General features: G+C 71.8%; 84 protein-coding genes and 1 pseudogene. 45 read left to right on the top strand and 40 right to left on the bottom strand.

Annotated elements, in window-relative coordinates; genetic code table 11:
* Nucleotides 1-327 precede the first annotated feature (327 nt).
* On the top strand, nucleotides 328-768 hold the full coding sequence (locus tag ACGFH9_RS25055) for a VOC family protein (protein WP_393223581.1): 441 nt from the start codon (nucleotides 328-330) through the stop codon (nucleotides 766-768).
* Nucleotides 769-907: 139 nt separating this feature from the next.
* Here ACGFH9_RS25055 and ACGFH9_RS25050 read toward each other — a convergent pair whose 3' ends face one another.
* Nucleotides 908-4,234 carry a GH92 family glycosyl hydrolase gene (locus ACGFH9_RS25050; RefSeq protein ID WP_393223578.1) on the bottom strand — a complete coding sequence of 1,109 codons (3,327 nt, stop codon included), beginning with the start codon at nucleotides 4,232-4,234 and terminating at the stop codon, nucleotides 908-910.
* 245 nt (nucleotides 4,235-4,479) lie between these two features.
* On the opposite strand from ACGFH9_RS25050, the gene ACGFH9_RS25045 reads away from it, so the two are divergent.
* Nucleotides 4,480-4,920 carry a GNAT family N-acetyltransferase gene (locus ACGFH9_RS25045; RefSeq protein WP_393223575.1) on the top strand — a complete coding sequence of 147 codons (441 nt, stop codon included), beginning with the start codon at nucleotides 4,480-4,482 and terminating at the stop codon, nucleotides 4,918-4,920.
* On the opposite strand, the gene ACGFH9_RS25040 is transcribed toward ACGFH9_RS25045, so the two are convergent.
* Nucleotides 4,886-5,821, bottom strand: a complete 936-nt coding sequence (locus tag ACGFH9_RS25040) for an NAD(P)H-binding protein (protein ID WP_393223572.1) — start codon at nucleotides 5,819-5,821, stop codon at nucleotides 4,886-4,888. The two genes, ACGFH9_RS25045 and ACGFH9_RS25040, sit on opposite strands and share 35 nt — an antisense overlap.
* A gap of 92 nt (nucleotides 5,822-5,913) precedes the next feature.
* On the opposite strand from ACGFH9_RS25040, the gene ACGFH9_RS25035 reads away from it, so the two are divergent.
* The 3 genes from ACGFH9_RS25035 to ACGFH9_RS25025 all read left to right on the top strand — a co-directional run bounded on the left by ACGFH9_RS25035 (nucleotide 5,914) and on the right by ACGFH9_RS25025 (nucleotide 7,006).
* Nucleotides 5,914-6,342, top strand: a complete 429-nt coding sequence (locus ACGFH9_RS25035) for a VOC family protein (RefSeq protein ID WP_393223569.1) — start codon at nucleotides 5,914-5,916, stop codon at nucleotides 6,340-6,342.
* Between the two features lie 103 nt (nucleotides 6,343-6,445).
* Nucleotides 6,446-6,721: a hypothetical protein gene (locus tag ACGFH9_RS25030; protein WP_393223566.1), complete on the top strand. Its 276-nt coding sequence runs from the start codon at nucleotides 6,446-6,448 to the stop codon at nucleotides 6,719-6,721.
* 117 nt (nucleotides 6,722-6,838) lie between these two features.
* Nucleotides 6,839-7,006: a hypothetical protein gene (locus ACGFH9_RS25025; protein ID WP_393223563.1), complete on the top strand. Its 168-nt coding sequence runs from the start codon at nucleotides 6,839-6,841 to the stop codon at nucleotides 7,004-7,006.
* Between the two features lie 89 nt (nucleotides 7,007-7,095).
* Here ACGFH9_RS25025 and ACGFH9_RS25020 read toward each other — a convergent pair whose 3' ends face one another.
* From ACGFH9_RS25020 to ACGFH9_RS25010, 3 genes are all read right to left on the bottom strand, one after another.
* On the bottom strand, nucleotides 7,096-9,927 hold the full coding sequence (locus ACGFH9_RS25020) for a PQQ-dependent sugar dehydrogenase (RefSeq protein ID WP_393223560.1): 2,832 nt from the start codon (nucleotides 9,925-9,927) through the stop codon (nucleotides 7,096-7,098).
* An 88-nt stretch (nucleotides 9,928-10,015) separates the two neighbouring features.
* Entirely contained in the window at nucleotides 10,016-11,281 is a 1,266-nt protein-coding gene (locus tag ACGFH9_RS25015) for a ThuA domain-containing protein (protein WP_393223557.1), read from the bottom strand.
* 330 nt (nucleotides 11,282-11,611) lie between these two features.
* Nucleotides 11,612-12,355 (bottom strand): SAM-dependent methyltransferase, encoded by a 744-nt coding sequence (locus tag ACGFH9_RS25010; RefSeq protein ID WP_393223554.1) that lies wholly within the window; start codon nucleotides 12,353-12,355, stop codon nucleotides 11,612-11,614.
* A gap of 105 nt (nucleotides 12,356-12,460) precedes the next feature.
* Here ACGFH9_RS25010 and ACGFH9_RS25005 point away from each other — a divergent pair, with 105 nt between their 5' ends.
* Entirely contained in the window at nucleotides 12,461-12,661 is a 201-nt protein-coding gene (locus ACGFH9_RS25005; protein WP_393223552.1) for a hypothetical protein, read from the top strand.
* Here the strand turns inward: ACGFH9_RS25005 and ACGFH9_RS25000 are convergent.
* Both ACGFH9_RS25000 and ACGFH9_RS24995 read right to left on the bottom strand, forming a co-directional pair.
* Nucleotides 12,658-13,158 (bottom strand): SRPBCC family protein, encoded by a 501-nt coding sequence (locus tag ACGFH9_RS25000; RefSeq protein WP_393223549.1) that lies wholly within the window; start codon nucleotides 13,156-13,158, stop codon nucleotides 12,658-12,660. The two genes, ACGFH9_RS25005 and ACGFH9_RS25000, sit on opposite strands and share 4 nt — an antisense overlap.
* Nucleotides 13,155-13,517, bottom strand: a complete 363-nt coding sequence (locus ACGFH9_RS24995; protein ID WP_393223546.1) for an ArsR/SmtB family transcription factor — start codon at nucleotides 13,515-13,517, stop codon at nucleotides 13,155-13,157. Before ACGFH9_RS24995 ends, ACGFH9_RS25000 begins: the two co-directional genes overlap by 4 nt.
* A gap of 90 nt (nucleotides 13,518-13,607) precedes the next feature.
* Between ACGFH9_RS24995 and ACGFH9_RS24990 the strand changes: the two genes are divergently transcribed.
* A complete protein-coding gene (locus ACGFH9_RS24990) occupies nucleotides 13,608-14,708 on the top strand; it encodes an ionic transporter y4hA (protein WP_355233476.1) in 1,101 nt (366 codons plus the stop codon).
* Nucleotides 14,709-14,742: 34 nt separating this feature from the next.
* Here the strand turns inward: ACGFH9_RS24990 and ACGFH9_RS24985 are convergent.
* The 3 genes and pseudogenes from ACGFH9_RS24985 to ACGFH9_RS24975 form a co-directional block, all read right to left on the bottom strand.
* Nucleotides 14,743-15,902: pseudogene (locus tag ACGFH9_RS24985) on the bottom strand (RNA polymerase sigma factor).
* A 3-nt stretch (nucleotides 15,903-15,905) separates the two neighbouring features.
* A complete protein-coding gene (locus ACGFH9_RS24980) occupies nucleotides 15,906-16,298 on the bottom strand; it encodes a YciI family protein (protein WP_393223542.1) in 393 nt (130 codons plus the stop codon).
* 222 nt (nucleotides 16,299-16,520) lie between these two features.
* Nucleotides 16,521-16,886: a hypothetical protein gene (locus ACGFH9_RS24975; protein WP_355621479.1), complete on the bottom strand. Its 366-nt coding sequence runs from the start codon at nucleotides 16,884-16,886 to the stop codon at nucleotides 16,521-16,523.
* A 345-nt stretch (nucleotides 16,887-17,231) separates the two neighbouring features.
* On the opposite strand from ACGFH9_RS24975, the gene ACGFH9_RS24970 reads away from it, so the two are divergent.
* Together ACGFH9_RS24970 and ACGFH9_RS24965 are read left to right on the top strand one after the other, a co-directional pair.
* Nucleotides 17,232-17,444 (top strand): hypothetical protein, encoded by a 213-nt coding sequence (locus ACGFH9_RS24970; RefSeq protein WP_393223539.1) that lies wholly within the window; start codon nucleotides 17,232-17,234, stop codon nucleotides 17,442-17,444.
* Between the two features lie 95 nt (nucleotides 17,445-17,539).
* A complete protein-coding gene (locus ACGFH9_RS24965; protein WP_393223537.1) occupies nucleotides 17,540-18,280 on the top strand; it encodes a neutral zinc metallopeptidase in 741 nt (246 codons plus the stop codon).
* 68 nt (nucleotides 18,281-18,348) lie between these two features.
* On the opposite strand, the gene ACGFH9_RS24960 is transcribed toward ACGFH9_RS24965, so the two are convergent.
* Entirely contained in the window at nucleotides 18,349-18,735 is a 387-nt protein-coding gene (locus ACGFH9_RS24960; RefSeq protein ID WP_393223534.1) for a hypothetical protein, read from the bottom strand.
* 4 nt (nucleotides 18,736-18,739) lie between these two features.
* Between ACGFH9_RS24960 and ACGFH9_RS24955 the strand changes: the two genes are divergently transcribed.
* A complete protein-coding gene (locus tag ACGFH9_RS24955) occupies nucleotides 18,740-18,898 on the top strand; it encodes a hypothetical protein (RefSeq protein WP_393223531.1) in 159 nt (52 codons plus the stop codon).
* A gap of 141 nt (nucleotides 18,899-19,039) precedes the next feature.
* Nucleotides 19,040-19,696 carry an HAD family hydrolase gene (locus tag ACGFH9_RS24950; protein WP_393223586.1) on the top strand — a complete coding sequence of 219 codons (657 nt, stop codon included), beginning with the start codon at nucleotides 19,040-19,042 and terminating at the stop codon, nucleotides 19,694-19,696.
* Between the two features lie 79 nt (nucleotides 19,697-19,775).
* On the opposite strand, the gene ACGFH9_RS24945 is transcribed toward ACGFH9_RS24950, so the two are convergent.
* The 4 genes from ACGFH9_RS24945 to ACGFH9_RS24930 all read right to left on the bottom strand — a co-directional run bounded on the left by ACGFH9_RS24945 (nucleotide 19,776) and on the right by ACGFH9_RS24930 (nucleotide 25,250).
* On the bottom strand, nucleotides 19,776-22,331 hold the full coding sequence (locus ACGFH9_RS24945; RefSeq protein ID WP_393223528.1) for an ABC transporter permease: 2,556 nt from the start codon (nucleotides 22,329-22,331) through the stop codon (nucleotides 19,776-19,778).
* A complete protein-coding gene (locus ACGFH9_RS24940) occupies nucleotides 22,331-23,098 on the bottom strand; it encodes an ABC transporter ATP-binding protein (RefSeq protein WP_393223526.1) in 768 nt (255 codons plus the stop codon). Before ACGFH9_RS24940 ends, ACGFH9_RS24945 begins: the two co-directional genes overlap by 1 nt.
* A gap of 329 nt (nucleotides 23,099-23,427) precedes the next feature.
* Nucleotides 23,428-24,114, bottom strand: coding sequence for a response regulator (locus ACGFH9_RS24935; protein ID WP_393223523.1), 687 nt, complete (start codon nucleotides 24,112-24,114; stop codon nucleotides 23,428-23,430).
* A gap of 221 nt (nucleotides 24,115-24,335) precedes the next feature.
* Nucleotides 24,336-25,250 carry a RecB family exonuclease gene (locus ACGFH9_RS24930; RefSeq protein ID WP_393223521.1) on the bottom strand — a complete coding sequence of 305 codons (915 nt, stop codon included), beginning with the start codon at nucleotides 25,248-25,250 and terminating at the stop codon, nucleotides 24,336-24,338.
* Between the two features lie 77 nt (nucleotides 25,251-25,327).
* Here ACGFH9_RS24930 and ACGFH9_RS24925 point away from each other — a divergent pair, with 77 nt between their 5' ends.
* Genes ACGFH9_RS24925 through ACGFH9_RS24915 form a run of 3 tightly spaced genes read left to right on the top strand, consistent with a single transcriptional unit; the run spans nucleotide 25,328 to nucleotide 28,066 of the window.
* Nucleotides 25,328-26,482, top strand: a complete 1,155-nt coding sequence (locus ACGFH9_RS24925; protein WP_393223518.1) for a site-2 protease family protein — start codon at nucleotides 25,328-25,330, stop codon at nucleotides 26,480-26,482.
* The gene (locus ACGFH9_RS24920; protein WP_393223515.1) at nucleotides 26,479-27,465 is read left to right on the top strand and encodes a tRNA (adenine-N1)-methyltransferase; all 987 of its coding nucleotides are present in this window, start codon (nucleotides 26,479-26,481) and stop codon (nucleotides 27,463-27,465) included. Before ACGFH9_RS24925 ends, ACGFH9_RS24920 begins: the two co-directional genes overlap by 4 nt.
* A gap of 28 nt (nucleotides 27,466-27,493) precedes the next feature.
* On the top strand, nucleotides 27,494-28,066 hold the full coding sequence (locus ACGFH9_RS24915) for a hypothetical protein (RefSeq protein WP_355053016.1): 573 nt from the start codon (nucleotides 27,494-27,496) through the stop codon (nucleotides 28,064-28,066).
* A 47-nt stretch (nucleotides 28,067-28,113) separates the two neighbouring features.
* Here the strand turns inward: ACGFH9_RS24915 and ACGFH9_RS24910 are convergent, their stop codons facing one another.
* Nucleotides 28,114-28,407 carry a ferredoxin gene (locus ACGFH9_RS24910; protein ID WP_393223512.1) on the bottom strand — a complete coding sequence of 98 codons (294 nt, stop codon included), beginning with the start codon at nucleotides 28,405-28,407 and terminating at the stop codon, nucleotides 28,114-28,116.
* A 178-nt stretch (nucleotides 28,408-28,585) separates the two neighbouring features.
* Between ACGFH9_RS24910 and arc the strand changes: the two genes are divergently transcribed.
* From arc to prcA, 7 genes are all read left to right on the top strand, one after another.
* Entirely contained in the window at nucleotides 28,586-30,370 is a 1,785-nt protein-coding gene (arc, locus tag ACGFH9_RS24905) for a proteasome ATPase (protein ID WP_393223509.1), read from the top strand.
* Between the two features lie 130 nt (nucleotides 30,371-30,500).
* Entirely contained in the window at nucleotides 30,501-32,465 is a 1,965-nt protein-coding gene (locus ACGFH9_RS24900) for a hypothetical protein (RefSeq protein ID WP_393223507.1), read from the top strand.
* A 125-nt stretch (nucleotides 32,466-32,590) separates the two neighbouring features.
* Complete coding sequence (gene dop / locus ACGFH9_RS24895; protein ID WP_393223504.1) at nucleotides 32,591-34,108, top strand: depupylase/deamidase Dop; 1,518 nt, start codon at nucleotides 32,591-32,593, stop codon at nucleotides 34,106-34,108.
* A gap of 104 nt (nucleotides 34,109-34,212) precedes the next feature.
* On the top strand, nucleotides 34,213-34,428 hold the full coding sequence (locus tag ACGFH9_RS24890; RefSeq protein WP_030332902.1) for a ubiquitin-like protein Pup: 216 nt from the start codon (nucleotides 34,213-34,215) through the stop codon (nucleotides 34,426-34,428).
* Between the two features lie 186 nt (nucleotides 34,429-34,614).
* Nucleotides 34,615-35,136, top strand: coding sequence for an endonuclease VII domain-containing protein (locus tag ACGFH9_RS24885; RefSeq protein ID WP_393223502.1), 522 nt, complete (start codon nucleotides 34,615-34,617; stop codon nucleotides 35,134-35,136).
* The gene (prcB, locus tag ACGFH9_RS24880; RefSeq protein ID WP_355233513.1) at nucleotides 35,055-35,894 is read left to right on the top strand and encodes a proteasome subunit beta; all 840 of its coding nucleotides are present in this window, start codon (nucleotides 35,055-35,057) and stop codon (nucleotides 35,892-35,894) included. Before ACGFH9_RS24885 ends, prcB begins: the two co-directional genes overlap by 82 nt.
* Nucleotides 35,895-35,955: 61 nt before the next feature.
* A complete protein-coding gene (prcA, locus tag ACGFH9_RS24875; protein ID WP_355053023.1) occupies nucleotides 35,956-36,786 on the top strand; it encodes a proteasome subunit alpha in 831 nt (276 codons plus the stop codon).
* Between the two features lie 197 nt (nucleotides 36,787-36,983).
* On the opposite strand, the gene ACGFH9_RS24870 is transcribed toward prcA, so the two are convergent.
* The 5 genes from ACGFH9_RS24870 to rfbB are packed head-to-tail and all read right to left on the bottom strand — an operon-like array spanning nucleotide 36,984 to nucleotide 41,238.
* A complete protein-coding gene (locus ACGFH9_RS24870; protein WP_393223498.1) occupies nucleotides 36,984-38,294 on the bottom strand; it encodes a polysaccharide biosynthesis protein in 1,311 nt (436 codons plus the stop codon).
* Entirely contained in the window at nucleotides 38,291-38,992 is a 702-nt protein-coding gene (locus ACGFH9_RS24865; RefSeq protein ID WP_393223495.1) for a glycosyltransferase family 2 protein, read from the bottom strand. The genes ACGFH9_RS24870 and ACGFH9_RS24865 overlap by 4 nt, the downstream gene beginning before the upstream one ends.
* Nucleotides 38,985-39,356: a DUF2304 domain-containing protein gene (locus ACGFH9_RS24860; protein WP_007459918.1), complete on the bottom strand. Its 372-nt coding sequence runs from the start codon at nucleotides 39,354-39,356 to the stop codon at nucleotides 38,985-38,987. The genes ACGFH9_RS24865 and ACGFH9_RS24860 overlap by 8 nt, the downstream gene beginning before the upstream one ends.
* Nucleotides 39,353-40,240: a dTDP-4-dehydrorhamnose reductase gene (rfbD, locus tag ACGFH9_RS24855; RefSeq protein WP_393223492.1), complete on the bottom strand. Its 888-nt coding sequence runs from the start codon at nucleotides 40,238-40,240 to the stop codon at nucleotides 39,353-39,355. Before rfbD ends, ACGFH9_RS24860 begins: the two co-directional genes overlap by 4 nt.
* The gene (rfbB, locus tag ACGFH9_RS24850) at nucleotides 40,237-41,238 is read right to left on the bottom strand and encodes a dTDP-glucose 4,6-dehydratase (RefSeq protein WP_393223490.1); all 1,002 of its coding nucleotides are present in this window, start codon (nucleotides 41,236-41,238) and stop codon (nucleotides 40,237-40,239) included. The genes rfbD and rfbB overlap by 4 nt, the downstream gene beginning before the upstream one ends.
* Before the next feature lie 87 nt (nucleotides 41,239-41,325).
* On the opposite strand from rfbB, the gene rfbA reads away from it, so the two are divergent.
* The 4 genes from rfbA to ACGFH9_RS24830 all read left to right on the top strand — a co-directional run bounded on the left by rfbA (nucleotide 41,326) and on the right by ACGFH9_RS24830 (nucleotide 44,513).
* Nucleotides 41,326-42,204, top strand: a complete 879-nt coding sequence (rfbA, locus tag ACGFH9_RS24845) for a glucose-1-phosphate thymidylyltransferase RfbA (protein WP_393223487.1) — start codon at nucleotides 41,326-41,328, stop codon at nucleotides 42,202-42,204.
* On the top strand, nucleotides 42,201-42,824 hold the full coding sequence (gene rfbC, locus ACGFH9_RS24840; RefSeq protein ID WP_393223484.1) for a dTDP-4-dehydrorhamnose 3,5-epimerase: 624 nt from the start codon (nucleotides 42,201-42,203) through the stop codon (nucleotides 42,822-42,824). The genes rfbA and rfbC overlap by 4 nt, the downstream gene beginning before the upstream one ends.
* Before the next feature lie 68 nt (nucleotides 42,825-42,892).
* On the top strand, nucleotides 42,893-44,251 hold the full coding sequence (gene pafA / locus ACGFH9_RS24835) for a Pup--protein ligase (RefSeq protein WP_234581936.1): 1,359 nt from the start codon (nucleotides 42,893-42,895) through the stop codon (nucleotides 44,249-44,251).
* 67 nt (nucleotides 44,252-44,318) lie between these two features.
* The gene (locus tag ACGFH9_RS24830) at nucleotides 44,319-44,513 is read left to right on the top strand and encodes a hypothetical protein (protein WP_393223481.1); all 195 of its coding nucleotides are present in this window, start codon (nucleotides 44,319-44,321) and stop codon (nucleotides 44,511-44,513) included.
* 234 nt (nucleotides 44,514-44,747) lie between these two features.
* Here the strand turns inward: ACGFH9_RS24830 and ACGFH9_RS24825 are convergent, their stop codons facing one another.
* On the bottom strand, nucleotides 44,748-46,553 hold the full coding sequence (locus ACGFH9_RS24825; RefSeq protein WP_393223478.1) for a protein-arginine deiminase family protein: 1,806 nt from the start codon (nucleotides 46,551-46,553) through the stop codon (nucleotides 44,748-44,750).
* Between the two features lie 234 nt (nucleotides 46,554-46,787).
* On the opposite strand from ACGFH9_RS24825, the gene ACGFH9_RS24820 reads away from it, so the two are divergent.
* Nucleotides 46,788-47,240: a cupin domain-containing protein gene (locus ACGFH9_RS24820; protein WP_393223476.1), complete on the top strand. Its 453-nt coding sequence runs from the start codon at nucleotides 46,788-46,790 to the stop codon at nucleotides 47,238-47,240.
* Nucleotides 47,241-47,319: 79 nt separating this feature from the next.
* Here the strand turns inward: ACGFH9_RS24820 and ACGFH9_RS24815 are convergent, their stop codons facing one another.
* Together ACGFH9_RS24815 and ACGFH9_RS24810 are read right to left on the bottom strand one after the other, a co-directional pair.
* A complete protein-coding gene (locus ACGFH9_RS24815) occupies nucleotides 47,320-48,405 on the bottom strand; it encodes a DUF3866 family protein (RefSeq protein ID WP_393223473.1) in 1,086 nt (361 codons plus the stop codon).
* Between the two features lie 59 nt (nucleotides 48,406-48,464).
* A complete protein-coding gene (locus ACGFH9_RS24810) occupies nucleotides 48,465-49,457 on the bottom strand; it encodes a cation diffusion facilitator family transporter (RefSeq protein WP_393223471.1) in 993 nt (330 codons plus the stop codon).
* 119 nt (nucleotides 49,458-49,576) lie between these two features.
* On the opposite strand from ACGFH9_RS24810, the gene ACGFH9_RS24805 reads away from it, so the two are divergent.
* The 6 genes from ACGFH9_RS24805 (at nucleotide 49,577) to ACGFH9_RS24780 (ending at nucleotide 54,419) form a co-directional block, all read left to right on the top strand.
* Nucleotides 49,577-50,575: a helix-turn-helix transcriptional regulator gene (locus ACGFH9_RS24805; RefSeq protein ID WP_393223468.1), complete on the top strand. Its 999-nt coding sequence runs from the start codon at nucleotides 49,577-49,579 to the stop codon at nucleotides 50,573-50,575.
* A complete protein-coding gene (locus ACGFH9_RS24800) occupies nucleotides 50,572-51,636 on the top strand; it encodes a helix-turn-helix transcriptional regulator (protein ID WP_393223465.1) in 1,065 nt (354 codons plus the stop codon). Before ACGFH9_RS24805 ends, ACGFH9_RS24800 begins: the two co-directional genes overlap by 4 nt.
* A gap of 10 nt (nucleotides 51,637-51,646) precedes the next feature.
* Nucleotides 51,647-51,892 carry a hypothetical protein gene (locus tag ACGFH9_RS24795; RefSeq protein ID WP_393223463.1) on the top strand — a complete coding sequence of 82 codons (246 nt, stop codon included), beginning with the start codon at nucleotides 51,647-51,649 and terminating at the stop codon, nucleotides 51,890-51,892.
* A gap of 158 nt (nucleotides 51,893-52,050) precedes the next feature.
* A complete protein-coding gene (gene tatA, locus ACGFH9_RS24790) occupies nucleotides 52,051-52,365 on the top strand; it encodes a Sec-independent protein translocase subunit TatA (RefSeq protein WP_355233542.1) in 315 nt (104 codons plus the stop codon).
* Between the two features lie 18 nt (nucleotides 52,366-52,383).
* On the top strand, nucleotides 52,384-53,337 hold the full coding sequence (gene tatC / locus ACGFH9_RS24785; RefSeq protein ID WP_393223460.1) for a twin-arginine translocase subunit TatC: 954 nt from the start codon (nucleotides 52,384-52,386) through the stop codon (nucleotides 53,335-53,337).
* A 128-nt stretch (nucleotides 53,338-53,465) separates the two neighbouring features.
* Nucleotides 53,466-54,419, top strand: a complete 954-nt coding sequence (locus ACGFH9_RS24780) for a diacylglycerol kinase (RefSeq protein WP_393223584.1) — start codon at nucleotides 53,466-53,468, stop codon at nucleotides 54,417-54,419.
* Here ACGFH9_RS24780 and ACGFH9_RS24775 read toward each other — a convergent pair.
* Nucleotides 54,382-55,293 (bottom strand): DMT family transporter, encoded by a 912-nt coding sequence (locus ACGFH9_RS24775; protein WP_393223457.1) that lies wholly within the window; start codon nucleotides 55,291-55,293, stop codon nucleotides 54,382-54,384. The genes ACGFH9_RS24780 and ACGFH9_RS24775 overlap by 38 nt on opposite strands.
* Before the next feature lie 144 nt (nucleotides 55,294-55,437).
* Between ACGFH9_RS24775 and ACGFH9_RS24770 the strand changes: the two genes are divergently transcribed.
* Both ACGFH9_RS24770 and ACGFH9_RS24765 read left to right on the top strand, forming a co-directional pair.
* Nucleotides 55,438-55,734 (top strand): hypothetical protein, encoded by a 297-nt coding sequence (locus tag ACGFH9_RS24770; RefSeq protein ID WP_393223455.1) that lies wholly within the window; start codon nucleotides 55,438-55,440, stop codon nucleotides 55,732-55,734.
* Nucleotides 55,731-56,129, top strand: a complete 399-nt coding sequence (locus tag ACGFH9_RS24765; protein ID WP_393223452.1) for a hypothetical protein — start codon at nucleotides 55,731-55,733, stop codon at nucleotides 56,127-56,129. Before ACGFH9_RS24770 ends, ACGFH9_RS24765 begins: the two co-directional genes overlap by 4 nt.
* 1 nt (nucleotide 56,130) lies before the next feature.
* Here ACGFH9_RS24765 and ACGFH9_RS24760 read toward each other — a convergent pair whose 3' ends face one another.
* The gene (locus ACGFH9_RS24760; protein WP_393223450.1) at nucleotides 56,131-56,901 is read right to left on the bottom strand and encodes an HAD family hydrolase; all 771 of its coding nucleotides are present in this window, start codon (nucleotides 56,899-56,901) and stop codon (nucleotides 56,131-56,133) included.
* 86 nt (nucleotides 56,902-56,987) lie between these two features.
* Here ACGFH9_RS24760 and ACGFH9_RS24755 point away from each other — a divergent pair, with 86 nt between their 5' ends.
* From ACGFH9_RS24755 to ACGFH9_RS24725, 7 genes are all read left to right on the top strand, one after another.
* Nucleotides 56,988-59,789: a DEAD/DEAH box helicase gene (locus tag ACGFH9_RS24755; RefSeq protein WP_393223447.1), complete on the top strand. Its 2,802-nt coding sequence runs from the start codon at nucleotides 56,988-56,990 to the stop codon at nucleotides 59,787-59,789.
* A gap of 165 nt (nucleotides 59,790-59,954) precedes the next feature.
* On the top strand, nucleotides 59,955-60,839 hold the full coding sequence (locus ACGFH9_RS24750; RefSeq protein WP_393223446.1) for an MHYT domain-containing protein: 885 nt from the start codon (nucleotides 59,955-59,957) through the stop codon (nucleotides 60,837-60,839).
* Nucleotides 60,840-61,023: 184 nt separating this feature from the next.
* Entirely contained in the window at nucleotides 61,024-61,875 is an 852-nt protein-coding gene (locus ACGFH9_RS24745; protein WP_393223443.1) for a fumarylacetoacetate hydrolase family protein, read from the top strand.
* On the top strand, nucleotides 61,872-62,621 hold the full coding sequence (locus ACGFH9_RS24740; RefSeq protein WP_393223440.1) for an SDR family NAD(P)-dependent oxidoreductase: 750 nt from the start codon (nucleotides 61,872-61,874) through the stop codon (nucleotides 62,619-62,621). Before ACGFH9_RS24745 ends, ACGFH9_RS24740 begins: the two co-directional genes overlap by 4 nt.
* A 19-nt stretch (nucleotides 62,622-62,640) precedes the next feature.
* Entirely contained in the window at nucleotides 62,641-63,396 is a 756-nt protein-coding gene (locus ACGFH9_RS24735; RefSeq protein ID WP_355233572.1) for a (Fe-S)-binding protein, read from the top strand.
* A 20-nt stretch (nucleotides 63,397-63,416) separates the two neighbouring features.
* Nucleotides 63,417-64,838, top strand: a complete 1,422-nt coding sequence (locus tag ACGFH9_RS24730; RefSeq protein WP_393223436.1) for a LutB/LldF family L-lactate oxidation iron-sulfur protein — start codon at nucleotides 63,417-63,419, stop codon at nucleotides 64,836-64,838.
* Nucleotides 64,820-65,434, top strand: a complete 615-nt coding sequence (locus ACGFH9_RS24725; RefSeq protein WP_393223433.1) for a lactate utilization protein C — start codon at nucleotides 64,820-64,822, stop codon at nucleotides 65,432-65,434. The genes ACGFH9_RS24730 and ACGFH9_RS24725 overlap by 19 nt, the downstream gene beginning before the upstream one ends.
* A gap of 2 nt (nucleotides 65,435-65,436) precedes the next feature.
* Here ACGFH9_RS24725 and ACGFH9_RS24720 read toward each other — a convergent pair whose 3' ends face one another.
* The gene (locus ACGFH9_RS24720) at nucleotides 65,437-65,535 is read right to left on the bottom strand and encodes a hypothetical protein (RefSeq protein ID WP_393223430.1); all 99 of its coding nucleotides are present in this window, start codon (nucleotides 65,533-65,535) and stop codon (nucleotides 65,437-65,439) included.
* A gap of 76 nt (nucleotides 65,536-65,611) precedes the next feature.
* Nucleotides 65,612-67,792: a DUF4132 domain-containing protein gene (locus ACGFH9_RS24715; RefSeq protein ID WP_393223427.1), complete on the bottom strand. Its 2,181-nt coding sequence runs from the start codon at nucleotides 67,790-67,792 to the stop codon at nucleotides 65,612-65,614.
* A gap of 15 nt (nucleotides 67,793-67,807) precedes the next feature.
* Here ACGFH9_RS24715 and ACGFH9_RS24710 point away from each other — a divergent pair, with 15 nt between their 5' ends.
* Entirely contained in the window at nucleotides 67,808-67,981 is a 174-nt protein-coding gene (locus ACGFH9_RS24710; RefSeq protein ID WP_393223424.1) for a hypothetical protein, read from the top strand.
* Between the two features lie 120 nt (nucleotides 67,982-68,101).
* Here ACGFH9_RS24710 and ACGFH9_RS24705 read toward each other — a convergent pair whose 3' ends face one another.
* Nucleotides 68,102-68,494, bottom strand: coding sequence for a hypothetical protein (locus ACGFH9_RS24705; RefSeq protein ID WP_393223421.1), 393 nt, complete (start codon nucleotides 68,492-68,494; stop codon nucleotides 68,102-68,104).
* A gap of 131 nt (nucleotides 68,495-68,625) precedes the next feature.
* On the opposite strand from ACGFH9_RS24705, the gene ACGFH9_RS24700 reads away from it, so the two are divergent.
* The gene (locus ACGFH9_RS24700; protein ID WP_393223418.1) at nucleotides 68,626-69,027 is read left to right on the top strand and encodes an ATP-binding protein; all 402 of its coding nucleotides are present in this window, start codon (nucleotides 68,626-68,628) and stop codon (nucleotides 69,025-69,027) included.
* A gap of 113 nt (nucleotides 69,028-69,140) precedes the next feature.
* Here ACGFH9_RS24700 and ACGFH9_RS24695 read toward each other — a convergent pair whose 3' ends face one another.
* The gene (locus ACGFH9_RS24695) at nucleotides 69,141-74,603 is read right to left on the bottom strand and encodes a carboxyl transferase domain-containing protein (RefSeq protein WP_393223415.1); all 5,463 of its coding nucleotides are present in this window, start codon (nucleotides 74,601-74,603) and stop codon (nucleotides 69,141-69,143) included.
* Between the two features lie 399 nt (nucleotides 74,604-75,002).
* Between ACGFH9_RS24695 and ACGFH9_RS24690 the strand changes: the two genes are divergently transcribed.
* Complete coding sequence (locus ACGFH9_RS24690; RefSeq protein ID WP_393223412.1) at nucleotides 75,003-75,983, top strand: hypothetical protein; 981 nt, start codon at nucleotides 75,003-75,005, stop codon at nucleotides 75,981-75,983.
* Nucleotides 75,973-76,578: a hypothetical protein gene (locus tag ACGFH9_RS24685; protein WP_393223410.1), complete on the top strand. Its 606-nt coding sequence runs from the start codon at nucleotides 75,973-75,975 to the stop codon at nucleotides 76,576-76,578. The genes ACGFH9_RS24690 and ACGFH9_RS24685 overlap by 11 nt, the downstream gene beginning before the upstream one ends.
* A gap of 136 nt (nucleotides 76,579-76,714) precedes the next feature.
* Here the strand turns inward: ACGFH9_RS24685 and ACGFH9_RS24680 are convergent, their stop codons facing one another.
* The 10 genes from ACGFH9_RS24680 to ACGFH9_RS24635 all read right to left on the bottom strand — a co-directional run bounded on the left by ACGFH9_RS24680 (nucleotide 76,715) and on the right by ACGFH9_RS24635 (nucleotide 87,334).
* Nucleotides 76,715-77,533: a class I SAM-dependent methyltransferase gene (locus ACGFH9_RS24680; RefSeq protein ID WP_393223407.1), complete on the bottom strand. Its 819-nt coding sequence runs from the start codon at nucleotides 77,531-77,533 to the stop codon at nucleotides 76,715-76,717.
* A gap of 69 nt (nucleotides 77,534-77,602) precedes the next feature.
* Nucleotides 77,603-78,373 carry an ABC transporter ATP-binding protein gene (locus ACGFH9_RS24675; protein ID WP_393223404.1) on the bottom strand — a complete coding sequence of 257 codons (771 nt, stop codon included), beginning with the start codon at nucleotides 78,371-78,373 and terminating at the stop codon, nucleotides 77,603-77,605.
* Complete coding sequence (locus ACGFH9_RS24670) at nucleotides 78,373-79,116, bottom strand: ABC transporter ATP-binding protein (RefSeq protein WP_355233600.1); 744 nt, start codon at nucleotides 79,114-79,116, stop codon at nucleotides 78,373-78,375. The genes ACGFH9_RS24675 and ACGFH9_RS24670 overlap by 1 nt, the downstream gene beginning before the upstream one ends.
* Complete coding sequence (locus ACGFH9_RS24665; protein ID WP_393223400.1) at nucleotides 79,113-80,129, bottom strand: branched-chain amino acid ABC transporter permease; 1,017 nt, start codon at nucleotides 80,127-80,129, stop codon at nucleotides 79,113-79,115. The genes ACGFH9_RS24670 and ACGFH9_RS24665 overlap by 4 nt, the downstream gene beginning before the upstream one ends.
* Entirely contained in the window at nucleotides 80,126-81,022 is an 897-nt protein-coding gene (locus tag ACGFH9_RS24660) for a branched-chain amino acid ABC transporter permease (protein ID WP_393223397.1), read from the bottom strand. Before ACGFH9_RS24660 ends, ACGFH9_RS24665 begins: the two co-directional genes overlap by 4 nt.
* Nucleotides 81,019-82,212, bottom strand: coding sequence for an ABC transporter substrate-binding protein (locus ACGFH9_RS24655; protein ID WP_355233606.1), 1,194 nt, complete (start codon nucleotides 82,210-82,212; stop codon nucleotides 81,019-81,021). The genes ACGFH9_RS24660 and ACGFH9_RS24655 overlap by 4 nt, the downstream gene beginning before the upstream one ends.
* A 38-nt stretch (nucleotides 82,213-82,250) precedes the next feature.
* Nucleotides 82,251-82,655 (bottom strand): roadblock/LC7 domain-containing protein, encoded by a 405-nt coding sequence (locus ACGFH9_RS24650; RefSeq protein ID WP_007460021.1) that lies wholly within the window; start codon nucleotides 82,653-82,655, stop codon nucleotides 82,251-82,253.
* A gap of 16 nt (nucleotides 82,656-82,671) precedes the next feature.
* The gene (locus ACGFH9_RS24645) at nucleotides 82,672-85,128 is read right to left on the bottom strand and encodes a nitrate- and nitrite sensing domain-containing protein (protein WP_393223393.1); all 2,457 of its coding nucleotides are present in this window, start codon (nucleotides 85,126-85,128) and stop codon (nucleotides 82,672-82,674) included.
* A 179-nt stretch (nucleotides 85,129-85,307) separates the two neighbouring features.
* A complete protein-coding gene (locus ACGFH9_RS24640) occupies nucleotides 85,308-85,799 on the bottom strand; it encodes a helix-turn-helix transcriptional regulator (RefSeq protein WP_393223391.1) in 492 nt (163 codons plus the stop codon).
* A 242-nt stretch (nucleotides 85,800-86,041) separates the two neighbouring features.
* Nucleotides 86,042-87,334 (bottom strand): cytochrome P450, encoded by a 1,293-nt coding sequence (locus ACGFH9_RS24635; protein WP_393223389.1) that lies wholly within the window; start codon nucleotides 87,332-87,334, stop codon nucleotides 86,042-86,044.
* Nucleotides 87,335-87,871: the final 537 nt, after the last annotated feature.

The raw sequence follows: 87,871 nt of genomic DNA, 5'->3' as shown, positions 1-87,871 counted from the left end.
TCAGGGCAAACAAGTCACCCAGCCCGTCTTCCCACGACTCAACCAACCCAACGCTAACCACAATGAACCAACGAGCCGCATCCACCCGAAGTTGCGAACCACCGTTGCAGTACTAGGGCCTTCGCAGCGGGCAACCGCCCAGGCAGCTGACCGATCGACCTGACCACTTCTCCGATCACTTCGGCGGTGACGACGTTCAGCATCCGTAGCCGGGCAGTGCCGGATCGGGCCCGTCCAGCTGAGGCCGCGCCCCGCGAGGAGGCGCGTGAACTTGGGTGCCACCATGACGCGGTCACTGCGACCGCGCCCAGAGCAGGGGGAACCAACATGGCGATCCGGCGGATGGACAACGTCCTCATCGTTGTCGAGGACCTTGACGCGGTCATCGCGTTCTTCGTCGAGCTCGGCATGGAGTTGGAGGGCAGAGGACCGGTCGAGGGCCGGTGGGTTGAGCGTGTCATCGGCGTCGAGGACGTGCGGCAGGAGGTCGCCATGCTGCGGACCCCGGACGGCCAGGGCAAGGTCGAGCTGGCGATGTTCCATGCGCCCAAGGCCGTTCGCCACGAGCCGGAGGACGCCCCGGCGAACACCCTCGGCATTCGTCGGGTCATGTTCGCCGTCGACGACGTCGAGGACACGATCGCCCGGCTGCGCCGCCACGGGGCGGAGCTGGTCGGCGAGGTGCAGCGGTTCGAGGACATCTTCCTGCTCTGCTACGTCCGCGGCCCCGAGGGCATCATCGTCGGGCTCGCCGAGGAGTTGCGCTGAGTGCTGACGTGCGGCCGCCGCTGTCGGTCGGGAGCCGGCAGCGCCCGAAGCCGGCTGCGCCCGAAGCCGGCGCAATGTCGGTGAGGGCCTGCTCCGCCTCGCGGCAGAGCAGGCCCTCATGTCGTCCGTCCGGCCAGGGTCAGGCCGTCGCCACCCCGAAGAGGTGGATGACGCCGCCCTCGGCGGTGGTGGGCAGCGTCAGGCTCGCGAGCTGCTTGCCCGGCTGCAGGTCGATCGGGGTCGTGGCGAAGACGTACGTCGCCACCGGGTCGACCCCCGTGCCCAACACGTCGCGGTACGTGGTGTGCACTGCCGTCACGTTGCCGAACGACGGCTGATCGGACCCGCCGCCCAGCGTCCAGTCGCTGAAGCCGATCGTCGCCTGCTGCGTGGTGCCGTCGGTGTACGTCAGCGTCACCGTGCCGGTCGTGGGACCGAACGCGGCGCTGCCCAGCAGGCTCAGCGTGGTGTCACCCTCGGCCGCCTGGACGCTGAGCACCTGACCGCCGCCGCCGACCAGGATGTTGTCCGGGTCGCCGGGGGCCACGTTCGGCCAGGTGAAGTCGAACCCGTTGGCCGACACGGTGGACCCCGGCTTCACCCCGGCAGCTTCGAGCGCCTTGGCGGAGTAGCTCCAGCCTCCGGTGTCGAAGTTGGCCTGCGGATTGGTGTCGTCGGCCGAGATGCCGTTGTTGTTGAGGTTCCACAGCACGCTGTCCCGGACGGCCACCGTCACGGGGATCGTCACGGTGGGCAGGGGCGTACCGGAGGTGGTGGCGGCGGTCACCGTCACGGCGTAGGCGCCGGGCTTGAGGTCGGCCTGCGCGGAGACGGTCAGCTCCTCGCTGCCCAACCCGTCGCCGGTCAGCGTGAACTTACCCTGTGCGGGCGTGACGGTCAGTCCGGCGGGTGCGCTGACCTTCCAGCGCGCGGGGGCGGGCGTGTCGGTCAGCGCCTGGATCTTGTAGGTCGCCGCCGAGGTGCTGCCCGGCTCCACCTTCAGGGTCTGCGGGCTCGCGCCGGTCAGGTACGGCCGGCGACCGTCGCCGTAGGAGGGCGGGGCGTCGGCGGGTGAGCTGCCCCACGACGTGTTCGGCTTGCCGCCCAGTACGAAGCTGACGGTGCCGCCCTTGTTGACGAGGGTGTCGGGGACCCAGCTCCGGTTCGACTTCTTGCCGTTGACCTTGACCGACTGGATGTACCTGTTCTGGGCCGAGGCGTCCGGAGCGTCGATCGTGATCTTTCGGCCGTGGCCGGACTCGATCACCGCGCGCCGGAAGAGCGGCGCGGTGAGCACCAGGTCGGCCCGGCTCGGGTTCTGCGGGTACATGCCCAGTGCGGAGAAGACGTACCACGACGACATGGTGCCGGCGTCGTCGTTGCCTGGGATGCCGCCGGGGGTGTTGCCCCAGAGCTGGTCCATCACCGCGCGGACCGTCTCCTGGGTCTTGTAGGGCGCGCCGAAGTAGTTGTAGAGGTACGGGGCGTTCATGTCCGGTTCGTTGGTGGGGTCGTACCGGGTGAGGTCGCGGGCGGAGAAGTCGTAGGTGCCGGCCGGGGTGCGGAAGAAGGCGTCGAGGCGCTGCTCGGCCGCCTTGTTACCGCCCATGGCGCGGGCCAGGCCGGCGACGTCGGAATAGACCATCCAGGTGTAGCGGGCACTGCTGCCCTCGACGAACCCGTTCTCGGTCGCCGGGTGGAAGGTGCGCTCCGCCCAGGTGCCGTCCGCCTTGCGGGAGCGCGGGTAGCCGCCCTGCGCGGTGGCGGTCAGGTCGAAGACGTTGCTCCAGGTGCCGGACCGCTTGCGGAAGGCACGCTGGTTCGCCTGGTCGCCGACCTGTCCGGCGAGTTCGGCGAGCGCGGAGTCGGCGACGGCGTCCTCCATCGTCTCGGCCGCGCCGCCCCAGCAGGAGCAGCCATCGGCCGGGACGTAACCCAGCTCCAGGTACTTGTCGAGGGCGGGACGCTGACCGACGCAGGCCACGTTGCAACCGGCGCTGTCGGAGTCGTTGGCGTTCGGCACCGTCGCTGCGGTGATCAGCGAACGAAGAGCACCCTTGACGTCGAAGCTCCGCCCGCCGAAGGCGTAGATGCCGGCGACCGCCGGGGCGGACGGGTCGCCGGACATGACGCTCGTCTTGCCGTGCTGGAGCAGCCAGCGGTCCCACTCCCCGCCACGCTGGGTGGCGTAGTTGAACAACGACTGCGCATAGTCGCTGCCTGCCTTCGGGTTGACCAGCGTCATCAGCTGCACCTGGGCGCGGTACTGGTCCCAGCCGGAGAAGGTGCCGTACTGCGCGTCCTGGCCCTTGGCCAGCCGGTGCGGCTTGTCGTCGGCGCCGAGGTAACGGCCGTCCACATCGCTCGTGAGGGTGGGTTCGAGCATGGAGTGGTACAGCGCCGTGTAGAAGGTGCTGAGCTGGTCGTCGGTGCCTCCACCGACCTTGATCGTGCTTAGCTCACGCCGCCAGGCCGCCGTGGCCTCGGACCGAACGGCGTCGAAGCTCTTCTTCGGCGGGTTCTCCGCCCGCAGGTTGGCTTCGGCGTTCTCCAGGCTGAGGTAGGAGATGGCGACCTTCACGCCGACGGTCGTGGTGCCCTTGGCGAAGGTGACGTAGGCGCCCGATCCCTTGCCGGGCGCGGGGCTGCCCCCGCCGAGGCCGGTGCCTCCGGAGGCCGTCGTGGCGTCCGGCGTGAGGGTGCCGTCCTGCCACGTGCCGACCCGGGCGATCGGCTGGTCGAAGTGGGCGGTGAAGTGCAGCGTGTACAGCGCCTTGCGGTTGTTGTCGCTCTGCGGGCCGCAGAAGTTGCCGGCGGTGACCGAACCGGTGACGGTCCGGGCCGAGGAGTCCACCCGTACGGTGGCGTCGGCGCTGCCGGTCTCCGAGTTGGAGGTGCGGAACAGCATGCTGGCGGGCTGGTTGTCCGGGAAGCCGAAGCGGCCCGAGCCGGTGCGGGGGGTGGTGGTCAACTCGGCCGACGCGCCACTGTCGAGGCCCACCCGGTAGTACCCGGCCCGCGCGGTCTCGTTCGTGTGGGAGAAGCGGCTCGCGTACGTCGCGTCGGAGGTGTCGACCGATGGCGAGGAGTCGACGTCCCCCACGTACGGCATGATCGGGATGTCGCCGGCGCCTCCGTTGCAGCCGACCCCGTTGAGGTGGGTCAGGCTGAAGCCGCGGATGCGGTTCGCGCCGTACTCGTAGCCACCGGGCGCGGGGGTGGAGACCTGCTTACCGGTGCTGGTCTGTGGGCTCCAGGCCAGCATGCCGAACGGGCGGACCGCTCCGGGGTAGGTGTTGCCGAGGTTCGTGGACCCGATCAGCGGGTTGACGTACGCGGCGGGGTCGGTGACCAGGTGCGGAGCGGGTGCGGCCGAGGCGGGGGTGCCCGCGGAGACCGCCGTCAGCGCCGCCACGGCCACGGCGGTGGCGGCGGCGAGGGTTCGGCGTCTGGCGGTGTACGCCATGCGCGCCGTCGTGTCTGACACAGTGTTGGCCCTTCGGTTGGCATCGTGTGCGTAAAGCTCGATGGGGCGACCCGTCACGCTTCCTCTCTCCATACCGGAGCCGCACACGGTTGTGACAACGTTGTCTAATTCGCGCTGATGCTTCTCTTCCCGCACAGGGCTGTCAAGATCCTGATCACGATCGGTCGTGGAGGGGACGTGACGCGCGGACAGCGACCGTCCATCGTCGCGGTTACGCTCGCGGCATGTTCCGTGCGGCCCGGCCCGACGACTTCGCGCAGATCATCCACCTCTACCGACAGTTGAACCCGGACGATCCGGTGCTGGACGACGGCACCGACCGGGCGGCCTTCACGCAGATCCTCGGCACACCCGGGCTACGGCTGTTCGTCCTCGACCTGGACGGGGTCGTCGTCGCCACCACGTACCTCAACGTGATCCCCAACCTCAGCCGGTCGGCCTCGCCGTACGCCGTCATCGAGAACGTCGTCGTCGAGCAGTCGCGGCGCGGTACCGGTCTGGGTCGGCAGATCATGGCTGCCACGCTCCAGGCCGCCTGGGACGCGGGCTGCTACAAGGCGATGCTGATGACGGGCTCGCGGAACCCGGCGACACACGCGTTCTACCGTGCCTGCGGGTTCTCCACCGACGTCAAGACGGCGTACCTGGCGCGTCCACCCCGCTAGGGAAGGTCTCGCGCAGCGCGGCGTCCAGCGCGCGGCCGGTCGTCGGCTCGATGAACAACTCGGCGAGCAGGAGATCGGCGAGGTAGGTGGGGTTGATGCCAGACTCCTTGCGACCCAGCGCCTGGGACGCACCGCCGAGTCGCAGGGCCGTCCGCGCCGCGCCGGACGGCAGCCGGCCGACCCGGCGGCGGCGGCCGACCGCCTCGGCGATGCGCGCGAGCATGTCGTGCCAGGTGAGGTTCTCGTCGGCGACCGGGATGTCCGCGCCGCTGGCCTGCTCCAGGGCGTCGGCCGCGACCTCGGCCACGCTGCGCGCCGAGGCTACGGCGCTTCCGCCGGTCGGCGCCACCAAAGGGGTACGCGAGCGCGCCCACCGGTCCAGCGGACCGGCCCAGTTCGGCAGCCGGTCGCCCACCCGACCGAAGACGAAAGGCAGTTCGAGTACGGCAACCGGCAGACCGGGACCGGCGGCGGCACGCCCCTCGCTGGCCTGCTCCAGGCGGCAGCGGATGTACGTGTGCCGCTCACCGAGCCGCCACTGCGGATGCAGCCGGTCGAAGTACGTGTAGTACGAACCCATGATCACCCCGCGGGTGAGGCCCTCCGCGCGGGCGGCGGTGAACAGGCGCACCACCGGATCGACGTTCTCGTGGCGGAACTGCGGGTAGATCGGCTTGGGCAGCGGCCGCTGCTCGTCGGTACGGGTGGCGTACACGACGCCGTCGTGACCGGCGAGCAACGACCGTAGGTCGTCGGTCGAGGCGGACCCGACGTCGAGCAGGGAGTCGACCCCCTGCTGGGCGGTACGCGCCACCGAGGTCGTGGCGTGCCCGCGCTCCCGCAGCACCTCCACGACGTGCGCGCCGATCAACCCACTGCCACCCACCACGAGAATCCGCACGCTGAATCGTCCACTGCGAAGCGGGGTGCGTGTCAAGTGTGGATGCGACGGCGCCGGGGCGCGACCAGAATGGCGTCCGGAGGTGATCGAGGATGATCGACAAGGAGAGCGTTCCCCGGCTGACGTCGGTGGTGCTCGACGGCACCGACGCGCGAGAGTTGGCGGAATTCTACCGGCAGCTCATGGGCTTCGTCTACCGGCCCGGAGACGAGCCGCCCGCGGACGGCCGACCCGACGAGCGCGGTCGTGACTGGCTGGTGCTCAGGTCCCCGGACGGTGGCCCGCAGATCGCGTTCCAGCAGGTCGACGACCTGCCCGAGGCGACGTGGCCGAAGAACGACGTGCCCCAACAGCTGCACCTGGACCTGACCGTCGGATCCGTCGACGAGCTGCTGGTGCAGCACGAGCGCGTGCTACGCCTCGGCGGCCAGCTGCGCTTCGACCGCATCGAGGACCCCGAGGAGCCGCTGCGCGTGTACGCCGACCCGGCGGGCCATCCGTTCTGCATCATGGTGGGATAGCGGCAACGACGCCGTCCGTACCCGTACCCGGCACGCGTGCGACAGTGGCGCGGACCACCGTCGAGAACGAGGACGAGGATGCCGGGAACCGCGCGCCTTCTGGTTGGACGAGCAGCTCGACCGCGAGCACGGCACCGACGGGCACGGCCGCTACGAGGCCGAGGTGCTCCGCCGGATCGACGAGTTCGCCGAGACCTGGGGTGACGTCGCGCCGGTCGCGTTCGCCGCGACGGCCTGGCGGGTCGCCAGCGAGCTGTCGCCGGGCTTCTTCCGGTGGCACCGGCGCATCCTCTCGGCGACCTGCGAACGCAGTCCGTGGGACGGTGGCATGGCCTGTGCGGTCACCGTGGCCTCCCGCTGGCCTGCGGAGCTGACCTGAAGCAAGCAGTGGCAGCGGGACCGCGGACGGCAGGACCGGCCGCGGCTGTTCGGCCAGTTCACCACACCCACCGAGCAGGACCGGACGCGCCGTCCGCATCTTCGCGCGCTGCTCCAGGTGGAGGCGCCGCTGCCGCTCGACGGCCTGCCGCCGACACCCGACGGTCCCGACGACCACGTCGCCGCCGCGGCACGTCGGGCGGTCGTGGTGCTGGCCCGGGAACTCGACGACCTGCTGGCGCCGGTGATCGGGCAACTCGACAGCGGAGTCCCCGCCGACTCCTGACGGCGGGGACTCCGCTCGACGCGACGCGTCGGCAGTCGATGGTGCGGTGGGCCCGGCCCGGTCACCGATCGGGCCGGGCCCACCACGTGTCAGCCGGTGGTCAGGTAGAACTTCTCCCAGGCCCCGGCGGACGTGCGGTTGGCGATCAGAGACCCGGCCCCGGAGTTCTCCGCGCACACGAACTGGTTGTTGATCGTGGCACGCAGACTGACCGTCCCGTCCGAGTTGTTGACGATCTGGAAGGTCTGCGCCGCCCCGATCGACGTGCCGCTGGCGACCAACGGTGCGGTAGTGCTCGTGGCCGAGACATAGAGCCCGTTGGAGCGCGACTTCAGGGCGATGTTGCCGTTGCCGGCGTCCACCCGGTCGAACTGCTCGGTGCTGCCGACGCTGGCCTTGTTGGCGATCAACGCGGTGCTGCCGACCGCCGACACGTACTGGTTGTTCACCTGCGCCCGCAGGGTGGTCACCGGCGTGCTGCCACCGGTGCCGGTGGCGAAGGTGAACGCGTCGACGTCGAACAGGTAGCCGGACCCGCCCTTGAAGACCAGGTACAGCGTGGTCGACGCGCTGGGCGGGTTGCTGATCGTGCCGGACACCTCGGTGAAGGTCTCCCAGTTGCCGGTCACCGGCACCGTGACGGTGCCCAGCAGGGTGCCAGTTGCCGAACCGGCCCGCACCTCGATCGTGCCGCCGGCCCCGGCCGACGACGCCCGCACGGTGATGCGGTTGGCGTTCGACAGGTTGTACGGCTGGTACGAGATCCAGTCGTTGTTCTCGATGAACCCGGCGGTGCGGCCGCCTTCGGCGCTGGTGTGGTCGGTGGCCTGGACACCCGACTGGCCGCCGAAGTGCTCACCCTGGCGGTGCTTCGGTTGCAGGGTCCTGATGCTGTGCGTGGTCAGCCCGCCGTTGTCGGTGTAGGCAGCGTCGAAGACCCCGTAGATGTTGGCCGCGGAGTCGTGCTCACCGTCGGTCGGGACGGTGATCGACCCGCTGCACCCGTTCTTCGAGGTGATCTGGTGGGCGTGACTGTCGTGGCCCAGTGCGTACGTCAGGCTCACCTTGGAACAGTCGATGGTGCCGTCCTGCGGGTCGCTCACGCTGATCTGGTACGAGACGGTGTCACCGAAGTTGAACAGTTGCCCGTCGGCGGGCGAGGTCAGTGTCACCGTCGGTGCCGTGTTGCCCACGGTGATGACCAGGCTCGCCGTGCCGGACAGGCCGGTCGGGTCGGTGACCTTCAACGTGGGGGAGTACGTGCCGTTCGTGGTGTACGTCTTGGTGGGGTTCGCCGCCGTCGACGTGGTGCCGTCCCCGAACGTCCACAGGTAGCTCAGCGCCCCACCCTCGGGGTCGGAGCTGCCGGCCGACGAGAAGTTCACCGTCAACGGGTTGGCACCCGACGTCGGGTTCGCCGAGGCGACCGCGATCGGGTTGCGGTTGCCGCCGCCGATGTACTCGATGCGGAACAGCGCCTGGTTGTTCGAGCCGGTTCCGTAGTCCAGCACGTACAGCGCGCCGTCCGGGCCGAAGGCCATGTCCATGACCTGCGTGCCGCTCCACGGGAAGCTGGAGATCTCCCCGCGGGAGCCGTCGGAGTTGATGGCGATGGGCTTGATCCAGCGGCGGCCGTACTCACCGGCGAAGAACTGGCCGTTCAGCGACTGCGGGAACTTGACGCTGGAGTTGAGCGAGGCGTCGTACCGGTACACCGGCCCGGCCATGGGCGACTCGGAGCCGCTGCCGAACTCCGACGGTGAGCCGGAGTCGCCGGCGTACTTGATCCAGGCCGGCTTCGCCGCGGGCAGCGTGCCCAACCCGGTGTTGCGGAACGAGTTGTTGGTCGGCCCGCCCGTGCAGTTGTACTTCGACTGCGACGGCCCGGAGGGGAAGGTGTATTCATTGTATGTTTCGGTGCTCGTGTTGCTGCCGGTGCAGTACGGCCAGCCGAAGTTGCCCGGCGCGGTGATCCGGTTGAACTCCACCTGACCCGACGGACCCCGGCTCGAGTTGGTGCTTCCCGCGTCCGGCCCGTAGTCGCCGACGTAGACGACGCCGGTCGCCTTGTCGACGCTCATCCGGAACGGGTTGCGCATACCCATCGCGTAGATCTCGGGACGGGTGTTGGCCGTGCCGGGCGCGAACAGGTTGCCCGACGGGATGGTGTACGTCCCGTCCGACTGCGGCTTGATCCGCAGCACCTTGCCCCGCAGGTCGTTCGTGTTGCCGGCCGAGCGCTGGGCGTCGAACTGCGGGTTGCGGTCGGTCCGCTCGTCCAGCGGCGCATAGCCGGACGACTCGAACGGGTTCGTGTCGTCGCCGGTGGTCAGGTACAGGTTGCCGGCGGCGTCGAAGTCCAGGTCACCGCCGACGTGACAGCACTGCCCGCGGTCGTTGGCGACCTGGAGCACGATCTTCTCGCTGCTCAGGTTGACCGTGTCGTCGCTGTTCAGGGTGAACCGGGACAGCCGCAGGTGCCCCTTCCACCGGTCCCAGTCGGACTGCGAGCCGGTGGTGGGGGCGTCCCCGGACGGGGTGCTCAACGTGGGCGAGTAGTACAGGTAGATCCACCGGTTGGAGGCGAAGTTGGGGTCGACGGCGACGCCCTGCAACCCCTCCTCGTCGTGCGTGTAGACGGACAGGGTGCCGGAGACCTTCGTGTTGCCGGCCACGTCGGTGACCCGCAGGACACCGTTGCGGGCGGTGTGCAGCACCGAACGGTTGGGCAGAACGGCCAGGGACATGGCCTCGCCCAGCTCGGAGGAGCCGGTGGCGAGTTTGACCTGCTGGTAGTCACTGGCGGGGATCACCACCGCCTGCGCGGCGGTGGAGGGTGCGGCCACGGCCAGGGTCACACTCGCGACGGTGGTGACCGCCGCGATGAGTGCCCGTGACCAGCGCCGGGGGTTCGAGAGCATTGATCGTCCTTCCTCGACGACCAGGGCCGGGGCGTGCTGGGGCGCACCACGGCCAGGTGAGGGTGGTGGGGAGCGAGCCGCGGCGCGGTCAGTTGGTGACGAGGGTGAACTTCTCCCACTGACCGATGGAGGTCCGGTTGGCGATCAGCGGGGAGGAACCCCCGTTGTCAGCGGCCACGTACCGGCTGTTCACGGTGGCCCGCAGGCTGACCGTGCCGTCGGAGTTGCGGATCAGCTGGAACGTCTCCCATGCCCCGGCGCTGGCCCGGTTGGCGATCAGCGCGGCAGCCCCGGCGTTCTCCGCCGCGACGAACTGCCCGTTGCTCTTGGCGCGCAGCGCGACGTTGCCGTTGGCGAGGTTGACCAGTTCGAACCGCTCGCTGGTCCCGGCAGTGCTCTTGTTGGCGATCAGCGGGGTGGAGGCGTTGGCGGCGCTGACGTACTGGTTGTTGGCGAGGGCACGCAGGGTGGAACCGGTGGCGGCGGGCGGCGGGGTCGTCGGCGGGGCGGTGGTCGGCGGCGGGGTCGTCGGCGGGGCCGTCGTCGGCGGGGCGGTGGTCGGCGGCGGGGTGGTCGGCGTGGTCCCCGGCGAGCAGTTCGCGCTCACCGAACCCGCGGCGACCTGCAGGCCACCGAGCAGCATCCGGGTGAAGTTCGGGTCGGTGTACGACGCCTCGGTGTGCCCGAGACCCGTGTACCAGGCACGCCCGGCGCCGACCGTCTTGCACCAGGTGATCGGGTGGTCGCCGTTCATGTTGCCGCCGCTGTAGGACGACTCGTCGAGGCTGGCGAGGACATGTGCGCTGGAGCGGGGGTTGGTGCGGTAGTTGTACCACTCGTCGGAGCGGACCCAGGTGGCGCCGAGGTGCGCGGTCGACGGGTTGCTGCGGTCCTCGATCTTCACGGTCGCGGTCTGGATCGCCGGGTGCGAGTCGAACCACGCGCCGACCAGTTGCCCGTACCACGGCCAGCTGTACTCGGTGTCGGCCGCGGCGTGCACGCCGACGTAGCCGCCGCCGGCGGTGATGTACGACTCGAACGCGGTCTGCTGGCTGGAGTTGAGGACGTCGCCGGTCGTCGACATGAAGACCACCGCCTGGTACTGGGCCAGGTTCGAGGTGGTGAACTGGGCGGCGTCCTCGGTCGCGGTCACGCTGAAGCCGTTAGCAGCGCCGAGCTGCTGGATGGCGGCGATGCCGTTGGGGATGGCCGAGTGGCGGAAGCCGGCGGTCTTGCTGAACACCAGGACCTTGGTCAGCGGTGCCGCCGAGGCGGTGGTCGGCAGTGCGACCAGACCGGCCATCATCACGGCCAGGCCGGTGACGAGGGCCAGTAAACGGGGACGGGAACGCATGGTGATGCTCCTTAGCTGAGCGTCGACCCCGCGCGGCGCGCGTGGGCGCGCCCGAGGCCATGGTGGCGGTGATGCGGAAGCCGGGCCGCCGATGCTCGGCTGAGGTGATGTGGAGCGGTGGTGATGGCGCGGTGCGCCAGTCGACACTCCCCGTTCGACCAGTGTGGACGGACGGACGGCATCGACCGACGTCGCTGACGCAGTAAACCTCTGATGTCTACGCGCCGTCAAGCCCGCCCGCTGTGGCCTGGCACGGCGTCACGGCCGGCGGCGGCGGGCGGGACCCGAGGTCGACGGTGTGTCCGTCGTCCGGCGTCCGGCGCGCGGGCGTCAGCGACCGAGGACCAGGTACGCGAGGCCGAGGACGCCACGGTAGCCGCCCACGTACTCGCGCAGCCGATCGTCGAGCTCGGCGCGGACCTTGGCCGCGCGAGGATCCTCGGGGTACGTCAGCAGCCACTCCTGCCGGCCCGCGAGCCAGGTGGACTCGAAGTCGTCCCACTCCCGTTGGTCGGCGGTGCTCAGGTGCAGCAGCCGCCAGCCCCGCTCACGGGCGGCCTCGACGAGGCTCGCGAGGTCGGTCACGTCCGCACCGAAGATCTCCGCGACCTCCGCGGTTGGGTCGCGCTGCCAGTAACCCTCGCCGAGCAGCAACCGCCCACCGGGACGGACCACGGTGGCGAGGGCGTCGAGGGCCGCTCCGGTGCCCCCGAAGGCGTGCGCCGAGCCGATGCACAGAACCCGGTCGGCGGGCTCCTGCCAGGCGGCGGCCTCGCCCATCACGAAGGCGACGTGCCGGTTCAGCGACTTCTCGGCGGCGAGCCTGCGCCCCCGGGCGAGGACCGCCTCGTCGGTGTCGACGCCCACGCCCCTCGTCGCGACCGGGCCGGCGACGCCACCGGCGGCGACAGCGCGCAGCAGCAGCTCACCCCACCCGCAGCCCAGGTCGAGCACGCGCGCGCCGGGCCGTACGTCGAGTCGCCGCAGCAGCAGGGCCGCGTGCTCCTCCGACAGGGGCGTGTTCCAGCGCATCCGCGCGTAACGGCTGGCGGCGAGGTGGTCGGTGGATTGCATCGGTCCAGGGTGTCAAGTCGTGATCATCGGCGCACACCGGGTCCGGTGCGTCGGCGTCGTCGGCAAGCGGGGACGGGCGTCGGCGCGTACGGCAGGATCGGTGCAATGGACGCGGAGGTGTCACCGCCCTGGCGGCCGCCGACCCGGCAGGAGGTCGCGGCGGCGGCCGGGCTGGGACCGCAGCCGCAGCGGCTGGGACCCGCCCGGGTCTGGGTACTGCCCAACCCGAGCGGCCTGAACGCGCACTTCCCGCTGCCGGCGTTGACGGCCGAGTTCGCCCGACTACGCCGCGAGGTCGGACCCTAGGCCTGTTCGGCCAGAGCCTCGTAGTAGGACCGCATCGCGGGGTGGTACTCGTCGAACTCCGGCCGGGTCGTGCCGTCCCGGGAGGCGACGAGCATGTCCAGGTAGTACTCCCAGCCGGCGCCCACCTCGGCGACGCCGTCGAGGCTGCCCAGGTGCTGGGTGAACCGCAGTTCGGTGACGCCGGCGCTCTCGGTCAGCGCGAACTCCAGCAGCCAGGTGCCCGAGCCGTCGACCATCGACACGCTCAGGCGTCGCTGTGGCTCGCACTCCTCGACGCGGACGTCGCACCAGGGCTGCTGCTCCTCGTACGCCATCTGGACCCGGATGGTCCGGCCGGGCCCGGCGTCGCCCTCCCACGGGCCGAACCAGCGGGCCGTGCGCTCCGACTCGGTCAGGCTCGCCCACACGTCGGCGGCCGAGGCGCGGAACGTGCGGGTGAGGACGAGGTCGTGGCCGGTGGCGGTGGGGAACAGGCGGCCAACGGGGGTACGGGTCATGCGGTGTGCTCCGTTCGGTGCGCGGCCGGGCCGCGGTTGCGGCGTTCCCGGCGGGTTCGATGGACCTCGGTCTCCAACGCGTCGAGGCGCTGCTCCCACCGGTCGGGTGCGACGAGCTCGCCGAGCCAGTCGACAAGCGGGGCGAGCGGGCCCGGATCGAGCCGGTAGATCCTCGTGCGGCCGACCAGCTCGTCGCGGACCAGGCCGCTCTCGCGCAGCACCCGCAGGTGTCGGCTGATCGCCGGGCGGCTGATGGCGAACCGTCCGGCGATTTCGCCCGCGGCCAGCGGCGCGTCGCGCAGCATGCTCAGGATGCGCCGCCGGACCGGGTCCGCGAGCGCAGCGGCCACCTCGTCCACCCCGAAAGCGTAACCCATGAGTTACGGGTTTCCCGGTAGGGGTGCGTCGATGGTGGGCACATGATCACGTGACCTGGCACTCTTGACGGCATGCCAGCCCAGCTTCGATCCCGCCTGCTCGACTGGACCGTCTCCGTACCCGTGCTCGCGGTGCTGGTGTTGCTCGTGACATGGGGGCGAGAACTTCCCGGCCCCGTCGTCGTGGTGGTCGCCGCGCTGCTGGGCGGCGCGGTGCTCGCGGCCGTGCACCACGCCGAGGTGGTCGCCCACCGGGTCGGGGAGCCGTACGGCTCGCTGGTGCTCGCCGTCGCGGTCACCGTCATCGAGGTGGCCCTCATCGTCACGCTGATGATCAGCGGCCCGGAGAAGACACAGTCGCTGGCCCGCGACACCGTCTTCGCCGCCGTCATGATCACCTGTAACGGCATCCTCGGACTGTCCCTGCTGCTCGGGGCGCTACGCCGACGTGTGGCCGTGTTCAACCCCGAGGGCACCGGCGGGGCCCTGGCGACCGTGATCACCCTGGCCACGCTGAGCCTCGTCATCCCGACCTTCACCACGGCCCGCCCCGGCCCGGAGTTCAGCCCGGCCCAGCTCACCTTCGCCGCCGTCGCCTCGCTGGCGCTGTACGGGCTGTTCGTGCTGGTGCAGACCGGCCGGCACCGCGACTACTTCCTGCCGGTCGACAGCCGGGGTCGGGTGATCGACGCGGAGGAGCACGCCAAGCCGCCCACCACCCGCGCGGCGCTGGTCAGCCTGGGACTGCTGCTGGTGGCGCTGGTCGCGGTGGTCGGCGACGCCAAGACCGTCTCACCGACGATCGAGGCCGGCGTGGCGGCCGCGAACCTGCCGCACGCGTTCGTCGGCGTGATCATCGCGCTGCTGGTGCTGCTGCCGGAGACCCTCGCCGCCGCCCGCGCCGCCCGCCGCGACCGCGTGCAGATCAGCCTCAACCTCGCCCTCGGCTCGGCGATGGCCAGCATCGGTCTGACCATCCCGGCCATCGCCATCGCCTCGATCTGGCTGGACGGCCCGCTGCTGCTCGGCCTCGGCGGCACCCAGCTCGCGCTGCTGGCCCTCACCGCCGTGACGGCGGTGCTGACCGTCGTGCCGGGCCGGGCCAACGTGCTCCAGGGCGGCGTGCACCTGGTGCTGCTGGCCGCGTTCGTCTTCCTGGCCGCCAGCCCCTGACGCACCGCCGCAGCCTGGTCGGTGCCCGCGTCGCTCAGCCGGCGGTCGGGTCGTCCGCCAGGGCGTCCGCGCGGGCGTTGAGGTAGCCCTGCTGTGCCAGGTTCGGTGAGCGTGCCGCCGCCATCCGGTACGCCTCGCGCGCCGCGACACGCTCGCCGGTCAGCTCCCACAGGTGGGCGCGGGCGGCCGGCAGTCGCGGATCGTCGGCCAACCGGGCGTCCTCGTCCAGGTCGGCGAGCAGCGCCAGGCCGGCCGGCGCGCCCCGGCTCATCGCCACCGCCACGGCGTGGTTGAGCGCCACGACCGGATTGTCGGACAGCCCCAGCAGCACCTCGTACAGGGCGGTGATCTGCGCCCAGTCGGTGGCCGCCGCGCTCGGCGCCTCGTCGTGCACGGCCGCGATGGCCGCCTGGAGCGGGTACGGCCCGACCGCCCCCCGTGGTAGCGCCTCGCTGACCAGCTCCACGCCCTCGGCGATCTGGTCGGCCCGCCACCGGCTGCGGTCCTGCTCGGCCATCGGCACCAACTCGCCGTGCGGACCGATCCGCGCCGGCGCGCGGGCATCGGTGAGCAGCATCAACGCGAGCAGCCCCGCGACCTCGGGGTCGTCGGGCAGCAGCCGGCGTACCACGCGCGTCAGCCGGATCGCCTCGGCGGCCAGGTCGGCGCGCAACAACCCCGGTCCGGCGGTACGCGCGTACCCCTCGGTGAAGACCAGGTAGAGCACGTGCAGCACGGCGGCGACCCGATCGGCGCGTTCCGCCCCGGTGGGCGGCGCGAACCGGAGGCCGCTGTCCCGAATCCGCTGCTCGCCCCGGCTGATTCGCCGCGTCATGGTCGCCTCCGGCACCAGGAACGCGCGGGCCACCTCGGCGGTGGTCAACCCGCCCACCGCGCGCAGCGTCAACGCGATCTGCGACGCGGGGGTGAGCGCCGGATGGCAGCGCAGGAACAGCGGGATGAGCGTGTCGTCGGCGTCCGCCGGCGGTCGGTCGGCGGGCGGGACGCGACGGTGATCAGCCAAGCCCGAGGATTGTCCGGTACGCCGTCACGCGGCCACCCGTCCGCCGCCGCGACCAGCGCCTCCTGCACCGCGTCCTCGGCCGTGTCGAAGTGCCCGAAGCGGCGTACCAGCGCGCCGAGGACCTGCGGCGCCAACTCGCGCAGCAGGCCCTCGGCGGGTGTCTCCGGCACGCCTCAGCCGTCCAGGTCCTCGACGCCGTTCAGCACCGGCCGCACGTCCACGTACGCGCCCGGGGTGTGCGGGTCGACCAGGCCGGCGGCGATCTCGGTGGACCGGTCGAAGCTGGCGCACTCCACGATCGTGTAGCCCGCCAGCACCTCCTGCGTCTCCGCGTACGGGCCGTCGGTCACCACGGGCGCCCCGCCCCGCACCTGCACGCGCCGGGCGTGCACGGGCTCGCTCAGGCCCCGCGCGTCGACGAGTTCCCCGGACTCGGCGAGCGCCTGGTGGAACGTCTCCATGTGCTGGTGCATGGCCGCGACCTGTTCGGCCGACATGGCCGGCCGGTCGGAGGGCCGCCCCGACAAGGCGTCATAGTCCTGCTGCGACCCGTAAAGCATGATCATGTATCTCATGGTGGCCTTCCTGTTCCCGGTGCCGCCCCGGCACCGCTCACCAGAAACGTCGAACCCCACCCGTCCCCACCCCCACCCCGCCCCGTCCCCACCCCGTTGATCATGAAGTTATCGCCATCGATGTCGGCGTGTCGGCGTGTCGGCGTGTCGGCGCAACAACTTCATGATCAACGGAAGCGGGTGGGGTGGGGGTGGGGTGGGGTGGGGTGGGGGTTATTGGCCGTAGGAGAGGCGGAGGCGGTTGTTGATCAGGTAGTTGAGGCGGTGGCGGAGGTAGCCGAGGGTGCTCTCGCTGGGCGGGTCCGCGTCGGGGGTGGTCAGAGTCCAACGCACCGCACAGTCACCGCCGGGCAGCCCGGGCGAGATGTCGAAACGGATCTCGTCCAGTGGCCGGTGCGGCCACAGCGACGACCACACCAGCAGCACCGGCGCGTAACCCGTCACCACCCGTGGCGGTACCTCGTCGTCGCGCAACTCCAGCCAGGGGCGACTTCCGGCCTCGTACGGGTCACGGAGCGACCGCCACACGACCTGCGCCGGGGCAGGCTGGCTCCGTTGACGGCTGCCCAGCACGTGCACGTCGCCCCTCCTGACCGGGCGGTCGCGTCCGCCCCCGGGCCATTGTGGCGGCCCCGCACCACGGCGCGCGCGAACCGCCCGGCCCGCGCCACGCGCCGCGCCAACAACCCCGGCCGGCACCACGCCACGAGAACCTGTGCGTGACCCGTCCGGGCCGGTCAGGCGTGAATCCTGCTGCGAGCCGTAGAGCAGAATCAGGTACTTCGCGGATCTCTTCTCCTGCCTCCGGCGCCGGCCCGGCACCGCTCACCAGAGACGTCGACGCCGGCCAGCCGTTCCGGCCACCCGTGGTGGCGACATCAGGGTCCGCCGACCGGGTGGTGCGCCGAGGCTACCGTCGGACGCATGACGACAGTGTGGGTAGTGGTGGGTGCCTTCGCCCTGCTTCTGGTCGGATCGTTCGGCTACGTCGCCCGGCGGGACCGGCGCCGGCTCGGCTCCGGCGACGACGGCGCCGCCGTACGCGACGCTCGCTCCGCCCAGGAGCGGTACGCCGCCGAGCGGCACGCCGCGCAGGGCGACACCTGGCTGCGTGGCCGCGACGGCGCCGCCGGCTGAACCGTCCCGACGCTGCGGCCGTGTGGACTGTGGGGGATGGTGACCCGTTCCTCGGGGTACTGCAACACGATCGGGCACCTGGGGAGGGTGATGTGATGGCACGCTCGGGTCGCCCGCGCGGGCCACTGGCCGCCGCGCTGGTGGCGTTGGTGGTGGCCGTCGGCTGCGCTGTCGGCGGGGTCCCGGACAGTGGGCCACGGGAACCCGCGCCGGAGACGTCCCGCTCGGTCAGGACCGGAGCGCCGACCGCTCGCGCCGACCGCACGACGAACGCCGACAGCTTCCAGGACGACATCAGCGTCGCCGTCGAGAAGGCCGACCTCTACTGGCGTTCCCAGTTCGACGCGTCCGGGCGGTCGTTCCGGCCGATCAGCCGGATCGTGCCGTACCGCCGCGACGGGGAGGTGGCCTGCGGCGGCCAGGGACTGCCGCGCAACAACGCCGTCTACTGCTCCCAGGGAGACTTCATCGCCTACGACCTGACCTGGTCGGTGGGCGCCTACCAGCAGGTCGGCGACGCGTTCGTCTACTACCTGCTCGGCCACGAGTACGCCCACGGCATCCAGGTCAGGCTGGGCATCCGCTACAACTTCACCATCCAGCAGGAGTTGCAGGCCGACTGCATGGCCGGCGCGTACCTGGGTGACTCGATCCGCAGCCAGCAGCTGCGGCTCGAGCAGGGTGACCTCGACGAGTTCCGGGAGGGCCTGCTCGCGGTCGGTGACGACCCGAGCCAGCCCTGGTTCGCCGAGGGCGCGCACGGCACCGCCGAGCAGCGGACCGACTCGTTCTTCCGCGGCTACGAGAAGTCGCTGTCGGCCTGCGGCCTGGACTGAACCGGGGGAAGACGGGCCGACCTGCGCCGCGTCTTCCCCCGGATCTGCTGCCCCGAGGGGCGGGCCCGCTACGGGTAGGTGTTGCGCCAGGTGCCGCAGCTGTCGTCGCCGAGGTCGTCCTCGCACACCCGGATGCTGTCGGCGTACCCGTTCAGGACGCCCTTGCCGCAACCCTCGGCGGAGCCGTTGCCGTCGCCGACCTTGCCGTACGTGCCACCACCGGACCACTTGACCTGTACGTAGACGCCGTTGCCGTCCTGCTCCTTGTCACAGGCGTAGACCGTGACCTGGCCGCCGTTGGGATTGTTCTTGAACAGGGTGCCGTAGTCGTCGCCCTGGTAGGCGATCATGTTGGCTGCCTGCACGGCCATGGCCGCCGTCGGGCTGCCGATCGTGACCGCGACGCCGAGCGCCAGAGCGCCAAGGCCGGCACCGATTCTTCGTGCCACCGTCATGGTGTTGGATTCCTTCCCCCGTCGAAAGTGGAGCGTCGATCTTATCGACGATGCGCCGGCCGACATCGACGAGGGTGAGCCGGGGACCGGTTCCGACCTGTGCCGCGCGGCGCTGCCACGGCCCCTTGCGGTGACGTCGTCGCAACTGACCGTTATCGATTAGGTGGCGGCGGTCCGGTGCCGGCTGGCGGGACGCTCCGGCACCGTGGCGTACCCGACGACCACCAGGGCCGCCCCCGGCTGGCAGGATCAGGGCAGTCGCCGCACCCTGGAGGATCCGCTGAGTAGCCATTACCCCGCCGCCGTGCTCTTCGACATGGACGGCACGCTCGTCGACAGCGAGAAGCTGTGGGACGTCGCGTTGCAGGAGCTGGCCCGCGAGTACGGCGGGGAACTGTCCGCCGACGCACGCCGGGCGATCATCGGTACCGCCATGGCCGAGTCGATGCGCATCCTGCACGACGACCTGGGGCAGCCCGAACGCGATCCGGACAGCAGTGCGGCGTGGATCAACGCACGGATCCTGGAGCTGTTCCGCACCGGTCTGCCCTGGCAACCGGGAGCGTTCGAGCTGGTGCACGCGGTCCGCGCGGCGGGAATCCCCACCGCGCTGGTCACCTCCAGCCCTCGGGCGCTGGTCGAGATCGCCCTGGACACCCTCGGTCGGGACAACTTCGACGTGGTCGTCGCCGGCGACGAGGTGGTCGCTGCCAAGCCGCACCCGGAGCCGTACCTGACCGCCGCACGGCACCTCGGTGCCCCGATCGAGCGGTGTGTGGCGATCGAGGACTCACCGACCGGGGTGGCCAGCGCGCTCGCCTCCGGCGCGGCCGTGCTGGCCGTACCCGCCGAGGTGCCGCTGCCCCCCATCGCCGGCGTACACCAGGTGCCGAGCCTGACCGGCGTGGACCCGGAGGCGCTCGCGGCGCTGCTGACCGACCGGGCCGCGGCGACCGGCTGACGCGGTCGACGCCACCGGCCGAGGAAGCGCGCGACCCCCGACGCCGCGAGTGGCGTCGGGGGTCGCGAGGTGGAACCGGTCAGTCGTGGGCGATCGCGCCCAGGACGTTGATCCGGGCCGCCCGCACGGCGGGGACCACCGCGGCCACCACCCCGACGATCGCGGCGAGACCGAGGAAGACGCCCATCTGTCCCCAGGGCAGGATCAGGTCGGTGATGCCCTCGTCCTTGAGCGCCTCGACCACGGCGGCGCCCAGGCCGGTGCCGACCGCGACGCCCAGCAGCGCGCCGAAGACGGAGATCACCACCGCCTCGACCGTGATCATCCCCATGGTCTGGCCACGCCGCAGCCCGATCGCGCGGAGCAGGCCCAACTCCCGCGTGCGCTCCAACACCGACAGCGCGAGCGTGTTGACGATGCCCAGGACGGCGATCACGATGGCCAGCGCCAGCAGGATCTGGATCATCGTGAGCAGCCCGTCGAGCGAACTCGTCTGCTGCTTGATGAACGCGTCCCGGTCGGCCACCGACACCTCGGGGCTGTCCGCGAGCAGCGTCTCCACCTGCGGTTGCACGTCGGCCACCCGGGCGCCCGGTGCGAGCTGGATGAAGCCCTGGATGGGCTGCGGGATCGCGAAGTCCTTCGCCGCGGCCGGCGGCAACGTCACCGGGTTGGTCAATTGCGACGACTCGTAGATGCCACTGATCGTGTACGTGCGGGCCTCACCCCGGGTGAGCTGCACGGTCACCGTCGACCCGACCGACCAGCCCCGGGACGTGGCGGTGTCGGAGCTGGCGAGCATCTGCGTCGGTGACAGCCGGTCGATGTCACCAGCCGTCGCCTTGGCACCGAAGATCTGCCGCAGCGACGCGACCTCGCTGCTCGCCGCCACCCACGTGCTCTGACCGTCCACGCGTGCCATGTCGCCGTACTCGCCGTCGACCAGTCGCACGCCGGGCAGCGCCTTCACCTGGTCCAGCACGCTCGGGTCGAAGCTCGGCGGACGCGGGCCACCCTGCTGACCGGCGATCACCAGCTCGGCCTTGATGGTGTCCTGGGCGAGCGCGCTGATGCTGCCCTTGGCTGAGTCGAGGATCACCGTGACGCCGGTGACCAGCGCGATGCCGACCATCAGAGCGGCAGCCGTGATGGCGGTGCGGCGAGGGTTGCGCCCGGAGTTGAGCCGGCCCAGCTTGCCCGGAACCGACCAGGAGAAGATCGCGCCGAGCAGGTTCACCACCGGCCGACTGATCAGCGGGGTCAACAGCGCCACACCGATGAAGGCGAACAGCACGCCGCCCAGGATGGTGGCGAGCGTCTGACCGCCCGCGTTGCCGCTGAGCCCCAGGAAGAGCAGCACCGCGCCGATGCCGGTGACCAGCGACCCGGCCACGGTGATCTTGGTCAGCGGTCGGTCCGGGGTCGCCACGTCCTGCATGGCGGCGATCGGCGGGATCCGGGACGCCCGCAGCGCCGGCAGCAGGGCCGCCACCACGGTGATCACCAGACCGACACCGAACGACCCGATCACGGCCGCCGCCGGCACGCCGATTCCGGCCAGGGTCAGGCCACCGGCCAGCTTGCCGAACAGGAACGCCAGCAGCGCGCCCACCCCGATGCCGGCGGCCAGGCCGAGCACCGACGCGATCAGACCCACCGCGATGGCCTCCAGCACCACCGAGCCGATGATCTGCCGTCCACTCGCACCGATGGCGCGCATCAGCGCCAACTCGCGGGTGCGCTGCGCCACGATGATCGAGAAGGTGTTGAGGATCAGGAAGGTGCCGACCAGCAGCGCCACGGCGGCGAAGCCGAGCAGGATCTTGTTGAAGAAGGAGAGGCCCTCCTTCAGGCTGGCCGCGGCGTCGTCGGCGACCTGCTCGCCGGTCTTCACGTCGTAGTCCGCGCCCAGCGTGCGCGCCACGTCGTCGCGCAGCGCCTCATCCGACACACCGCCGGCGGCCTTCACTGTGACGCTGCTGAACACCCCCGGTTCGCCCAGCATCAGCCGCTGCGCCACCGGCGTGGTGAAGAAGACCTCGTTGACGCCGCCGATCGAGTCCCGGTCACCGCTGTAACCGGCGATGCCGACCAGCGTGAAGTCCCGCTTCTTCGACTCGAACGCGGTCAGCACGCCGACCTTCTCGCCGACGCGCACCTTCGCCGACGTGGCCAGCGACTTGTTGACGACGATCTCGTCGTCGGCCTGCGGCGCGCGCCCCTCGCGCAGTTGCAGCAGGTCCCCATCGCCGACCCAGTTCTCACCCAGCTGCGGCGGCCCGAACGACGTGACGACCTTGCCGTTGCTGCCGATCACCCGCGCACCGTCGGCGTTGACGACACCGGTCGCCGAGGCCACCCCCGGCACCTGCTTGACCCGGTCCACCACGGCGGCCGGCAGCGGGGCGGCGGTCTGCTCGCCCTCCATCTCGTTGACCTCGACCTTGGGCTTCGCCGCGACGTTCACGTCGATCTCGGAGAAGCCGTCGGCGAACACCGAGTCGAAGGAGCGACCCAGCGTGTCGGTCAGCACGAACGCGCCGGAGACGAACATGACCCCGAGCACCACCGCCAGACCGGACAGGATCAGCCGGACCTTGCGGGCCAGCAGACTCTTGAGCGTCGCCCGGAACATCAGTTGCCCACCTCGGCCGGAGTGTCCAGCTTCTTCATGGTGTCCAGCACCGTGTCGGCGGTCGGCTCGATCAGCTCCGAGACGATCTGCCCGTCGGCGAGGAAGACCACCCGGTCGGCGTACGCCGCGGCGGTCGGGTCGTGGGTGACCATCACGATGGTCTGGCCGTGCCCGCGCACCGAGTCGCGCAGGAAGCCGAGCACCTCCGCGCCGGAGCGCGAGTCCAGGTTGCCGGTCGGCTCGTCCGCGAAGATCACCTCGGGGCGGGACACCAGCGCACGCGCACACGCCACCCGCTGCTGCTGACCGCCGGAGAGCTGCGCCGGCCGGTGGTCCAGCCGGTCCTGCAGGCCCACCGTCCGGATCACCGTGTCGTACCAGGCCTGGTCCGGCTTACGCCCGGCGATCGACATCGGCAGCAGGATGTTCTCCTTCGCGGTGAGCGTCGGCAGAAGGTTGAACTGCTGGAAGATGAAGCCCACCTTGTCCCGGCGCAGCTTCGTCAGTCCGGAGTCGCCCAGCCCGGTGACCGTCGTCTCACCGATCGACACCGTCCCCCGGGTCACCGAGTCGAGACCGGCGAGGCAGTGCATCAACGTCGACTTGCCGGAACCCGACGGGCCCATGATCGCGGTGAAGCGGGCACGTTCGAACTCCGCGCTGACCCCCCGCAGCGCGATGACCTGAGCCTCGCCGCTGCCGTACACCTTCCACACGTCGTTCGCCCGGGCCGCGGCCTGCGCCTGCTGGCCTACCGTCGCGGTCACGTCATCTACCTCTTCCGTCTGTCCGAATCCCACGCCGCCCCCCGATGGTCCGGCGCGACCGTTCAATCATCGGCGCAGCTCGCGCCCGTACCGTCCGCCCCTGGGGGGACGCGGAGCGGATTTCCCGCTGCGGGTGCACCCCCATGCCGTATCAGGGTTGCCCCTGACCCGACGGCCGGTCGACCGGTTTTGCACACTTCCCCCTCACGTCACAGGAGGGTCAACCGCGCCGTGCCGTCTCCGGTCACGGTAGGTGAGCACGGCAACCGGGCCGTCCCTCCACGGAGGGATCTTCGAGTACGCCGGGTGAGGTACCCGGGGCTCGGCGGCTACGCCCGTGGGCGGACCAGACCCGACTCGTACGCCAGCACGACCGCCTGCACCCGGTCGCGCAGCCGCAGCTTGGTCAGCAGGTGCCCGACGTGGGTCTTGACGGTGGTCTCGCTGACCGACAGCACCGCCGCGATCTCGGCGTTGGACAACCCCCGGGCCACCTGCACCAGCACCTCGCGTTCCCGGTCGGTGAGCGCGTTGAGCGCCGCCGACGGCGTGGCCGCCGGGTCGGGCAGCAGCTGCGCGAAGCGCTCCAGCAGTCGCCGCAGGATGCGCGGCGAGACCACCGCGTCCCCGCCGGCCACCGTGCGGATCGCCGCGATCAGCTCCTCGGCGGGTACGTCCTTGGCCAGGAACCCGCTCGCGCCCGCGCGCAGCGCCCCCACCACGTACTCGTCGAGGTCGAACGTGGTCAGCACCAGCACCCGCACCGGCAGGCGGGAGTCGACGATGGCCCGGGTCGCCGCCACCCCGTCCATGCGGGGCATCCGGATGTCCATCAGCACGACGTCGGGCAGCAGCCGCCGGGACAGCTCCACCGCCTCCACGCCGTCGCCGGCCTCCGCCACCACGTCCAGGTCACCCTCGGCCCCCAGGACCATGCGGAAGCCCGTACGCAGCAGCGGCTGGTCGTCGGCGAGCAGGATGCGTACCGGCCGAGCCGGGGCCACCCGATCGCTCATGTCGTCTCCCGTCCCGGTCCACCGGCCTGTGCGTCTCGCCGACCACGGTAAAGGTCGCCCCGCTCCGCCACTCTCTCCCTCGCCGCGATCTTGCACTTTCTGCGCCGACAGGCTGGGACGAGTCACCCGATGTCGACAACCGAAACTGCAAGATCGCCGGGGCGGGGCGGGGCGGGGCGGGGCGGGGCGGGGCGGGGCGGGGTGTGGGGTGGGTGGGGTGGTTAGTCTTCGGCGCCGGGGGGTGTGGGGGTGCTGCGGGCGTCGCGGAGGGGGTCGGCGTTCGCCGCCGCGACGGGGAACGGGGGTGGGGTGCCGCCGAACGTGGGGCAGAGCGCCTGGTGGCTGCACCAGTCGCACAGTTTGCTCGGCCGGGGCCGGAAGTCCTGTCGGGCGGTGGCCTGCTCGATCGCCCGCCACAGCGCCACCACGGTGCGTTCGAAGCGGACCAGTTCGTCGGCGTCGGGCGTGTAGTCCAGCACCTCGGCGTCGCGCAGGTAGAGCAGGCGCAACACCCGGGGCACCACCCCGCGGGTGCGCCACAGCACCAGCGCGTAGAACTTCAACTGGAACAGCGCGCGCGCCTCGAACGCCTCCCGGGGCGCTCCGCCGGTCTTGTAGTCGACCACCCGCAGCGCGCCGTCCGGGGCCACGTCCAGCCGGTCGAGATAGCCCCGGATCAACAACTCCTCGTCCACGACCGCCGAGATCAGACTTTCCCGTTCGGCCGGTTCGAGGCGCGTCGGATCCTCCACGGCGAAGTAGCCCTCCAGCAGCCCTGCCGCCGAGCGCAGGAACTCCACCGGGCCGGCCGGCTCGGCGTCGTCGAAGATCGCGGCCAGCTCCGGCTGCTCGGTGACCAGCCGATCCCACTGCGGGGCCACCAGATCGCCCGCCGCGGCCGGGGTGCGACCCGGCGCGGGCAGGTCGAAGAGCCGCTCCAGCACCGCGTGCACCAGCGTGCCCCGGGCCTGCTCGATGGTCGTCCGCTCGGGCAGCCGGTCGATGCTGCGGAACCGGTAGAGCAGCGGGCAGGTCTTGAAATCCGCGGCCCGTGACGGAGACAGCGAGGCACGCACCGTCGTGGGCGTCTGCGCCGGGGGAGAGGACTGGGGGGTGGTGACCGGTTCCGCCGTCATGTGCGCAAAGGTTAGGGCACCGGTATGACACCGCCCGCCAGCCGCCCCGCAGGTGACCGGTCCGTAGCATCGGTGCGATGGAGCAGAAATCCCGGCCCCCACGCCGGTCCGACCGGCGACCCGGTCTGAGCGTGGGGCGAGTGCTCGGAGTGCCCCTGTACCTCAACGCCTCCATGCTCGTGCTCGCCGTGCTGGTCGCCGTGCTCTACGCCGAGTTCGCCCGCCGCCAGTTGGATCTGCCACAAATCAGCGGCTACCTGATCGGCTTCGGGTTCGTGGTGTCCCTGCTCGGCTCGGTGCTTCTGCACGAGTTGGGCCACGCGCTCACCGCCCGCCGCTACGGCATCGGTGTGCGCGGAATCACCCTCGAACTGCTCGGCGGGTACACCGAGATGGAGCGCGACGCCCCGACACCCCGGATCGACCTGCTGGTCTCGCTGGCCGGCCCGGCGGTCTCGGCGGTGCTCGGCGGCCTCGCGGTCGCCGCCACGCTCGCCCTGCCCCCGGGCACCGTCGCCCACCAGCTCGCCCTCCAGCTCGCGTTGAGCAACGTCATCGTCGCGGTGTTCAACAGCCTGCCCGGGTTGCCGCTGGACGGCGGCCGGGCGCTGCGGGCCGCCGTGTGGGGCTTCACCGGCGACCGGCACCGCGGCACCGAGGTCGCCGGCTGGGCGGGGCGCGTCGTCGCCGTCGGCACGGCCGCACTGGTGGGGCTGCTGACGTTCACCCACGCTCTGGCACCGGTGGCGCTGCCGCTCATGCTGCTGGTCGCGGTCACCCTCTGGCGCGGCGCCGGGCAGTCGATCCGGGCCGCGCGGGTCAGCCGGCGGTTCCCCCTGATCGACCTGGCCCAGATGGCGCGGCCGGTGTGGCCGGTGACCACCGGCACGCCGCTGGCCGAGGCCCAGCGTCGCCGCGCCGAGGGCGGCCAGCCCGCAGCCGCCCTGCTGGTCACGAATTCCACCGGCAGCCCGGTGGCGCTCGTCGATCCGGCCGCCGCCGCTGCCGTCCCCGCCGAGCGTCGTCCCTGGCTGGCGGTGGACGCCGTCGCCCGGTCCCTCACCGAGCTTCCCGCGCTGCCACTCGGTCTCGACGGCGAACGGGTGATGGAGGTCGTGCAGACCCACCCGGGCGCGCAGTACGTGGTGACGTCAGGCGAAGATGTCGTCGGCATTCTGCACATCGGGGACCTGGCACAGCTCCTCGAACCCAACCGGAAGATGACACCGTGACCGCAACTCCCTCCACCGTCGGAGCCGACACCGCCCCCCGGACGCTGACACCCGTGCACCGAGGCCCGTTCCGGCCCGGCGACCGTGTGCAGCTGACCGACCCCAAGGGGCGGATGCACACCGTGACGCTGGAGCACGGCAAGGAGTTCCACACCCACCGCGGGATCCTGGCGCACGACGCGCTGATCGGGCTGCCCGACGGCAGCGTGGTGACCACCTCCGGCGGCGGCACCGCATTCCTGGCGCTGCGCCCGCTGCTCTCGGACTACGTGCTCTCCATGCCCCGCGGCGCCCAGGTGATCTACCCGAAGGACTCGGCGCAGATCGTCGCGATGGGCGACATCTTCCCCGGCGCGAAGGTCCTCGAGGCCGGCGCCGGCTCCGGCGCGCTGAGCTGCTCGCTGCTGCGCGCCGTCGGCACCGAGGGTGAGTTGCACTCGTTCGAGGTGCGCGACGACTTCGCCCAGATCGCCAAGCGCAACGTCGAGGCGTTCTTCAACGGGCCGCACCCCTCGTGGCACCTGCACGTCGGTGACGTCGCGCAGTGCCAGGAGACCGGCTTCGACCGCATCATCCTGGACATGCTCACCCCCTGGGAGACCCTCGACATGGTCGAGCGGGCGCTGGTGCCCGGCGGCGTGTTCATCGGGTACGTCGCCACCACCCCGCAGCTCTCGGAACTGGTCGAGGCGCTGCGCGAGCGCGGTGGCTGGACCGAGCCGCGCGCCTGGGAGTCGCTGGTGCGGGACTGGCACGCCGAGGGCCTCGCCGTCCGACCCGACCACCGGATGATCGCGCACACCGCGTTCCTGGTCTCCGCGCGCAAACTCGCTCCGGGCGTCACCGCGCCGCCACGTCGCCGAAAGCCCAGCAAGGGCAATGAGGCGTACGTGCAGCGTCGCGAGGACCTGCGCGCGGCCGAGGCGGCCCGCCAGGCCGCCGCCGCGCAGGCCGACTCGACGGGGGAGATGGACAGGCCGTGACCATCGGTGAGCGGGGGGAGGCGGCCCGATGAGCCGACCGGGTTACGGCGGAGGCGACCTGCCCGCCGTGTTTCCGGACTGGTCGCCCTACCAGGACCTCGAGTCGGCCGCCCGCGCCTACCTCCGGGACCCGGACGTCGCCCTGGAGGCGCTCGGCGGCGTGCTGCGCGGCGCCTCGGTGCTCGGCTTCACCCTGGAACGTTTCGTCAACGAGGTCAACGGCGTGTGGCAGGAGGTCGTCGTCTGCGACGGCAGCCGGTTGATCCTCTGGCACGGCGAGGACGTGCCACCGGGGGAGGGGCCGCCGGGCTCGATGACGTCGTCGCTGCGGGTCGTGCCCGTCTCCACGGTCACCGAGGTGGGCTGCCGGCGGCGACTCAACCGCTCCGAGAGCGGCGAGATCCGGGTCGACAGCATCGACGTCTACCTGCTGCTCACCTCGCTGGACGAGGCGCCGCCGAGCGAGGAGATGGCCGGTACGCCCCGGCACGACGCGCTGCGGTTCGGCAAGACCCTCGACGACGGCGGGGCCGGGCAGATCGCCCGACTCGAGGAGTTCGCGCGGCTGGTCGCCTCGGTCGTCGGCCGCCCGATGCTCTGAGGCGTACCCCGTCGGGGTCAGCGCCGCGCGGACCGCGCGGCGCTGGCTCAGTCGTCCTCGGCGTCCGGGCCGGCGACCTCGACGCCGTCGCCGCGCACCACGTGGATGCAGTCGCCCGGGCACTCCTTCGCCGAGTCGATCACCTCGAGTCGCAGGTGCTCGGGCACGTCGACGCGGCTGCCCGGGGCCAACCGCAGCTCACCGTCGACACCCTTGACGTACGCCAGGCCGTCGATGTCGAACTCGAACACCTCCGGCGCGTACTGCACGCAGAGCCCATCGCCCGTGCAGAGATCCTGGTCCACCCAGACCTGCAACTGGTCGGTCGCGACCTCGGCCACGGTGCACCCCCCATGTTCTCCCGTACCTGCCTCCGACGGTACCCGAACGCCGGTAACGACCCCACAGACCACCCCTTGGCGATCAAGGTTCAGTGACGAGGGTGTTGCGTGGGACCGAATCGGGCTCATAGCGGCTAGTGTTAGCTCAGAACGTTCAAGCCCCCCGGGGAGGTGGGACGTGGCAGCACGCAGCGACGACGCGGACTCGCGCGCCGCACGGTGGGAGAAGGAAGCCCACGATCTCTCCACGCAGGTCGCGTTCCTTCAGGAGGAACTCGCCCTGGTGCGGCGCAAGTTGACCGAAAGCCCCCGACACGTCCGGCAGCTCGAAGAGCGGCTGGCGGCCACCCAGGCACAGTTGGCGCGGCTGACCGAGAACAACGACCGGCTGGTGAGCACCCTCAAGGAGGCTCGCACGCAGATCGTCACGCTCAAGGAGGAGATCGACCGGCTCGCGCAACCGCCGAGTGGCTACGGAGTCTTCCTGGCCAAGCACGACGACGGCACGGTGGACGTCTTCACCGGCGGCCGCAAGCTGCGGGTATCCGTCTCGCCCTCACTGGACGTGGCCGAGCTCCAGCGCGGCCAGGAGGTCCTGCTCAACGACGCACTCAACATCGTCGACGCGTTCGGGTACGAGCGGGTCGGCGAGGTCGTGATGCTCAAGGAGATCCTGGAGGGGCCGAACGGCGCGCCGGGTGACCGGGCGCTGGTGGTCTCCCACTCCGACGAGGAGCGCATCGTGCACCTCGCCGAGACCCTCATCGGTTCGGCGATCCGTGCCGGCGACTCGCTCATGATCGAGCCCCGTTCGGCGTACGCGTACGAGCGGATCCCGAAGAGCGAGGTCGAGGAGCTGGTCCTGGAGGAGGTGCCCGACGTCGACTACTCCGACATCGGTGGCCTCCAGTCGCAGATCGAGCAGATCCGCGACGCGGTCGAGCTTCCGTTCCTGCACGCGGACCTGTTCCGCGAGCACCAGCTCCGCCCGCCCAAGGGCATCCTGCTCTACGGACCGCCCGGCTGCGGCAAGACGCTGATCGCCAAGGCGGTGGCCAACTCCCTGGCCAAGAAGATCGCCGAGCGGCAGGGCAAGGAGAAGCACACCAGCTTCTTCCTCAACATCAAGGGCCCGGAGCTGCTCAACAAGTACGTCGGCGAGACCGAGCGGCATATCCGGCTGATCTTCCAGCGGGCTCGGGAGAAGGCCGGCGAGGGCACTCCGGTGATCGTGTTCTTCGACGAGATGGACTCGATCTTCCGGACCCGTGGCTCCGGCGTCTCGTCCGACGTGGAGAACACCATCGTCCCGCAGCTGCTCAGCGAGATCGACGGCGTGGAGGGGCTGGAGAACGTCATCGTCATCGGCGCCTCCAACCGGGAAGACATGATCGACCCGGCGATCCTGCGCCCCGGTCGGCTCGACGTGAAGATCAAGATCGAGCGGCCGGACGCCGAGGCGGCGAAGGACATCTTCTCCAAGTACATCCTCTCCGGGCTGCCGCTGCACCCGGACGACCTCGCCGAACACGGCACCGACCCGCAGGCCACCGTGGCCGCGATGATCGACGCCGTCGTTCTGCGGATGTACTCCGAGACCGAGGAGAACCGCTTCCTCGAGGTCACCTACGCCAACGGCGACAAGGAAGTCCTCTACTTCAAGGACTTCAACTCCGGCGCGATGATCCAGAACATCGTCGACCGGAGCAAGAAGATGGCCATCAAGGAGTTCCTCACCTCCGGTCGCAAGGGGCTGCGCCTGCAGCACCTGCTCGACGCCTGCGTCGACGAGTTCCGCGAGAACGAGGACCTGCCCAACACCACCAACCCCGACGACTGGGCCCGCATCTCCGGTAAGAAGGGCGAACGGATCGTCTACATCCGCACGCTCGTCTCCGGCGGCAAGGGCGCCGAGGCCGGCCGGTCCATCGAGACCGCCAGCAACACCGGCCAGTACCTGTAAGAACGCGCTGACACCAGCGGGGCTCGGGACGCGAGGCGTCCCGGGCCCCGCTCGTCACACCGGCCCACACACCCCTACCCGACCCGGTACGCTGTGGCGCTTCCAACCCTGCGAAACATCGAGGATCCGCGTGCCGTCCGAACTCACCGTCACCGACCCGCCGGCACGCCCCGCGGTCGATCCGCGGACCCCGCCTTCCGCCCGCTCGTACCGCACGCTGCTCCTCGCGCTGGCGGCCGCGTGGCTGGTACCCGCGGTCGCGTACCCCCTGCACCTGGCCTGGCTGCTGCCTCCGCTCGTGCTGCTGGCCACAGCCAGCCTGCTGCGCGGCGGCCGCACCCTGCTCGACCGGCTCGTGCTCGCCGCGCTGCTGCTCGTCGGCGCCACCACCATCGCCGGGCTGCTCTTCACCCTCTGGCCCTGGGGGCTGCACCCCGTCGCCGTCAGCGGCGCCGCCCTCAGCGCGCTCGCCCTCGTCGCCACGGTGACCGGCCGACGTCCCAGCCTGCCCCGACCGGTGTGGACCGACCTGCTGCCGGTCGTCGCCACCGTCGCCGTCGTCGGCTACCTCGCATCACCCTGGCTGCGGGCCGGCACCCTCGCCGGGCGCCTCAGCCTCCTCGCCCTCGGCGAGGACAACCTCCGCCACGTCGCCCTCGTCGACGCCATCGGCCGGCTCGGCGGGTACGTCTTCCTCGACCCGTCGGCCGCCCGCGACGACATCGTCTCCCTGCTCGCCCGCTACCCGCAGGGCTGGCACCTCACCACCGCCGCGCTCGACGCGCACCTGCGCTCCGCCACCGGCACGCCGAGCGGGGCGAGCAGCCTCACCCACTACGGGTGGTGGTGCTTCGCCACCTTCGGCCTGTTCGTGCTCACGCTCTTCTGGGCCGCCCAACGCCTTCCCGGACCCCTGCACCCGCTGCACCGGGTCGTCCTGACCGTCGTCGTCAGCGCCCTCGTCCTCGGCAGCCAACTGCCCCGCCTACTCATCGCCGGCTACCCCAGCGAGGTGCTCGGGCTCGCGCTCGCCGTCGCGCTGACCGCGCTCGTCGTACGCCCGCTCGCCAGCAACCGGGAACAACTCGTCCTGCTCGGCGCGCTGCTCACCGGCATCGGCTTCACCTACTACCTGTTCCTCCCACCGGCCGGGCTGCTGGTGCTCGGCTGGCTGATCGCGCACCGCCGGGAGTTGCTCCACACCCGCCGGACCGTCTTCGCCGTCGGCCTGGTCACCGCCCTGCTCGCCCCGCTGCCCCTGGTACTGGGCGTCTTCGCCGCCGGTCAGACCGAGGCCCTCGACGCCAAGGCCGGCCTGGAACTCGCCGAGGCGTGGCGTGCCCTGCTCGGCTTCGCCCCGATTGTCCTGATCGGCCTCGTGATCCAGGCCCGCCGCGCCGACCGGGCCTGGCGGAGGCACCTCGCCGCCGTGCTGGTTGCGGTCGGCTTCGCCCTCGCCATCGCCCTGGCGAACGTCCTCGCCGGCGTCCAGCCCGCCTACTACTTCATGAAGGGCGTGCACCTCGCCACGGTCGGGCTCATCGTCGGCACTGCCGCCCTGGTCCTGCTGCTGCCCGTGCCGTCCGCCGAACGGCGTTCGAACCGGGTCCGCGCCGTCGCCGTACCCGCGCTCGCCGCCACCCTGGCCGTGCTCACCGTCGTGACCCTCTGCGGGCTCACCGGCTGGAGTCGGAGCCTGCTCGTGGTGGACAAGCAGAGCTGGACGCAGCTCTGGGTCCAGCACAGCGTGGACAAACCGTCGAGGGTCGCCCAGGTCTGCGCCGCGGCCTACCGCCGCCACCCCGACCAGCCGGGCACCATCACCGTCGTGCTCGACCGGACCGGCTACCGCGGCTACGCGGAATCGATCTGCCTCTCCGCCCTGCAGGGCACCACCGCCCAGAGCGAGCCGGCGATCTACCTGCCGATCTTCGAGGAACCCGGGCGCACCCGCAAGATCCTGCGCTCAACCCGCGGTCCGATCCGCCTGCTGATCAGCGACCCGGCCGCGCAACGACGCGTCGACAAGCTGCTGACCAGGTACCCGGACCTGCGCGGCCGGGTCACCACCGTCCCAATGATCATCAAGTACTGACCGTGGCGGGCGGGGCGCGGGACGACACCCGTAACCCGCCCGCACCGGCGCGCCCCCGACCCCGAACAGTCGGACTACGCTCGACATGACGGGGACCGGGTCGGGCGAGCGAAGCGGGTAGGTCGATGAGCGTAAGACGGATCATGGGCACCGAGGTCGAGTACGGCATCTCCGTACCCGGCCAGGCCGGAGCGAACCCGATGGTGACCTCGTCCCAGGTGGTCAACGCCTACGGGGCCCGGCCCGAGCTCAACCGGGGCGGCCGCGCCCGCTGGGACTACGAGGAGGAGTCGCCGCTGCGCGACGCCCGCGGCTTCACCTACTCCGGAGCCGCCTACGACCCCGCCGAGGCCCTCGCCGACGAGGACCTGGGCCTGGCCAACGTGATACTCACCAACGGCGCACGCCTCTACGTGGACCACGCGCACCCCGAATACTCCACTCCCGAGGTCACCACGCCCCGCGACATCGTGCGCTGGGACAAGGCCGGCGAGCGGGTGATGGCCGAGGCGTCCCGCCGCGCCGCCACCATCCCCGGCAGCCAGCCCATCCACCTCTACAAGAACAACACCGACAACAAGGGTGCGAGCTACGGCGCCCACGAGAACTACCTGATGCGCCGGCAGACCCCGTTCGCCGACATCGTGGCGTACCTGACGCCCTTCTTCGTGACCCGGCAGATCGTCTGCGGCGCCGGCCGCGTCGGCATCGGACAGGACGGCGGGCAGAGCGGCTTCCAGATCTCCCAGCGCGCCGACTTCTTCGAAGTCGAGGTCGGCCTGGAGACCACCCTCAAGCGACCGATCATCAACACCCGCGACGAGCCGCACGCCGACGCCGACAAGTACCGCCGGCTGCATGTCATCATCGGCGACGCCAACCTCTCGGAGATCTCCACCTACCTTAAGGTGGGCACCACCGCGCTGATCCTCACCATGATCGAGGAGAAGGCGCTCAGCGCCGACCTCGGCATCGCCGACCCCGTCAGCGAACTGCGCTCGGTCAGCCACGACCCGTCCCTCACGCACCTCATGCGGCTGCGCGACGGCCGCCGGCTGACCGCCTTGGACGTGCAGTGGGCGTACTTCGAACGGGTGCGGTCCTTTGTCGACGACCGCTACGGCACCGACGTCGACGAGCAGACCGCCGACGTGCTGGACCGGTGGGAGGGCGTGCTGGACCGGCTCGGCCGCGACCCGATGCTCTGCGTGGACGAGTTGGACTGGGTGGCGAAGCTGCGGCTGCTGGAGGGCTACCGGGAGCGGGAGAAGCTCGGCTGGGGTTCGCACAAGCTCCAGCTCGTCGACCTCCAGTACTCCGACGTACGCCCGGAGAAGGGCCTCTACAACCGGCTCGTGTCCCGAGGGGCCATGAAGACGCTGCTCACCGACGAGGAGGTCCGCAGCGCGATGACCGAGCCGCCGGAGGACACCCGGGCCTACTTCCGGGGCCGCTGCCTCGCGCAGTACGCCTCCGAGGTGGTCGCCGCGAGCTGGGACTCGGTGATCTTCGACGTGGGCCGGGAGTCGCTCGTCCGGGTGCCGATGATGGAGCCGGAACGTGGCACCCGCGCTCACGTCGGGGCGCTGTTCGACCGCTGCGCCAGCGCCAAGGACCTGCTGGAGACGCTGACCGGCGGCTGAACGCGACACCGATTGCCCGCTGCGCGCCGCAAGCCGGCGCGCGGCGGGCTTTTCGTCGTCCGGGCGAGGTAAGTTCATCGCAGACGATCGTGGAGGAGGCAGCAATGGCCACTCATGACAGCGGCGGCCAGTCGCAGTCCGGCAAGTCCCGCCAGGGCGAGGAAATCGAGGACGTCACCACCGAGGCCAACCCCGAGGTGGCCGAGCGGCACGCCGAGATCACCGAGGACGTCGACGACCTGCTCGACGAGATCGACTCCGTCCTGGAAGAAAACGCCGAAGAATTCGTGAGAGGTTACGTACAAAAAGGAGGTCAGTGAACATATAGTGTCAATTCGGATATGTCTCACGCGAGTGATGACCGTGACGGACAGCGCTGCTGCCGAGACTGCGGCGAGTGGAAGTCGCTTGATGATTTCTGTGCCAGCTCGAAGAGGCCGGAAGGGCGGGGCAGCTACTGCAAGCCCTGCTTCAACGAGCGTTCCAAGGCAAGTTACGCGCGTCGGGTGAAGGCCAAGTTCGACCGTGAAGTGCGGGCAAGCCGCGTCGTGCCAGAAGGGCACAAGTTCTGCCCGGCGTGCGATGCGGTCAAGCCGTTCGATGCTTTTCCCCGGAACCGGGCGGACAGCTCCGGGTATGCCAGCTACTGCAAGCCCTGCCACAACAGGAAGACCAGTGAGACCAAAGAGCGGCTGTACGGGGGTAACCGCGAGTACCACCTGCGGCGGCGCTACGGCATTGGGGAGAAGGAGTTTCAGGAGCTCCTGGCCGAACAGGGCGGGGTCTGCGCGATCTGTGGCGGCGCGGACCCGCAACATCTGGACCACGATCATCGCACCGGATGGGTGCGCGGGATACTCTGCTTCAACTGCAACGGTGGTCTTGGCCAGTTCCGTGACAGTCCTACGAGGCTGGCCAGGGCGATCACGTACCTGAGAGGAACCACGTGGCAGCGGGCTTTGATCCATCCGGGCGTCTACCAGATGTGTTCACCAACGCGGGGACGTCCTCCTTCACCACGTTCCTGAGCCGGGTGGCGCCCGAGATGCTGCCCGGTCGTCGACCCCTTCCGCCCGGCATGGCCGCCGACCTGGCGCCGCACGCGACCACCATCGTGGCGATCTCGGCCGCCGGTGGCGTGGTGATGGCCGGTGACCGACGGGCCACCATGGGCAACCTAATCGCCCAGCGCGACATCGAGAAGGTGCACCCCGCCGACGCGTACTCGTTGGTCGGCATCGCGGGCACCGCGGGCATCGGCATCGAGCTGATGCGACTGTTCCAGGTGGAGCTGGAGCACTACGAGAAGATCGAGGGCGCGATGCTCTCACTCGACGGCAAGGCCAACCGGCTCGCGTCGATGATCCGGGGCAACCTGGGTGCGGCCATGCAGGGCCTCGCCGTCGTTCCGCTGTTCGCCGGCTTCGACCTGGCCGCCAGCGACCCGGCGCGGGCAGGGCGGATCTTCAGCTTCGACGTGACCGGTGGCCCGTACGAGGAGACCGGCTACGACGCCATCGGCTCCGGTTCGCTCTTCGCCAAGTCGGCGCTCAAGAAGCGTTTCCGGACCGGCGTGTCCCTCGATGACGCGACCCGGCTCGCGGTCGAGGCGCTCTACGACGCGGCCGACGACGACACCGCGACCGGCGGACCGGACCTGACCCGCCGGATCTATCCGGTGGTGATGACCGCTACCGCCGAGGGCACGCGCCGGTTGACGGACTCCGAGACGGCGGCGATCGCCGAGGGTGTGGTCGCCGGCCGGATGGAGAACCCGGGCGGCTGAACCCCGTCCACCCCCACCAGTCAGCAGTCGTCAGCACAGCGCCGTAAGGAGAACCGCCGCCGTGGCCATGCAGTTCTACGCCTCGCCCGAACAGATCATGCGCGACCGCTCCGAGCTGGCCCGCAAGGGCATCGCCCGGGGTCGCAGCGCGGTGGTCCTGAGCTACTCCGGCGGGGTGCTCTTCGTCGCGGAGAACCTCTCCAGCGCCCTGCACAAGGTCAGTGAGATCTACGATCGGATCGGCTTCGCCGCCGTCGGCCGGTACAACGAGTTCGAGAACCTGCGCCGTGCCGGTGTGCGGATGGCAGACCTGAACGGCCTCAGCTACGACCGGCGCGACGTCACCGGGCGGGCGCTGGCGAACGCGTTCGCGCAGACCCTGGGCGCGATCTTCACCGAGCAGTCGAAGCCGTTCGAGGTGGAGATCTGTGTGGCGGAGGTCGGGGCGACCCCGGACGACGACGAGCTGTACCGGCTCACGTACGACGGGTCGGTCAACGACGAGCCGGGCCGGATGGCGATGGGTGGCCAGGCCGAGGCGATCACCGGTGTCCTGAAGTCGCAGCACCGGGCGGACATGTCGCTCGGCGAGGCGGTCCGGGTGGCGGTGCAGGCGTTGAGCACCGTCGGTGGTGAGGGTGGTGCGGCTCGTACGATCGCCGCGAACCAGCTCGAGGTGGCGGTGCTGGACCGTCAGCGGGTGGGGCGTACGTTCCGGCGGATCACGGGGGCGGCGCTGACGGCGTTGCTCGACGGTGATGTCGCGGCGGCGGAGGAGCCGGCCGAGGCGGGTGGGCCGGACACGCCGGCGCAGCCGACCACGGAGGCCCACAAGCCGACGACGTCGGCGGGCTCCGCCGACCTGGAGGACAAGCCGGCGGACGGCAAGTAGAACCTGTCGTGTGCGGCGGGCGGCCCGGAGAACGGGTCGCCCGCCGCCCGCGTGTCACACACCCCCCCAGGCGCCCAGCCCCGCCCCGCCCCGCTTCAACCTCGCCGATCTTGCACTTTCTGTCGCCCGAGTGCACCTTCTGCGCGCATTTGTCTCGACAGAAAGTGCAAGATCGCCGGGGGTCGGGGGCCGGGGGGTCAGGAGCCTGCGGGTAGTCCGGGTGCGACGGCTTCGCGGGTGGTGGTGGTGTGCATGGGCGCCGGGCCGCTTGTGCGGGTGCGGAGCAGGGCGGCCATGGTGGCGGCGACCACGACGGAGCCGATGGCGTAGCCGAGTTCGACCCGCAGCGCGGTGGCGACCGGGGCGAGGGTGGCGGCGACCAGCGCGGCCACGCCCACGGCCCAGGCGACCGCCTGCGCCCGGTGCCGGTCGAGGGCGAGTAGCGCCTGACCGAGGACCATCGCCCAGAGGTAGGCGAGGGTGGCCGCGGCGAGCCAGGCGAAGTCACCGTGGCCGAGGACGCCGGGCGCGTCGAACAGGGTCTGCACCAGCCACGGGCCGAGCAGGACGGCGAGCACGGCGCCGGTGAGGCCGAGCGCGGTGACGACGCCCAGGGCCCGGCGCAGCAGCCCGTTGAAGGCAGTCCGGTCGCCGGTGGCGGCGGAGGTGGCGAGACCCGGGAGCAGGGACGCCTGGAGTGAGGCGAAGACGAACAGCGGGATCCGGACCAGCACCAGCGCGGAGAGCAGGGCGCCGGCGGTGGCCACGTCGGACGGGTCCAGCACCTTGACGTTGATCACGCCGATGTTGACGACGACCTGGGACAGCAGGCTGGACGTGATGAGCAGACCGAGGCCGCGCAGGAATGCGGCCCAGGCGACGGGAACGCCGCCGCCGATAGCCCGCAGGACCGGTGCGGCGGTGACCGCCACGCCGATCAGCGGCGCGACGATCAGCACCGCGCCGAACCAGACGGGGGAGGTGACACCGGTCAGGCCGAGCAGGGCGACGAGGGCGATGCGCAGGCCGCCGTCGACGCCGAGTTGGGTGCCGTACCAGGGGAACAGTTGCAGGCCGGAGAGCACGCCGCGGGTGGTGTGCGCGACGGCGAGCGCGGCGAGCGACCCGATCAGGACGGCGACCATGGTGTCGTCGCTGGCGAAGAACCGGTCGGTGAGCGGCCCTCGGGTGGCGATGATCAGCGCGACCACGGCGGCGAGCAGACCGGCGGCCAGGGCCACCCCTCGGGCCAGTACCGGTCCAGGGGGTAGGCCTTGGCTGTGCCGGCCGGCGACGAGCCGGGCGACCTCCTGTTCGACGGGCATGAACAGGCCGATGCCGAAGGTGAAGACGATCGTCCAGAGCGCCGCGAGCGAAGAGTAGTCGGCCGAGGTGAGGCTGTGCCCGGCGACGGCCAGGTGGACGTAGGAGGCGAGCCCCAGCAGGGCCAGGCCGGCGCCGACGGCGACGGTGCCTGGTGGGACCAGACTCAGCAGCCGCCGGATCACCGGCGAATGAGCGCCAACGTGAGGACGGCGAAGGCCCGACCGAGGTAGATCATGGCCTTGGCCGGGGAGTGGCTGGGGGTGCCGGCCATCCGCTTGCGCATCGCCACCGGCACCTGGCGGATGGTGTAGCCCCGCCGGGCGGTGTGCACGAGCGTCTCGACCGTGTCACCCAGGTATTCCACCGGATACCAGGTGGCGAACATTTCGATTACGCGGCGATTGGCGGCGCGGAAACCGGAGGTGGTGTCAGTGAGCTTCGTGCGGGCGACGCGGGACAGCACGCCGGAAAGCATGACCATGGCCCAGCGGCGGGGGCCGCGGACGTTGTAGTCGCCCTCGCCGGCGAACCGGGCGCCGATCACCAGGTCGGTCTCGTCGAGCAGGTCGACGAGCTTGGGCACGTACCGCGGGTCGTGCTGGCCGTCCGCGTCGATCTGGATGGCCACGTCGTAGTCGTGATCGCGGGCGTACCGGTATCCCACCCGCATGGCGCCGCCGACACCGAGGTTGTACGGGAGTTTCGCGACCCGGGCGCCGGCGGCGGAGGCGACGGCGGCGGTGCGGTCGGTGGAGCCGTCGTCGACCACGAGCACGTCGACGCCGGGTAGTTCGCCGCGGACCTCGCCGACGACGTCGGCGATGGAGCCGGACTCGTTGAGCGCGGGGATGATGATCAGGACCCGCTTGCCGTTAACCATCGTGCGACACCAGTTCGTCTCGAGCCGCCCGGTCCGCGTCGATCTCGGCGCGGAGCAGGGCGAAGTCTTCTGCCAGGGTCCGGGTCTCCTCTTCGAGGGCGCTGACCTCCCAGCTGAGGTGCACGCAGACCAGCAGCAGGAAGACGATGCCGAGGAAGAGCACGAGGCTCACGCCGGACTGGACGCCGAGCAGCTCGGCGACGTTGTCCAGCAGGCGGGGGAAGAGCGACAGCGGAATGACGATCACCAGGACGCAGAGCCAGAGCATGCCGTACTTCTCGCGGAGCTGCCGGCGGCGCAGCAGCTCGACGATCGTGGCCAGCAGTATCAGGCCGGTCAGGCCGGTGACGAGGGTGAGCTTCATGCGACCTTCCACGGGGCGGGTGGAGCGGGGGAGTGGAACGCGTCAACCAGGGTGGAGTGCCAATCCGGAAGCGGCGGCAGACCCGCAGCCGCCCAGCGACTGTGCCCTAGCACACTGTACGCCGGACGGGGGGCGGGACGAGGATACCTGTCGCTCGTGGTGGGTCGGATCCGGTCCGGGTCCAGACCGGCCAGGGTGAACGCGGCACGGGCCAGCCCGCACCAGGTGGTCTGGCCGGCGCAGGTGCCGTGGTAGACGCCGGGAGCGGCGCGACCGTCCAGGGCGGCGTCGGCGAGCGCGACCAGCCGCTCGGCGAGGCGGTACGACCAGGTGGGCTGCCCGTGCTGGTCGTCGACCACGTCGACGTGCTCGCGTTGGCCGGCTAGCCGCAGCATGGTGGCCACGAAGTTCGGCCCGTGCGCGCCGTACAGCCACGCGGTGCGGACGACGTACCCGGTGTCCGGCAGCAGGCGGGCGACGGCCTGCTCGCCGACCAGCTTGCCGCGCCCGTACGCGTTGACGGGCGCGGTCGGCGCGTCCTCCGGGTAGGGGGAGTCGGCGTCGCCGGCGAGGACGTAGTCGGTGGAGACCTGGATCAACCGGGTGCCGCTGGTGGCGCACGCCGCCGCGAGGTTCGCCACGCCGTGGCCGTTGACGGCGGTGGCCGCCGCCTCGTCGGCTTCCGCGCCGTCGACGTTGGTCCACGCGGCGGCGTTGATAACGACGTCGTGTCCGGCGACGGCGGTGCGGACCGCAGTGGGGTCGGTGACGTCCAGGTCGGTACGGGCGGCGGCGGTGACCTTCAGGTCGGGCCGGGTCTCCAGGACGGTGATCAGGTCCCGGCCGAGCATCCCTCCGGCGCCGGTGACGAGTAGTCGGGTCATGCGGTGGGGGCCGACTTCAGCGGCTCCCACCAGGCCCGGTTCTCCTGGTACCAGCGCACGGTGTCGGCGAGGCCGTCGTCGAGGATGATGCTGGGCTGGTAGCCCAGCTCTTCGCTGATCTTGCTGATGTCGAGGGAGTACCGGCGGTCGTGACCCTTGCGGTCGGTGACCGGGACGACCCGGTCCCAGCCGGCGCCGCAGGCCTCCAGCAGCAGGCCGGTCAGCTCCTTGTTGGTGAGCTCGGTGCCGCCGCCGACGTTGTAGACCTCGCCGGCGCGGCCCTTCTGCTGGACCATCGCGATGCCCCGGCAGTGGTCGTGCACGTGCAGCCAGTCGCGGATGTTGCCGCCGTCGCCGTAGAGCGGGACGGTGCCGCCGTCGAGCAGGTTGGAGACGAAGAGCGGGATGACCTTCTCGGGGAACTGGTACGGCCCGTAGTTGTTGGAGCAGCGGGTGACCACCACGTCCATGCCGTGGGTGCGGTGGTAGGCCAGCGCGAGCAGGTCGGAGCCGGCCTTCGAGGCCGAGTACGGCGAGTTGGGGGCGAGCGGCCAGGTCTCCGTCCAGGAGCCCTCGTCGATCGAGCCGTACACCTCGTCGGTGGAGACGTGCACGAAACGGCCGGTGCCGTGGCGCAGCGCGGCGTCGAGCAGGGTCTGGGTGCCGAGCACGTTGGTGGTGACGAAGGGCGCGGCGCCGGCGATCGAGCGGTCGACGTGCGACTCGGCGGCGAAGTGCACGATCACGTCGTGGTCGGCGACGACCTCGTCGACCACGACCGGGTCGCAGATGTCACCCTGCACGAACCGCAGGCGAGGGTCGTCGCGGACCGGGTCGAGGTTGGCCCGGTTGCCCGAGTAGGTCAACTTGTCGAGCACGGTCACGACCGCCGGTTCGAGCGGGGGCACGCCCTCGGCGCTGCCCAAGGGCTTGCCCAGCAGCAGTCGAACGTACTCCGACCCGATGAATCCGGCTCCGCCGGTGACGAGGATCCTCACGGGTCCGAGAGTGTACGCGACGTTCGTCGGCGGACGTGGGACGCGACCCCCACGCACGTTCCGTAGCCGTGCCGGTAGGCTTCGCCGGTGCGTGGAATCCTCCTTGCCGGCGGTACCGGATCCCGACTGTGGCCGATCACCCGCGCGGTGTCCAAGCAGCTGATGCCGGTCTTCGACAAACCGATGATCTATTATCCGCTCTCCACCCTGGTGATGTCCGGGGTCCGGGAGATCCTGGTGATCACGACACCGGAGGACCAGGACCAGTTCCGCCGGCTGCTCGGCGACGGCAGCCAGTTCGGGCTGCGGCTGGAGTACGTCGCCCAGGCGCGCCCGGAGGGCATCGCGCAGGCGTTCATCCTCGGCGCGGACTTCATCGGCGACGAGTCGGTGGCGCTGATCCTCGGCGACAACATCTTCCACGGCGTGGGGCTGGGACGGCAGCTCGCCGACCACGGTGACCTCGTCGGCGGCCGGGTCTTCGCCTACCAGGTCGCCAACCCCCAGGAGTACGGCGTGGTCGACTTCGACGCCGACGGCCGGGTGCTCTCGATCGAGGAGAAGCCGGCCCGGCCGAAGTCCCGCTACGCGGTGCCCGGCCTGTACTTTTACGACAATCGGGTGGTCGACATCGCCCGCAAGCTCACTCCGAGCGCTCGTGGCGAGCTGGAGATCACCGCCGTCAACGAGGTGTACCGGGAGACCGGCGAGCTGTCGGTGACGGTGCTCGATCGCGGCACCGCGTGGCTGGACACCGGCACGTTCACCTCGATGATGCAGGCCGCCGAGTTCGTCCGGGTGGTCGAGGAGCGGCAGGGCCTCAAGATCGGTTGTGTCGAGGAGGTGGCCTGGCGGGCCGGCCTGATCGACGACGACCAGCTGCGCGCGCTGGCCGCGCCGCTGACCAAGAGCGGGTACGGCGACTACCTGCTCGGCCTGCTGGACGGCAACGGGGTGTCCTGGTGAAGATCCGCGAGCTGAGCATCGAGGGCGCCTGGGAGATCAGCCCCCAGCAGCACGGCGACCCGCGCGGCATGTTCATGGAGTGGTACCGCTTCGACAAGCTGGCCGAGGCGGTGGGGCACCCGCTGCGCCTCGCCCAGGCCAACCTGTCGGTCTCCGCGCGCGGCGTGGTGCGCGGCATCCACTTCGCCGACGTACCGCCGGGGCAGGCCAAGTACGTGACCTGCGTGCGCGGCGCGGTCCTCGACGTGATCGTGGACCTGCGGCTCGGCTCGCCGACCTTCGGTCGCTGGGAGGGCGTCCGGCTGGACGACACCGACCGGCGGGCGGTCTATCTCAGCGAGGGGCTCGGGCACGGGTTCTGCGCGCTGACCGACGACGCGACGCTGAGCTACCTGTGCTCGGCCACGTACAACCCGACCGGCGAGCACGCCGTGCACCCGCTCGACGAGGAGCTGGGCATCGAGTGGCCCGCCGAGGTGCCGCTGCTGTCCGCGCGCGACGACGCCGCGCCGACCCTCGCGCAGGCCCGCGAGAGCGGCCTGCTGCCGGAGTACGACTCCTGCCGGCGGTTCGTGGCGAGCCTCGGCCCGGACGGAATGTCGCACTCGACCGGTATGTGACCGCCCCTCGGGCACGACCTGTGGTGTGACAGTGACGAACCGGGCCTCCGGGCGGCTAATGTCTCATCATGGAGCGGCGAATCTTCGGCCTCGAGACCGAGTACGGCGTCACCTGCACCTATCGCGGGCAGCGGCGGCTGTCCCCGGACGAGGTCGCGCGGTATCTGTTCCGGCGCGTCGTGTCCTGGGGTCGGTCGAGCAACGTGTTCCTGCGTAACGGGGCCCGTCTCTACCTGGACGTCGGGTCACACCCGGAGTACGCGACACCGGAGTGCGACTCGGTGACCGACCTGGTGGCCCACGACCGGGCCGGCGAGCGGATCCTGGAGGGGCTGCTCGTCGACGCGGAGAAGCGGCTGCACGACGAGGGCATCGCAGGTGAGATCTACCTGTTCAAGAACAACACCGACTCGGCCGGCAACTCGTACGGCTGCCACGAGAACTATCTGGTCTCCCGGCACGGGGAGTTCGGTCGGCTCGCCGACGTGCTCATCCCGTTCCTGGTGACCCGGCAGTTGATCTGCGGGGCCGGCAAGGTGCTGCAGACGCCGCGGGGCGCGGTCTACTGCCTGTCGCAGCGGGCCGAGCACATCTGGGAGGGCGTCTCCTCGGCGACGACCCGCAGCCGCCCGATCATCAACACGCGCGACGAGCCGCACGCCGACGCCGAGCGTTACCGGCGCCTGCACGTGATCGTCGGTGACTCGAACATGAACGAGGTCACCACGCTGCTCAAGGTCGGCACCGCCGACATCGTGCTGCGGATGATCGAGGCCGGTGTCGTCATGCGCGACCTGTCGCTGGAGAACCCGATCCGGGCCATCCGCGAGGTGTCGCACGACATCACCGGCCGCCGCAAGGTGCGCCTGGCCTCCGGCAAGGAGGTCAGCGCTCTGGACATCCAGCAGGAATACCTGGCCAAGGCCACCGAGTTCGTCGAGCGTCGTGGCGGCGACCAGGCCGCCAAGCGGGTCGTCGAGCTGTGGGGCCGGGTGCTCAACGCGGTCGAGAGCGGTGACCTCGAGCCGGTCTCGCGTGAGATCGACTGGGTCAGCAAACTGCGGCTGATCGAGCGCTACCAGCGCAAGCACGACCTGCCGCTGTCGCATCCCCGGGTGGCGCAGATGGACCTGGCCTACCACGATGTGCGCCGTGGTCGTGGCCTCTACGGGCTGTTGGAGCGCCGTGGCGAGGTGGACCGGGTCGCCACCGACCCGGAGATCTTCGAGGCCAAGGAGACCCCGCCGCAGACCACCCGGGCGCGCCTGCGCGGCGAGTTCATCCGGCACGCCCAGGAGAAGCGGCGCGATTTCACCGTCGACTGGGTGCACCTGAAGCTCAACGACCAGGCGCAGCGCACCGTCCTCTGCAAGGACCCCTTCCGCGCGTACGACGAGCGGGTGGAACGGCTGATCGCCAGCATGTGACGGGTGCGCCGGCCCCGGCGGCGGTGTCCACCGCCGGGGCCGGCGCACCCGGTAGGCTGAGCGCGCCATGACGACTTCCGGACCACCCGACCGCCCCGAGCGCGGCACCGAGCGGCAGAACTGGGTCGAACGCCGGCGGGAGAAGATCCGTGCCGAGATCGACCGCAACCGACGCGGTGAGTACACCGTGCCGACCTGGGTGCTGGCCGTGGCGCTGGTGGTCATCGTGGGTGGCTGGCTCGCTCTGATCTTCCTGTCCTGAGCCGGGTTGTCCCGGCCCGGTCAGCGCTGCGTGCCGTGCTCACCCTCTCCGCTGGCCTTGGTGGCCGTCGTGTCCGTGTCGATTGCCCAGTCGCCGTTGGCGGTCGTCCCGATGTGCTCGTGTTCTCTCATGGGTGCGACGCTACTGACCACTTGTCAGGAAGCTGTGAGGCTCCAATAGGGATCCGATGGTCGTTCGCCTCGCCCTGCGACGCGTCCCGACCTCGTGTGTCGGTCACGAGGTGAGGTAGTCCCGGAACGTGTTCGTGGAGCAGTGGATCTCGCCTTCGCCCACGTGCGCGGAGGTGAGATCGTCCGCGTAGCTGACCTGGTAGCCCACCGTCGCCAGCGCCTGGCTGGCGGCGGTCTCGAACACGTCGTGGCCGCCGAGCAGAGGGCCGTACGGTTTGGGCGCGACGTACCGGTTGCCGTTGACCACCAGCCCGTTGATCAGGTTGGGGGTCTCGCCGACGGCGTACCGCATGGCGTTGAGGGCGACGATCGCGTCGTCCTTCTCCGGTCCGTCGTCCATGCCGTCGATCGCGCTCTGTGCCAGCGCCCAGTCGAAGCTGCGGGCGGTGAACAGGACCGGAATCCGGACGATCCGGGACGCCGGCAGGCCCAGCGTGGCGATGTTCTGGTCGATCCGGCGGGCGGCGATGCGGTTGGTGTCGACGAACTGGTCGTCGGCGCGGAACTCGGCGACGGTGCGCTTGTCGATGCGCTCGTCGTAGGGCCACTCCAACGTCGGCAGGTTGCCGTGCAGCTTCTCCTTCTGCGGCACGCTGGCCAGCATCGTGAGGCCGGCGGCCGGGTCGGCGACGATCGCCTTCCATCCGCCGTCGACGGGCAGGAACTGGATGAACTCGTCGACGTGCCCGACGGTCAGCCAGCCGGTGTCCACCGTGACCACGTCCTGCGCGCCCTGCGCCCGAAAGAACGTCATGACCCGCGCCGAGGGCGTGCCACCCACCACGATCGTCCCGTTCGGGTGACCCGGCGTGGGCGGCATGGTCTCCAGGTTGCCCATCGAGTCGTACGTGTTGTCGTCGTCGCTGTCGGCCTGCGGCACGTCGGCGATGTGCACCACCGCCACGTCGCGTCCCCGCAGCTGCGTGTAGGCGGCGCGCGCGGCCTGCCGGTGCCGGTCGTTCACCGAGGGCACGAGCACCCGCATGCCGTGCCCGTCGACCTTCTGGTACGCCGGTTCGAACAGGTCCTGCGTCCAGCCGTCGTCGGCGGTCGCCAGGGTGGTCAGCGGTGCCACCTTGGCGATCTCGGCATGCCAGCCGCGAGCGTTCTCGTCATCGGATTCGGCGGCGAACACACGTTGCAGTCGTTGCGTGTTGAGCTGGGTGAGCACGGGTGCCGCCCGCAGACGTACCGCTCGGGTGGTGGCTGCGCCCGCGACGGTGACGGTCAGGGTGACCACCGCCGTGCCGTCCCAGTCGGCCCGGTCCCGCACGACGTCGGTGCCCTCCAGGCCCAGGTCGACGCCTCGGCGCAGCTCGGCGACCGTCAGGACGTCCGCCACCTCCCAGCGGGCGCGCTTCACGAACAGCCGCACTTTGCCGCTCGTCGTCACCTTCGCGGTGGCGGCGGCCGGCGCGTTCGACCAGGGCGTCACCCGCAACCGGAACAGGTCCCGCTCGTCTGCGGCACCGTTCACCACCGCGTCCGCGGCGTCGTTGCACGCGGCCAGCTGCCGGTCGGCGAGGTTCTGCTCCCACCGGTGCGACCGACGCAGGGCCAGGAAGTCCCTCTCGGCCTGCTCCTGGTCCGGTAGTTGGGCGAGGGCCTCCTTCTCGTCGCTGAAGCGCTGCTCGTTGGCCTCCTCGCGGGCCACCGCCTCGCTCGTGATCCGCTGGGCCGCCGACCGGCAGGCGTTCGCGTCGTCGTCGATGTTGGCCAGGAACATCCCGCCCGGAGTGGCCGCCTGGAGCTGGGCGCCGATGCTGTCCGCGGCCGAGGCCGGAACGGGCGCAACGGTCAGGGCGACGGCGGTCAGGCCGGCCACCGCCCACGTGGTGGATCGATTCATGGGCGTGGACGCTAACGACGACTTGTCAGGAACCGGTCAGCGTCCGGTTGGGAACTGTTCGTGGATCGCCTCGCCCGCCGAGCCGTCAGGCAAGCGGCCCGACGCCGGGACGCGGGCCGGCGTGGTCGGCGGTCCGCCGGACCGTCGTGCCGGCGTCCGTCGGTGACCCACCGGGGTCAGGGATGGCCCGGCCGGGTCGCGCCGTCGGGTATCCGTTGGCCGTCGCCGACGTGGGTGCTCCGCCCGCATCGGGTTCCGGCGCGGGCCCGTCCGCCCGCACTGCGCACCTCGAGCGGTCTCGGCCCACCCTGCGCCGGTGCGGGCAACTCCGCCCGCCGGTTGCTCGCCCAGAAGCCGCAGCGGTTCCCGGGCGGTCAGGTGCGCGTCGCCGACGTCACCCAGTTCGCCGCGGCCACCACGATCTGCGCCGCGCTGGTCGAGGTGGACCCGGGCGGGATGAGGAAGCTGCACTGGCATCCCAACGGCGACGAGTGGCAGTACTACCTCTCCGGCCACGGCCAGATGGGTGTGTTCGCCAGTAGCGGGGTGGCCGGCACCTTCGACATGCGCGTCGGCGTCGTCGGGTACGTGCCGTTCGCCTACGGCCACGACATCGAGAACCTCGGCACCGGCGCCCGCGTTGATCATGAAGTTGTTGCCACGACACGCCGAGGCGGCGCGCAATAACTTCATGATCAACGCGGAGCCCGGGGGTGGGGGGTGGGGCAGGGGGGTGGGGGCAGGGGGGAGGGGCAGGGGGAGGGGGTTAGGGGAGGTGGGTTGTGGTGTGGCGGCCGGCTGCTGCTGCTGCCAGGAAGTAGGCGTGGTCGGCGTCCAGGGCGCGGCCCATGGTGGACAGGGGGACGGGGCTGGCGCGCAACGCGGCGTCCAGGCCAGCCGTGGGCACCTGCACGATCCGGTGCCGGGCCGCCAGTGGGGCCAGGGCCGCGTCGACCTCGGCGGCCAGGGCCGGGTCCAGGCCGTCGGGCACCACCAGCTCCGCCGGGGCGAGCGCCACCCGGCCGTACGCGGTGAGGCTGTGGTGCGACACGCCGTTGTGCCGGGGGCGGGGGTCGGCGTCGGAGATGCGCAGCGAGCCGATCGGCCGCCCGCCGAGCGTGGCGATCGCGTTGACCGCCTCGCCGACGGCGACGCCGGAGAAGCCCCACCGGGTGCCCGTGCCCAGATTGCCGGGCCCCTGCGCCACGATGGCCACGTCGGCGCGCAGCACGTGCCGGGCGGCGAGCAGGCCGCCGTGCAGGGTCGTCGCTTCCAGGTCGCCGCCGAACGCCTGCCCAACCGAGATCGTCCCGGCCAGCTCGTCGCGTAGACCGGCGAGGGTGCGGGAGAACCAGGCCGGCAGCGCGCCACCGTCGGTGAGCAGGTACGCGACCCGCGCCTGCGGGGCGTCGACCCGGATGCCGGCCAGGATCGCCGGCAGCGCCGAGTGCAGGTCGGCGGTTACCACCGGCATGCCGCCCAGGTCGTCGGCGTCGGCCAGCACGGCGCGGTGCGGGGAGGCCTCCTCGTCCACGCCGAGCAGGATCGGCTGCAACGGCGTGTAGCGGGCCTTGACCAGGTGCCCGGCGTCGCGGGTGTCGGCGGCGTCCGGCGGGTCCGGGGGCAGCCGGTCCGGCAGCGCCACCACGAGGGCGTACCCGCCGGTGCCCAACCCCATCAGCAGCGCACCGGCGTTGAGCAGTACCCGGTCGCCGGGCTCGGGCGTGCCGACCAGCTCGGGATAGGCCAGCGCCCGCATGCGTGTGCCGTCGGGCAGGTCGACGTCGAGTTCCACCGCCCCGGTCCACTGCCGCCGCAGCGCCGCCACCGTCCCCGTACGCCATCGCACCATGACGGGCACGCTAGCCGCGCGGGCGCGGCGGACCGCGACCGGGTGCGACGCCGGCGTGATCAGGTGGGCTCGTCGCCGAGCGGCGCGGCCTGGGTGTGTCGGGCGTTGCCGGTGGCGCCCGGCTGCGAGCGGGTGGGGTCGAGGAACACGAAACGGATCTCCGGGTACCGCTCGGTGAGCCGCCGCTCGGCCTCGTCGGCGGTGGCCTCGATCTGCGCGCCGGTGGCCTCGTCACGGAAGTCGACCTTCGCGGCGACGAGGATGTCGTCCGGGCCGAGCTGCATGGTCAGCAGGGTGTCGATGCGTTCCACCTCGGGCAGTTCGGCCAGCTCCTGTTCGATCTCGTGGCGGAGTCGCTCCGGGACGGCCCGGCCGACCAGCAGCGACAGGTTGTTGCCGGCGAGGATCCCGGCGACCGTCAGCAGCAGCAGGCCGATCAGGATCGACGCGACGCCGTCCCACACCTCGTCGCCGGTGGCGTGCGACAGGCCGACGCCGAGCCCGGCCAGCACGAGGCCGATCAGGGCCGCGCTGTCCTCCAGGAAGACCGCCTTGACGGTGGTGTCGGCGGTGAGCCGTAGGAACCGTCGGGGGGTGGTCTGCCAGCGCTCGGATTCGCGGCGGACCTGCCGTACGGCCCGGGCCAGCGAGATCGACTCGATGACGAACGAGACCGCCAGCACGATGTACGACACGAGGTAGTCGCCGCTGTGCTCGTGCACGAGGATCGTGGTGACGCCGTGGGTGATGGCGAAGCCGGCACCGGCCACGAAGGTGAACATGGCGGCGAAGAACGCCCAGACGTAGGCCTCCTTGCCGTACCCGAAGGGGTGTCGCCTGTCGGCCGGGCGGGCCCCGCGGCGCAGCGCCTGGAACAGCAGCACCTCGGTGGTGGTGTCGGCGACCGAGTGGGCCGCCTCGGAGAGCATCGCGGCCGACCCGGAGATCAGGCCGGCGACCAGCTTGGCGACCGCGATGGCGAGGTTGGCCACGCCCGCGACGACCACGGTGCCGACGCTCTCGCTCTCGGTCTTCATCCCGGCTTGCGACATGAGGGCAACCCTATGGCCGTGGGCGGCGGCGCGCCGGGGAGGGTGCCCGATCCGAACAAGTGTGCGGCACGCCCGCGTGGGTGCACGTCCTGGGCGTGTCGGCTGCTAGCGTCTACCGCGTGTCGCGGACCCGCACCGAACGCCTGGTCAACCTGGTGATCTGCCTGCTGTCCACGCGACGGTTCCTGACCGCCGCGCAGATCGCCGCGACCGTGCCCGGCTACGAGCACGATCCCGACGACGCGCGTGACCACGAGGCGTTCCAGCGCAAGTTCGAGCGGGACAAGGCCGAGCTGCGCGAGCTGGGCGTCCCGCTGGAGACCGGCACGGCCAGCGTCTTCGACGCCGAGCCGGGTTACCGCATCGCCCACCGTGAGTACGCGCTGCCCGACATCCCTCTCGAACCGGACGAGGCCGCCGCCGTCGGCATCGCCGCCCGCCTGTGGCAGCACGCCGGGCTGGCCGCCGCGGCGTCGTCCGGGCTGGCCAAGCTGCGCGCCGCCGGGGTGGACGTGGACCCGCAGGCCACCCTCGGCCTGGAGCCGATGGTCACCGTCGACCCCGCGTTCGCGCCGCTGACCGCCGCCGCCCGGGACCGCCGCGAGGTCGGGTTCGACTACCGGGTACCCGACCGGGACGCCCCCAGCCGCCGCCGGCTCCAACCGTGGGGCGTGGTCTGCTGGCGGGGTCGGTGGTACGTGGTCGGTCACGACCTCGACCGGGACGCCACCCGCTGCTTCCGCCTGTCCCGGGTCGTCGGCGCGGTCCGGGTGACCGGTGCGCCCGGCGCCTACCAGCCGCCGGCCGGAGAAGACCTGATCAGCTACGTGGCCCGGTGGTCGGGGCCGGTGGAGCGCACCGGCCGGGCGACCGTGCTGGCCGCGCCGGGGCGGGCCGCCGGCCTGCGCCGCTGGGCGGTCGAGGTGACCGCCGGGCCGGACGGCGACCGGTTGGTCCTGCCGTACGCCGACCCGGACGGTCTGGCCGGCCACCTCGTCGGGTACGGCCCGGACGTGCGGGTGCTCGACCCGCCGGAGGTCCGCGAGGCCGTCATCCAGCGCCTCAAGGAGATCGCGGTCCGCCACGACGAGCTGGCGGTCTCGGGAGGTGCCCGGTGACCCGTCCGACCGCCCGTGGCGGTTCCAAGACCTCCGCCGACCGGTTGGCGCGCCTGCTCAACCTGGTGCCCTACCTGTTGGCCCGCCCTGGCATCGAGGTCGCCGAGGCGGCCGGTGACCTGGGCGTCACCGAGCGGCAACTCCGGGAGGACCTGGAGCTGCTGTGGGTGTGCGGGCTGCCCGGGTACGGCCCCGGCGACCTGATCGACATGGCCTTCGACGGTGATCGGGTGACCATCACCTACGACGCCGGTATCGACCGGCCGCTGCGGCTCACCCCCGACGAGGCCCTCGCGCTCGTGGTGGCGCTGCGGATGCTCGCCGAGACCCCCGGCGTCGCCAACCGCGAGGCCATCGAACGGGCTCTCGCCAAGATCGAGGATGCCGCCGGTGACCTGGTGGGCGCCCCGGTCGCGGTGCGGCTGCCCGGGGACAGCCGCCGGGTCGAGGCGCTGCGCGCCGCCGTGGAGGGCGGCCGGGCGCTGCGGATCACCTACTACACGGCGGCACGGGACGAGACCACCGAGCGCGTGGTCGACCCGCTGCGGATGCTGATGGTCGGCGGCCGGGCGTACGTGGAGGCGTGGTGCCGGCGCGCGGAGGCGGTCCGGCTGTTCCGCGCCGACCGGATCGACGCGATCACCGAGCTGGACGAGCCGGCCACCGTCCCGCCGCAGGCCGTCCCGCACGACCTCACCGAGGGCGTCTTCCGCCCCTCGCCCGACCTGCCGCTGATCACCCTGCGGATCGGGCGGGGCGAGCGGTGGATCACCGAGTACTACCCGTGCGAGCGGGTCGAGGCCGGCGACGGCGAGCAGTGGCTCGTCTCGCTGCGCGTGACCGACCTCGGGTGGGCGCGGCGCTTCGTGCTGGGCCTCGGCCCGGACGTCGCCGTGGTCGCCCCGGTCGAGCTGGCCGAGCAGGTCCGGGCGTCCGCGTCCGCCGCGCTCGACGCGTACGCGGTGCCCGCGCCGGTGACACGGCTGCCCGGCGGCGAACGGGCGTCCGCGGCAGCCGCCGTGCCGTCGGGCGATCCGGCGGTGGCCGGCCGCACCCAGTAGGCTGGCCGGCGTGCTGATCTGGATCGTGCTCGCCCTGGTGCTGCTCCCACTCGTGGCGCTCGCGCTGGCCGTGCGCCCGGTGCTGGCCCGGCTGCCCCGACTGCGCCGCGCCGGCGAGGCGTTGCAGCGCCGGGCCGGGGAGGCGGAGGCGCTGCGGGAGACCGCCGAGGCGTTGCAGCAGCGCGCTGAGGGCGTCCAGCGTCAGCTCGACACCGCCCAGCAGCGCCTTGAGCTGATCAAGGCCAAGCGCGGCTGACACTGGCGTCGGCCCGTGTGGTTGACGGATCATCGCGCGTTGGTCAAGACTTCACCGGCCGGGCCGGACCACCACCACCCGGCGGGTGGCATCCCACCGATCCGCACGTACGATGGGCTGCGTACCACCCCCCGGACACAGAGCGACTGGAGCTTCTCATGGGTGCCCTCAAGCCGTGGCACATCGCCGTTCTCGTGGTTGTGCTGATCCTGCTCTTCGGCGCGAAGCGGCTTCCCGACGCGGCCCGCTCGCTGGGTCGCTCGCTGCGGATCATCAAGGCCGAGACCAAGAGCCTGCAGGACGACGACCGCGACCTGGCCGAGAAGGCCGACGCGCAGGCCGGCTACCAGCCGCTGCCGCCGCACGCCGGTCAGCAGGCGCCGTACGCCGGGCAGCCGCAGCAGCCGCCGTACCAGCAGGCGCCGGCGCAGCAGCCGGTCGTCGACCCGGTGCACCGCGTCCGCGACAACTGACCGAAGGGCCCTGGCACCGTGGCCTTCGCCCTGCGTAAGCGTGGCCCGAGCGAGTTCGAGCGGGCCTCCGACGGCTCGATGACGCTCATCGAGCACGTCCGTGAGCTGCGTAATCGTCTCTTCCGTGCCTCGCTGGCGATCATGATCGGCTTCGGCTTCGGCATCTGGCTGGCCGAGCCGGTCCGGGTGCTGCTGTCGAAGCCGTACTGCGACCTGCCCGGGTCGGTCGACCCGGCGACCAACAAGTGCCTCTTCGTCCAGCTCGGTCCGGCCGACGTCTTCCTGCTGAACCTCAAGATCGGCCTGTGGGTGGGTCTGATCATCGCGGCGCCGATCTGGCTCTACCAGCTCTGGGCGTTCATCGCGCCCGGGCTGCACCGGCACGAGCGGCGCTACGCGTACGCGTTCACGGCCCTCGCCGCGCCGCTGTTCGCGGCCGGCGCGGTGTTGGCCTTCTTCGTCACCGCCAAGGGCCTCGAGTTCCTGATGAACGTGTCCGGCGACGACATCTCGACCACGCTGGAAGTCACCCGGTACATCTCCTTCGTCACCAACCTGATCCTGCTGTTCGGTGTGGCGTTCGAGTTCCCGCTGATCGTGCTGATGCTCAACTTCGTCGGCATGGCCAGCGCGAGGCGGCTGCTGAGCTGGTGGCGGGTGGCGATCTTCGTGTTCTTCGCGTTCTCCGCAGTGGTCACCCCCACCCCCGACCCGTTCGGGATGACCGCCCTGGCCGTCTGCCTCTCCGCGCTCTACTTCGGCGCGGTGGGCATCGCGTTCATCAACGACAGGCGGCGGGGTCGCGGCAAGGAGGTCTACGCCGGTCTCGACGACGACGAGGTCTCGCCGCTGGAGTTCGACACGGACCCGGTCGTGGCCGGGCAGCGGGTCGACGTGACCGCGCCGATCGGTGCTCCCGAGCCGATCGCGAAGCCGGCGCCGATCGAACGTCGCTACGACGACATGACCTGACGGCCCCGCGCCGTCCGTTCCGTCGACGCCGTTCCCGCTTCGCGGGGGCGGCGTCGTCGCGTATCGACCGGGTTGGCCGCCGGGAGCGCTACCAACGAAGGATGAACAACGTGTGTACGACGAGTACGGTGCTGGCCGTGACCGCGAAAGATCTTCGGCCCGGACCGGCGGAGGACGCCGTGTTGGCCGCTGGCCCGGTGGCCGTTCTCGCCAATCCGACCGCTGGTCGGGGGCGGCGTCGGGCCCTGTTGCCCCGTCTGCTGGACGGGCTGGCCGCCGCCGGTCGCCCGGTCCGGGTGCTGTCGGCGACCACTCCGGGCGAGGCGGAGGCGGCCTGTCGGGCGGCGGTCGCCGAGGGAGCGGGCGCGCTGGTCGCCATCGGCGGGGACGGCACCGTGCACCGGGCGCTGCAAGCCGTGGCCGGCACCGAGATCCCCTTCGGACCGGTGCCCGCCGGCACCGGCAACGACTTCGCGATCGACACCGGCTTCCCCGCCGATCCCGTCGCCGCCGTGGAGGTGATCGTCGAGGCGCTGCGCGCCGGCCGGAGCCGCGAGGTCGACCTGGCCCGGATGACCGGCGCCGACGGCACCGAACGCTGGTACGGGGCGGTCCTCGCGGCCGGCTTCGACGCGATCGTGAACGAGCGGGCGAACCGGATGCGGTGGCCGCGCGGCCCTCGCCGGTACGACCTGGCGATCCTCATCGAGATGGCCCGACTGAAGCCCCGGCCTTACTCGATCCGCCTCGACGGGGTGCTGCACGAGATGGACTCGGTGCTCGTGGCGGTGGGCAACTGCCCGTCGTACGGCGGTGGGATGCGGATCTGCCCCGACGCCGACCCGACCGACGGCCTACTCGACGTGGTGGTGGCCGGCCGGGCGGACCGGCGGACGATGATCCGGGTCAAGCCGCACATCTACCAGGGCACCCACGTCGAGCACCCGATCGTGAGCAGCTACCGGGCCCGTACGGTGGAGTTGGCCGCCGAGGGGATCGTCACGTACGCCGACGGGGAGCGCTCGCTCGGCCTGCCGGTGTCGATCACCGCGGTGCCCGGGGCTCTGCGGCTGCTGCGCTGACCCGTACCGCGCCGATGCTGGCGGCGATGACCAGCACGATGGCGACGCACTCGGCCACGGTCAGCGCCTGCCGCAGCACGAGCCAGCCGGCGAGGGTGGCCGCGGCCGGGCCGAGACTCATCAACACCGCGAACGTGGCGGTGGGCATCCGGCGCAGCGCCAGCAGTTCCAGGGTGTAGGGCAGGCCGGAGGCGAGCACCGCGAGGGCGGTGCCGAGCGCCAGCACGGGCGGGTCGAGCAGGACCGCGCCGCCGTCGGCGATGCCCAGCGGCAGGGTGACCAGTGCGGCGAGGGCGAGCGCGAGGGCCAGCCCGTCCGCGCCCGGGAACCGGCCGCCGACGCGGGCGCTGAGCACGATGTACGCGGCCCACATGGCGCCCGCGCCGAAGGCGAACGCCACGCCGGCCGGGTTGAGTCGGTCGAAGCCACCCTGCCCGAGCAGAGCCACCCCGGCCAGCGCGAGCCCCGCCCAGCACCAACTCGCCAGCCGGCGGGCGGTGAACACCGACAGTGCGAGGGGTCCGAGCACCTCCAGCGTCACCGTCGGTCCGAGCGGGATTCGTTCGATGGCCTGGTAGAACAGCGAGTTCATGCCGGCCAGGGCCAGCCCGAACGCGCCGACCGCGAGCCAGGCCGAGCGGTCGTGCCCGCGCAGGCAGGGCCGGCACACGACGAGCAGCAGCACCGCCGAGATCGTCAGGCGCAGGGTCACCGCGCCGGCCACCCCGGTGCGGGGGAAGAGCAGGGCGGCGACGGCGAAGCCGAACTGCACCGACAGCGCCCCGCCGAGCACCAGCGCTACGGGGACGACGCCACCGCGCCGTTCGGGTGGCGCGTCGGTCGGGGCCGACGTGGGCAGCAGGGTGTCCGTCACGGCCCTGACGCTAGGTGGTCGGCCCACCTGGCTCTCCGGGGGGTGCGCCCGACGAATGCGAGCCACTGTCGTCGCGGGCGCCCGAGCGCACGACACGACCGAAGGTGTTCGCCACTGCGGTGCTACCGGCGTACGGTCTCGGGTATGACCAGTGCGATGCGGAAGCTGTCCATCTCCGTCCCACCCGACGTGGCGGAGCGGCTGGAGCACGAGGTCAACGCCAGCGCCTACATCACCCAGGCCGTCCGGGACCGGATGCGTCTGGACGCCCTGGACGCTGAGCTGGCCCACCAGGGCATCCAGATCACCGAGCAGGGTGTGGCCGAGGCGCGTGCCCGCCGTGCCGCCGTCGAGGCCGACTGGTCGCCGGAGCGGCGGACCGCGCTGCGTGAGCGGGCACGCCAACACCTGCGGGACACCGCCGACCAGCCCGCCGCGTGAGTGCCGGGGACGACCGGCCGGTCCGGCTCGTGCTGGATCGGTCGGCGCTGCTGGCGTACCTGGCGGGGTCGGTGCATGTCGGGGAGCCTCTGCACGAGGTGATCCAGGACCGCAACCGGTTCGGTGTGACCGCCGTGACCGTGGCGGAGGCCCTGGCGATCGTCAGCGACCCGAAGGACCGGACGACCCTGCACCGGCTGCTGACCCTGGACGCCTGTGCGGTGCTCTCCACCGAAGGGCGCTCCTGGCATGAGCTCAGCTACTGGCGGACGCTGACGGGTCGGGTCGATCTCGCCACCACGGTGCTGGCCGTGCTCGACCATGACGCCTCGATCCTCACCGGGGAGGACCGGTACGGCGACGGCGAGCTGCCGGTGATCCGCATCCCGACCTGACTCAGGCCGGCAGCGCCAGGTCCAGCACCGCGCCGAGCCCGTTCTCGCGGCCCGGGTCGGCGGCCGGCAGCACCAGCACCGCGCAGCCGGCGGCCACCGCGCCGGCGTCGGCCGGCGTGTCGCCGACCATGAGCGTCTGCTCCGGATCGACGCCCAGCATGCCGCAGGCCCGCCAGAAGATCGCCGGGTCGGGCTTGCAGCGCCCCACCTCGTACGACAGCACGAACGCGTCGACGAGGTCGGTCAGCCCCCAGGCGTCGAAGTGCGGTCGCAGGTCGAAACCGATGTTGCTGACCACCGCCACCCGCACACCGGCGTCGCGTAGCGCGGTCAGCGTGGGGGCGGTGTCCGGGTACGGCAGCCAGCCCTCGGCCACGAGCAGCCGCTCGTACAGCGCGTCGGCGAAGCCCTCGATGCCCGTGTCCACGGTCTCGGCCAGCCCGGTGTACGCCCCCCGGTGCGCGTGCGGGTAGAGGTCCCGGTCGGCCCACAGCTCGGCGAGCCGGGGTGGAACCCGGGCCGGTAGTGGCCCGCCCGCACGGCCGGCGGTGAGCAGGCGGTCGGCCAGCGAGGTGGCCCGGACCGGGTCCAGGGTGACGCCGCACACCGCCGCGGCTTCCCGCACCCACTGCCGAGGCTCCTCCACCTGGGCGAGGGTGCCGTGGAAGTCGAAGAGCACCGCCTTGACGGGCCGTCGGGACGCCCGGGGTGCGGCGGCATCCTCGGCGTTGCCCGGCGGACTGGTCTGGGGCGGTTCGGCGTGGTCCGGCACGCCGTGCACCCTACCGACCCCCGCCGACGACCCCTCGGGACGGCCTTGTGGGGTGCACTGTCCCGGCACGCACTAATCTTGGTGCCATGTCGAGCCCCGCCGAGCGGTACGCCGCGGCGCGCCACCGGGCCGCGCAGGCCGCACAGTTTCCGGCGCTGGACGAGTTCGCCCTCGATCTGGGGTTCGACCTCGACGACTTCCAGCGCGAGGCGTGTCAGTCGTTGGAGCGGGGCAGCGGTGTGCTGGTGTGCGCCCCGACCGGCGCCGGCAAGACCGTGGTCGGCGAGTTCGCCGTACACCTGGCTCTGCGGGGGCGGCCCGACGACCCGGCTGCGGCCGACGACCCGGCGACGCCGACGACCCGGCGCAAGTGCTTCTACACGACGCCGATCAAGGCGCTGTCCAACCAGAAGTACCACGACCTGGTCGCCCGGTACGGGGTCGAGCAGGTCGGTCTGCTGACCGGCGACAACGCGATCAACGGCGACGCGCCGGTGGTGGTGATGACCACCGAGGTGCTGCGCAACATGCTCTACGCGGGTTCCAGCACCCTGCGGGGGCTCGCCTACGTGGTGATGGACGAGGTGCACTACCTCGCCGACCGCTTCCGTGGCGGCGTGTGGGAAGAGGTGATCATCCACCTGCCGGAGTCGGTCACCCTGGTCTCGCTGTCGGCGACGGTGTCGAACGCCGAGGAGTTCGCCGACTGGCTGGTCACCGTGCGCGGTGAGACCGCCGTGGTGGTCAGCGAGCACCGGCCGGTGCCCCTGTGGCAGCACATGCTGGTCGGCAAGCGGATGTTCGACCTGTTCCACGACGCCGACGCCGCCCGCAAGCACGACGTGCACCCGGAGCTGCTGCGCTACACCCGCGACACGATGCGCCGGCTGGAGTTGGGCGAGGGTCGCAGCGCCGGGCCGGGCGCCGGACGGCGTGGTCCCCGCTGGCGTGGTCCGATCCGGCCGGACATCGTCGACCGGCTGGACCGCGAGGGTCTGTTGCCGGCCATCCTGTTCATCTTCAGCCGCGCGGGCTGTGCCGCCGCCGTGCAGCAGTGCCTGGCCGCCGGGCTGCGGCTCACCTCGCCCGAGGAGCGCGCCGAGATCCGCCGGGTGGTCGAGTCCCGGGTCACCGCCATCCCCGGTGAGGACCTGACGGTGCTGGGCTACTGGGAGTGGCTCGACGGCCTGGAGCGCGGCCTCGCCGCCCACCACGCCGGCATGCTTCCGGTGTTCAAGGAGGTCGTCGAGGAGTTGTTCGTCCGGGGCCTGGTCAAGGCGGTCTTCGCCACCGAGACCCTGGCGCTCGGCATCAACATGCCGGCCCGCTGCGTGGTGCTGGAACGCCTGGTCAAGTACAACGGCGAGGCGCACGTCGACCTGACGCCGGGGGAATACACCCAGCTCACCGGCCGCGCCGGCCGACGGGGCATCGACGTCGAGGGGCACGCCGTGGTGGTGTGGTCCCCGGAGACCGACCCACGGCACGTGGCCGGGCTCGCCTCGACCCGCACCTATCCGCTGCGGTCCAGCTTCCGGCCGTCGTACAACATGGCGGTGAACCTGGTCGGCTCGGTCGGCGCGGAGCCCGCCCGGGCGCTGCTGGAGTCCTCGTTCGCCCAGTTCCAGGCCGACCGGTCGGTGGTCGGCCTGGCGCGGCAGGTGCAGCGCAACACCGAGACCATCGAGGCGTACGGCGCGGAGGCCGCCTGCCACCACGGCGACTTCGACGAGTACTTCGCGCTGCGGGTGGCGATCGCCGACCGGGAGAAGTCCATCGCCCGGCAGGGGCAGACCCAGCGCAAGGCCGCCGCCGTGGCGTCGCTGGAGCGCCTGCGGGTCGGCGACGTGATCCGCGTCCCGTCGGGCCGGCGCGCTGGCCTGGCGGTCGTGCTGGACCCGGCGACCGGCGGGTTCGGCGAACCCCGTCCGTTGGTGCTCACCCAGGACCGCTGGGCGGGACGGGTCAGCCCGGGCGACTTCACCACCCCGGCCGAGGTGTTGGCCCGCATCCGGGTCCCCAAGCACTTCAACCACCGCTCGCCGGGTGCCCGGCGGGATCTGGCCGCCGAGGTCAGCGGCACCGGCCTGGACCGGCACGGCGGTCGCCGCGGTGGCCGTTCCCGGCAGACGCCCGGCGAGGACCACCGGCTCAGCCAGCTCCGCACCGAACTGCGCAACCACCCCTGTCACGCCTGCCCGGAGCGGGAGGAGCACGCCCGCTGGGCGGAGCGCCGCCGCCGTCTGGAGCGCGACACCGAGGAGCTGCGCGAGCGGGTGTCCGGGCGTACCGGGTCGCTCGCGCGGACGTTCGACCGGATCGTCGCGCTGCTGACCGACCGTGGTTACCTCGCCCGCGACGGCGCGGTCACCGACGCCGGACGGATGCTCGGCCGGATCTGGACCGAGGCGGACCTGCTGGTCGCGGAGTGTCTGCGCCGACGCGTCTGGGACGGGCTGTCCCCGGCCGAGCTGGCCGCCGCGGTGTCCGTGGTGGTCTTCGAGGCGCGCCGCGACGTCGACGAGCGGGCGTCCCTGCCGCGCGGCCCGGTGGCCGACGCCGTGGACGAGACGCTGAAGCTGTGGGGCGAGATCGAGGCGGACGAGGCCGCGCGCGGGCTTGCGGCGACCCGGGAGCCGGATCTGGGCTTCGCCTGGCCGGTCTACCGGTGGGCGCGGGGTGAGGCTCTGGCCAAGGTGCTCGGCAGCGGGCACGAGATCGACGGCGAGATGCCCGCCGGTGATTTCGTCCGCTGGGCGCGGCAGGTCGTCGACCTGCTTGGTCAACTGTCCGACTCCGGTGGCGCGTCGCCGGAGCTGCGCTCCACGGCTCGACAGGCGATAGCGGCCATCAACCGAGGTGTGCTGGCGTACCACACCTCTGCCTGATAATCACTTTCGGTCAACGGCCTCGGCAAATCGACGCATCGTACGGTCACCACAATGGCACCCCGCGAATAGCCCGAGGGTGCTATTGCGCCTGCTCGGAGCACACCTGATCATTACCCCGGCGCCGTTCCTGCGCGCCGGTGACGAATGGGGAGAGCAGCCGCCGTGGCGGACATCAATCACTTTGAGTACGGGTGGATCACGCCCGCGCTGAGCTACGCGCTGTCGGTGCTCGGGTCGATCCTCGGGCTCGTCTGCGCCGGCCGTATCCGTACGGCCCGCACCGCCGGGCAGCGCGCCTGGTGGGGCCTTCTGTCCGCCTGGGCCCTCGGTGGCACCGCCATCTGGGCGATGCACTTCATGGCCATGCTCGGCTTCGCCGTCGACGGGGCCCGCATCCGGTACGACGTGCCGCTCACCGCCGCCAGCACCGTCATCGCGGTGGTCGCGGTCGGCATCGGCCTGGCCATCGTCGGCACCGGCCAACTGAAGCCGGTACGCCTCGTCGCTGGCGGCGTGTTCACCGGTGCCGGCGTCGCCGCCATGCACTACACCGGCATGGCGGCGATGCGCCTCAACGGCAGCCTCGGCTACGACACCACCCGCGTCGTCCTCTCGGTGGTGATCGCGGTCGTCGCCGCGACCGTCGCGCTGTGGCTCGCGATGACCGTCCGGCGTGGCCTGGCGATCTTTGGCTCCGCGCTGGTCATGGGCGTCGCCGTGAACGGCATGCACTTCACCGGCATGAGCGCGCTCTCGGTGCACCTGCACGAACGCTCGGGTGGGGCGACCGGCGCCGGGGTGAGCGCGTTGCTGGTGCCGATCGTCGTAGCGGTGATCTTCGGGGTGGTCGGGCTGCTCTACGCCCTGCTCGCCGCTCCCACCGACGACGACCTGGCCGCCACCGCGTACCTGGACGCGCGTCGGGCCCCGACGCCCGCGCCGGTCACGCCGGAGACCGATCCGGACCCGGTCGGGCTGCGCGCCCGCTCCACCCTCGGGCAGCCGGGTACCCCGTTCCCGTCCCGCCGGGACACCCCGCCGCGCTGACGCCGCCAGGCCGCCGCCGTTGCGAGGCCGTCGCGGCGATGCCGGGCGTGCTCGCCCGTGCGCGACGGCCGCGTCTCATCCCGCTGACCGAGGTGATCCCGCCGTGCGACCGGCGCGGTGTGTCGGTGTTGAATGCGGGGGTGTCCGCCACCCCGCGAGTCAACCGGACACAGAGGAGGGTGAGATGAACTTCCAGCGCCTCGGCCCGAGCGGCCAGGAGATCCCGGTCGTCCAGCACGACGGTAGAACCTTCGACCTGCGGCCACTCACCGCCGACCTGGACGGGATGTTCTGGGCGTCGGACGGGATCGCCCGGACGCGGGCCGCGTTGGACGGTGGCGAGCTGGCCGAGCTGTCCGACGCGGACAGCCTGCGGGTGGGCGCACCGGTGGCGCGTCCCGCCAAGATCGTCTGCATCGGGCTCAACTACCGCGACCACGCCGCGGAGACCGGCGCGGCACTGCCCGCCGAGCCCGTGGTCTTCATGAAGGACCCGATGACCGTCGTCGGCCCGTACGACGACGTGCTCGTCCCGCGTGGTTCGACCAAGACCGACTGGGAGGTCGAACTCGCGGTCGTCGTCGGGAAGACCATCCGGTACGCCGAGTCCCCCGAGCAGGCCCTGCGGCACGTCGCCGGGTACGCGGTGTCGCACGACGTGTCCGAGCGCGCCTTCCAGTTGGAGCGCGGCGGCCAGTGGGACAAGGGCAAGAGCTGCGAGACCTTCAACCCGCTGGGGCCGAGCCTCGTGCCGGCCGACGAGGTCGGCGACCCGCAGTCGCTCGCGCTGCGCCTGTGGGTCAACGGGGTGCTCCGCCAGGACGGGTCCACCGCGAACATGATCTTCCCGGTGGCGCACGTCCTGTGGTACCTCAGCCAGTTCATGGTCCTGTACCCCGGCGACGTCATCAACACGGGAACGCCGGCCGGCGTGGCGCTCGGCCTCCCCGACCACCCCTATCTGCGCGCCGGTGACGTGGTGGAGCTGGAGGTCGCCGGCCTGGGCCGCGCACGTCAGACGTTGGTGGCGGCATGACCCCGGAGTTCGCCGGGCTGGCCGCGATCGTCACGGGCGGCTCGTCCGGGATCGGTCGCGCGACGGCCGTGGAACTGCGCGCCCGAGGCGCCCGGGTGGCCGTCCTCGACCTTGACCCGAGCGGGCTTGACGATGACGTCGTCGGCATCACCGCCGACGTGTCGAGTCGGCCGTCGGTGGACGCGGCGGTCGCTGCGGCCGCCGAGGCGCTCGGCGGCCTCGACGTGGTGGTCAACAACGCCGGTATCGGCGCGACCGGGACCGTCGCCGACCAGGGCGACGACGAGTGGCACCGCGTGCTCGACGTCAACGTGGTCGGCATGGCGCGGGTCGTCACCGCCGCGCTGCCCTGGCTGCGTCGCTCCGACCACGCGTCGGTCGTCAACCTCTCGTCCATCGCGGCCCTCAACGGCCTGCCGGGCCGCGCGCTCTACTCGGCCAGCAAGGGCGCCGTGCTGTCGCTGACCCTCGCCATGGCCACCGACCACGTCCGCGAGGGCATCCGGTTCAACTGCGTCTGTCCGGGCACCGCGGACACGCCCTGGGTCGGGCGGCTGCTGGCGCAGGCGGACGATCCGGCCGCCGAACGCGCGGCGCTGCAGGCCCGCCAACCCATCGGGCGACTGGTCACCCCGGAGGAGGTCGCCAACGCGATCCTCTACCTCGCGTCGCCGCGCTCGGCGTCGACCACGGGTACGGTGTTGGACGTCGACGGCGGTGTCACCCACCTGCGGGTCCGGCCGTGACGACGGGCGGGGGTGTGCCGTGCGGATCGCACTGTTCGTGACCTGCCTGGCCGACACCATGTTCCCGCAGGCGGCCACGGCGACCGTACGGCTGCTGGAACGGCTCGGCCACGACGTGGTCTTCCCGACCGAGCAGACCTGCTGCGGGCAGATGCACGTCAACACCGGCTACCAGCGCGAGGCCGTGCCGCTGGTGCGCCGGCACGTACGGACCTTCGACAGGTACGACGTGATCGTCGCGCCGTCGGGCTCCTGCGTCGGGTCGGTACGCCACCAGCACGCGATGGTGGCCCGGCGTGCGGGTGACGAGGGTCTGGCCAGCCGGGCCGAGTCGGTGGCCGAACGGACGTACGAGTTGTCGGAGCTGCTCGTCGACGTGCTCGGGGTGACCGACGTGGGCGCGTACTACCCGCACCGGGTCACCTACCACCCGACCTGTCACTCGCTGCGGATGCTGCGGGTGGGTGACCGGCCGCGACAGTTGCTGCGCGAGGTGCGCGGGCTCGACCTGGTCGAGTTGCCGGCGGCGGAGCAGTGCTGTGGTTTCGGCGGCACGTTCGCCGTGAAGAACCCGGAGACGTCCACGGCGATGTTGGCGGACAAGATGCGTCACGTGCTGGACACCGGCGCCGACGTGTGCGCCGCCGGCGACGTGTCCTGCCTCATGCACATCGGCGGCGGACTGTCGCGGCTGCGCACCGGGGTGCGCACCGTGCACCTCGCCGAGATCCTGGCGTCGACGGAGACCAGCGGCGCAGCGGCGGCCCGGTCGTGACCCGCCCGACGTTCCTCGGCATGCCGACGACCGCGCCGCCCGGCGTGGGGCACCTGCGCGGCGACGAGTCGTTCCCGAGCGCCGCGCGGCGCAGCCTGGCCGACCCGCAACTGCGGCGCAACCTGCGGCACGCGACGACGACGATCCGGACCAAGTCCGGAGCAGTGATCGCCGAGCAGGCCGACTGGGAGGAGCTGCGCGCGGCCGGCGCGGCCATCAAGGCCGACACCCTGCACCGCCTGCCCGAGCTGCTGGAACAGCTCGAGGTGAGGGTCGCCGCAGCCGGTGGTGTGGTGCACTGGGCGGCGGACGCCGTCGAGGCCAACCGCATCGTCACCGACCTCGTCCAGGCGACCGGCGCGGACCGCGTCATCAAGGTCAAGTCGATGGCGACCCAGGAGATCGGCCTCAACGAGGCCCTGGAGGCGGCCGGGATCACCGCCGTCGAGACCGACCTCGCGGAGCTGATCGTGCAGCTCGGCGACGACCGGCCGAGCCACATCCTCGTACCCGCGATCCACCGCAACCGCGCCGAGATCCGCGAGATCTTCCTCCGCGAGATGCCCGGCGTCGACCCCGCGCTGACCGACGACCCGCCGGCCCTGGCGGCCGCCGCACGCCGGTTCCTGCGCCAGACCTTCCTGAGTACGCCGGTGGCGGTGTCCGGCGCGAACTTCGCCGTCGCCGAGACCGGCACCCTCGCCGTGGTGGAGTCCGAGGGCAACGGCCGGATGTGCCTCACCCTGCCGGAAACCCTCATCACCGTCATGGGCGTGGAGAAGGTGGTGCCCACCTGGCGGGACCTGGAGGTCTTCCTCCAACTCCTACCGAGGGCGTCGACGGGGGAGCGGATGAACCCGTACACCTCGATGTGGACGGGTGTCACCCCGGGCGACGGGCCGCAGGCCTTCCACCTGGTCCTGCTGGACAACGGGCGCAGCGCGGTGCTCGCCGACGAGGTCGGCCGGCAGGCGCTGCGGTGCATCCGCTGCTCGGCGTGCCTCAACGTGTGCCCGGTCTACGAGCGCGCCGGCGGGCACGCGTACGGGTCGGTGTATCCGGGGCCCATCGGTGCGGTGCTGTCGCCGCAGCTCACCGGCATCGAGGACAACGCGTCCCTGCCGTACGCGTCGACGCTCTGCGGCGCCTGCTACGACGCCTGCCCGGTCAAAATCAACATCCCGGAGCTGCTGGTGCACCTGCGCGCCGAGGCCGTCGAGTCGCGGCAGCGGCCCACCGCCGAGTCGATCGCGATGGCCGCCGCCGCGTACGCGATGGACCGGCCCCGGCTGTACGCGGCCGGGCAGGGCGCGGCCCGGCTGAGCCGGTTCGCCGGTCGGCGCGGGCGGGGCCTGCCCCCGCCGTTGAACGGCTGGACCGCGAGCCGGGACCTGCCCGACCCGCCGGCGCAGACGTTCCGCGAATGGTGGGCCGAGCGGTGACCTCCCGTGACCTCGTCCTCGGCCGGCTGCGCGCCGCGCTCGCCGCCGGCGCCCGGGCCCCGACGCCGGTGCCGCGCGACTACCGGCGGGCCGCCGACGTGGACCTCGACCAGTTGGCGCAGCGGTTGACCGACTACCGGGCCCACGTGCACCGGATCACCGAGGCCGCCGTCGCCGACACGATCGCCGACATCCTGCCGGCGGGCGGCACTGTCGTCGTACCCCCGGGTCTGTCACCCGTGTGGCTGCCGGCGACGGTGACCGCGCTGCCCGACGACGGCCTCGACCACGCGCGGATCGGCGGCGCGGACGGCGTCGTCACCGCCGCCGCGGTCGCCATCGCCGAGACCGGGACGGTGGTCCTCGACGGCTCGCCCGACCAGGGACGCCGTGTGCTCAGCCTGTTGCCGGACCTGCACATGTGCGTGGTCCGCGCCGACCAGGTGGTGGCCACCGTGCCGGAGGCCCTGGCGCGGCTGACGCCGCAGCACCCACTGACCTGGATCAGCGGACCGTCGGCCACCAGCGACATCGAGTTGATCCGCGTGGAGGGCGTGCACGGCCCCCGCCGTCTACACGTCCTCCTACTGCCCTGAGGTCAGGCCTCTGCAACGTAGACGCCTTTACCGGGATGTCCCTCGACCAACCCGCGATCCTTGAGGATCGTCATGACCCGGTTGATCGTAAAGATGTGCACGCCGTGTTGTTCGGCCAGTTCCCGTGTGGACGGCACTTCTCGCCCGGCGCAAGCTCTCCGGACTTGATCTTTTCGGCTATCTCGTTGGCGATGCGCCGGTAATCCACTCGCTCGGTAGACATAAACCGATCTCCGGGGGTCGGAGTTGGCTCAGGACGGTGGGGTCGGTGATGCGGTCGTCGGCGGCGAGCATGATCGCCTTGGACAGGATCGTGGCGAGCATGGTGTCGTCGTCGAACGGCAGGTGCAGGCGACCGGTTTGGCTGCGCGCGGCGACGATGCACAGGTACCTGTCGTCGGGCTCCATCATGATGTTGCCCGAGCCGAGGTGGATGCGGTACGCCCGCAGGTTGCCCCGCACCCGCAGATACCGCTCCGCGAGGTCCACCCGGCCCGCGATGGCCATCCGGGGCAGCAGTCGGGCCAGCGCGTCCCGACGTACCTGCGCGGACGGGGTCAGCTCCGCCACCGCCGTCCGGTGCCAGTAGGCGGAGAACCGGTCCTCACCACGGTCGGCCCACTGCGGGTCGGTGGCGATCGAGGTGACGCCGACGAACAGGTCCACGTCGCGCATGGCCTCGGTGAACACCAGCGGTGGCACGTCGATGATCCGCGCGGGTTGCCACGACTTCCCGTCGTGCCGGGCGAAGCGCACCTGGTCGGTCGAGCAGTACTCGACGTCGTAGCGGCGCTCCTCCGGGTCGTCGACGAGCGCGTGGTGGAAGGACGCCTGCCACGCGCCGCCGCCGAAGACCTTGGTGGCCTCGCTGTCGTACCCGCCGTCCCAGGTGCCGAGGTAGCCGGCCTGCCAGCCACGGGCGCGCATCAGGGCGTTGGCCTGCCGGTAGCGCAGGATGTGCGCGGCGAACCGGTTGGAGTAGGTCTCCGTCTTCTCCTCGGCCGGCGTGCGCAGATAGACCTCCCGGAACGCCTGCTTGAACGGCTGCGTCAGGCCGGCGTCGACCAGATGACCGCGCCAGGCCAGCACCTCGGCCGTGCTCGCGCGAGCGGGATGCCACAACCGGACCGTCCCGTGGTCGAGGGCGTGGCCGTCCCGGTCGACGATCGCCCACGCGCCGCCGTTCCGCCGGGGCAGACCGGCCGTCCAGCGCTGGCCGTCGGTGCTGACCTCCCACAACAGGTGCCGCCCGTAGGTCGCGGTCACCGGGTGGTCGAGGAAGCGCGACGACCATTCGGGGTACGACCAGACGCGCTCCTCCGACAGCAGCCCCTCGACTCGTTGGCGCTCGCTGACGAGGGTCGCGCCGACCTGCCTGACGAGAGCCCGCAACTCGGCGAGGTCGTCCTCGTGGGACTGCTTCACCTGGGCCGGAACGCCCTTCAGGGTGACCTCGTCGCGGGCGAAGACCAGGCGCGCCCGGTCGCCGACGATCTCGACCGTCGCCGCGTACGGGCCGACCGCTCTGCGCAGCCGCCCGTCCGGTCCGAGCCCGTGGTCGTCGACGGCCAGCTCCATGACCTCGCTGAACGACCACCCGCGTCGCGCCCCGAGCTGGGTCAGCACCGTCTGGACCCGGGTGCGCACCGCCTTGTTGCGGACGGTCATCGCGAGTCGGGCCAGCGTGCGCAGCGGCACGTCGCCGTCGCGGTCGGCCAGCAGGCGTACCGCCGCGATCGCCGTGCGCGAGGCGTACGGGAATCCGGCGGCCTGGCGGGGTGCGGCCGCCGCGCCGGCGGTGGCCCGGGCCAGCAGCTCCGTTGCTCTCTCGTCGCGCTCGCGCGACAGTGCCCACACCAGCCCGCGCAGGAGCCGGTCCGTGTCGTCGTGCACGCTCCGCCCGTGGGCGGCGAACGCGTCGAGGAGCCGGCGGACGACCTGCCGGCCGCCCTGCGCGGCGACGAGCAGTTCGTCGAGGCGGCGCAGCCACTTCGCGGTCGCCGCCGGCTTGTCCAGCGCGGCGCAGTGTTGCAGCAGCTCCGGAACGCCCGGTGCGGCGAGGTCAGCGTCCAGGTGGGCGCGTACGGCGGGCCCGAAGCTGTCCCCGTCGTGCAGCAGCCACGACGGCAGGCGGCTGCCGGTGGCGCGGTCGATGGCCTGGCCGAACAGCGTGACGGCACGTCGTCGGGGCGCCGCCGCGATGAAGTAGTCGTCGACCAGCTCATGCTCAGGGCGCGCAGCGCCGGCACCAGATCGGCCAGTTCGGCGGCCGTCAGGCGCGGCGCGATCACCGCGGGCAGCTCCAGGTGGGCGCCGTTGTCGAAACAGGCACCCGCAGCGGCGACGTGCAGGCACCACAGCAGGTCCGCGCGCGTGAAGGGAACGTCACCGCTGGCGAGGTTGCGCACCACGTCGTTCAGCGCGGTCGGAGTCGACGCGGACGCCGACTCCCGGTGCATGGCCAGGGCGGCGCGGCGGCGTTCCTCGGCCGACCACGATTCCACGGTGGACCACTCGGGCACGTTCGTCACCGAGGAGCCCCAGTAGTAGGTGCTGGCGATGCGCAGCACCGCGCGGATCCGTTCGTCGGCCTCGGCGAGACCGGTCTCCACCTGCCGCCGGTCCGCGTCGCCCAGGTGGGGGAGCAGCGCCGTCCAGTCGCCCATGTCAGCCACCTACCAACGCGACGAGCCGGACGAACGCCACGTCGAGGTCGGCCCGCAGGTCGATCTCCTCGTCGAGGTCGTCGACCTGGCGGTCGCCGACCAGCAACAGGAAACCGTTGTGGGCGAACGCGGCGCAGGCCCGATCCGCCTGCGCCCCCCAGTCGAGCCGCCGGCCCGGGGCGACCCGGTACCCGTTCAGCGTCGCCTCCGTGTCGGTCGGCTGCACCAGGCCCCGGAAGTGCCGGGGCTGCGCGGCGTTGAACCGTGCCACCTCCTCGCGCACCCGCAGCCGGACCAGCTCCCGCGCGGAGATGCGCTCCGGCAGGCCCGTCAACGGCCAACTGTCGACGGGTCTGCCGGTCGCCGTCTCGTCCCGAACGATCACCGTGACCATGCGCTCTGCTCCTTGCCCTGAGGTGAGCGGCAGCATGGCACAACCGTCCGACAAAAAGCGGGCACCCGGCACGCCCAGGTCAGCCGCTACCGTGCAGCGGATCAGATCACGGAGAGGGCGGTTGTGAGCTGATGCAGAACGCCGTCGACGCGATCACCGCCCGCCATGTGGGCGATCCCGGCGCGCCGGGTGCGATCCACATCTACCCGCCGGAGTCCACCGGGGACGGCACGCTGCGCGTCGAGGACACCGGCATCGGCCTGACCGAGGCGCAGGTGCACGAACTGCTGGCCACGATCGGCCGTAGCTCCAAGCGGGACGACCTGGGGTTCGCCCGGCACGAGTTCCTGGGCCAGTTCGGTATCGGTCTGCTCTCCTGCTTTGAAGGAAGGGTGCGGCCCGGGATGAAAAGGGCGCGAGGCGTGGCTTCGAAGGACCGGAAACTCGTTTCGAAACATCATGGCCGTCGATGGGCCCCGTCAACTCTGAAAACTTCCGGAAAACAGTCGGGTGAGCTGCGCGACTGTGGATAGTCATCTGATGAAAGTTTCGCCCCTGCGCCGCGTGCCGGGCCGGTCAACGACAGTGGGGACGGCACCGACCGTGCTGGTCGGCGCCGTCCCCACGGTGCGGGATCGGCAGTGGATCAGCCGCGCAACCGTGCCTCGATCGCCTCGATGACGCGTGGACGCAGCTCCGCGGCGCGGATGACCGCGTCCACCGAGCCCACCTCGACGGCCCGCTGGATGTTGTGCACCCGGTCGAACTCCGTGGCCACCTCGCCAAGCTTCTCCGCCCGCACCGAGGAACGCAGCTCGTCGAGCTCGGCCGTCAGCGCGGCCTTCTCGGTGCCGGACGCGGCGGCGACCCGGGCCTCCAGGGCGCGCACCCGCTCGTCGGCGGCCGTACGGGCGTTGACGTCGGCGGAGAACACCACCGCGGCGGCGGGAGCGCCGCCGAGCACCGAGGCGAACGAGCCTTCCAGCGCGAGAACCGTCATGCTCGGGTTCAGCGCCTTCGAGAACACCACGAACGCGCCGCCGTGGTACCGCGAGATCACACAGAACACGATCGGGCCCTGGAAGTTCACGATCGCCCGGCCGATCTCCGCGCCGTACTCCAGTTGGAGCTTGCGCATCGACTCGGGTGAGCCGTCGAAGCCCGACAGGTTGGCCAGCACGACCAGCGGCCGGTTGCCGCTGGCGGCGTTGATGGCCCGCGCGGCCTTCTTCGACGAGCGGGGGAACAGCGTCCCCGCCGTGTACGTGTCCGGGCCGTCGGTGGGCGGGAAGCCCCGCCGGGGCACGGACCGGGACTCGATGCCGAGCAGGCACACCGGGATTCCGCCGAGGTGCGCGTCCTGCACGACAGCCGTGTCGGCGTCGGCCATGCCCGCCCACCGTTCCAGCACCGGACGGTCCTGGTCGGCGAGGGCCCGCAGCACCGTCCGGATGTCGAACGGCTTCTTGCGATCCGGGTTGGCCTCGGCGGAGAAGATCTCACCGACGGTACGGAAGGGGCTGCCCGCCACGTCGTGCGGGAACGGGGAGATGTCGCGGTCCACCGGGTCGATGGTGGTCGCCCGTCGCGGGGCGTCCTCGCCGGGCGCGACGTACGTGTGGTCGTAGTGGGCCGTCAGCACGTCCCGCGCGGCGGTCAGGTTCGGCGCCCAGTACTGCGCCTGCCCGTTCGGGCCCATGACCCGGTCGTAGCCGCCGATGCCGAAGTTGTCCTCGGCCGAGACCCCGCCGGAGAAGTCGAGCGACTGCTTGCCGGTGAGCACCATCGCCGAGTCCGGCGTCATCACCAGGACGCCCTTGGTGTGCATGAGCATCGTGGCCTCGGCGTTCCAGTAAGGCTGCGCGCCGACGTTGATGCCCGCGACCACGATGTTGATCTCACCGCCGGCCTGGGTGAACTCGACGATGCGCTTGAGCGCCGCCGCCACCCAGTCCATGTTCTCCGTACCCGAGGTCATCGAGATCCTGGCCCCGGCGGACAGCGCCCACCACTCGACCGGCACCCGCATCCGCTCCGCCAGGTCCAGGGCGGCGATCACCCGCCGGCACTCCGGCTCGGACAGCGCGCCCAACGACTTCGTCGGATCGCCGAGCAGCACGACCCGGGTCACGCCCTGCGGGTGTCGCTCGCTCGGCGAGGTGACCACGCCGGCGACGATCGCGGCGCGGTTGCGCCCCCTCGGCCGGTCCACCGGCACCAACTCGTACGCGTCGTCGAGGTCGTGCTCGACGAAGTCACCGAGCCGGCCGGTCAACTCGTACGGGTAGACCGTGTTGCGGCTGCTGGCCCGCAGCACCTTGAGCCGGTACTCGTCGAGCGGCTCGACGGCCTCGGCCGGCGGCTCGCCGATGGTCAGCTCCGCGCCGCCCTGGGCGTCGAACGAGATCCGTACGGCGATCTTGGTCAGCTCGCCGGTGCGGCGGTCGCGCTGACGCGCGATGAACAGGATCTCCTCCAGCCCGGCGCCGACGGTCGTCGGGCGTACCCGCCCGGCGATCATCTCCATCTCCTCGCGGGTCAGCTCGCTCGGCGGCCACACGTAGACGACGATCCGGTTGGTGGTGAAGCGCGTCTTCGACGGCCGCCGCGACTGGGCCCGGCGGATCGAGTCGAGGCAGGCCGCGACCGCGTCCTCGGCGGTGGGCAGCGCCACCAGCCGGCCGTCCTGCTCGCGCAGCTCGGTCAGGTCGCGTACCTGTGCGAACGCCACGAGGCGCTCGTCGGCCGGGTTCTCCCGCGCCACGCACTGGAAGAGGTAGACCTCCTCGTCCGACGACGGCAGCCGGGTCAGGTCGAACTTGTGCAGCCGCTCCAACTGCATCCGCTGCGCGATGTACGGGTGCAGACCGCGGATCAGCCGGTCCTCGACCATTCCGGCGTTTGACGGGCGGAAGGTGAAGTGGTGGTGCATCACCGCCCCGCCGCGACCCGCGACGGTGGCGGTGAGCCGACGCACCTGCGCCGGCAGCGGATGGGCGGCCAGCACGTCGAGCAGCGCGGCGGCCATCGCGTCGAAGTCCTCCGGCTGGTTCTCCCAGCCGAGGTAGATGTCGGCGTCGACGGAATCCTCGGCGCCGGCCAGCTCGGTCAGCCCGCGCAGCGCGTCGCCCAGCCCGTCGAAACGGACGGCCGCGGAGACCACACTGGAGTCCGCGCGCTCGGCGACCACGAAGGAGCAGTCACCGACGTCGCTGGTCCGCACCCGGGTGAGCGCCTTGTTGCCGTAGTAGCGGCGGGTCAGCACCTCCAGCATGACCGTGTTGTCGAGGTGGTGACGCACGAGGCGCTGGCCGAGCAGACGTACCAGGGGCTCGGTGCTGCGGACCATCTCGGCGACACGCTCGGCGCGGTCGGGGGCGTCCGGGTGGGCGTCCAGGTGTCGCAGGTGGGCCCGGACCTGGGCGTAGACGCGGGCGCGGTTGCGGCGCAGCAGCGGCTGCGCGAACCAGGCGAACACCACGCCCCGGGCCAGGTCGGCGATGGCGGGGAAGCGGACCTGTGTGGCGGCCACCAGCCGCTCCAGCGCCAGACCTGCGGGCTCGCGCAGCGACTCGTCCGGCGGGGTCTCGCGCAACCACTCGCGCAGCAGCGACGCCACGACTGTCGCGTCGACGGACGCGCGCTGCTGGGCCAGGAAGATCCGGAACACGGCGGCTTCCAGCCCGGGGGAGCGCTCCAGATCTGTCACACCGTAGTGGCCGAGCGCCTTGGCGAGCTTGGCCTGGAAGGCGTCCGGCAGCCCGGCCCGCTCCACGTCGAGGCTCTGCAGGTAGGTGTGCAGGTACTCGCGGTCGCTGCGCGCGTGCGCGCCGCCGTCCTCGCCGGTCGGCCGGTTGCGGCTCAGCTCGGCAAGGTCGGCGAACACGTCGACGAGATCCACCTCGGCGGCCAGCGGCCGGTGACCGTCCTCGGTGGCCAACCGGCGTACGACGAGGTAGTCGTCGAGCACGCGGCGCTCGTCGTGCGGGTCGACGTCGAAGCCGAGCAGCAGGCCGCGCAGGTCCTCCTGGCCGCGCCTCGCGCGCTCGTACGCGGACAGACCGTCGTCGGCGGCGGGCAGGTCCAGCTCGACGGCGGGGGTGCTCGGGCCGGCCACGGCGTCGGTCGCCTCCTCGGCGAGCGGCTCCAGCCGCAGCAGCGGCGCACCGGCCTCCACCTGGCTGCCCACCGAGACCGCGCACTCCTTGAGTCGGGCCTTGAACGGCGCGCGCAGCACCGTCTCCATCTTCATGGCCTCCAGCACCAGCACCGGCGCGCCCGCCTCGACCTCGGCGCCCACCTCCAGGGGAGTGGCGACGACCAGCGCCGGCATGGGGGAGCGCAGCACACCACCCTCGTCGCGGCTGACCCGGTGCGTCACGCCGTCCACCTCGACGAGGTGGGTCGGGCCGTGCGTGCCGGTGAGCAGCCGGTACCGGATGCCGTTGACGGCGATCTGGCCGGTGTGCCGGTCGAAGCGGTCCAGCTCGACATCTGCCGTGTGGGCGGTGCCGCCCGCCTCGATGCCGACGCGGAACCGGTGCGCGCCGATCCGCGCCACGCGCAGCCGGTAGGTGACGCCGCGCAGCTTGAGGTCCAGCGGTCGGCCGCTGGCGTGCTGCACCTGCGGTCGGCCACCGGCGGCGGTCGACAGCAGCCGCTGCCGCTCGGCGCGCTCCTCCTCCTCGTACGACTCGATCGCGGCGGCGGCCAGGGCGACCGCGGAGTGCCGGTGCGTGACCAGCCGACCCTCGCCCCGGACCCGGTCGATCCAGCCGGTGTCGGCGCTGGCATCGATGATCTCGGGCTGGTCGAGCAGGTCGAGCACGAAGCTCTTGTTCGTCGCGCCACCGTCGATGATCACCGTGGTGTCCGCCATCGCACGCCGCAGCTTGCCCAGCGCCTCGTCGCGGTCGCGCCCGTACGCGATGATCTTCGCGATCATCGAGTCGAAGTCGGCCGGGATGGTGTCGCCCTCGCTCACACCGGTGTCCACCCGGATGCCCGGCCCGGCGGGCAGGTCGAGCCGCGCGATGCGTCCCGGTGACGGCGCGAAGTCCCGGTCCGGGTCCTCGGCGTTGAGCCGGGCCTCGATGGCGTGCCCCCGCTCGGCCGGCGGGTCGCCCACGAGCCGACCGCCCGACGCGACGTGCAACTGCGCCTTGACCAGGTCGAATCCGGTGGTCAGCTCGGTGATCGGGTGCTCGACCTGGAGGCGGGTGTTGACCTCCAGGAACGCGAACAGCCGGTCACCGGGGTGGTACAGGAACTCGACTGTCGCCGCGCCCCGGTAGCCGACCGCGACGGCGAGCCGCTCCGCCGACGTCTTCAGCTCGGCGGCCTGCGCCTTGTCGAGCACCGGCGAGGCCGACTCCTCGATGACCTTCTGGTTGCGCCGCTGCACCGAGCAGTCGCGCACGCCCAGCGCCCACGCCGTGCCCTGACCGTCGGCGATCACCTGCACCTCGACGTGCCGGGCCCCGGTGACCAGGCGCTCCAGGAACACGATGCCGCTGCCGAACGCCCGCGCCGCCTCCTGGCTGGTGCGCTCGTACGCGTCGGCCAGCTCGGCCTCGTTGGTGATCACGCGGATGCCGCGCCCGCCGCCGCCGGCGGTGGCCTTGAGCATCAGCGGGTAGCCGATCTCGGCGGCCGCTGCCCGCGCGGCGTCCAGGCTCTCGACGGCGCCGCGGCTCCACGGCGCGACCGGCACGCCGACCTCCTCGGCGATCAGCTTCGCACCGATCTTGTCGCCGAGTTGGCGCATGGCCTCCGGGCTCGGTCCGACGAACGTGACCCCGATCTTCTCGCACAGCTCCGCGAACGCCGGATCCTCGGCGACGAAACCCCAGCCGACCCACGCGGCGTCGGCGCCGGTCTCGGTCAGGGCGCGTTCGAGCGTGGCGAGGTTCAGGTAGGGCCGGGCCGATGCCGGACCGAGGTCGTACGCGATGTCCGCCTCGCGCACGAAGGTGGCCGTGCGGTCGACGTCGGTGTGTAGGGCGACGGTCTCGATCCGGCTGCCCGTCTCCGCGGCCAGCTCTCGGACCGCGTGGATCAGCCGCATGGCGGCCTCACCACGGTTGACGATGGCGACACGGTTGAACACCCGACTGACCCCTTTGGTAGACCACGATGTACGTGCCGCGAGACGACGGCTCCCGGCAGTGATCACTTTTCCGCCTCGGAGCGGACAGCGCCATGGTGCAACGGCCGAACCAACAGTCGCTCCGTTGTAGGAACCCCACAAAACTTTTTGGCTGTCGAGCCGTGGGCGTCGGATCTCCGCCCGATCGTTGGCGTGGATCCCCGGGCGTCACCTTCGGGGGGCTTTGCGGCTTTCTGCCGCTATGGCCGACGCCAGTGTGCCCATCGGTGTGAGTGCGGCGGGGTCTCGGCGGAGCGACACATGTGCAAGTCTGGCTACGCTCCGAACTCCCGCGTACCACCACCAGGCACCGGCACGCCGCGCGAGGCGGGCTGGCCTTCGCCCGTTCCGGAGGAACCCGTGGCGCAACCATATCCCGCACGGCGCTGGTTGGCCGGCTTGGCCGTGGTCGGCCTCGCCGCCGTGTCCACCGGCGCTCCCGCCGCCGCCGAACCCACCGCACAACCCGCAGCGGCACTCAACCTCTACGCCAACAGCGCGATCGTCGCCCCCGGCGGCCCGCAGAAGTGGGTGGCGCTGCACTCGCTGGCACCCCAGTCGCTCGGCACCTACACGGTGCGCGTGGACCGCAGCGAGGTCGCCGCCTTCGCCGACGTCGTCGAGGGCGAGGGCCGCAGCACCTGCACCACCGCGGGGCCGGTCATCACCTGCGTGATCGACGGTGCCAACGAGCCGGACCAGGACCTGCTCACGCTGGGCGTGACCGCGCGCCCGGGCGCGCAGGTCGGTCAGCGGGGTGGGCTGGCCCTGACGGTCACCGCGCCGGGGACGGGCACCGCGACCTACCGCTCCACCGTCAGCATCGGCGACGGAGTCGACCTGGCCACCGCGTCCGACGTGGACCTGGAGGGCACCCTCGGGTCCACCGTCGGACTTCCGCTCACCGTGACGAACCGGGGCGCGACGACCGCGCGGGGCCTCGTGCTCTACCTGTACGGGTTCAACGGGCTGACGCCGGCCAAACGCTACAAGAACTGCGAGTACGTCGACCTCGACCAGGACAACAGCCCCTTCGCCTGCACGTTCGACACCGTGCTCGCACCCGGCGAGACGGTCGCGGTCGACTCCACGTTCACCGGGCACCGTCGCCGCCGACACCTGGGCACCCAACCTCTACTACAACTTCGCGTACTGGTTCACGCCGGCCGACTGGGAGGAGTTCCAGTCGCAGTACCGGCCGGCCGCGCCGCTCGGCCCCAGGGGCTCCGACCCGGCGCTGACGCTGGTACCGGCCACCGACACGCAGGTCCGCGCGCTCGGGCAGACCGACACCCGCTTCGTCAACAACGACACCACGATCACGCTCACCGTGGCCGGTGACCAGCGCGCCGACGTCGCGGCCGTCGGCGCCACAGTGACCGGCGCCGTCGGCGCGACCGTCCCCATGTCCGTCGGGTACGTCAACAACGGGCCGGCCCGTGCCGGGGACAGTGGACAGCAGGGACTCGCGGTCCCGACCACGGTGACCCTGCCGGCCGGCGTCACCGCGGTCACCGTGTCGACGTACTGTGTCGACCCGACGGACGACGAGTGGCGTCCGGGCAAGCCCGGCGCGCGGCTCTACGAGTGCTCCGCCCCGGGCGGCATCGCGCGTGGTGAACGGGTGGGCTTCGACTTCCGGCTGCGGATCGACCGGGCCGGCAGCCAGACCGGTTCCGTCGCGCTGCGTACCCGCTCCGGCGGCGGCCCGATCGCGGACCTGAACCCCGCCAACGACACCGCCCGACTCCTGGTCAACCCCAACGCCCCCACCACCCCCGGCGGCAACGGCAACGGCGGCGGTGGTGCCGGCGACGGCGGCTCGCTGCCGATCACCGGTGCGCCCCTCGGCCTCATTGCGGCCCTCGGTGCCCTCCTGATCACCGCCGGCCTCGGCGGCCTCCTCCTGACCCGCCGCCCCGACCCCAGGCCCTGACCCCAGGCTCTGACCCAGGCCCGCCACCTGCGTCGATCATGAAGTTGTTGCCCTGACACGCCGACACGGCGGGCGATAACTTCATGATCGACGCAGGTCCGCCGGTCACCGCCGGAGGAGGGTGTCCTAGGACGCTTTAGGGGGTGTGGGCTTGGTCGGGGCGGCGGCCTAGGGTGGAGACGAAGTGGTACGACATCACGGCGAACCCGGGGTCCCGCACGAGTCGACGGAAGGCATCGAGCTGCTGCGGTGACAGCCCCGCCGCCAGCAGGTCCGGCGCCAACTGGCGGGAGTTGGTCTCGTAGAGCGACGCGCCGGTCGACCGGCCTGCCCAGCTCTGCGAGTGGGTGATGGTGTCGACGTCGGTCAGGCCTGCGAGGGCCATCTCGGTGTGCACGTCCTGCGCCCACCCCAGGTCGGCGCCGTGGTCCTGCAACACCCCCATCATGGCGTCCATCACCTGCGCGAACAGCTTTGCCGCGTCGTCGCTCGGCGCGTTCAGCACCCGTACCGGCGTGGTGCAGTCGAACTCCTCGACGACCAGCCAGCCGCCCGGTGCCAACGCGCGGGCGAGCGTCCGCAGGACCCGTCGACGCTCGGGCAGGTGCAGCAGCACCAGGCGTGCGTGGATCAGGTCGAACGCGTCGCCGGGCGGGGGATCGGCGCGTACGTCGTGCCGGCGTACGTCCAGGTTGCCCTGCGCCACGAGGTGGGTGGGGTCGATGTCGGTGGCCAGCACACGGCCGTTCTCGCCGACCGCGCGGGCGATCCGCCGGGCCATCGAGCCGCCGCCGGCCCCGACCTCCCAGCAGGTCGACCCGAGGCGCAGGACCGGGCGGGCCAGGCGGCGCATCGTGATCGGATCCAGGAAGGACTCCAGCGCCCGCATCTGCGGAACCGCGTCCGGTGTGCCGTTGTCGAAGGTGTACGCGCCATCACTGGTCAGGGTCGCCATCGTCTTCTGCCTCTCCGAGAGGGATCGGGTGACTACGGGCTGCCGGTCCGGAGCCGGGGGACCGGGTGGCTACAGGCTGTCGGTCCAGAGCCGCGGGGTCGCTCCGGTGGCCGGGGTTGTCGGTGTGGCGGCGATGCCGACCATCGCCTCCAGGCGGGCGGGGTCGTTGCGTGCCTCGGCGGTCGGCCGGTCGTAGACCACCCGGCCGTACTCGAGCACCGCCACCCGGTCGGCGGTCTCGATCGCGTGGCGGAGTTGCTGTTCGACGAGCAGCACGGTCAACCCGCTGGCGGCGAGGTGACCGACGAGGTCGCGGACCCGCGCGGCCAGGTCGGGTGCGAGCCCCTCACAGGGTTCGTCGAGCAGCAGCACCCGTGGCTGGCCGAGCAGCGCGCGGGCGATGGCCAGCATCTGCTGCTCGCCGCCGGAGAGTTCGCAGCCACGGTGGCGCAGGCGTACCGCCAGGCGCGGCAGCAGTTCGAGGATCCGGGCCACCGTCCAGCCTTCACCGCCGGGTGTCGCGGCCCGCCACGGCGCGGCCGCCAGGACGAGGTGCTCGGCCACCGTCAACCGGGAGAAGACCCGCCGGCCCTGCGGGACGAGGCCGACGCCGGACTGCGCGACCCGGTGGGGTTGCCGTCCGGCCACGTGGACACCCCCGATCTCGATGCGCCCGCTGGAGGCGCGCACCAGCCCGGCGATGGTGTGCACGAGGGTGCTCTTGCCGGCGCCGTTGCGGCCCACCACGGCCTGGACGGTGCCCGGCGGTACCCGCAGGTCGACGTCGTGCAGCACGATCCCCCCGGCGTAGCCGGCGCAGAGCCGCTCCACGTAGAGCATCAGGACACCCCGTCGGCGTAGGCCTGCCGCACCAGCGGCGAGGTACGGATCTCGTCCGGTGTGCCGACGGCCAGGGTGCGGCCGTCGCGCAGCACGGTGACGGTGTCGCAGAGGGCGTACACCAGGTCCAGGTGGTGCTCGACCAGCAGCACGGCGACCTGCCGGGGCAGTGCCACCAGCAGCTCGGCGAGCCGGTGGACCTCGGTGGCGGACAGCCCGGCCGCCGGTTCGTCGAGCAGGAGCAGGCGGGGACGGCCGGCGAGGGCCATCGCGATCTCCAACTGTCGCCGCTGCCCGTGCGCGAGCTGACCGGCGGGCACCGTCGCGAGGTCGGACAGTCCCATCTGGTCGAGCAGCGCGGTGGCTCGCCGCCGGGCGGCGTCCCGGGTTCCACCGGGCCACCACCGCCGCCGCCGGATCGTCCGGGGCAGCGCCGCGACCTCGATGTTCTCGCTGGCGGTGAGGGTCGCGAAGACGGCGGGCCGCTGGTGTATCCGGTTGATGCCGCGCCGGGCCCGTGCCGCCGGTCCGAGCCGGCTGACGTCCCGTCCGGCGAAGCGCACCGTGCCGTGCCGGGGACGTGTCGTCGCGCCGAGCACGTTGAGCAGGGTGGTCTTGCCGGCCCCGTTGGGCCCGATGAGGGCGTGCCGTTGGCCGTCGTGCACACACAGGTCGACGTCGGTGAGCGCGGCGAGCGAGCCGTACCGCACGGTGACCTTCTCGGCGCTGAGCAGGCAGGTCATACGCGCAGCTCCGGGGTGCGGGTGGGTGCCGAGACCGGGAGGTCCGGAGTGGGGACGGATTGCCGGGGCCCGCCGCGCGGGCGGCGGGCCCGCGCGACGCCGGTGGGCAGCAGGTAGACCGTCGCCACGAACAGCGCGCCCAGCACCAGCGGGGCGTGACCGGGCAGCACCCCGAACAGCCAGTCCCGTACGGCGATGACGAGGACCGCGCCCACCAGCGCGCCGCCGACCGACGCGGTGCCGCCGATGACGACGCCGAGCAGGAGCAGCGCGGCCGTGTCGAAGCCGAAGTCGGCGGGGGATATGTACTGCTGGGCGACGACGAGCAGCGAACCGGCCGCCCCGGCGATCGCCCCGGCGACGACGTGCGCGCCGGACAGGTACAGCGGCACGCGGTGCCCGCTGGCCCGTAGCCGCGCCTCGTCGTCCCGCCCGGCGCGCAGCAGCAGACCGCCCCGGGACCGCACCAGCAGCAGGACCGCGCCGACCAGCACCGCCACGACGACGAGCGTGTAGACGTACCGGGCCTGGTCGGAGGCCAGGACCGCCATTCCCCACAGTGGACGGACCGGCGTGATTCCGGCCAGTCCGTCCGTGCCGCCGGTCACCGACCTCCAGCGTCCGAGGACGGTCACCACGAGCTCGCCGATCGCCAGGGTGATCATCAGGACGATGACGCCCCGGGCCGGCACGACCAGCGGCAGGGTCACGGCGGCGAGCGTCGCCCCGGCCAGCGCCGCCACCGCGACCTGCACCACGCCGACGTCGGAGACCTGGCTACCGAGCACCGCGCTGGCGTACGCGCCGGCGGCGTAGGGAGCCGTCTGGCCCAGCGTGGGCATGCCCGCGACACCGGTGAGCAGCGCCACGCTCACTCCGACCAGACCCAGCGCGAGGGTCCGGGCGAGGATCGCCGCGGTGTAGTCGTCGACCACCCACGGGGCCACGACCAGGCCGGCGACAACGAGCGTCGCGACGGCGGCCCGCAGTCGGCGGATCACCTCGTCCCTCACGCCGCCGCCCACCGCAGGGCCAGGCCCCGCGCCCGCACGGCGAGCACGGCGGCCATGGCGGCGAACAGCAGGAACGGGGCGGCGGACGGCAGCAGCGCCACGCCCAGGGTCTGGATCTCGCCGACCGCCAGCGCCGCGAGCAGGGTGCCCACCATGGACCCGAGGCCGCCGAGGACGACCACGACCAGCGACAACAGCAGCACCGTGTCGGCGGTGTCCGCGCCGGGCCCGATGATGGGCGCGCCGAGGACCCCGGCCGCGCCGGCCAGCGCGCCGCCGGCGGCGAGCACGCCGACCTTGATCCGCGCCGGGCTCACACCCAGGCAGGCGACCATCTCCGGATCGTCCACGGCCGCGCGGACCAGCATCCCGGCCCGGGTCCGTCGCACCGCCAGGTAGAGACCGGCGGCGAGGGCCGCCGCCACCGCGATGAAGACCAGCCGGTACGCGCCATAGCGGTGTCCGGCGACCGCCACCGACCCGTCGAGGGCGGCCGGAACCCGCACCTGCGGATCGTCGGGGCCGAAACCGGCGACGAGGAGGCTGCCGCCGGCCAGCGCCACCCCGAAGGTCAGCAGCGCCTGGGTGAGGTGGTTGCCGGTGGCGACCGGCGTGAGCAGCCCGGCGAGCACCACACCCGCCGCGGCGGCGGCCAGCACACCGACCCCGAGCGCCAGGGCGAGGCTCGCCCAGCCGCCGTCGAGCAGCGCTGCGGCGGTGTAACCGCCGATGGCGTAGAGCATGCCGTGTGCCAGGTTGAGGATGTTGGCGACGCCGAAGCAGAAGACCAGGCCCGACGCGGCGACGAAGACGAGCAGCCCGTAGGCGACACCGTCCAGCGCCGGGATGACGTACGGGTCGATCTGGTTCGTGCCGGCCGCCACCGTGTTCACCGGCCGACGGTCGCGAGGTCACCCACGACGGTGTTGGACAGCGCCCGACCGTCCTGGCGGACCTGGCGCAGGTACCACTTCTGCACGGGTGAGTGGGTGACAGTGGAGAACTGCCACGCGCCGCGGGGGCTGGCGATCTGCCCGAGCTTGCCGATCTGCGCGTTGATGGCCTCCGGCGTCGGGTCGCTCCCGGCCGCGCCGACGGCACGGTCGAGCACCGCCGCCGCGTCGTACGACGCCAGGGCGTACGTCGTCGGCGAGCCGTCGTGCTTGGCCTTCCACGCCGCGACGAAGTTGCGGTTCTCGGCGTTGTCGAGGTCGGGGGAGTAGTTGAGCACGGAGTAGATGTCCCGGGCCGCCTCGCCCTGGGCGTTGAGCACGCCGCCCTCGGTGAGGAACCCGGCCGCGTACAGCGGGATGTCCTTGATCTCGGACTGCGCGTACTGCTTGACGAAGTCGACGGCCGCGCTGCCGGCGTAGAAGGTGTAGACGGCCTGCGCGCCGGAGGCCTTGATCCGGGCGAAGTACGGCGTGAAGTTGGTGGTGGCCGGGAACGGGGTGAAGGTGGTCTTGCCGTCGGGATTGGCGAGCGTGCCGCCGGCCTTGGCGAACGCCTCGGTGAAGCCGCGCAGTTCGTCCCAGCCGCCCTGGTAGTCCGGGCCGATGGCGTACACCGAGCCCTTGACGTTGTCCTTGACGTGCTGGGCGATCGCGGCGCCCGGCTCGTCGGAGAGGTACGAGGTGTGCCACACCCGTTCGACGTCCTTGATCTCCGGCCGGCCGTTGGAGCCGACGAGCGGGACCTTGGTCTCCTGGAGCAGCGGGTAGACGCCGGCGACCGAGCCGCCGCCGACGATGCCGGTGAGCGCGGCGACGCGGTCCTGCTTGAGGAGCTTGGTGGCCGCCGGTACGGCGGTCGCCGCGCCGTTGCCCTCGTCGGCGACGACGAGGTCGACCTGCCGGCCGCCGAGCTTGCCGTCGTGGGTGTCCAGGTACAGCTCGAAGCCGTCGCGGATCTCCTTGCCGACGGACTGGTACGTCCCGGACAGCGACGCGAGGAGTCCGATCTTGATGGACCCGCCGCCGGTCGTGGCCGGTTCGTCGTCTGCGCAGGCCGTGCTCACGGTGAGCACGAGCGCGAGCAGCGTGGCGCCGATGGCACGGCTGCGCGCAGGGGTGGTGAGGGACATGTCGTCTCCAGGGGAAGAGGAGGAGGGGGTCGGTGGGGTCAGCGGCTGCGGGCGAGCGCCGCTCGGGCCGCGGGGGTCAGCGCGTCGCCGATCCGGTTCGCCAGTTCCGTCATCTCGTAGGAGACCTTGCCGACGTCGCATTCCGGTGCGGCGAGCACGAGCAGGGACGCACCGTCGTTGAAGGCCATCGAGAACATGAATCCACCTTCGAGCTGGGTGACATTGGAGATCACCGCCCCGGCGTCGAAGAAGGCCGCCGCGCCCCGCAGCAGGCTGACCAGGCCGCTGCCCGTCGCGGCGAGCTGGTCCGCCCGGTCCGGCGGCAGGTCGCGGGTGGCGGCCACCATCAGGCCGTCACTGGAGATGGCGATCGCATGGCTGACCTCGGTCGCGCGCTCGGCGAAGCTGTCCAGCAGCCAGCCGAGGTCCTGGTGGTCGGTCACGTGCTCTCCCTGTCGGTCACGAGTTGCCGAGGTTGATCGGGGTACGCCGGCGGGCCGCCACTCCCCGCGCGTACGCGGCCATCGCGGTGGCGACCTGGGCCGGGTCGCGGTATTCGGAGCGCTGCTGCTGGGTGGGCACGGTGACCCCGCCGGGCACCAGATACTGCTGGGGTTGCCGTTTGGGCAGGCCGGAGGTCGTGGTCACGGCCACGTCGGGCGTCTGCGCCTGGGCGGCGGTACGCCAGGCGTCGTCGGCGGGGCTGGACCACTGGCGGCCGTTCGGGGCGTCCACGACGTCGGTGTGGAACCAGTGGTTGACCTGTTCGAAGATGAGCAGCTCCTCGGTCGGCGCGTCACTGGGGTCCACGCGGGGCGTCGGGCGGAACACGGGCGCCGCCGGCAGCGTCCGCGCGGCCGGGGCGTGCCCGGCGGTCGGTTCCGAACCCGGCCGGTACGGGGGCGGGGCCGCGGACGTGCGGGCGGCCCGTCGGGACAGCCGGCCGGGGGCGAGCAGGTACTCCTCCGGTGGCAGCGACCGGATCATCGCCGCGGGCAGCGTCGCTTCGGCGAGGGTGCCGCGTCGGGGACCACGACGCAGTTGGACGCTGGCGCCGAGGCGGGCGGCGAGCTGCCCCACGACGACCAGGCCCATGGCCCGGACGGCGGCGACGTCGATGGCGGGTGGTCGGGCCAGCAGCTCGTTGAGTTGCTGCAACCGCTGCGGAGGCAGGCCCACGCCCTCGTCGCTGATCTGGATGATGACGCGGTCGCCGAGACTGCGGCCGCTCACCCAGGTCTCGCTGCCCGGTGGCGAGTACGCCGTCGCGTTGTCCATGAGTTCGGCGAGCAGGTGCACGACCTCGTCGACGGACTTGGCGGCCACCGCGACGTCGCCGTCGACCATGCCGAGCCGGATGCGCGCGTAGTGCTCGATCTGGGACTGGGCCGCCTGGAGCACCTGTTGCAGGGGTACGTCGTGCTGGCGTACCCGGCCGACGCCCACGCCGCCGAGCACGAGGAGGCTGGCGTTGATCCGGCCCATCCGCGTGGCCAGGTTGTCGAGGGCGTAGAGCTGGTGCAGGCGGTCCGGGTCGGTCTCGTCCCGTTCGACCCGGTCGACCTGGGCCAGGACGGCGTCGACGAGTCGCTGTTCGCGACGGCTCAGGTGGATGAAGATGTCGGCGGTGTTGGCGCGCATGACGGCCTGCTCGGCGGCGGTCCGCACGGCGGCCTGGTGTACGGCGCTGAACGCCTGACCGAGTTCGCCGATCTCGTCGTCGCTGGACGGTTCGAGGGCGGCTGTGGACTGTTCGCGGGCCAGCTCGTCGGGGTCGACGCTGGAGCTGTCGGGGCGTTGCAGCCGGGCCACCACGGCGGGGAGCTGTTCGAACGCGACGGCGTTGGCCGCATCGCGCAGGCGTCGCAGCCGGCGGGTGATCTGCCGGGCGACGGCCCAGGTGACCAGGGCGGTCAACAGCAGCGCCAGCAGCACGCCGACGCCCTCGGCCACGGCCCTGCGGCGCTGGTCGGCGTAGGCGGCCCGCACGTCGTCGAGCACCGCCACGTCGACGCGCCCCCGCAGGTCGGCCAGGCGGGCGGAGCGCTGCTGTGTCGTGGTGACCCAGTCGGCGGTCCGCAGGCGCAGCGGCGTTCCCGGTTGGGCGCGGCTGACCTCGTCCTGCATCCGTTGCAGCGCGAGCGCCTCCTTGCCGGTGCCGGCCTGCTCCCACCAGAGGCCCCACTCGGCCGGGGCGAGAGCCAGGAACGACAGGCTGGACTCGGTGTAGCTGGTGCGGGCCGCGGTGATGTCCTGCTGGGTGGCGGGGGTCAGCTCGCCGGCCGCCGCGGCCCGCAGGACGGCCACCTGCTGCTGGCCGATGGCCTCGGCGGTCTTCGACAGCGCGGCCGAGGCCCGGATGCCGTCGGCGAGGCGGGCGTTGACGACGCCGTGCGAGACGTTCTCCCGGAAGGTGATCAGGTCGGCGATGGCGATGCGGTAGCTGAACGTCATCGCGGACACCGAGGCGTGTTCGGCCGTGCGAACCTGGGTGCGCAGCGGCGCCAGGCCGTCCAGCGCGGCGTCGACGCGGCGCAGGAGCGTGGCGTTGGCGTCGGTGGGCACCCGGTCGCGCTGTCGGCGGTAGCGCGCGACGGCGGCGTCGGTGGCGGCCATCTCCGCGCCGAAGGCGTCCTGCTGCTCGGGCGCGGCGTGGGTGAGCAGGTCGGCGGCCGCGACCCGTTCGCGTTGCAGCCGGTACGCCAGGTCACCGGCCTCCGCGCCGAGGCGTGCCAGCACCTCCAGGTCGCTGGCTCGGGTCGTCTGGCGCGCGCTCTCGGTCAGCGCGAGGCCGGCGAAGCCGATCACGGCCACCAGTGGCGCCGCCACGATGAGGCGCAGCCGCCCGGCGATCCTCCAGCCGCGCTGACGGGTCGGGTAGGGTCGGGCCGCGTGGGACCTCGTGCTCGACGCCAAGATTGACTCCCGCGACTCGTCGATGACGGTCTATACGCACCTTGCCGAATGCAAGTCCCATTCGGCCGGAACCCGCGCTCGGAGGCCAGACCTCGCGGTGGTACAAACTGGCCGTACCAGCATCTGTACCCAGAGTCAGCGACCGGTGGCGCCCCGCGTCCGGTCCCGGGTGGACGCGCTCAGCGCTGGTCGTCGAGGTGCTCGGCGCCGCGACGGGGGTCGTGACGCGAGTCGGTGTCGTCCAGGTCGGGTTGGCTGCTGAGCACCTGGCCGATCAGCTCGCGCAACTCGTCGATGGCGTCCACCACGGCGCCCGGGTCGCGCGCGTCGCGCCGACCGCGCTGGCGCGGCACCGGTGGATCGAGGCGCGCTCGGTCCGACGAGCGTGGCCCCCGTCGTCCGTCGGCCGCCAACTGTTCGGCCGCGACCAGTGGCCACAGCGAGGCCAGTCGGCCGCCGGTGTCGAGCACGTCGTCGCAGCGGACCGCGAACTCGTGGCTGCCGAAGCGGCGGCCCGACTCCACCGCCGCGACGGTCTCCCGGCTGAACCGCACCAGGTCTGCCAGGGCGCGCTGGGTCAGTCCCCGTTGGACCCGGCAGGTGCGCAGTTCCCATCGGAACTGTTGGCTGGGCGCGGAGTGAGCAGCGCTCGACGGGGGCGTGTGCTCCATGCGCTCACCTTCGTGGCACCCGCGAAATCGGCAGCGGGTAGCAGATCGAGTCTGGCCGACGGGCTGAACATTCATAGGGGGCAATTCTTAACCCTCGGGACGATGGGTGTGAAGACGTACGCCGCGATGAATCGCCACGGAAAGCGCGCGGGTCCTGCGCATGGGTGTCGGGCGCGTCCTGCCGATCGGACCCGGCCGCCTCGGCTCGGCCCGCACGTCGGCGCCGCCGGACTTCGGCACGATCAGGCTGCCTGAGCCTCGGCGGGGGCCGGTTGGCTCACCTGCGGCGCGTCGGCGGGCGTCCGGACGTCGATCGTCGCGAGGAGACTGTCGTGCGCCCGGAACGAGACATTGGGTTTGAACGAACGGCGGTGTTCGGGTGCCAATTGGAGGCCGGGAATGGCCTCGGCCAGTTGTGTCAGAGCGATGCCGGCCTCCAGTCGCGCCAGTGCCGCCCCGATGCAGAAATGCGGCCCGTGACCGAATGACAGATGGTCGGCGGCGTCGATGCGGTGCTCGTCGAACCGGTCCGGGTGGGCGAACACCGACGGGTCCCGGTTGGCCGCCCCGATCATCAGCAGGCAGCGTGCGCCCGCCGGGATGGTGACCTCGCCCAGGGTGACGTCCCGACGGGTCACCCGCAGCCAGCCGTCGATGGCGGGCGCGAACCGCAGGGTCTCGGCCACGAAGCCGGGCACGGACCGCGGGTCGGCGACGAGCGCCTGCCACCGGTGCGGGCTGGACAGGGCCGCGTCGAGGGCGTGAGCGAGCAGTCCGGCGGTCGTCTCGTGCCCGGCCACCAGGAGGTTGAAGGCGAGGCTCGCCACCTCCGGCACGGTCAGCACGTCGTCGTCATCGTCCCGGTAGGTCAGCGCCCGGCTCACGAAGTCGGTACCGTTGACTCCACTGTCGAGCCGCTGCCGCACCAGGTCCTGGCAGTAGCGCCAGAACTCCAGCAGGCCGCGGGCCAGACGTACCTGCTCGTCCGGGTCCGGTTGCCCCCAGATGAGGGCCACCTGGCCGTCCGCCCACCGGCGGATGCGGTCGACGTCGGCGTCGGGCACCCCGAGGATGTCGAGGATGACCAGCAGCGGCAGCTCGGTGGTGAACCCGCTGACGAGATCAACCCGCTCACCCCGCTGGGCGACGAGCCGGGACACCAGCTCGTCGACGCGCCGGCGGACGATCCGGCCGTACTCGGCCTCGGCCCGATCCGCGGTGTTGGCGAAGGTCGCGCGCAGGGCGCGGCGGGTGCGGGGGTGCACCGGTGGGTCGGTGGCGGCCGTGGTCGGGGGCGCGTCGATCTGCATGATGACGCTCATCGCCTCCGGGCAGACCGCGTAGACCGGCGCGAGGGTGAGGGCGTTGCCGAACGTCGCCGCGTCGGCCAGGGCGCGCCGCACGTCCGCGTGCCGGCTGATCAGCCACAGACCCAGATCCTCGGCGTAGAGCGCCCGGTCGGGATCGTCGAGAATGCGCCGCCAGGCGCTCGCCGGATCACTGAGGTAGGCCCCGGAGTATGGACTCAACTGCATCGAACGCCTCCCGACACGCCGCGCGTAATCAGCGGCGCTCGCATCTTGTCGGTCACTGATGGTGGGTCGACAATGTCGGCATCAGCCGCCTGCTCTTCACGGTGCGCCGACCTGATGCGCAAGTCAAGATTGGTGTCCATCTATCTAATGGCCGCGACAATTGTGTATTGCAGAACTGTTCCGTCCCTGGCTGGTTGCACCTTGCAGCCCGAGGCTTGCGGGTCCGTGCCCTCCGAGCAAGGCCGCATCCCCGCAGTCCACGGTGGGTGGACTGCCCGATGTCGCAATCCTCATTCCCGGGGCAACGAATCCGCCGGACGCGGGTGACGCCGACCCTCGATGCGCTGGGGTACGCCGGTGGGGGAGGCGTTCAGCCGTCGGCGCGTTGGCCCGTCGGCGTAATCAGGTGGGCGAGCCAACCTCCATCCCCGCCAGCGAGGTCAGAGCGCGTTTCACATTGCTGTCAGTCGGGTGTGTTGAAGGTGCGGCGTTGTTGGCGGGTGGCGGGTTCGCCTCGGGTGAGACGGCGGAGCATGC

This window comes from Micromonospora sp. NPDC049102 (genome assembly GCF_043197485.1).
In the GTDB taxonomy this organism is placed as follows: domain Bacteria; phylum Actinomycetota; class Actinomycetes; order Mycobacteriales; family Micromonosporaceae; genus Micromonospora.
Note: the sequence above shows the minus strand (reverse complement) of the source record. Positions and strands in the feature narration are given on the sequence as shown.

Coding starts and splice junctions, on each gene's coding strand:
- dop (WP_393223504.1), top strand. CDS start 32,591: ATGAGCGTAAGACGGATCATGGGCACCGAGGTCGAGTACGGCATCTCC.
- ACGFH9_RS25010 (WP_393223554.1), bottom strand. CDS start 12,355: ATGCAATCCACCGACCACCTCGCCGCCAGCCGTTACGCGCGGATGCGC.
- ACGFH9_RS24680 (WP_393223407.1), bottom strand. CDS start 77,533: ATGGCGACCCTGACCAGTGATGGCGCGTACACCTTCGACAACGGCACA.
- ACGFH9_RS25020 (WP_393223560.1), bottom strand. CDS start 9,927: ATGCTCTCGAACCCCCGGCGCTGGTCACGGGCACTCATCGCGGCGGTC.
- ACGFH9_RS24965 (WP_393223537.1), top strand. CDS start 17,540: ATGGCACGCTCGGGTCGCCCGCGCGGGCCACTGGCCGCCGCGCTGGTG.
- ACGFH9_RS24640 (WP_393223391.1), bottom strand. CDS start 85,799: ATGGAGCACACGCCCCCGTCGAGCGCTGCTCACTCCGCGCCCAGCCAA.
- ACGFH9_RS24890 (WP_030332902.1), top strand. CDS start 34,213: ATGGCCACTCATGACAGCGGCGGCCAGTCGCAGTCCGGCAAGTCCCGC.
- ACGFH9_RS25000 (WP_393223549.1), bottom strand. CDS start 13,158: ATGACCCGTACCCCCGTTGGCCGCCTGTTCCCCACCGCCACCGGCCAC.
- ACGFH9_RS25050 (WP_393223578.1), bottom strand. CDS start 4,234: ATGGCGTACACCGCCAGACGCCGAACCCTCGCCGCCGCCACCGCCGTG.
- ACGFH9_RS24815 (WP_393223473.1), bottom strand. CDS start 48,405: ATGGTGCGATGGCGTACGGGGACGGTGGCGGCGCTGCGGCGGCAGTGG.
- ACGFH9_RS24980 (WP_393223542.1), bottom strand. CDS start 16,298: ATGATCATGCTTTACGGGTCGCAGCAGGACTATGACGCCTTGTCGGGG.
- rfbD (WP_393223492.1), bottom strand. CDS start 40,240: ATGACCCGACTACTCGTCACCGGCGCCGGAGGGATGCTCGGCCGGGAC.
- ACGFH9_RS24675 (WP_393223404.1), bottom strand. CDS start 78,373: ATGCTCTACGTGGAGCGGCTCTGCGCCGGCTACGCCGGGGGGATCGTG.
- ACGFH9_RS25035 (WP_393223569.1), top strand. CDS start 5,914: ATGATCGACAAGGAGAGCGTTCCCCGGCTGACGTCGGTGGTGCTCGAC.
- ACGFH9_RS25005 (WP_393223552.1), top strand. CDS start 12,461: ATGGACGCGGAGGTGTCACCGCCCTGGCGGCCGCCGACCCGGCAGGAG.
- ACGFH9_RS24770 (WP_393223455.1), top strand. CDS start 55,438: ATGACCAGTGCGATGCGGAAGCTGTCCATCTCCGTCCCACCCGACGTG.
- ACGFH9_RS24705 (WP_393223421.1), bottom strand. CDS start 68,494: ATGGTCACGGTGATCGTTCGGGACGAGACGGCGACCGGCAGACCCGTC.
- ACGFH9_RS24700 (WP_393223418.1), top strand. CDS start 68,626: ATGCAGAACGCCGTCGACGCGATCACCGCCCGCCATGTGGGCGATCCC.
- ACGFH9_RS25045 (WP_393223575.1), top strand. CDS start 4,480: ATGTTCCGTGCGGCCCGGCCCGACGACTTCGCGCAGATCATCCACCTC.
- ACGFH9_RS24865 (WP_393223495.1), bottom strand. CDS start 38,992: ATGGTTAACGGCAAGCGGGTCCTGATCATCATCCCCGCGCTCAACGAG.
- ACGFH9_RS24990 (WP_355233476.1), top strand. CDS start 13,608: ATGCCAGCCCAGCTTCGATCCCGCCTGCTCGACTGGACCGTCTCCGTA.
- ACGFH9_RS24730 (WP_393223436.1), top strand. CDS start 63,417: ATGCCGACGACCGCGCCGCCCGGCGTGGGGCACCTGCGCGGCGACGAG.
- ACGFH9_RS24970 (WP_393223539.1), top strand. CDS start 17,232: ATGACGACAGTGTGGGTAGTGGTGGGTGCCTTCGCCCTGCTTCTGGTC.
- ACGFH9_RS24860 (WP_007459918.1), bottom strand. CDS start 39,356: ATGAAGCTCACCCTCGTCACCGGCCTGACCGGCCTGATACTGCTGGCC.
- ACGFH9_RS24670 (WP_355233600.1), bottom strand. CDS start 79,116: ATGACCTGCCTGCTCAGCGCCGAGAAGGTCACCGTGCGGTACGGCTCG.
- ACGFH9_RS24945 (WP_393223528.1), bottom strand. CDS start 22,331: ATGTTCCGGGCGACGCTCAAGAGTCTGCTGGCCCGCAAGGTCCGGCTG.
- ACGFH9_RS24930 (WP_393223521.1), bottom strand. CDS start 25,250: ATGACGGCGGAACCGGTCACCACCCCCCAGTCCTCTCCCCCGGCGCAG.
- tatA (WP_355233542.1), top strand. CDS start 52,051: ATGGGTGCCCTCAAGCCGTGGCACATCGCCGTTCTCGTGGTTGTGCTG.
- pafA (WP_234581936.1), top strand. CDS start 42,893: ATGGAGCGGCGAATCTTCGGCCTCGAGACCGAGTACGGCGTCACCTGC.
- ACGFH9_RS24915 (WP_355053016.1), top strand. CDS start 27,494: ATGAGCCGACCGGGTTACGGCGGAGGCGACCTGCCCGCCGTGTTTCCG.
- ACGFH9_RS24745 (WP_393223443.1), top strand. CDS start 61,024: ATGAACTTCCAGCGCCTCGGCCCGAGCGGCCAGGAGATCCCGGTCGTC.
- ACGFH9_RS24635 (WP_393223389.1), bottom strand. CDS start 87,334: ATGCAGTTGAGTCCATACTCCGGGGCCTACCTCAGTGATCCGGCGAGC.
- ACGFH9_RS25055 (WP_393223581.1), top strand. CDS start 328: ATGGCGATCCGGCGGATGGACAACGTCCTCATCGTTGTCGAGGACCTT.
- ACGFH9_RS24725 (WP_393223433.1), top strand. CDS start 64,820: ATGGTGGGCCGAGCGGTGACCTCCCGTGACCTCGTCCTCGGCCGGCTG.
- ACGFH9_RS24810 (WP_393223471.1), bottom strand. CDS start 49,457: ATGTCGCAAGCCGGGATGAAGACCGAGAGCGAGAGCGTCGGCACCGTG.
- ACGFH9_RS25015 (WP_393223557.1), bottom strand. CDS start 11,281: ATGCGTTCCCGTCCCCGTTTACTGGCCCTCGTCACCGGCCTGGCCGTG.
- ACGFH9_RS24960 (WP_393223534.1), bottom strand. CDS start 18,735: ATGACGGTGGCACGAAGAATCGGTGCCGGCCTTGGCGCTCTGGCGCTC.
- ACGFH9_RS24740 (WP_393223440.1), top strand. CDS start 61,872: ATGACCCCGGAGTTCGCCGGGCTGGCCGCGATCGTCACGGGCGGCTCG.
- ACGFH9_RS24825 (WP_393223478.1), bottom strand. CDS start 46,553: ATGAATCGATCCACCACGTGGGCGGTGGCCGGCCTGACCGCCGTCGCC.
- ACGFH9_RS24755 (WP_393223447.1), top strand. CDS start 56,988: ATGTCGAGCCCCGCCGAGCGGTACGCCGCGGCGCGCCACCGGGCCGCG.
- ACGFH9_RS24925 (WP_393223518.1), top strand. CDS start 25,328: ATGGAGCAGAAATCCCGGCCCCCACGCCGGTCCGACCGGCGACCCGGT.
- ACGFH9_RS24830 (WP_393223481.1), top strand. CDS start 44,319: ATGACGACTTCCGGACCACCCGACCGCCCCGAGCGCGGCACCGAGCGG.
- ACGFH9_RS24655 (WP_355233606.1), bottom strand. CDS start 82,212: ATGTCCCTCACCACCCCTGCGCGCAGCCGTGCCATCGGCGCCACGCTG.
- ACGFH9_RS24935 (WP_393223523.1), bottom strand. CDS start 24,114: ATGAGCGATCGGGTGGCCCCGGCTCGGCCGGTACGCATCCTGCTCGCC.